Source organism: Psychrosphaera saromensis (assembly GCF_002954545.1).
In the GTDB taxonomy this organism is placed as follows: domain Bacteria; phylum Pseudomonadota; class Gammaproteobacteria; order Enterobacterales; family Alteromonadaceae; genus Psychrosphaera; species Psychrosphaera saromensis.
Window position 1 is genome coordinate 2,184,019 of the sequence record NZ_MSCH01000003.1, and the last position, 115,343, is coordinate 2,299,361.

The 115,343-nt window shown below is 37.9% G+C and carries 102 protein-coding genes, 10 tRNA genes and 4 rRNA genes (2 of these 116 only partly in view); 74 read left to right on the forward strand and 42 right to left on the reverse strand.

Features of this window, described 5'->3' with window-relative positions; all coding sequences use genetic code 11:
• Together BTO11_RS09805 and BTO11_RS09810 are read right to left on the reverse strand one after the other, a co-directional pair.
• Positions 1-348, reverse strand: the 5' end (the start) of a protein-coding gene (locus BTO11_RS09805) for an isovaleryl-CoA dehydrogenase (RefSeq protein ID WP_105052435.1). The gene continues 822 nt to the left of window position 1, outside the view; 348 of the gene's 1,170 nt are visible here — the first part of the coding sequence; the start codon lies at positions 346-348; the stop codon falls past the left edge of the window.
• A 35-nt stretch (positions 349-383) separates the two neighbouring features.
• Positions 384-776, reverse strand: coding sequence for a MerR family transcriptional regulator (locus BTO11_RS09810; RefSeq protein WP_105052436.1), 393 nt, complete (start codon positions 774-776; stop codon positions 384-386).
• Between the two features lie 491 nt (positions 777-1,267).
• On the opposite strand from BTO11_RS09810, the gene BTO11_RS09820 reads away from it, so the two are divergent.
• From BTO11_RS09820 to BTO11_RS09835, 4 genes are all read left to right on the forward strand, one after another.
• The gene (locus BTO11_RS09820) at positions 1,268-2,452 is read left to right on the forward strand and encodes an acetyl-CoA C-acyltransferase (RefSeq protein ID WP_105052438.1); all 1,185 of its coding nucleotides are present in this window, start codon (positions 1,268-1,270) and stop codon (positions 2,450-2,452) included.
• Positions 2,453-3,340: 888 nt separating this feature from the next.
• Complete coding sequence (locus BTO11_RS09825; RefSeq protein ID WP_181135884.1) at positions 3,341-3,589, forward strand: hypothetical protein; 249 nt, start codon at positions 3,341-3,343, stop codon at positions 3,587-3,589.
• A 461-nt stretch (positions 3,590-4,050) separates the two neighbouring features.
• Entirely contained in the window at positions 4,051-4,434 is a 384-nt protein-coding gene (locus BTO11_RS09830) for a hypothetical protein (RefSeq protein WP_105052440.1), read from the forward strand.
• The gene (locus BTO11_RS09835; RefSeq protein ID WP_105052441.1) at positions 4,434-4,703 is read left to right on the forward strand and encodes a hypothetical protein; all 270 of its coding nucleotides are present in this window, start codon (positions 4,434-4,436) and stop codon (positions 4,701-4,703) included. The genes BTO11_RS09830 and BTO11_RS09835 overlap by 1 nt, the downstream gene beginning before the upstream one ends.
• Positions 4,704-4,892: 189 nt before the next feature.
• Here the strand turns inward: BTO11_RS09835 and BTO11_RS09840 are convergent, their stop codons facing one another.
• Positions 4,893-6,242, reverse strand: a complete 1,350-nt coding sequence (locus BTO11_RS09840; RefSeq protein ID WP_105052442.1) for a DUF2254 domain-containing protein — start codon at positions 6,240-6,242, stop codon at positions 4,893-4,895.
• Between the two features lie 328 nt (positions 6,243-6,570).
• Positions 6,571-7,338 carry an SDR family NAD(P)-dependent oxidoreductase gene (locus BTO11_RS09845; RefSeq protein WP_105052443.1) on the reverse strand — a complete coding sequence of 256 codons (768 nt, stop codon included), beginning with the start codon at positions 7,336-7,338 and terminating at the stop codon, positions 6,571-6,573.
• A 108-nt stretch (positions 7,339-7,446) separates the two neighbouring features.
• Here BTO11_RS09845 and BTO11_RS09850 point away from each other — a divergent pair, with 108 nt between their 5' ends.
• From BTO11_RS09850 to BTO11_RS09860, 3 genes are all read left to right on the forward strand, one after another.
• Positions 7,447-7,782 carry a winged helix-turn-helix transcriptional regulator gene (locus BTO11_RS09850; protein WP_105053729.1) on the forward strand — a complete coding sequence of 112 codons (336 nt, stop codon included), beginning with the start codon at positions 7,447-7,449 and terminating at the stop codon, positions 7,780-7,782.
• A gap of 279 nt (positions 7,783-8,061) precedes the next feature.
• Positions 8,062-8,304 carry a DUF1294 domain-containing protein gene (locus BTO11_RS09855; RefSeq protein ID WP_483407212.1) on the forward strand — a complete coding sequence of 81 codons (243 nt, stop codon included), beginning with the start codon at positions 8,062-8,064 and terminating at the stop codon, positions 8,302-8,304.
• Positions 8,305-8,459: 155 nt separating this feature from the next.
• Positions 8,460-9,809 (forward strand): tetratricopeptide repeat protein, encoded by a 1,350-nt coding sequence (locus BTO11_RS09860; RefSeq protein WP_105052445.1) that lies wholly within the window; start codon positions 8,460-8,462, stop codon positions 9,807-9,809.
• Positions 9,810-9,960: 151 nt separating this feature from the next.
• On the opposite strand, the gene BTO11_RS09865 is transcribed toward BTO11_RS09860, so the two are convergent.
• On the reverse strand, positions 9,961-10,767 hold the full coding sequence (locus tag BTO11_RS09865; protein WP_105052446.1) for an NPP1 family protein: 807 nt from the start codon (positions 10,765-10,767) through the stop codon (positions 9,961-9,963).
• A 274-nt stretch (positions 10,768-11,041) separates the two neighbouring features.
• On the opposite strand from BTO11_RS09865, the gene BTO11_RS09870 reads away from it, so the two are divergent.
• Entirely contained in the window at positions 11,042-12,589 is a 1,548-nt protein-coding gene (locus tag BTO11_RS09870) for a carbon-nitrogen hydrolase family protein (RefSeq protein ID WP_105052447.1), read from the forward strand.
• 55 nt (positions 12,590-12,644) lie between these two features.
• Here the strand turns inward: BTO11_RS09870 and BTO11_RS09875 are convergent, their stop codons facing one another.
• Both BTO11_RS09875 and BTO11_RS09880 read right to left on the reverse strand, forming a co-directional pair.
• Entirely contained in the window at positions 12,645-12,860 is a 216-nt protein-coding gene (locus tag BTO11_RS09875; protein WP_105052448.1) for a hypothetical protein, read from the reverse strand.
• 150 nt (positions 12,861-13,010) lie between these two features.
• Complete coding sequence (locus tag BTO11_RS09880) at positions 13,011-15,512, reverse strand: fatty acid cis/trans isomerase (protein WP_105052449.1); 2,502 nt, start codon at positions 15,510-15,512, stop codon at positions 13,011-13,013.
• Positions 15,513-15,778: 266 nt separating this feature from the next.
• On the opposite strand from BTO11_RS09880, the gene BTO11_RS09885 reads away from it, so the two are divergent.
• On the forward strand, positions 15,779-16,414 hold the full coding sequence (locus BTO11_RS09885; protein WP_105052450.1) for a sulfotransferase family protein: 636 nt from the start codon (positions 15,779-15,781) through the stop codon (positions 16,412-16,414).
• Positions 16,415-16,495: 81 nt separating this feature from the next.
• Here BTO11_RS09885 and BTO11_RS09890 read toward each other — a convergent pair whose 3' ends face one another.
• Positions 16,496-17,254 (reverse strand): GGDEF domain-containing protein, encoded by a 759-nt coding sequence (locus BTO11_RS09890; protein ID WP_105052451.1) that lies wholly within the window; start codon positions 17,252-17,254, stop codon positions 16,496-16,498.
• Between the two features lie 309 nt (positions 17,255-17,563).
• Here BTO11_RS09890 and BTO11_RS09895 point away from each other — a divergent pair, with 309 nt between their 5' ends.
• On the forward strand, positions 17,564-18,040 hold the full coding sequence (locus BTO11_RS09895) for a hypothetical protein (RefSeq protein WP_105052452.1): 477 nt from the start codon (positions 17,564-17,566) through the stop codon (positions 18,038-18,040).
• A gap of 316 nt (positions 18,041-18,356) precedes the next feature.
• The gene (locus BTO11_RS09900; protein WP_105052453.1) at positions 18,357-19,433 is read left to right on the forward strand and encodes a GGDEF domain-containing protein; all 1,077 of its coding nucleotides are present in this window, start codon (positions 18,357-18,359) and stop codon (positions 19,431-19,433) included.
• 99 nt (positions 19,434-19,532) lie between these two features.
• Here BTO11_RS09900 and BTO11_RS09905 read toward each other — a convergent pair whose 3' ends face one another.
• From BTO11_RS09905 to BTO11_RS09920, 4 genes are all read right to left on the reverse strand, one after another.
• Positions 19,533-19,748, reverse strand: a complete 216-nt coding sequence (locus BTO11_RS09905; protein ID WP_105052454.1) for a hypothetical protein — start codon at positions 19,746-19,748, stop codon at positions 19,533-19,535.
• Positions 19,749-19,864: 116 nt separating this feature from the next.
• Positions 19,865-20,278, reverse strand: coding sequence for a hypothetical protein (locus BTO11_RS09910; RefSeq protein WP_105052455.1), 414 nt, complete (start codon positions 20,276-20,278; stop codon positions 19,865-19,867).
• Between the two features lie 134 nt (positions 20,279-20,412).
• Entirely contained in the window at positions 20,413-23,580 is a 3,168-nt protein-coding gene (locus BTO11_RS09915) for an efflux RND transporter permease subunit (RefSeq protein ID WP_105052456.1), read from the reverse strand.
• A 12-nt stretch (positions 23,581-23,592) separates the two neighbouring features.
• Positions 23,593-24,786 carry an efflux RND transporter periplasmic adaptor subunit gene (locus BTO11_RS09920; protein ID WP_105052457.1) on the reverse strand — a complete coding sequence of 398 codons (1,194 nt, stop codon included), beginning with the start codon at positions 24,784-24,786 and terminating at the stop codon, positions 23,593-23,595.
• A 186-nt stretch (positions 24,787-24,972) separates the two neighbouring features.
• On the opposite strand from BTO11_RS09920, the gene BTO11_RS09925 reads away from it, so the two are divergent.
• The 4 genes from BTO11_RS09925 (at position 24,973) to BTO11_RS09940 (ending at position 30,606) form a co-directional block, all read left to right on the forward strand.
• Positions 24,973-25,614 (forward strand): TetR/AcrR family transcriptional regulator, encoded by a 642-nt coding sequence (locus BTO11_RS09925; protein ID WP_105052458.1) that lies wholly within the window; start codon positions 24,973-24,975, stop codon positions 25,612-25,614.
• A gap of 369 nt (positions 25,615-25,983) precedes the next feature.
• Positions 25,984-28,329: a S9 family peptidase gene (locus BTO11_RS09930; protein ID WP_105052459.1), complete on the forward strand. Its 2,346-nt coding sequence runs from the start codon at positions 25,984-25,986 to the stop codon at positions 28,327-28,329.
• A 162-nt stretch (positions 28,330-28,491) separates the two neighbouring features.
• A complete protein-coding gene (locus tag BTO11_RS09935) occupies positions 28,492-28,782 on the forward strand; it encodes a DUF1244 domain-containing protein (protein WP_105052460.1) in 291 nt (96 codons plus the stop codon).
• A 156-nt stretch (positions 28,783-28,938) separates the two neighbouring features.
• A complete protein-coding gene (locus BTO11_RS09940) occupies positions 28,939-30,606 on the forward strand; it encodes a GAF domain-containing hybrid sensor histidine kinase/response regulator (protein WP_105052461.1) in 1,668 nt (555 codons plus the stop codon).
• Positions 30,607-30,731: 125 nt separating this feature from the next.
• On the opposite strand, the gene BTO11_RS09945 is transcribed toward BTO11_RS09940, so the two are convergent.
• Positions 30,732-31,580 carry a tryptophan 2,3-dioxygenase gene (locus tag BTO11_RS09945; protein WP_105052462.1) on the reverse strand — a complete coding sequence of 283 codons (849 nt, stop codon included), beginning with the start codon at positions 31,578-31,580 and terminating at the stop codon, positions 30,732-30,734.
• Between the two features lie 346 nt (positions 31,581-31,926).
• On the opposite strand from BTO11_RS09945, the gene BTO11_RS09950 reads away from it, so the two are divergent.
• The gene (locus BTO11_RS09950; RefSeq protein ID WP_105052463.1) at positions 31,927-33,279 is read left to right on the forward strand and encodes a sodium-dependent transporter; all 1,353 of its coding nucleotides are present in this window, start codon (positions 31,927-31,929) and stop codon (positions 33,277-33,279) included.
• 96 nt (positions 33,280-33,375) lie between these two features.
• Here BTO11_RS09950 and BTO11_RS09955 read toward each other — a convergent pair whose 3' ends face one another.
• Positions 33,376-34,260, reverse strand: a complete 885-nt coding sequence (locus tag BTO11_RS09955; RefSeq protein ID WP_105052464.1) for an AraC family transcriptional regulator — start codon at positions 34,258-34,260, stop codon at positions 33,376-33,378.
• Positions 34,261-34,428: 168 nt separating this feature from the next.
• Between BTO11_RS09955 and BTO11_RS09960 the strand changes: the two genes are divergently transcribed.
• The 11 genes from BTO11_RS09960 to rrf (BTO11_RS10010) all read left to right on the forward strand — a co-directional run bounded on the left by BTO11_RS09960 (position 34,429) and on the right by rrf (BTO11_RS10010) (position 46,362).
• Positions 34,429-35,946, forward strand: a complete 1,518-nt coding sequence (locus BTO11_RS09960) for a CoA-acylating methylmalonate-semialdehyde dehydrogenase (protein ID WP_105052465.1) — start codon at positions 34,429-34,431, stop codon at positions 35,944-35,946.
• Between the two features lie 12 nt (positions 35,947-35,958).
• On the forward strand, positions 35,959-37,116 hold the full coding sequence (locus BTO11_RS09965; protein ID WP_105052466.1) for an acyl-CoA dehydrogenase family protein: 1,158 nt from the start codon (positions 35,959-35,961) through the stop codon (positions 37,114-37,116).
• Positions 37,117-37,190: 74 nt separating this feature from the next.
• On the forward strand, positions 37,191-37,943 hold the full coding sequence (locus BTO11_RS09970) for an enoyl-CoA hydratase (protein WP_105052467.1): 753 nt from the start codon (positions 37,191-37,193) through the stop codon (positions 37,941-37,943).
• 80 nt (positions 37,944-38,023) lie between these two features.
• Positions 38,024-39,181 carry an enoyl-CoA hydratase/isomerase family protein gene (locus tag BTO11_RS09975; RefSeq protein ID WP_105052468.1) on the forward strand — a complete coding sequence of 386 codons (1,158 nt, stop codon included), beginning with the start codon at positions 38,024-38,026 and terminating at the stop codon, positions 39,179-39,181.
• A 146-nt stretch (positions 39,182-39,327) separates the two neighbouring features.
• Complete coding sequence (gene mmsB, locus BTO11_RS09980; RefSeq protein ID WP_105052469.1) at positions 39,328-40,218, forward strand: 3-hydroxyisobutyrate dehydrogenase; 891 nt, start codon at positions 39,328-39,330, stop codon at positions 40,216-40,218.
• A 624-nt stretch (positions 40,219-40,842) separates the two neighbouring features.
• Positions 40,843-42,376, forward strand: a 16S ribosomal RNA gene (locus tag BTO11_RS09985).
• 111 nt (positions 42,377-42,487) lie between these two features.
• A tRNA-Ile gene (locus BTO11_RS09990) sits at positions 42,488-42,564 on the forward strand.
• 122 nt (positions 42,565-42,686) lie between these two features.
• Positions 42,687-42,762 (forward strand) — tRNA-Ala (locus BTO11_RS09995).
• 281 nt (positions 42,763-43,043) lie between these two features.
• Positions 43,044-45,932 (forward strand): 23S ribosomal RNA (locus BTO11_RS10000).
• A 111-nt stretch (positions 45,933-46,043) separates the two neighbouring features.
• A 5S ribosomal RNA gene (rrf, locus tag BTO11_RS10005) occupies positions 46,044-46,158 on the forward strand.
• An 89-nt stretch (positions 46,159-46,247) separates the two neighbouring features.
• Positions 46,248-46,362: ribosomal RNA gene (rrf, locus tag BTO11_RS10010) — 5S ribosomal RNA — on the forward strand.
• Together the 16S, 23S and 5S rRNA genes with 2 tRNA genes alongside form the textbook arrangement of a ribosomal RNA operon.
• 216 nt (positions 46,363-46,578) lie before the next feature.
• On the opposite strand, the gene sbcB is transcribed toward rrf (BTO11_RS10010), so the two are convergent.
• Together sbcB and BTO11_RS10020 are read right to left on the reverse strand one after the other, a co-directional pair.
• Positions 46,579-48,012 (reverse strand): exodeoxyribonuclease I, encoded by a 1,434-nt coding sequence (gene sbcB, locus BTO11_RS10015; protein ID WP_105052470.1) that lies wholly within the window; start codon positions 48,010-48,012, stop codon positions 46,579-46,581.
• Positions 48,013-48,115: 103 nt separating this feature from the next.
• Positions 48,116-48,376 carry a TraR/DksA C4-type zinc finger protein gene (locus tag BTO11_RS10020; RefSeq protein ID WP_146105475.1) on the reverse strand — a complete coding sequence of 87 codons (261 nt, stop codon included), beginning with the start codon at positions 48,374-48,376 and terminating at the stop codon, positions 48,116-48,118.
• Positions 48,377-48,661: 285 nt separating this feature from the next.
• Between BTO11_RS10020 and BTO11_RS10025 the strand changes: the two genes are divergently transcribed.
• From BTO11_RS10025 to BTO11_RS10080, 12 genes are all read left to right on the forward strand, one after another.
• Positions 48,662-49,693 (forward strand): isoaspartyl peptidase/L-asparaginase family protein, encoded by a 1,032-nt coding sequence (locus BTO11_RS10025; RefSeq protein WP_105052472.1) that lies wholly within the window; start codon positions 48,662-48,664, stop codon positions 49,691-49,693.
• 176 nt (positions 49,694-49,869) lie between these two features.
• Positions 49,870-50,301, forward strand: a complete 432-nt coding sequence (locus tag BTO11_RS10030) for a CBS domain-containing protein (RefSeq protein WP_105052473.1) — start codon at positions 49,870-49,872, stop codon at positions 50,299-50,301.
• A 123-nt stretch (positions 50,302-50,424) separates the two neighbouring features.
• Positions 50,425-54,474: an ATP-dependent RNA helicase HrpA gene (gene hrpA / locus BTO11_RS10035; RefSeq protein WP_373295209.1), complete on the forward strand. Its 4,050-nt coding sequence runs from the start codon at positions 50,425-50,427 to the stop codon at positions 54,472-54,474.
• Between the two features lie 340 nt (positions 54,475-54,814).
• The gene (locus BTO11_RS10040) at positions 54,815-55,711 is read left to right on the forward strand and encodes a bile acid:sodium symporter family protein (protein WP_105052474.1); all 897 of its coding nucleotides are present in this window, start codon (positions 54,815-54,817) and stop codon (positions 55,709-55,711) included.
• A 417-nt stretch (positions 55,712-56,128) separates the two neighbouring features.
• Positions 56,129-56,572, forward strand: a complete 444-nt coding sequence (locus BTO11_RS10045) for a hypothetical protein (protein WP_105052475.1) — start codon at positions 56,129-56,131, stop codon at positions 56,570-56,572.
• Positions 56,573-56,686: 114 nt separating this feature from the next.
• Positions 56,687-57,361 (forward strand): hypothetical protein, encoded by a 675-nt coding sequence (locus BTO11_RS10050; protein WP_146105476.1) that lies wholly within the window; start codon positions 56,687-56,689, stop codon positions 57,359-57,361.
• A gap of 75 nt (positions 57,362-57,436) precedes the next feature.
• Entirely contained in the window at positions 57,437-58,297 is an 861-nt protein-coding gene (locus BTO11_RS10055; protein ID WP_181135885.1) for a DUF1444 family protein, read from the forward strand.
• Between the two features lie 63 nt (positions 58,298-58,360).
• Positions 58,361-59,059 (forward strand): hypothetical protein, encoded by a 699-nt coding sequence (locus tag BTO11_RS10060; protein WP_105052478.1) that lies wholly within the window; start codon positions 58,361-58,363, stop codon positions 59,057-59,059.
• Between the two features lie 110 nt (positions 59,060-59,169).
• Positions 59,170-59,727, forward strand: a complete 558-nt coding sequence (locus BTO11_RS10065) for a hypothetical protein (protein WP_105052479.1) — start codon at positions 59,170-59,172, stop codon at positions 59,725-59,727.
• 94 nt (positions 59,728-59,821) lie between these two features.
• Positions 59,822-60,265: a hypothetical protein gene (locus BTO11_RS10070; RefSeq protein ID WP_105052480.1), complete on the forward strand. Its 444-nt coding sequence runs from the start codon at positions 59,822-59,824 to the stop codon at positions 60,263-60,265.
• A 73-nt stretch (positions 60,266-60,338) separates the two neighbouring features.
• Positions 60,339-60,857, forward strand: a complete 519-nt coding sequence (locus BTO11_RS10075) for a hypothetical protein (RefSeq protein ID WP_146105477.1) — start codon at positions 60,339-60,341, stop codon at positions 60,855-60,857.
• A gap of 102 nt (positions 60,858-60,959) precedes the next feature.
• Positions 60,960-61,364, forward strand: coding sequence for a hypothetical protein (locus BTO11_RS10080; protein ID WP_105052482.1), 405 nt, complete (start codon positions 60,960-60,962; stop codon positions 61,362-61,364).
• 198 nt (positions 61,365-61,562) lie between these two features.
• On the opposite strand, the gene BTO11_RS10085 is transcribed toward BTO11_RS10080, so the two are convergent.
• Both BTO11_RS10085 and BTO11_RS10090 read right to left on the reverse strand, forming a co-directional pair.
• Positions 61,563-62,819, reverse strand: coding sequence for a Y-family DNA polymerase (locus BTO11_RS10085; protein ID WP_105052483.1), 1,257 nt, complete (start codon positions 62,817-62,819; stop codon positions 61,563-61,565).
• Positions 62,807-63,220, reverse strand: coding sequence for a LexA family protein (locus tag BTO11_RS10090; protein WP_105052484.1), 414 nt, complete (start codon positions 63,218-63,220; stop codon positions 62,807-62,809). The genes BTO11_RS10085 and BTO11_RS10090 overlap by 13 nt, the downstream gene beginning before the upstream one ends.
• Positions 63,221-63,814: 594 nt before the next feature.
• Here BTO11_RS10090 and BTO11_RS10095 point away from each other — a divergent pair.
• From BTO11_RS10095 to BTO11_RS10105, 3 genes are all read left to right on the forward strand, one after another.
• A complete protein-coding gene (locus BTO11_RS10095) occupies positions 63,815-64,459 on the forward strand; it encodes a hypothetical protein (RefSeq protein ID WP_105052485.1) in 645 nt (214 codons plus the stop codon).
• A gap of 592 nt (positions 64,460-65,051) precedes the next feature.
• On the forward strand, positions 65,052-65,678 hold the full coding sequence (locus tag BTO11_RS10100; protein ID WP_105052486.1) for a hypothetical protein: 627 nt from the start codon (positions 65,052-65,054) through the stop codon (positions 65,676-65,678).
• Between the two features lie 536 nt (positions 65,679-66,214).
• A complete protein-coding gene (locus BTO11_RS10105; protein WP_105052487.1) occupies positions 66,215-66,517 on the forward strand; it encodes a hypothetical protein in 303 nt (100 codons plus the stop codon).
• Between the two features lie 51 nt (positions 66,518-66,568).
• Here the strand turns inward: BTO11_RS10105 and BTO11_RS10110 are convergent, their stop codons facing one another.
• Together BTO11_RS10110 and BTO11_RS10115 are read right to left on the reverse strand one after the other, a co-directional pair.
• Complete coding sequence (locus BTO11_RS10110; RefSeq protein ID WP_105052488.1) at positions 66,569-66,844, reverse strand: type II toxin-antitoxin system RelE/ParE family toxin; 276 nt, start codon at positions 66,842-66,844, stop codon at positions 66,569-66,571.
• Positions 66,841-67,116 (reverse strand): damage-inducible protein J, encoded by a 276-nt coding sequence (locus BTO11_RS10115; RefSeq protein WP_105052489.1) that lies wholly within the window; start codon positions 67,114-67,116, stop codon positions 66,841-66,843. Before BTO11_RS10115 ends, BTO11_RS10110 begins: the two co-directional genes overlap by 4 nt.
• A gap of 733 nt (positions 67,117-67,849) precedes the next feature.
• Here BTO11_RS10115 and BTO11_RS10120 point away from each other — a divergent pair.
• Positions 67,850-68,065, forward strand: a complete 216-nt coding sequence (locus BTO11_RS10120) for a YgaP family membrane protein (RefSeq protein WP_105052490.1) — start codon at positions 67,850-67,852, stop codon at positions 68,063-68,065.
• A 37-nt stretch (positions 68,066-68,102) separates the two neighbouring features.
• Here the strand turns inward: BTO11_RS10120 and BTO11_RS10125 are convergent, their stop codons facing one another.
• Positions 68,103-69,485, reverse strand: a complete 1,383-nt coding sequence (locus BTO11_RS10125) for an RCC1 domain-containing protein (protein WP_105052491.1) — start codon at positions 69,483-69,485, stop codon at positions 68,103-68,105.
• 213 nt (positions 69,486-69,698) lie between these two features.
• Between BTO11_RS10125 and BTO11_RS10130 the strand changes: the two genes are divergently transcribed.
• On the forward strand, positions 69,699-70,307 hold the full coding sequence (locus BTO11_RS10130) for a porin family protein (RefSeq protein WP_105052492.1): 609 nt from the start codon (positions 69,699-69,701) through the stop codon (positions 70,305-70,307).
• A gap of 401 nt (positions 70,308-70,708) precedes the next feature.
• Here BTO11_RS10130 and hisA read toward each other — a convergent pair whose 3' ends face one another.
• The 6 genes from hisA to hisG are packed head-to-tail and all read right to left on the reverse strand — an operon-like array spanning position 70,709 to position 76,597.
• Positions 70,709-71,470, reverse strand: coding sequence for a 1-(5-phosphoribosyl)-5-[(5-phosphoribosylamino)methylideneamino]imidazole-4-carboxamide isomerase (gene hisA / locus BTO11_RS10135; RefSeq protein ID WP_105052493.1), 762 nt, complete (start codon positions 71,468-71,470; stop codon positions 70,709-70,711).
• Positions 71,471-71,472: 2 nt separating this feature from the next.
• Positions 71,473-72,150, reverse strand: a complete 678-nt coding sequence (hisH, locus tag BTO11_RS10140) for an imidazole glycerol phosphate synthase subunit HisH (RefSeq protein ID WP_105052494.1) — start codon at positions 72,148-72,150, stop codon at positions 71,473-71,475.
• Positions 72,150-73,223: a bifunctional histidinol-phosphatase/imidazoleglycerol-phosphate dehydratase HisB gene (gene hisB / locus BTO11_RS10145; RefSeq protein WP_105052495.1), complete on the reverse strand. Its 1,074-nt coding sequence runs from the start codon at positions 73,221-73,223 to the stop codon at positions 72,150-72,152. The genes hisH and hisB overlap by 1 nt, the downstream gene beginning before the upstream one ends.
• The gene (gene hisC / locus BTO11_RS10150) at positions 73,220-74,353 is read right to left on the reverse strand and encodes a histidinol-phosphate transaminase (protein WP_105052496.1); all 1,134 of its coding nucleotides are present in this window, start codon (positions 74,351-74,353) and stop codon (positions 73,220-73,222) included. The genes hisB and hisC overlap by 4 nt, the downstream gene beginning before the upstream one ends.
• Positions 74,346-75,692 carry a histidinol dehydrogenase gene (hisD, locus tag BTO11_RS10155; protein WP_105052497.1) on the reverse strand — a complete coding sequence of 449 codons (1,347 nt, stop codon included), beginning with the start codon at positions 75,690-75,692 and terminating at the stop codon, positions 74,346-74,348. Before hisD ends, hisC begins: the two co-directional genes overlap by 8 nt.
• Before the next feature lie 5 nt (positions 75,693-75,697).
• On the reverse strand, positions 75,698-76,597 hold the full coding sequence (gene hisG, locus BTO11_RS10160) for an ATP phosphoribosyltransferase (RefSeq protein ID WP_105052498.1): 900 nt from the start codon (positions 76,595-76,597) through the stop codon (positions 75,698-75,700).
• Positions 76,598-77,032: 435 nt separating this feature from the next.
• On the opposite strand from hisG, the gene BTO11_RS10165 reads away from it, so the two are divergent.
• On the forward strand, positions 77,033-77,344 hold the full coding sequence (locus BTO11_RS10165) for a hypothetical protein (protein WP_105052499.1): 312 nt from the start codon (positions 77,033-77,035) through the stop codon (positions 77,342-77,344).
• Positions 77,345-77,506: 162 nt separating this feature from the next.
• Here BTO11_RS10165 and BTO11_RS10170 read toward each other — a convergent pair whose 3' ends face one another.
• Both BTO11_RS10170 and BTO11_RS10175 read right to left on the reverse strand, forming a co-directional pair.
• A complete protein-coding gene (locus BTO11_RS10170; protein ID WP_105052500.1) occupies positions 77,507-77,842 on the reverse strand; it encodes an Mpo1-like protein in 336 nt (111 codons plus the stop codon).
• 51 nt (positions 77,843-77,893) lie between these two features.
• Positions 77,894-78,529, reverse strand: coding sequence for a GNAT family N-acetyltransferase (locus BTO11_RS10175; protein ID WP_105052501.1), 636 nt, complete (start codon positions 78,527-78,529; stop codon positions 77,894-77,896).
• Positions 78,530-78,721: 192 nt separating this feature from the next.
• On the opposite strand from BTO11_RS10175, the gene BTO11_RS10180 reads away from it, so the two are divergent.
• On the forward strand, positions 78,722-78,952 hold the full coding sequence (locus BTO11_RS10180) for a DUF2789 domain-containing protein (protein WP_105052502.1): 231 nt from the start codon (positions 78,722-78,724) through the stop codon (positions 78,950-78,952).
• 122 nt (positions 78,953-79,074) lie between these two features.
• Here BTO11_RS10180 and BTO11_RS10185 read toward each other — a convergent pair whose 3' ends face one another.
• Positions 79,075-79,683, reverse strand: a complete 609-nt coding sequence (locus BTO11_RS10185; RefSeq protein WP_105052503.1) for an MlaC/ttg2D family ABC transporter substrate-binding protein — start codon at positions 79,681-79,683, stop codon at positions 79,075-79,077.
• A gap of 300 nt (positions 79,684-79,983) precedes the next feature.
• Between BTO11_RS10185 and BTO11_RS10190 the strand changes: the two genes are divergently transcribed.
• The gene (locus BTO11_RS10190; protein ID WP_105052504.1) at positions 79,984-80,769 is read left to right on the forward strand and encodes a TatD family hydrolase; all 786 of its coding nucleotides are present in this window, start codon (positions 79,984-79,986) and stop codon (positions 80,767-80,769) included.
• Positions 80,770-80,931: 162 nt separating this feature from the next.
• Here the strand turns inward: BTO11_RS10190 and BTO11_RS10195 are convergent, their stop codons facing one another.
• The 6 genes from BTO11_RS10195 to BTO11_RS10220 all read right to left on the reverse strand — a co-directional run bounded on the left by BTO11_RS10195 (position 80,932) and on the right by BTO11_RS10220 (position 84,670).
• Entirely contained in the window at positions 80,932-81,708 is a 777-nt protein-coding gene (locus BTO11_RS10195; RefSeq protein WP_105052505.1) for an SDR family NAD(P)-dependent oxidoreductase, read from the reverse strand.
• Positions 81,709-81,797: 89 nt separating this feature from the next.
• On the reverse strand, positions 81,798-82,967 hold the full coding sequence (locus BTO11_RS10200) for an acyl-CoA dehydrogenase family protein (RefSeq protein ID WP_105052506.1): 1,170 nt from the start codon (positions 82,965-82,967) through the stop codon (positions 81,798-81,800).
• A 740-nt stretch (positions 82,968-83,707) separates the two neighbouring features.
• Positions 83,708-83,783, reverse strand: a tRNA-Val gene (locus tag BTO11_RS10205).
• 56 nt (positions 83,784-83,839) lie between these two features.
• A tRNA-Val gene (locus BTO11_RS10210) sits at positions 83,840-83,915 on the reverse strand.
• Between the two features lie 47 nt (positions 83,916-83,962).
• Positions 83,963-84,038: transfer RNA gene (locus BTO11_RS10215), tRNA-Val, on the reverse strand.
• A gap of 164 nt (positions 84,039-84,202) precedes the next feature.
• Positions 84,203-84,670 (reverse strand): EVE domain-containing protein, encoded by a 468-nt coding sequence (locus BTO11_RS10220; protein WP_105052507.1) that lies wholly within the window; start codon positions 84,668-84,670, stop codon positions 84,203-84,205.
• Between the two features lie 128 nt (positions 84,671-84,798).
• Between BTO11_RS10220 and gltX the strand changes: the two genes are divergently transcribed.
• The 8 genes from gltX to BTO11_RS10260 all read left to right on the forward strand — a co-directional run bounded on the left by gltX (position 84,799) and on the right by BTO11_RS10260 (position 89,343).
• Positions 84,799-86,214: a glutamate--tRNA ligase gene (gltX, locus tag BTO11_RS10225; RefSeq protein ID WP_105052508.1), complete on the forward strand. Its 1,416-nt coding sequence runs from the start codon at positions 84,799-84,801 to the stop codon at positions 86,212-86,214.
• Between the two features lie 233 nt (positions 86,215-86,447).
• Positions 86,448-86,523: transfer RNA gene (locus BTO11_RS10230), tRNA-Ala, on the forward strand.
• 27 nt (positions 86,524-86,550) lie between these two features.
• Positions 86,551-86,626 (forward strand) — tRNA-Glu (locus BTO11_RS10235).
• A 95-nt stretch (positions 86,627-86,721) separates the two neighbouring features.
• A tRNA-Glu gene (locus BTO11_RS10240) sits at positions 86,722-86,797 on the forward strand.
• A gap of 155 nt (positions 86,798-86,952) precedes the next feature.
• Positions 86,953-87,028 (forward strand) — tRNA-Glu (locus BTO11_RS10245).
• Positions 87,029-87,140: 112 nt separating this feature from the next.
• Positions 87,141-87,216 (forward strand) — tRNA-Glu (locus BTO11_RS10250).
• 588 nt (positions 87,217-87,804) lie between these two features.
• Positions 87,805-88,494: a substrate-binding periplasmic protein gene (locus BTO11_RS10255; protein WP_105052509.1), complete on the forward strand. Its 690-nt coding sequence runs from the start codon at positions 87,805-87,807 to the stop codon at positions 88,492-88,494.
• Complete coding sequence (locus BTO11_RS10260; protein ID WP_105052510.1) at positions 88,495-89,343, forward strand: sulfurtransferase; 849 nt, start codon at positions 88,495-88,497, stop codon at positions 89,341-89,343.
• Positions 89,344-89,402: 59 nt separating this feature from the next.
• Here BTO11_RS10260 and BTO11_RS10265 read toward each other — a convergent pair whose 3' ends face one another.
• Positions 89,403-90,119 carry an arylesterase gene (locus tag BTO11_RS10265; RefSeq protein ID WP_105052511.1) on the reverse strand — a complete coding sequence of 239 codons (717 nt, stop codon included), beginning with the start codon at positions 90,117-90,119 and terminating at the stop codon, positions 89,403-89,405.
• A 19-nt stretch (positions 90,120-90,138) separates the two neighbouring features.
• Here BTO11_RS10265 and BTO11_RS10270 point away from each other — a divergent pair, with 19 nt between their 5' ends.
• The 3 genes from BTO11_RS10270 to BTO11_RS10280 all read left to right on the forward strand — a co-directional run bounded on the left by BTO11_RS10270 (position 90,139) and on the right by BTO11_RS10280 (position 94,391).
• Positions 90,139-90,957, forward strand: coding sequence for an ABC transporter ATP-binding protein (locus tag BTO11_RS10270; RefSeq protein WP_105052512.1), 819 nt, complete (start codon positions 90,139-90,141; stop codon positions 90,955-90,957).
• The gene (locus BTO11_RS10275) at positions 90,947-93,589 is read left to right on the forward strand and encodes an ABC transporter permease (RefSeq protein WP_105052513.1); all 2,643 of its coding nucleotides are present in this window, start codon (positions 90,947-90,949) and stop codon (positions 93,587-93,589) included. Before BTO11_RS10270 ends, BTO11_RS10275 begins: the two co-directional genes overlap by 11 nt.
• Before the next feature lie 64 nt (positions 93,590-93,653).
• Positions 93,654-94,391, forward strand: a complete 738-nt coding sequence (locus BTO11_RS10280) for an alpha/beta fold hydrolase (protein ID WP_146105478.1) — start codon at positions 93,654-93,656, stop codon at positions 94,389-94,391.
• On the opposite strand, the gene BTO11_RS10285 is transcribed toward BTO11_RS10280, so the two are convergent.
• Complete coding sequence (locus BTO11_RS10285; protein ID WP_105052515.1) at positions 94,384-95,097, reverse strand: CPBP family intramembrane glutamic endopeptidase; 714 nt, start codon at positions 95,095-95,097, stop codon at positions 94,384-94,386. The genes BTO11_RS10280 and BTO11_RS10285 overlap by 8 nt on opposite strands.
• A gap of 107 nt (positions 95,098-95,204) precedes the next feature.
• On the opposite strand from BTO11_RS10285, the gene BTO11_RS10290 reads away from it, so the two are divergent.
• From BTO11_RS10290 to BTO11_RS10310, 5 genes are all read left to right on the forward strand, one after another.
• A complete protein-coding gene (locus tag BTO11_RS10290) occupies positions 95,205-96,113 on the forward strand; it encodes a LysR family transcriptional regulator (RefSeq protein ID WP_105052516.1) in 909 nt (302 codons plus the stop codon).
• Between the two features lie 139 nt (positions 96,114-96,252).
• Positions 96,253-96,612 carry a glutaredoxin domain-containing protein gene (locus tag BTO11_RS10295; protein WP_105052517.1) on the forward strand — a complete coding sequence of 120 codons (360 nt, stop codon included), beginning with the start codon at positions 96,253-96,255 and terminating at the stop codon, positions 96,610-96,612.
• A 601-nt stretch (positions 96,613-97,213) separates the two neighbouring features.
• Positions 97,214-100,030: a TonB-dependent receptor gene (locus BTO11_RS10300; RefSeq protein WP_219846464.1), complete on the forward strand. Its 2,817-nt coding sequence runs from the start codon at positions 97,214-97,216 to the stop codon at positions 100,028-100,030.
• Positions 100,031-100,103: 73 nt separating this feature from the next.
• Positions 100,104-102,335 carry a metallophosphoesterase family protein gene (locus BTO11_RS10305; protein ID WP_219846465.1) on the forward strand — a complete coding sequence of 744 codons (2,232 nt, stop codon included), beginning with the start codon at positions 100,104-100,106 and terminating at the stop codon, positions 102,333-102,335.
• 504 nt (positions 102,336-102,839) lie between these two features.
• Entirely contained in the window at positions 102,840-104,480 is a 1,641-nt protein-coding gene (locus BTO11_RS10310; protein WP_105052519.1) for a putative bifunctional diguanylate cyclase/phosphodiesterase, read from the forward strand.
• A 225-nt stretch (positions 104,481-104,705) separates the two neighbouring features.
• Here the strand turns inward: BTO11_RS10310 and BTO11_RS10315 are convergent, their stop codons facing one another.
• The 4 genes from BTO11_RS10315 to BTO11_RS10330 all read right to left on the reverse strand — a co-directional run bounded on the left by BTO11_RS10315 (position 104,706) and on the right by BTO11_RS10330 (position 107,527).
• Positions 104,706-105,134 (reverse strand): DUF4426 domain-containing protein, encoded by a 429-nt coding sequence (locus tag BTO11_RS10315; RefSeq protein WP_105052520.1) that lies wholly within the window; start codon positions 105,132-105,134, stop codon positions 104,706-104,708.
• Between the two features lie 75 nt (positions 105,135-105,209).
• The gene (locus BTO11_RS10320) at positions 105,210-105,752 is read right to left on the reverse strand and encodes a YggT family protein (protein WP_105052521.1); all 543 of its coding nucleotides are present in this window, start codon (positions 105,750-105,752) and stop codon (positions 105,210-105,212) included.
• Between the two features lie 110 nt (positions 105,753-105,862).
• Positions 105,863-106,708 (reverse strand): pyrroline-5-carboxylate reductase, encoded by an 846-nt coding sequence (gene proC, locus BTO11_RS10325; RefSeq protein WP_373295210.1) that lies wholly within the window; start codon positions 106,706-106,708, stop codon positions 105,863-105,865.
• 99 nt (positions 106,709-106,807) lie between these two features.
• A complete protein-coding gene (locus BTO11_RS10330) occupies positions 106,808-107,527 on the reverse strand; it encodes a YggS family pyridoxal phosphate-dependent enzyme (protein WP_105052522.1) in 720 nt (239 codons plus the stop codon).
• Positions 107,528-107,570: 43 nt separating this feature from the next.
• Here BTO11_RS10330 and BTO11_RS10335 point away from each other — a divergent pair, with 43 nt between their 5' ends.
• From BTO11_RS10335 to BTO11_RS10390, 11 genes are all read left to right on the forward strand, one after another.
• Positions 107,571-108,632, forward strand: a complete 1,062-nt coding sequence (locus tag BTO11_RS10335) for a type IV pilus twitching motility protein PilT (RefSeq protein ID WP_105052523.1) — start codon at positions 107,571-107,573, stop codon at positions 108,630-108,632.
• Between the two features lie 724 nt (positions 108,633-109,356).
• A complete protein-coding gene (locus BTO11_RS10340) occupies positions 109,357-109,725 on the forward strand; it encodes a hypothetical protein (RefSeq protein ID WP_105052524.1) in 369 nt (122 codons plus the stop codon).
• 108 nt (positions 109,726-109,833) lie between these two features.
• On the forward strand, positions 109,834-110,427 hold the full coding sequence (locus BTO11_RS10345) for a hypothetical protein (protein WP_105052525.1): 594 nt from the start codon (positions 109,834-109,836) through the stop codon (positions 110,425-110,427).
• Positions 110,428-110,528: 101 nt separating this feature from the next.
• Entirely contained in the window at positions 110,529-111,083 is a 555-nt protein-coding gene (locus BTO11_RS10350; RefSeq protein ID WP_105052526.1) for a DUF2971 domain-containing protein, read from the forward strand.
• Positions 111,084-111,264: 181 nt separating this feature from the next.
• The gene (locus BTO11_RS10355; protein ID WP_105052527.1) at positions 111,265-111,834 is read left to right on the forward strand and encodes a hypothetical protein; all 570 of its coding nucleotides are present in this window, start codon (positions 111,265-111,267) and stop codon (positions 111,832-111,834) included.
• Between the two features lie 549 nt (positions 111,835-112,383).
• Positions 112,384-112,650, forward strand: a complete 267-nt coding sequence (locus BTO11_RS10365) for a hypothetical protein (protein WP_146105479.1) — start codon at positions 112,384-112,386, stop codon at positions 112,648-112,650.
• 126 nt (positions 112,651-112,776) lie between these two features.
• Positions 112,777-113,283 carry a hypothetical protein gene (locus tag BTO11_RS10370; RefSeq protein ID WP_105052530.1) on the forward strand — a complete coding sequence of 169 codons (507 nt, stop codon included), beginning with the start codon at positions 112,777-112,779 and terminating at the stop codon, positions 113,281-113,283.
• A gap of 110 nt (positions 113,284-113,393) precedes the next feature.
• Complete coding sequence (locus tag BTO11_RS10375) at positions 113,394-113,675, forward strand: hypothetical protein (protein WP_105052531.1); 282 nt, start codon at positions 113,394-113,396, stop codon at positions 113,673-113,675.
• A gap of 209 nt (positions 113,676-113,884) precedes the next feature.
• The gene (locus BTO11_RS10380; protein WP_105052532.1) at positions 113,885-114,559 is read left to right on the forward strand and encodes an alpha/beta hydrolase; all 675 of its coding nucleotides are present in this window, start codon (positions 113,885-113,887) and stop codon (positions 114,557-114,559) included.
• Between the two features lie 244 nt (positions 114,560-114,803).
• Positions 114,804-115,082, forward strand: coding sequence for a type II toxin-antitoxin system RelE/ParE family toxin (locus BTO11_RS10385; protein WP_105052533.1), 279 nt, complete (start codon positions 114,804-114,806; stop codon positions 115,080-115,082).
• A protein-coding gene (locus BTO11_RS10390; RefSeq protein WP_105052534.1) for a HigA family addiction module antitoxin crosses the window boundary here: on the forward strand, positions 115,082-115,343 show its 5' portion. The gene runs 32 nt beyond the window's last position; the window shows 262 of its 294 coding nt (coding positions 1-262); its start codon is at positions 115,082-115,084; the stop codon falls past the right edge of the window. The genes BTO11_RS10385 and BTO11_RS10390 overlap by 1 nt, the downstream gene beginning before the upstream one ends.

A 115,343-nucleotide genomic window follows, 5' to 3' on the forward strand; every position in this document is an offset into this window, starting at 1 on the left:
TTTGGCTTTTTGTTCGTGAGTCCCGTTTTTGTTTAATTGGTTTAAACATAGGTTAGACATAGCGCCGTAGCTCAAACCAACAGACGCAGACGCGCGGCTGATCTCTTGCATAGCGACAACATGCTCTAAATAGCCTAAACCTGAACCACCATATTGCTCATCTACCGTCATGCCCAATAAACCCATGTCGCCAAATTTGCGCCATAAGTCTGATGGAAATTCATTGTCGATGTCGATTTGCGCTGCTCTTGGTGCAATTTCGTCACGGGCAAAGGCATTAACTTGGTCGCGGATCATGTCTACGGTTTCGCCAAGATTAAAGTTGATTGATGAGAATGTGCTGATCATAATTGAGTCTCTTATTTTAATTATTATTAATTTAACTAACCGTTAATTTGTTTTAACGTGTCGTTACAGTTCTTTTCTAGCTGTTCCAAATCGTCCATGACAGACGTTATATCCAGTAACTGCTGGGCTAAAATTTCTTTTTTACTGGCGATTAACTCAAGCATAGTTTCAAGTTGACGTTGTTCGGTTTTTTCTGTGTCGTACAAGTCAAAAATGGTTTTGGTTTCCGCCAAAGAAAAACCTAAACGCTTTCCCCGTAAAACCAGCTTAAGTCTGACTCTGTCTTTGACTGAGTATATTCGAGTTTGGCCTTTACGCTCAGGCGCGAGTAAACCTTGGTCTTCATAAAACCGAATACTGCGAGTGGTGATGTCAAACTCTTTGGCCAGCTCACTAATACTAAATTGTATAGGTTGGTCAGTTGCCATGTGTAATTCCTAAATCTGTTTACTAACAGTAGAAATTCATCATAGGGTAAGTTTACGTTAACGTAAACCTGTGCGAGCATTACATTAAGCATTGTGTAATAGTAAATAAACGCAAAATGTAAAAAAAACGAAACACAAAGCACATTGCTCCTTGTTACTCAGTTACCGCTAACAGTTTGATAAATTGACTGGGCAGGTGACAATGGGCGTAAGCTACGAGCTACGAGCTACGAGTCGCGAGTTGCGAGTTGCGAGTTGCGAGTTGCGAGATGCGAGATGCGAGATGCGAGTTGCGAGATGCGAGATGCGAGATGCGAGATGCGAGTTACGAGTCGCGAGTTTCGAGATGCGGGTTGAGAGATGCGTGTCGCGAGCTAGGGCGACTTTGGTAGTATCGAGTAAGTTGTTAATTTACCGTAATATGAAATTTAAAATTAAAAAAATACTAATAACAATAATAAACATTCACCAATTCAACAGAGGTTTTAATCATGTCTAATCAAGATCCTATAGTTATTGTTTCGGCTCAACGTACGCCGTTAGGTGGGTTTCAGGGGAGTCTTTCATCGTTAGCCGCTCCGGAGCTTGGTGCAACCGCTATTGCTGCCGCAATAGAAAAAGCAGGCATTACCGGCAACGACATTGACGAAGTTATTATGGGCTGTGTATTACCAGCTGGTTTAGGACAAGCCCCTGCACGTCAAGCTGCGATTAAAGCGGGCGTGCATTTAGCCGCCGGTGCAACCACCATAAATAAAGTATGTGGCTCAGGTATGAAAGCCACCATGATGGCCGCCGATTCAATCACAGCAGGGTCTATTAACGTGGCGGTTGTTGGTGGATTTGAAAGTATGTCAAATGCGCCTTATATGTTACCAAATGCCCGTGGTGGTATGCGTATGGGTCATGGTAAAGCAATGGATCATATGTTCTTAGACGGTCTTGAAGATGCTTATCAAGGCAAAGCTATGGGCTGTTTTGCGCAAGACACATCAGATGAATTTAACTTTACCCGTGAAGAGCTAGACAATTATGCAATACAGTCATTAACTCGCGCACAAGGTGCAATTGCCAGTGGCGACTTTGACAACGAAGTGTCACCTGTGACGGTTAAATCACGTAAAGGTGATTATGTTGTGTCGGTAGATGAACAACCGGGCAACGCTAAAATGGATAAAATTCCAACCTTACGCCCAGCCTTTGCTAAAGACGGCACTATTACCGCCGCAAACTCATCATCAATTAGTGATGGCGCAGCTGCATTAGTCTTAATGAAGCAGTCAGAAGCTGCAAAACGTGGCTTAACTCCACTGGCTAAAATTGTAAGTTACAGCACTAACTCAATTGAGCCTGAAAAATTCACGGTAGCGCCAATTGGCGCGATGGAAAAAGCATTAGCCAAAGCGGGTTGGACAGCTAATGACGTAGACTTGTTTGAAATAAACGAAGCCTTTGCCATGGTAACCATGGCGGCAATGAAAGACATGAACTTACCTGCGGATAAAGTAAACGTAAATGGCGGCGCATGTGCCTTGGGTCATCCACTTGGTGCATCTGGTGCTCGTATTATTGTTACGCTTTTACATGCACTTAAAACCCGTGGCTTAAACAAAGGTTTGGCGTCTTTGTGTATTGGTGGTGGAGAGGCAACGGCTATGGCTGTAGAGATGTTGTAGTTTTTGGTTTTGGTTTATAAACTGGCGTTTATGAATGGCTTAAATTAGCTATTTAATGAATAGAGAGGAGACCAACATAGTTGGTCTTTTTTTTATTTTTAATGTTATTACTTTGTCATCGTATTTATTTGAACTTTAAGGTTTCGCCTCTCGGCGGTCATCAAGTAAACATCCCTGTATTGATGACATCCCTTCATCCATGAAGTGAACAATACTTTTTCAACAGCCAAAAAGGCGCAGGCTTAATTCTCTATTTGCCGTATTACTTTGTCATCGTATTTATTTGAACTTTAAGGTTTCGCCCCTCGGCAAGTTACCTTTTTGCAACAGCCCAAAAACGTAACCCAAAAAGGCCGCCCGTCACCAAATATCTATTTGTATTAAATACTAACTTTTATCTTCAAATACGGAAAAACATTCGTCCCTGAACATTTTCCTCAATCGGGCATCCATGCCCGCTCGATTTGAGAAAAGTTATATTTAATACAGATATTTGAATCGGGAGGTAAAGCAGAGCGAAAAACAAAAGCAAAAGCAGTGCATCTTGTTGAATAGTGTCACTAAAATATAAAATAATTAATTATCTGTATTTATATACAGTTATAATGTATTTCTCCAAAAATACAGTTTTTTGTGGGAAAAGTGAGCGCTAATATGCTTACTTTCTACATAGGTAAAATTCTAATTTATTGATTTATAGTATTTGATTTTTTAAGCACTGCGTCATACTCAGCACAAGATAGCTGAGTATGACGCAGTGCTTAGTTTCTACAAACTTAATGTATAAAATAAAACCACCTATTTCACTATAAAGCTTTGACAGGTAATGATTTAATTATTATTGTTTTGGTATTTTTTATATTTCATAATTCGTTACTATCGTGAATTATGGATAATATACTGTTATATGCAATGGAAGCTATGAAGAAACAATATCTAAACTTCGATGATTTAGAGCAATTTGATCAAGAATTTTTTATTAATGATTCTTGGTGTAATTACTGCGATGAAGCTGATCTAGGAATCATTGAGCCTAAGATTTATATTTTAGATGAAAAGCAATACCTTGAAGGTAATTGTAAAGTTTGTTGTAAAAAACAAACTACTGAAATTGTCGTCACATATTTAAATGATTAAGCTTTAAGGTGATGAAATTGCATATAACAAACGCCTTAACTCCGACAATGTTAAGTTGTCATGGTTTTGGCAAACAACGCAAAAAACCATGCCAACACATTGCGCATTAGGCGGGCGTTGAGGCCGTAGAATAACTCTTTTTTAAGAAATATGGCCGATTTTATGGGTTCCAAATGCATTACCTAGTGCGAAAAAAACGCTTAGCATTTGTTATAGGAACTCGCTTTTTCATCAATTTGGGCTGTTGGAGTAATTCTACAGCCTCGTTGAGGCCGTAGAATAACTATTTTTTAAGAAAAACGGCCGATTTTATGGGTTCCAAATGCATTACCTAGTGCGATAAAAACGCTTAGCATTTGTTATAGGAACTCGATTTTTCATCAATTTTGGCTGTTGGAGTAATTCTACAGCCTCGTTAGGCTTTCAGTCAATCTTGGCACTAATTATTCATGGAGTTCATAATGAAAAAAACATACTTAATTCTAGCTTTAACCTTTTCCTGTTCTAGTGCTTTAGCGGCTAATGAAAATGAACTTGAGCAAAAGCTTCCATTAACTTTTAAAATAGCCACCAATCCTCAAAAGTCAGGTCTCTGTATTGCTGCGAATAGTGTTTTAGGAAATGAAATCAGTGATTTTCGTGAATCTTCAAAGCAAATCAATTCTGTGTTATGGGCTGTAGTTGAAGAAAAACAAGGCAAAGCTAAAGCAGATATTACTGAACAAATTGCAAATGAACACGCAAGCGCAATGAAATACAATATAGATTGGACTATTAGCCAAATGAAAAGCAACGGCTGCTCCGAAGTGAATAGAGAAATATCTGCGTTTTTAGGGGGGAATTAATGAATACCTACAGTAAAAAAGATAATGAATATCAAGATAATGGGCACTATATCGTACATGGTATCCACTATATGAGTTTGTATACTTATAGAAATATTCATGGTTTACCGAGGGTTTCACCTGAAATAAATAAGAAAATTGGTTTAAGCATTAACCCTCTTCTTTGTGAGCACATTGAAACTTTACCAGATGAAGGTCATTTTAAAATTATAAAAGCTTATAACCTTTCATATTTAAAAGAACATGAAAGTAATTTATTTGATATTTAAAAGCCTAACAAGAGAATAAATAGCGATTCACTTTAGTTTGTCATTTTTAGTTGCAAACACCGCAATAAAACTAGCTCAAATAACAAGGCCACCCACTCGTATTTTATAAAACTCAAAAAACAGGTGACCAATTCATTATTGCTCACCTGTTAAATTCAATCACTGCTCGCCACCCGAACCTCGCCTAACCTATGTGTGCTTTTCAAACCTCTCTACCAACTGCTTGCCTTGTTTTTCGCTAATTAGGGTGATTGTATTGAGCATATTTGTGATTTGTTGGCGATCGTATTTATTGGTGATGTGTTCATTAATATCATCCACAATAGCGTTTAAATAATTAAATAGGCTATTACGTGCATCGTCATTATGGTTGGCTACAAACAGAATGTTTTTAAATGCTTCAATGATATTGGTCATGACATAAGCATCGTTTTTCGCATAATTACGCAGTGGGGTGAAGTTATCGTGCAGCAATTCATCAAAACTAGTTTCGTGAAAATATAATAGCGGCTCGTTATCTGTATGTTGATAAGTGTAGTTAATGTCTCTTATCTTTAATCTTTCCATTAATAAGATACTTAGCATATCAATTGATTTTACCGCTGTGCCGGGATCGTTTATCCCTGGACTCATTGCTTTAACGGCGATTTCTGATATTTGAGTTAACCCATAACGATAATGATCGCTGATGTATTCTTCTATATAAAAAATAAAGCAGGCTAAGATTTTTTTAACTAACTCTTTGTTATCCGCTATGTTTTTATCGCACTTTAGAAATGGGTAACCTTTGACCGTAAAATAGCCCTGTTTAACCGTGATAAATAACTTAATGTTTTGCTCTGCTAATAATGCACATAGTTGTTCTGTGTGGACGCCCTTGTAATAACCTTGAGTTGTACTGTTTATTCCATGCCATTGAGAAAAATCAGGAAAGCTATCAATAGGCTGCTGTTTTTGCTTTTTTTCTATATCTTCTATTTCACAGTTAGTTTGTCTAAACAACCCATTTAATACATTGTCTACTTGAATTGCTTTGGAAATTGAATGAATAAAAAATACAAAGAAACCCAAACATATTAAGCCAAAAATTAACGCAAATAATACACCAAGAGCTGGGATTTCAATGTCACCACTATCCAGCTTATTAATATTGATCAGCATAATGATTGAATAAATAATACTACCTAAATAAAAGCCTAATACTATTTGATGGGATTTTCGGGTGATAAGCCCAGGCACTACTCGTGGTGATAAACTTGCACTGGCGGAGTTCAAAACTATCATCACCATTGAAAAGCTAAATACGGTTAATGAAATTATACTCCCAGCAAGAGTACTTAAAATGGTACGGGCATTTTCTGCGCTATTTACCAATACGACCGACATAAGTGACTTAAGATTCTGTATAGCAGGTAAATATTCAATGGAAATAGTAAGAACCGAGAATATTAAAAATACAACGGATAACAGGGAAGGGTAAAACCCGATACTATTGATCATTTTACGGTAGGTATTGGTAATTTTTCGAGGTAAAAACATACAATCCTTATTCACATTAAAATAAATACACTTGTTACTCTAGCATATTTGAGACTTAAAATAGTGATAATAGCTTTTTACCTATGTTGTTATTATTGTTGGAGAATTGACTGCTTTTTACTTATCTTTAGTGAAGATGTTAACAGGGATTCCCTCTCGTATTTTAAAGTGGATAGCCCACTAGATTCCTATATAAAACTCAAAAAAACAGGCAATCAATGCATTATTGATTGCCTGTTAAACTCGTAATTCGCAATTCGCAACTCGCAACTCGCAACTCGCCACTCGAACCTCGTCACTCGCCACTCGTAGCTCGTAGCTGAGTCCTCTAATTTCTGCCCGCGATTACGCCGCCATCAACATCCCATATTGCGCCGGTTACCCAGCTTGTATCATCGCTTAATAAAAGGCTGGCTACTTTGGCTACATCTTCAGGTTGACCAATGCGGCCTATTGGATGGAAACCGTTAAAGGTAGAAAGAGTTTCATCCATAACACTTGGGTCAATAAAGGATTCAAAAATGGTAGATTTAACCAGCGCTGGTGAAATCGCATTGACTCGAATATTATTGTCGGCCAATTCCATTGCTAAATGCTGCGTAAGTGCATGTAATCCAGCTTTTGCCATAGAGTAAGCTGAAGATGGCGTTGCTTTAATTGCTTGTTTTGCCCACATAGAACCAATATTAACTATGGCACCACTGTTGTTTGCAATCATGTTTTTAGCCACGGCTTGCGAGATAAAGAATATTGCACGGTTTAGTTCGTGGTAAATATCGTAATCATTATTGTTATGTTCAATAAATGGTTTTGGCTTAAAGTAACCTGCAGAGTTAAGTAAGTACTTAATGTGTAGGTTGTTATCGTTAGCAAATTCAACAATATTTTGAACGTCGTCTGCGTTATATAAATCAGCTTGAATTGTGCTTACATCACCAAATTCTGCAAGTAAGTTTTTTGCTTGGTTTAGCTTTTCTAGATTACGGCCAACAATAACGGTTTTAATGCCGCGTTTTAGTAAAAGTTTGGCGCTCTCTAGCCCCATACCACTTGTTCCACCAATAATTAGTGCGATAGATTGTTTTGTGTTTTTCATTTGAAAATCCTAATGGTCATATGTAAAGTGCAGGCAAGATTACAAGCGGATTTTGTTTTCGAAAAGTACGCACAATTCGGTAACCTAGGTACTAACAGGTACATCTTTATGATTAATAACGAAAAAATATTTTTAAGAAATTCAGCACCAGAACGTAGCAAGCGCATTGTCGAAGCTGTTTTTCGCTGCAAGTGGTCGTTGACCGTTTATCAGCTGTTGGCTGAAAAGATAAATAGACCGGGTGAAATGGTTCGTAGCGTTGAAGGATTAACCACAAAGGTACTTAATGAGTGCCTACGAAAGAACATAGAGTTTGGCATTATTAAACGCATTGAATATAACGAAGTTCCACCAAAGGTTGAGTATGTAGTTACGCCGTTTGGGGAAAAGTTTATTAATATTCTCGATAAGTTAGTTGAACTTGAAAGTGAAATAGTTGTTTAACTAGAGCGAAAGTAATTAAAACGAAATTTACTAAGCACTAACCATAATTAAGATCAGGCCATAACTAAGCACTAATCATAACTAAGCACTAACCGTAATTAAGACTAGCCTAAAAATAAACGGAGTAGCATCATCTCAGAACCTAGATACAAACCCCAAAAATCTCGTCCTTGGGTTAAGATTTTTATCTCCTTTTCTATCCTTATCTTTTTTATTTGGATAGGGGGATTTGTATTTACTGGGAGATTATCTCAAATTATTATTGGTATTTACTTAGTAATAAGCTGTACTACCTTTATTACTTATGCAATTGATAAGTCGGCTGCCAAAAAAGGACGTTGGAGAACCAAGGAAAGTACACTACATTTGCTTTCTCTTGCTGGTGGTTGGCCTGGTGCTTATTTTGCACAAAATATACTGCGTCATAAATTACGCAAGAAACCGTTTAAAGTGGTGTACTGGATAACGGTTTTACTGAATGTTAGTGGTATACTTTGGCTCGCCGATAAATACTGCGGTTAATAAAACTACACAGTGTGAAATTAATACACGAAAATAAAGTTTTAGCCTCTGCATTATGCGTGTAATGGGTGATCTAGCCACTCAGGTTTATACTATTTGGAATAACAATTGGCTGTATCTACTCTATAGTAAATTATAAATAAAAAGGAAATTGTGTGAAATTTGTTACAGCGCTTATCTTATCTCTGCTTTTAACTTCATGTGCTAGTGAAGGAGATAAAATAAAACAAGAAAAAGTGTCAACTGAAGGCACAGTTCCCACATTAAATTCATTAAAGAAAGAAGCCCAAAATGGCAGCTCTGATGGGCAGTACTCATTAGGTATGCATTATTTAAAAAAAGGGGATCAGCCTAAAGCATTCGATTGGCTTGAGAAGTCGGCAAAGCAGAACAATACTTTGGCCGTTAACGAGCTTAAAAAAATATATTGGCTTGAGAAAGTGGCAGGGCAGGACAATATTCTGACCCTTAATGACCCAGACTCTTTTTACGACAAAGTTGCAGACTCTGACTTTGATGCTGTTATTGAATCTTTTAAAACATCAGCAAACTTAGGTGATGAAAGTGCTAGCTTTAATCTCGCTATTATTTACCAAAGTGGCCTTAAAAATTACAAAGAATCTGCTCTTTGGTACGAAAAGTCGGCGCAAAATAACTCAAGTAAAGCGCAATATAATCTAGGCACTTTATATGAAGAAGATCTGGTTGAAGGCGGCATTGAAAAAACAATATATTGGTATCAACAAGCGGCAAACAATAATAACGATTTAGCACAATATCGTCTTGGCTTGATTTACTTTACTGGCAAGGCCGTAAAAAAAGATTATAAAAAAGCGCTACCGCTATTTGAAAAATCTGCCGAGCAAGGTAATCCCCAAGCCCAATATAGACTGGGCATTATGTATGAGTCTGGTAAAGGGGTTAAGGTTAATTACAAATATGCGAACGAGTTACTAGAGAAATCTGCACAGCAAGGCGACCGAGATGCTCAGGTGTATTTAGCCACAACGTATTTCTTGGGACGTAGTGTAAATAAAAATCTGCCAAAAGCTAAATATTGGTTCGAAAAATCAGCGCTGCAAGGCAGTAGTTTAGGCCAGTTTTTCCTTGGTGGCTTTTATCTTAAAGGTTATGCCGTCACTAAAAGTTATGAAAAAGCGGTGTTTTGGTTTTATAAGTCATCTCAGCAAGGATACAAAAAAGCAACTAACGCACTGGTCGGTTTAAAGAGCTCTGTTAAGTTAACGTTGGTTGATGGGAATCATGCAGAGGTTACGGTTCGTGGAGTTACGTTTATTCTTGATAGCTATATCGTTGCCTTTGAAAATCCTTATTATATAAAAATATATAGAGAAGATGGTCAGCAATTGGACTTGGAAGATGCTGAAAAGGTTTCAATTAAGTATATAGAGCCAAGAGGCTGTACTGAACCTGTAACTCGCAGGCCTGATTTAGACAGCTACAATAAGACAACATCTGAATGGCTTATTGGCATCTCTTGTTAATTAACCGCATATAAAAAAATAAGGCATTAACTGTTAGTTAATCGCCGTTTAAAAAGAAAAAGCCAACTGGGTTATCAGTTGGCTTTTTTAGTTTTTATGTCTCGTCCTGAAATGTGTTTACACTTTTCACTTATTGTTTATAGCCCATCACTTAATTTGCTTGTGATGCCAAAACGTCTGCATTGGTAAATGTTGGGTAACCACTTGGTAAGTTCTGGTTAATATTGGTTAAAAATCGGCTGTCTTTTAATGGAATAGTGGCAGAGCCATAGTCGTATGAATTAAGTAAATTTCTCATTTGGCTATTGCTAACACCATCACCAGTTACTTCATACCAACTAATAATCACGGGGGCAAAAAAATCACCGTATGGATTTTCTGCCTGCTCACCACTTGTTGCAAACCTCATAGCATGAGTCAGAAGTCCATCTTTATGATAAACAAACTTTATACGAGTGCCGTCTTTTTTCTCTAGCCCAGCAGCTTCTTTGGTATATAAATCACCATGGGCGCTATAGCTTGCATGAGTTGTTTCATCATTTTTAGACCAAATAGCAACGTATTCCCAGTCGTGTCTATGACCACCACCAAATATTGTGGCCTGGTCTTTTTCGAAGTATAAGGCATAAAAATGTACGCAATATTCATCACTGTTACTAAAAGTACAAGCATAACGATGTAATGTGTTTGATGAGCTATTGAAATTACTAGAGCGACAACCTCCGGTAATACTACCCGAGGCACTTAACCCTCCGTTTTGTTCACCAGTACGTGAAATACCGGCACTTGGTAGACATCCATCACTATCATAATCAATGGCTGGATGATTGATTTTATAGTTGATAATACCGCTTGCTGGCAAAGCTTTATCCAGACGGGAAAAATCCTGAGCATAACTTGATACGCTGATTATGCTCAGCATAACTACTGGTACAAGAAAGACGTTGAAGAGTTTCATATAATATATCCTCATTAAATGTTAATTATTGTGGTTAACTATGAAAAGAATATACAAACAATATGGCAGATTAATGTCAGGTTATTGTTTTAAAAATTCAACTAAAACTAGCTATTTAAGCGGTTGCCAAGGCTGAATAAAAATAGTATTAATTTATATGTTGAGTTATTTATTAATAATCGTTTTATCTAAAATTATAGTAACCGCAGTCAGCCTTTAAGCTGAGCTTGAATAAGCTACTTTTTGGGCGAACAACTAATGAGTAGAAGCATTTATGAGTGAAAATATTTATACCGATGAGTCTGAGCACAAGTTAGCTTTACGTCATTTAGTGAAAGAGGATTACGCCGACTTGAAAATAATGATGGATGAGGTTTATCCGGACTTGGGGGGCGCTTGGCCAGAGAAGCAATATCGGGCACAGTTGACGGTTTTCCCAGAAGGGCAAATTTGCATTGAAGATCACGGTAAAATTGTTGCGGCGGCATTTTCGTTAATAGTCGATTACGACAAATTTGGTGATCATCATACATATGATCAAATAACTGGCGATGCGTATTTAACCACACACGATCCGCTTGGCGATGTGTTGTACGGTATTGAAGTTTGTGTCTCTCTTGATTATCGCAGCATGCGCCTTGGTAGACGTTTATATGAAGCGCGTAAGGAGTTATGCCAGAGTTTAAATCTTAAGTCGATAGTCGCTGGTGGACGCATTCCAAACTATAAAGATTACGCCCATGAGATGTCACCGCAGAAATATATAGAGCAAGTTAAAAAACGTGAAATATACGACCCCATTTTAACTTTCCAATTATCCAATGACTTTGAGGTTAAACGTGTACTTACCGCGTATTTACCAGAAGATAAAGAGTCAAAAGGGTATGCGACATTATTGGAATGGACCAATCTTTATTATGAAGATCATAAATCACCTTTAATTGGCGCCACTAAAACATCCGCCAGAATTGGTTGCATACAATGGCAAATGCGTTCATTAAATTCAGTAGATGAGCTTATTCAGCAGGTTGAGTTTTTTGTGGATGCTTTGTCAGATTACCAATGCGATCTTGCTCTGTTACCTGAGTTTTTTAATGCACCATTAATGGGCATTGATGAACATGACAGTTCCTTTGATTCGATTAAAGCGTTGGCGGAATATTCTAGCGAAATCCTAGATGCTATTTCAAAACTCGCGGTAAGTTACAACATTAATATAATTGCTGGTTCTATGCCGGTTATGGACAACGGTGAGTTGTTTAATGTGGCGTATTTATGTAGGCGCGACGGCACGTTAGAGTCGCAATATAAACTCCATCCAACCCCTTACGAGAAAAGGGCTTGGATCATGAAAGGCGGTAATGGCCTTAATGTGTTTGATACTGACTTTGGCCGCATTGGTATTCTTATTTGTTACGACGTTGAGTTCCCAGAATTGGCAAGGTTACAGTCAGAGAAGGGCATGCAAATGTTGTTTGTGCCGTTTTGGACGGACACCAAAAATGCATACTTAAGAGTGCGTCACTGTGCCCACGCTAGAGCGATTGAAAATGAATGTTATGTTATCACCGCAGGCAGCGTAGGTAATTTACCTAAAGTGGATGGGGCGGATATTCAATACGCGCAATCAGCCGTGTTTTCACCGTCGGATTTCTCATTTCCACATGATGCGATTATGGCGGAAACCACACCAAATACTGAAATGACGTTAATTGTCGATCTTGACTTAACTAAGTTAGAACAATTAAAAAATGAAGGGTCTGTGAAAAACTATTTAGACCGTCGCCGCGACTTGTACAAAATAACCTGGTTGGGCGACTGATTGGATAAATAACCGATAGCGTGAAAATACGTTTAAGCAGTAAACTTATTACTGCTTAAACTTCCTTACCGCCATACTGCTCAGCTAAGCTGTCTAGTTCTGAAAGGGTATTGTCAAAGCCACGTTGGTCATATTCATAAGACACTTTTACGCTGTCATCACCTTTAAATAAACGTGTTTCTACTTGTGCAACGTGCCAGTTTTTTAACTCGTGTAAAAAACGATTAGCAATTTGTGCCGATGGAAAACCATAACTCACTTCTGTTTTCATAAGAATTTTTGTTAGCCCTATTTTTAGCTTAATTTTGTTAATTTTGTTAATTTAGTTTATTTAATTAGTACAATAATACACATAGATAATATGCGTATTATTTATGTGTATTATTTATGTGTAGTTCAGCAGCGATTTTAGCGGCTTATATCATCTACTTTCAAGTCTATTAAAGTCCAACCAACCACCGCGAATTGGTTCGTGTTGCATAAAACTTTTATGTAACTTGTCACTGAATTGCCAAAAGTCAGGATTAGTACGGCGAACTGCAAATACATCTAACATCTTTTCGTAATCTTTTGCTGTTTTCATATTCTGTAATGTCACAACTAAGCTGGCGATATCTGTTTCTTTAACATGTAAAAATGAGTCAGGGTAACTGCCGATAAGGCCGTGTACCAAAGTCACAGTGTCATTTTTAATATCTCGATTATCTTCTTCAAAAAACAAGCTGTTGACGTTGTAATGGGCGCTGTTTCTTACAAGGGTGAATACCTCTGGAGCATTGGCGTCGTTGGTTTCTACCATGATCATGGTCAGCTCCGGCAAGATTGCAACCCGTTCGCCTTTAATTGAATTTATTTGCTTTAATAACGCCACACTGTTGCTAGTTAACTCACTGGTTTTTAAGTGGTATCTATTCGGTTGAACCGGACTTAAATGTTGGTTCAGTAAGTTATATAGCTCTTGTTTTGGGTTAGTGCTTTTATATTCAATGCCACTGGCTTGATTAAACTCTACATTACTAAATTCAATAAAGTCACTGAGTTCTATACCTGCTTTTTGGTACCAAGACTTAAGTTCTTTTTTACGATTCTCTGGTGGCAGTAAAGCTAAAAAGTTGGCTTCCCCCTCTAATCTTAAAAAGTCCATATAAAGGCGCGTTAGTAATTGGTGACCGTAATTACCATAAACATCAAAACCAGCTACCAGTAAGTAATGAATACGTTCTAATAAAACATAATCAATAACCCATGCCGTTTTTGGTTGTTGGCCTATTAAGCCTTTAACAACGGTTGCGTTATCAAAGTGTCTGAAAACAGTAAGACTGGCATTTTCATTAACGTTATCGCCGTTCCAAATTCCGTCAATAGTAAGGTGTTTGCCGTCTTTTATGCTGGTATTAAAAAATGCATTTCTGGCTTTTAAGTAATCAGCTTGTCGGTTGGCGTATTCAATCCAATCAACCGCTAGCGTTGTGCTTTGCTCTTCTGCTGGCATTCTTAAATTGTTTTGCTGCTTGGCATAAAATGCTTTTAAGTCTGGAGAGTCAGCCATGTCAGGGTCAACAAAATAAACCCAGAAGCGGTCGTTAATAACATTCAGGGCAACTTGACCACGACAAACCGGGCCTTTGATGTATCCCATAATTGTGTTTTCGGCACGTTCTAACATAAACCGATAACGTGAATTAACTGGCAATTGTTCAAATGCAGTAAGCGGATTGGCGGCTACTTTGGGTTTATAACTTGGTAGCTTAGTGACTGTGTAGTCAGCGGTAACAAACCACTTTTCCCATTTATCCATTAAGTCTTTGTTTATGGCATAAGGCTGATGGGTTTTATTAACTATGGTGGAGGTAATTGGTTGCAGTCGATAATACACACGATCGGTATTTGGCGCATCGTAAGGACGTCGTCCGGCGATAATTTGTATCTCTTGTCCTGTTGGTGTCACTGAACGCACTAAGTTATAAAACTGCGGTGGCAGGCTTTGTTCTGTTAAGGCCTCAAAATAAAGATGAGTTGAAAATAAATGCTCGTATATATAGCGCGCACTTAATTGCATATTTAAACTGTCAGCATTTAAAAATGCCTCAAGCTTGTTTACTGCATCTTGTTCGGCTTTAGGAAGGGCTTGTGCTTTTGGCATATTGGCGCCATTTTCAAGCCAGGTCATTAATATTTTATCTTCTTGATTATTCAAACCAGGTAATCCGTATGGCATACCAGCTAATGGTTCGCTTTTCGCGAATTGATCAAATTCTTCTATGGTTGGGCATTGCTGATTACCGATTAAACTGCCATTAAAACGCGCATCTAAAATTTTGTCATCCGGCAGCGGATGTTGTTTTTTTAACATTAACATACGAGCGATAACCGAAGCTTGAGTATTAGCTTTTGCGGTTTGGACTCGTTCGTTAAGGACTGGGAAAAAAGCGCGTTCTCGCCATTGTTGGACTTCAAACGCATCGACAAATAAGCGGTTAGGCTGAGCCGCTAATAAACGGGAACCTTCATACACAGCTTCTTTGTTAGCGCCACGTTCAATACCTTCAGGTGACGACATTTTTAATTGGCAAGGCGCGTCATAACAGGCGTGACAAACCACGCATCGACTTTCGATTATCGGTTTTGCGTGTGCGGTATAAAAGTCATGTTCTTGTTGCAAACTAGCTGTAAGTGCAGAGTTGTTATTAACGGCAGTTGTTTTACTTTCAGCTCGATGTTCTTGAGTCGTAGCTTGCTCCTCTGAAGTCGCGGTTCGATTCTCAGGAGTCGCAGCTCGATTCTCAGGAGTCGCAGCTCGATTCTCAGGAGTCGCGACGCCAAACTCTTCGTCTATATTTATTTTGGCTAGGGTAGCGCAACCTGAAATGATAGTAACCGCGATAACAGTGGATTTGACCCAAAAACTAAAAGATGAACGCATAAATGCCCTTGTCCAGAATGGTTATGCATTTATCTTGTTTGAAACCAATATCGTTTTATCGCTATGGTTACAGCTAATAAAACGAGCTAGACAGTGCATTACAGAAAATAATCATGCCATATTACGCACTCAAGCTAATTGAAACAACTGCTCCGTCTGTTTCTCAATTGCTTGGCTGACATATAGATGGAAAATCTATCGATTTATCTCCACCAGTGTGCGAGTTATGCGTATACTGTCGGCCTTTCAAATTTGAGCGGTATCAGATGTCTAAGATTTTTATTATTGGCCTGCCGAGAACGGGCACTACTAGCATAAGCGTTGCTTTGTTGGAGATGGGTTTGTCTGTGGCACATACTGGCTTTACTAAAAAAACCTTTGAAATGGCCGATGCTATTTCTGATGCGCCTTGTTTTAGTGATTACCCACACTTAGATAAGTTATTCCCTAATTCAAAGTTTATCTACTTAACCAGAGAGTTGGATAAGTGGTTACCATCAATCACTATGTTACTGGATAAAATGGCTCAGCGTTTAGATCCTAAAACCGGTGTGTTTCATCCAATTTTAAAACGTAGTTTTCACCATACGTTCTCTGTTGATTTACCCTTGAGTCACAGTGAATTAACTGAATGTTATCAGCGTCATGAAAAGGACGTTCGCAGGTATTTTGAAAACCGTGATGACTTTTTATCGATTGATGTGAGTGAACCAGATAGCTTGCTTAAAATGAGTCAGTTTTTGGGATTGTCGGCTAAAGACGATGCCACGTTTCCTAAGTTAAATGTAGGACGTAACGTGGCAAGTTGGCGAGAGTATAAACACCCAAACAAAATCAATTCTAATTTAGCGGGCGTAGAGCATAGAAAATATTTTGACTATGCCCTAAGCAATATAAAATAACCGCGACGTAAAGTCGCAGTGTTATAAAATAGCAGTGTCATAAAATGCATGGCCATAAAATAGAATGATGTTCTAACGCAGTTAAAGAGCCGTTAACGCGTCTTTAAGGTTAGATTTGACTCTTTGTTTATTACGATGTTTTATATCCATCAAGGCATCTTCAACTTCATATAAAATATCATTGGCGGTTTGTCCTTTTTGCCATACTGCATAAGCAATAGAACAAGATAGAGATAAGGTCGACTGCATGACTTTATTGTTAATGCTTTGTTGTATTTTATAAGCGAAGTTATTGGGGGTATCAACTTCATTTAGTGGGATCACAATAATGAAATTGTCATCTAACCAACGAAATAATTGAGCCGCTGCTGGCACTTTCGCTTTTAAACGTTGGCCTACATTCTTTATAACTTCATCACCAATTAACTGGCCATATAACTCATTTACCTTTGAGAACTTATCGATATTGATTTGGTAAACAATAAAGGCTTGTTGGCTTTGTTCTGCTCGTTCACACCAAGATAACAAGCTTATTTGTCCTGCACGGCGATTGGCTAACCCAGACAATAAATCCAGTAGAGACATTTGCTCAAGTTTTTGAGCCATTTCACCAAGTTCTTTAATTCGTCGGTATGAAAAAACTAATAAGCTGAGTGCAACGGTGAGTCCTAACGGTATCCATTCATCTAATTCTAAACCTTCATGTTGACGAGAGAAGTGGTAAGCCCACTCCAAAATATCAAATTGGATAAACATGATTAAAAAAATAAGATTTACGCCAATTAAAATAGCAAGGTCGTTAATTACGGTGGGTTGATGTATATATTTTTTATGAGGCATTGATAACTACTACTGCTCTTATGTAGGCGGATATTATTATAAAAATCAACGAGGGTAAATGTTATTGAAAATTATTATTGTTTAGCTATATATGATTGATCAAAAAGGGCTTTGTGAAACCCCATGCTGTGATGATTTTTAGCGTAGTTAAATAGGTTAGGATAATTGGCGTTATTGCTGATTATAACTAGAGTGTAGTGAGACTGTTTTTTCAAAATCAAAATCAAAATCAAAATCAAAATCAAAATCAAAATCAAAATCAAAATCAAAATCAAAATCAAAATCAAAATATAAATAAAGGACTATAAAATGAAAAAAGTAATCGTACTCAGTTTAACCATCGCTCTAACGTTACTAGCCGTTACTTCTCAACCATCAACCGCCGCAGGATTAATAAACGAGATGCAAGGTTGTCAGGGCTTGATAGATTTTCTTGATAAGAAACTTGAATCGGCTTCCTCTAAATATGATGACGACGATGTAACTAAAGTAAGAGAAGGGCTTGGTGGTTATAACCAATATATTCAACGTGAAATAGTATCGCCTGGTTTATTGCAAGCGACAGGTGGTGATAAGTCCAAAGCGGATGATTATCAAAGACAAGTGGATAGTTACAAAGAATCTTTGGTGACACAATTGGATGCTCGTTATCCGCAAAATCGTTTATTTAGCGATCATGCGGTTGCAATCAATAACTGTGCAAAAAAAGCCGTTCCTTCAGGACAAGAGTTAGAGGACTTAAAAGAAGCACTTAATATTATGTTGAAACTTGCACAGTTAAACTGATGCAGAGGAAATTAAATAATACCAAAGGCCAAATATTCTTTGGGCTTTTGTATTTGGTCTTTTGATCGTCAATGAACTGAATCGACATTTTGTCCGGTCTTAATCTATTACATAAAAAGGGTTATTATCAGTCATACTGATATTATGAATGGGTATTAAAGCATCAATAAGAGAAAAAATATTATTCTCGGGGTATACTTTATTTTCATTTATTGGCTCATTACAGATTAAACCTAGGTTAAATTCCATGAATAGACTGCAATTAAGATCTATTGCCTCTCTTACTAGTTTTGAGATAGATAAGGTAAATACCTAGATGCATACTGACTTTAGAAAAGTAGATGCCAAACTTATTAGGCTACTAAGTTTTGTAGGTACGGCTATATTAAGCAGTTTTATTATTGCCGATCTTTCTGTACTTCCAGCATCATTAGAAGATGTGTATTTTACATCACGTTTGTTTGTGCAACTTCCCGTTTGCATTATTTTCTTCCTCCTTACATTTATGCCGTCTTATCCAAAGTTTCACCAATTAACGGTTTGTAGTGTCATGCTAGCGCTTATTTATAGTAACTATTGGTTAATTATTCAGTGTTGGAAGTTAGATGGTTTTGCGTTCCCTTATGAGGGCACCATTATTTACAGTTTGTTTGCGATATTCGTTTTTAGGATAAACTTTATTTCTGCATTAATACTATGCGGCATCGCATTAGCTGGTTATACATTTTTAACATTTTCTTACCCTGTGTATGGTGCATCTAATTTCATTAATTTGTGCTTTGTTGCATCCTCAATGGTTGTTGGTTTGTTAGGGCTTTATCAAATAGACAGCGGGTTGAAAAAACTCAGAATGGTTAATTTCAAACTCACAGGTTTAAGCCAAATCGATCAACTGACCAATATTTTTAATCGTGGTACTTATGAAATTAGATTCTCTGAGCAACTTGAATTAAACAAGCGTGTTGGAAATAGTGTTTGTGTGTTTATTATTGATTTGGATTCATTTAAAAAATATAACGACGGCTACGGGCATGTCCAAGGCGATAAAGTAATTAAGTTACAAGCTGATATGTTGAGCCAAATTTTTAGACGTACCACAGATATTGTCGCCCGTTACGGCGGTGAAGAGTTTGTGGTCGTGACATCGAACAATACCGAACAAGAATGTGAGAAATTAGCGCAAAGGATCATAGAGCAATGGCAGTCGCAAAAAATACCTCACAATGACAGTAACGAACAAGACCATGTTACTTGTTCAGTTGGCTATTATTTTGAAGTGGTTAATAGTGACTCTGAGAAAGAGTTGATAGTGGAAAAAGCAGATAAAGCCCTTTACCAAGCAAAAGCGCACGGCAAGAATTGCTTTGTACGTTACCGAGAAAAACGCACTTAGCTAATATGGGACGTTTAGAACAGATTAAAAACATAAAAATGGGAGCCATTAGGACTCCCATTTTTTATTCAGCTCTACACTAACTTAAATATCAAATATTTAACGGGCGACTAATGATTTAGTGATATCGACTAAACGAGTTTTAACCCGGCTATTTAAGCCAAAGGTAATTAAACCAGCCGCAACTAAGCCAATTAAAAAGGTTCCTTTGTATAACTTAGCACCAGTAAAAATAGCAACGGCCATTAATAAAGCAAGATAACCTAAGCTCAACATTCCTAAAAATAAACATAACCCTTTTAAATCATCTTTCATCGCTAGTGTCCTTTTAAATAATCGGTTAATTAAAAACAGCTTAACAAATTATTCATATTTTGCTTTAACAAATTTAGTTTGTTAATTAAGACAATTGTAAATAAATATGTATACCGTTACACAGCATCACTAGTGATAGATAATTTTCCTTCACTATCAAAATTCAGGATCATAGTGTCATTTTCTCTATTGTCATTTAATAAATGCTGGTACTTTTTAACAATAAGATTTTGCTCAGCTAGACTTTGGGCTTGAGAAAACTCTTCATTAAAAGGGATTAACTTTTTCATTTCATTGACGTGAGAAGCTAGGGCATTAACCGTTTGTAACTCACGCGCTAGAGTAGGTGTTTCTTCTAAGGCTCGTTTGAACTGTGTTGCATAAGGATAATCTGCAGGAAGTTGAATTTGTCCTTGGTTATCGTATTGAATGGTACTGGGTGGTTCTGGGATATTGTTATCTGTTAAAAACTCAGGCATTTTTTGCGAAAGGTGCTCAGTTAATGCAGCTACATTATCTTGGGAGGGCATTAAAAAAACAACATCATTTAATCCCGTCGTTACCTTGAGGCTGCAAAGGATATACCAATAAAAAATCAGCATAAAAAAAGGGAACCACTTGGGTTCCCTAGATAAAATATTTATGAAAAGGTGTTAGTTTTAAACTAAGCCTCTTCTACTTTTACATGTTCTTTTTTGTGATTCTCTGCAATGTCTTCAGCAAGTTCTGCTTTTGAACGTTTTTCTGTCATTTTACGTTCAGTTAACCAGAAGAAGAACAATGGAACAAAGAATATTGCTAAGAATGTCGCGGCCATCATGCCACCCATAACACCAGTACCAACACTATGACGAGCACCCGCACCCGCACCAGAACTTAGTACAAGAGGCACAACACCAAGAATAAAGGCAAGTGAAGTCATTATGATTGGTCTAAAACGTAAGCGTGCAGCTTCCAGCGCTGCAGTACTAGCACTCCAACCTTCCTGATACTTCATCAAGGCATATTCAACAATTAGTATGGCATTCTTACTGGCAAGCCCCAATAACGTAACTAGACCAATTTGGAAGTAAACATCATTTGTTAAGCCTGCAATCCAAACCGAAATAAGTGCTCCAAAAGTACCAAATGGCAATGCTAACAATACAGAAATTGGTAACGACCAACGCTCATACAAGGCAGCTAATATTAGGAACACCATAATAACGGCTAAACCTAATGCGATGCCTGTTGTACCTGAACTTTGTTTCTCCTGGAAAGCAGCACTTGTCCATTCATATGTTAAGTTCGGCGGTAGTACTTCTTTCGCAATACGTTCTAATTCAGCAATGGCTTGACCAGAACTATAACCTGGAGCTGCACTACCAATTAACTTAACCGCTGGTAGGTTATTGTATCTATCTTGGCTTTCAGGCCCACGGCTAAATTCAATATCTGAAAACGCTGAGATAGGCACCATTTCACCAGAATTACTTTTCACGTAAATTCGACCTATATCTTCAGGTGAATTTCTAAACTCGGCCTCTGCAGACATAATTACCTGCCAAGCGCGACCAAACTTATTAAAGTCGTTTACATAGTAAGTACCTAAGTTCCCCGCTAATGCTGTAAAGGCATCACCAATCTCAATACCCATAGCACGAGCTTGTTCACGGTCAACATCAACATTTATTTGTGGAGCATTAGGACGCCAAAGCGTTTGAATTCCAGATAAAATAGGACTTTGACGTGCTGCTCCCATAAGAAGTTGCATACCTTGCTTTAACTCTTCAGTACTGTCGTTACCTTTGCTTTGTAAGTAAACTTCAAATCCACCTGTGCTGCCTAAACCACGAATTGCTGGAGGATTGAAAGCAAGCACGAGTGCTTCTTTAATATGAGCAGTTTTCATAAACAATTCACCAACTAAAGAGGTGGTGTCTTGCTCACGTTCGCTCCAATCTTTTTGCATCACAAACATAGTTGCCGCACTTGTTTTAAATCCGCCACCGATAAAGTCAAAACCAGTAAAGGCAACAACGTTAAGGTTGGCTGGGTTTGATTTTATTGCGGCAGAAACTTCATCAACAACGGCTTTTGTACGTTCTAATGATGAACCATCAGGTAAAAATATGGCTGATATGTAGAAACCTTGGTCTTCTTCAGGTACTAATGAACCTGGCGTACTTTTCCACATTAAGCCAGTGATTGCCACCATGCCAACAACTAAAGTTAGAGCTAATAAACCACGGCGAATAAAGAAACTTACACCACCAACATATTTGCCTGTGATCGCGGTAAACGTTCGGTTAAACCAAAGGAAGAATGGAGCGGTTTGTTTATGCTCTTGTTTTAATATCAGTACACAAAGGGCCGGTGTCATTGTAAGTGCTACAACACCCGATAAAGTTACGGCAATTGAAATGGTAATAGCAAACTGGCGGAATAATTCGCCGGTTAAGCCACCTAAGAAAGCAATAGGAACAAAAACTGAACATAGCACTAATACTATTGCGACAACCGGTCCGCTTACTTCTTTCATTGCTTTAATAGAGGCTTCACGTGCACTTAAGCCTTCTTCGTGCATGATGCGTTCAACGTTTTCTAGTACAACAATCGCATCGTCCACCACAATACCAATCGATAACACCATACCAAACAAGGTTAATGTATTGATTGAATACCCAAGCATATACATACCAGCAAAGGTACCAAGTAAAGATACTGGAACCGCTAAAATAGGAATTAAGGTAGCACGCCAGTTTTGTAAGAATAAATAAACAACTAAGAATACTAACAACATTGCTTCAGCTAATGTTTTTAGTACTTCTTTTATTGATACTTCAACAAACTTGGTCGTGTCGAATGATGTGGTATGTTCAAGCCCCATAGGGAAGCTTTCTTTAGCTTCTTCAATTAAGCTAGTTACATTTTTAGCCACTTCAATCGCATTTGCACCTGGCGCTAAAAATACACCTAATAAAACGGCTTCATGGCCATTAAATGTGCCTTTGAAGTTATAGTCTTTAGCACCTAACTCAACACGTGCAATATCTTTTAAGCGTAATGAACTACCATCTGGATTTGAACGAATAATAATATCTTCAAACTCACTTACGTCTGTTAAACGACCTTGAGCTGTAACACTATAAACTAATTCTTGAGGAGAACTTAACGTTGGAGTCGCACCTATTTTACCAGCTGCATATTGAGAGTTCTGACTGCCAACCGCTGCTGCTACTTCAGGTACAGTCACTTTTAATTGACTCATTACATCAGGTCTAAGCCAAATACGCATAGCGTAATCTTTTGCACCAAATACTGTAATTCCAGTAGTACCTTTAATGCGTTTGACTTTATCTAGGATATTTAACGTAACGTAGTTTGATGTCCATAAGCTAGATCTACTTCCATCCGACGAATAAAACGCATGGATTTGTAAGAAACTAGAAGATGCTTTTTGTACTTGTACACCTTGGCGTACTGTTTGTTCAGGTAGGCGAGCTTCAACTTGTTTAACACGGTTACTAACATTAACCGTTGCTTGGTCGATATCAGTCCCTATTTCAAAGGTAACAGAAATAGTCACTGCGCCTGCACTTGAAGAGGTAGAAGACATATACATCATGTCTTCTACACCAGTAATGGCATTTTCAATCGGTGCCGCTACGGTTTCTGATAAGACATCAGCAGATGCGCCAGGATAAACCGCCGTTACTTGTACTACAGGCGGTGAAATTTCAGGGTATTGTGAAATTGGCAAGCTACGCATAGCAGCTAAGCCAGCTAGTACAATTATAATAGATATGACAAATGCAAAGATTGGTCTATCAATAAAAAACTTAGAAAACATACGTTATCCTTATTATTCAGCTTGGCTATTATTAGCTACGGCTACAGGCATTCCTGGGAAGAAAATACGAGCCATGCCATCAATGATCACTTGGTCATCTAACTTAAGGCCTGAACGAATTACCCAATAATTTTGAACTTCACCGTCAACTTCTTGTTTAATCCACTCCCCAACTTGTACTGGTGCAGGAAGCGCAACTGTCATGCCTTTAGCATTTGGCGTTGCTAGGTAAACAAATTTACCAGAGCCACTATCTAAAACGGCACGTTGTGGAACTAAGAATGCATTTTTACGTACAGCGCCAGAAAGTGTTACTCGTACAAATTGACCCGGGCGTAATTTAAATTCAGGGTTTGGAATACTTGCTTGAAGTTCACTTGTACCTGTATATTGATTGATACGGATATCGCTGAAGTTAACTGAACCTGTGTGAGGATAAATTGAACCATCTTGTAATTTTATGCTTGCATCCCAGTGACCATCTTTTGGTAAAGTTAAGTTGCCTGCTGCTTGGTCAGTACGCATAGCTAGTTGCTCACGTTCAGACAAACCAAAACGAACTCTAACTGGATCCAATTGAGTGATCTGGCTTAGTAATAATGCAGGACCTGTTACATAAGTCCCTTCCGATACAAACTCTCTACCCATAACACCATTTACTGGTGATTTTACTTGAGCATAGTCTAGGTTTAGTTTGGCTTGTTTTAATTCTATCTTTGCTTTACTTACATTTGCCGCTGCCACTTCAACAGAAGCTTGTGCGCTGTCAAAATCACTTTGTGAAATAGATTTGTTGTTTTTAAGCTGAGATAGACGAGTAACGTCTTTTTTGGCTTTAGATAAGGTAGCTTCTGCACTGTCTAGCAAGGCTTCAGCGTGTGCTACTGCTAATTGGTAAGGCTTAATATCGATAGTGAATAAAGACTGACCTTTAGTAACGGCTTGACCTTCATCAAAGTTACGTGACGTTAAGATACCGCCAACACGAGCTCTAACTTCAACTTCTTTTGAACCAGAAAGAGTGGCTGGTAATTCAATATCAAATGCTACATCTTGCGTACTAGCAGAGATAACACTAACACTGGCTGGACGCATGCCTCCTTGACCACTTGCTGGTGCTTCACCACAAGCTACAAGAAATACTGAAAAGGCTCCTAAAACAGCTAATTTTAGCTGCGTTAAAACTGAATTGTTGTTAATTCGCATATTGATTCCAAACTCACTTAATAAGTAAAATAAAAATAAGGGTTAAGCAAAAGTAAACGATAGTGTATACTAAAAAAAACATCGAGTACACGATGTCGTTTACTTTACTTAGAATAAAATAATAAATTGATTGTTATATAAGTTCTAAAGCAATTTTTGTTAATTAATGTGTAGGCATAACCTTTTATGAAACCCTATAACTCTAAACATAGTCTAGAGCAATGTAATGCTAAACAAAGTGACATACTTAATGCTGCTATTGTTGAGTTTGCTAAATGTGGCGTTATGGGCACAACCATGGAACAAATTGCAAAAAGCGGTCAGGTGTCAAAACGTACCTTATATAAGAATTACGCAAGCAAATGTGATTTGTTTGATGATGTTGTCGACTTATTGTTAAGCACTATTCATGGCTTGAATAATTACCAATATCAAGCAGATGTTCCTATTCTTGAACAACTTAAGTATCTAGCGCATGAAGCGGTTAAACGCACTAAATGCGAAGATTATGTTACTTTGTCTCGCATTGTGATCATAGAGTCAATGCGTTCTAAAGAAGCAGCAGACAGAGTTGATTCAAAATTCCAATCTTGCGAGAAAGGCATGACGGATTGGTTTAAAACCGCAGAAGCGGCTGGCGTTTTAGGCAGTTTGTCAGCAAAAACCGCATCTACCATGTTTTACGGAAGTCTTAAACAACTGACTTATTGGGAACCGGTTATAAAATGGAAACCTTCTTTATCAGATGAAGAGCTTGAGGTTGTAATTGAACAAGTCTGCCAAGTATTTTCAATCGGTTTAACTCAATTTTCGACCCAGACTGACTAAGCTTTTGTTGTTAGTTTTATGTTATTAACAAGCATAATCTCCAACTACTACAATCAACCATTATTGCCACATCCCACTTAGCTAGCTTTGGTTAATAAGCTTTTATAAATAAGCTTTTATAAATAAGCTTGATGTTAACGCCTAAATTATAACGCTGAAGTGAACCTGCCTTCTTTTTAGTATTCCTCTACAAATTTCCTAATGTCATTCAATATTTACGCTATCGCTCCTTATTTTATGTGTGTTCATAGCATCTTAGCCTTTGTCCTCTTTAGTTTTAATAACCAATGGTATATCTTTAGCCCGATTTAATAATTAGAAGAATTAAATAAGCACCTAATAAATAGGTACTTATAATAGGAACTATAGATGAAAAGTCTAAATGTATTTAGAGCGCCAGTATTTAAAGTGTTCTCTATTATTGCAGCGGGTGTATTAATACAAGCGTGTGGTAATTCAGATCCTCAAAACTCAACACAGGGGACAGAACAAATTACTCTTGAAGATATTTATAAAGATCACACATTCAGTAGCGAACCTAGTTCTTACTTCAGATGGTTAAAGGATGGCTCTGGCTATACGGTTTTAGAAGAACGAGAAATTGCTGCAGATGAAGCCGAGAAAGTAGGTAGTGAAGCTGAGACTCAAAGCTCAGATGAGCCGCAGGGTATTAGCGGTAGCGATATTGTGTTTTACGGCCCTGATGCAACAGGAAGAGAAGTACTTGTTGAATTTGAAAAGCTAATTCCAACGGGTGAAAAAGAGCCTCTTTCTATCGAAGACTATCAATGGTCTAAAGATGGTAAATGGTTAATGGTATTTACCAATAGCGAAAAAGTATGGCGTTCGCGCAGTCGTGGTGATTTTTGGGTGTTGAATTTAGAAACATCAGCCTTGTATCAACTTGGTGGAAAAACGCCTAAAGCCTCTAATTTAATGTTTGCTAAGTTTTCACCTGACAGCAAACGTATTGCTTATGTACAAGACAATAATATCTATACAGAAATGGTAGGAAAACAAACCGTTACTGCATTAACAACCGATGGTGATGAAAATACGGTTAATGGCAATTTTGACTGGGTTTATGAAGAAGAATTCTCAATTCGTGATGGTTTCCGTTGGAGCCCAGACAGTAAAAATATTGCTTACTGGCAACTAGACACATCGGGTGTTAAATATTTCACCATGATCAACAACACTAAATCGCTTTATCCTGAGTTAACCGAATTTCCATATCCTAAAGCGGGTGAGCAAAACTCAGCCGTTAAAGTTGGTGTGGTAAAACTTGCGGATAAAAAAACGCGTTGGGCTGAATTAGGTGGTGATAATCGTGACCGTTATATTCCTCGAATTAGCTGGGCTGGTAATGGTAAAAGTTTATTAATTCAAGATGTGAACCGTCCACAAAATCATAATGCCTTGTGGTTGTTTGACTGGGAAAGCAACAAATTAGACACGATTTTAGAAGATAAGGACGATGCCTTTTTAGAATGGTTTTATGATGCTAAGTGGTCAGAAGATGGCGAATATTTTGTTTGGCACAGCGAACGTGACGGATGGCGTCACCTTTACCGTGTATCTCGTGATGGAAAAACAATTGTTGATTTAACACCTGGCGAATACGACATTGTTGATATGTTAGCCATGAATGAAGAAAACAACGCTCTTTACTTTACAGCATCACCTAAAGATCCAGGCCAAAGATATTTGTTTAAAGCAACGTTAGATGGTTCAGCAAAACCTGTTCGTGTAACACCTGAATCTGCAACAGGCTCTAACTCTTATTATATGTCACAAGATACATCTTGGGCTGTGCATACCCATTCTAGTTATGGTGTACCACCAACAAAACAGATAATTAAAGTTGCCGATCATTCAACGGTTAAAGTATTAGTTGAAAACAAAGAATTAAAAGCAAAACTAGCTAAAGTAGAATTGCCAGCTCATGAGTTCTTTAATGTAGCGGCTAAAGATGGCACTAAGTTAGATGGCTATATTATGTTCCCACCTAATATGGATAAATCTAAAAAATATCCGATCGTTTTTTATGTCTACGGCGAACCTTGGGGCTCTACAGTTCAAGACCGCTGGGAAGGCGGAAACTACTTATATAAATCTTTGTTAACGCAAAAAGGATTTATTGTAGCTTCGGTTGATAACCGTGGTACTCGTGCTCCAAAAGGCCGAGATTGGCGCAAATCTATTTATAAAAAAATAGGTATTGTGACAGTGCAAGATCAAGCCGATGCACTTGATGCTATGGCCGAGCGTTGGTCGGTTATTGACACCGAACGTGTTGGTGTTTGGGGACATTCAGGAGGTGGTAGTTCAACGCTAAACCTGTTATTCCGCCATGGTGATAAATTCCATGTTGGTATCGCCTCTGCACCCGTTCCGGATATTCGTTTATACGATACTATTTACCAGGAGCGTTATGCGGGCAATCCAAATACAGACCCTGAAAGTTATGACAACAGTTCTCCGGTACATTTTGCTAAAAACCTAACGGGTAAACTATTATTAATTCACGGAACTGGAGATGACAATGTTCATTATCAGGGATCAGAGCGATTAATAAATGAGTTGGTAAAATACGATAAACAGTTTGAGTTTATGTCTTATCCAAACCGTTCTCATAGTTTACGTGAAGGCAAAGGAACTAGCTTACACAGAGCCAGACTTATGGTTGGTTTCTTTGAAAAAAATCTTCTGTAAATAAAGCTAATGAAATAGCTACTTTAGTGTAAATTTATAAAGTGCATAAAAGGCGACGAACTGAAAAGTTAGTCGCCTTTTTTATTTGTCTTGGCCATAGAACCAATAAACAAATTGATTTAAGCTAGCGCCACAAATTAACTCAAAATTATAAGATTAGTCATGGATAAAGAAACTGAAATTCAAGCTGCGGTATTTCGTCGTTTATTAGCGCATTTAGATAGTCGAAAAGATGTGCAAAACATAGAGTTGATGAACTTAGCGGGCTTTTGCCGAAACTGCTTTTCTAAATGGACAGTTCAAGAAGCTGAAAAGTTAGGTGTGGATGTAGAATTAGATACTGCCCGTGAACAGGTTTATGGCATGCCATACTCACAGTGGAAAGAAAAACATCAATTGCCAGCTACGCCAGAACAGTTAGCTCGTTTTGAAGAGCTTAATGCTAAAAAGTGAATGCTAAAAATAGCGCTAAAATAAGTCGTACAAACAAAAATAATCATTGAAAATATTAGCAAAAAATTAATCTAATGCCATGCTATAAGCCTAAACACCAGAGACTAAATATCAAAATTTTAATAAACCGTAACGTATTCAGTAAAGGAATTCATCTTGAAATCAGCAACTAAGCCTTTAAATGAAAATGAACGCCTAAAAGCATTATTTGAATATGAAATCTTAGATACTGAATCAGAAAAAGCATTTGATGATTTAACCTTATTAGCATCGGAGATTTGCGGAACGCCAATATCTCTCATTAGCCTCGTCGACCCAGACAGGCAGTGGTTTAAATCTAAAGTGGGCATAGATGTTGAATCAACCGAACGTGATATCGCATTCTGCTCACACGCCATTTTACAAGACGACTTATTTGAAGTTCAAAACGCATTAAAAGACGAACGTTTTTTTGATAACCCTTTAGTCACATCAGATCCTAATATTCGTTTTTACGCAGGCACGCCTTTAGTTTCTCCTAGTGGCCAAAAAATAGGTACCTTGTGTGTTATCAGTGATAAACCGAAAAAGTTAACAGGCAGCCAAAAGAAAGCATTAACCATATTGGGTAGGGAAGTTATTTCTCAGCTAGAGCTGAGAATAAATAATAAAAAGCTAGAGATAGCCAACAATTACAAAACCGAGTTTTTATCAAATGCATCCCATGAAATACGCACACCATTAAATGCCATAATCGGTTTGTCGGGATTGATTTTAGAAAACAAAGAACTAAAAGAAAAGTTTGCTGAGCAATATGACTTTATCGAACAGATTGATTTTAGTGGTAAACAATTATTGAATATTATTAACTCCATTCTCGATTTAAGTAAAATTGAAGCGGGGAAAATGGAGTTAGAGCCAGTTGAATGTCATCTGTTGCAATACATCAATAATATATTTATTTCCCTGTCTGGAAAAGCCAAAACAAAAGCAATAAATTACAGCCAAGAATATAGTGCCAACTTAGCTAACTCTGCGTCTAAATTACGGTCTGGATTAGCACTAGAACAGACACCTGAATTGGTGATTATTGATGAACCAAAGCTAGGGCAGGTGTTAACCAACATTTTAGGCAACGCGATAAAATTCACACCAGAGCATAAGTCGATAAAACTAACGGTGTCGGTTCACGATAATAAGCTAAATGTTACCGTTACGGATGAAGGTGTTGGTATTAGTCCTGAAGAACAAGCGCTGTTATTTAATAAATACACTCAGGTTGGTTCAAATAAAGCGGAAGGAACAGGATTGGGGCTTTCTATTACGAAAGGGCTGATTGATCTGATGGGCGGAAGTATTAGCTTGGAAAGTGAACCTGGCAAAGGAACCTCGGTATCCTTTGAGTTACCTTTTGAAATCCCAGAAGTTACATCATCGATTAAAAAAGAGGCAAACCAGTTAGATTTAACCACACTTTCTAAATTATCTGTATTGGTGGTTGAAGATAACAAGGTAAATCAAATGGTGATAATGGCCATGCTCAAGTCGTTAAAGGTTACAGCTAATATGGTAGGCTCTGGTGAAGAGGCATTAGATGATTTAAAAACTCATCAATACGATGTAATTTTGATGGATATCAATCTGCCAGGAATAGACGGCGTTGAAACCACACAGAAAATTAAAGCACTGAATATCCAAAGCTATGTATTGGCATTAACGGCAGATGTGTATAGAACGAGCGAAGATAAGAAGCTGTTTAATAACTTTTTAACTAAACCTATTTTACTCGATGATTTAAAAGATGCACTTTTACAAGCCGTTGTGGAGTTAAAAGCTAGCATTTAATATAAGTAGCTTATGTAAGCAGGCTTATAAAAATTAGCTCCGTACTCAGATCCCTACTAAGCTCAGCATTCAGCTCAGTACTAAGCTCACTTTACACAAAGTGAGCTGAAGTCGTTTAACAAGTCTTATAACTTAGTTCTTAGTTCCAACAACTCTGGGAAAAAACTAATATCTAATGCTTTTTTCAGAAATGCCACACCAGAAGAACCACCGGTTCCCATCTTATTACCAATCACACGTTGCACTGTATACATATGTTTAAAGCGCCATTGCTGGAACGCATCTTCAATATCCATTAGCTTTTCCGCTAATTCATACAACTCAAAGTGTTTATCGGCATTTCGGTAAACTTCTAACCAGGCATTTAATACCGACTCATTACTTTGATACGGCTGATTAAAGTCGCGTTCAAGCATGCTGTTATCGATATCAAAACCAGATGCCGCCATGATTCTAATGACTTCATCATAAATACTCGGGGCATTTGATATAGCGGTTAATTCATCATAAGCAGCAGAGTTACTTTCATGAACTTTGATCAAGGCTTGGTTTTTATTGCCTAATAAAAACTCCATCTTGCGATAACCATGGGATTGGAAACCAGAAGAGTGGCCTAACGAGTCACGAAATTTTAAATAATCCACCGGCGTTAAGGTAGATAAAATATTCCAGGACTGGGTTAATTGAATGAAAATTTGTTTTACACGGGAGATAACTTTAAAGGCTGGGCCAAATTCAGCATTTTTTAACATGGTGACGGCCGCTGTTATTTCATGCCCAGCTAATTTTAACCAAAGCTCACTAGCTTGATGAATAACAATAAACAGCATTTCATCATGTTGATCAGATTGTGGTTGTTGTGCCGACAGTATTTGTTCTAGGTTTAGGTAATCGGCATAAGACATATCGTCTTTAAAGTCTGTTTTTATAGAGTCTTCCATCTCACGATAGTTGCTCGAATAAGGACACGACATTTGTTAACTCCTGTAAAAAGAACGTAATTTTTCTAACGCGAACGTTTATAAATTAAACATCTTTTATAGCTACTCTTAGCAGCACTTTAGCCTGAATCGTTAGAATTTAATAATGATAATAATTAAACATTTAGATAAATTTTACGAATGTGATAAAACAGTGTAATTTCTTTACAGTTTAAATTGACTAACAGTAAATATGACGTTAGTTTCAACTTCCAATTTACAAACTGCATATTCTATCTATAAGCTCTGTCAGTTAGATAGGCAGCATGATTAATAAATACATAAGTAATGTGCACTAAACAAAGCATTAAAAATAATTATAATAAAAAAGGTGTCACCCATGGCGGTTAGAGGTCAATTTTCATCTCGATTAGGATTCATACTCGCAGCTGCAGGTTCAGCTGTTGGTTTAGGTAATATCTGGGGATTTCCCACTCAAGTTGCAAGTAATGGTGGCGCAGCATTTGTATTGGTTTACCTAATACTTACTTTTATTGTTGCTTATCCAATCTTAATGGCTGAGTTAGTAATAGGTCGTCACTCTCAATCTAATATGGTTGATGCCCTGCAAAAAATATCAGCGGGTAACCTAGCTAAGAAAATTGGTGCAGGTACAGGTTACTGGGCATTAATAGTCGTAAGTTTAATTCTCAGTTTTTACATGATAGTTGCTGGCTGGATGATAGCTTACATGTTTCAAGCTGCCACTGAAGTGTTCGGCTGGTCTGAAGCATCAGCCTGGTTAACTGACTTTTCAACATCTAGAAACATAACTTTCAGTCTACTCTTTGCCTTTATGACTATTCTTATCGTATCTCGCGGTGTAAGTAGCGGTATAGAAAAATGGTCAAGCCGACTAATGCCAATGTTATTGGTATTAATCCTCTTGTTAATTGCTTATGTAAGCATGCAAAATGGTGCAGTCGATGGTTGGAAAGCGTATCTAGTTCCAGATTTTTCAAAAATATGGAGCGGTGACTTAATTTTAAGTGCCATGGGACAAGCATTCTTCTCCTTGTCATTAGGTGTTGGTTCAATGCTTATTTATGGCTCTTATGTGAGTAAAAAAGAAAACTTAGTGGTACTAGGCGCATCGGTTGCTTTGGTTGATGTTGGTATTGCTATTATGTCGGGCATGTTAATTATCCCTGCTATGTATGTAGCTTTGGCCAACGGCGTAACTATATTTAATGAAGCTGGCCAGCTAATCGGCGGAGACCAGTTAATATTTACTGTTATTCCAGCCTTGTTTGACACTATGGGCAGTGCGGGCGATTACGTTGCCTTTGTATTTTTTGTATTAATGACAATAGCGGCATTAACCTCTTCAATTTCAATGTTAGAAGTACCAGTGGCTTATACAATTGAAAGTACTAAATTGGAACGTAAAAGTGCATCTTGGTTAATTGGCGTATTTGTCGCTTGTATTAGCTTAGTGCTGATATTTAACTTTGACGTCTTGTTTGGTTTAGTTATTACCTTAACCACAAAATATAGCCAACCTCTGTTAGGTTTCATGTTATGTATATTCACAGGTTGGGTATGGAAACGTGACTCTATACTACAAGAGATTAAACAAGGCGCAGACAATGTTGAAAATTCTGTGTTCTGGAAAATATGGCCTGTGTATGTTCGCTTTATTTGTCCATTAATTATTTTAGCTATGGCTTACCATACTATTTTTATGAGCTAAATCTCAGCTGTTATATTGGGCGAGTTCTCAAATTAAAAAAACCGACAGTTTGTCGGTTTTTTTATGCCTGTTTCTTAATATATGCTGGTTATGCTATTAATGACCATGACGGGAAAGGCGGTATTGTTTAGGCGATAAGCCCATTACATTTTTAAACAGACGAGAAAAATAATAAGGGTCTTCGTAACCTAAAATAGTCGCTACATCTTTTATGGGTTTGCTCGACCTATCTAATAAGCCACAAGCGTGTTGTATCTTAATTTCCAAAAAATATTTCACTGGGCTAATACCAGTTGCCAATTGGAATTTTTTAGCAAAATGAAATTTGGAAAATCCCATATACATGGCCATTTCATCCAGTGATAGTTGTTTGGTGATGTTCTCTTCCAAAAAAGCATTAAAGGCAACTAAGTTAAAATCTTTCTGTTGGGTTAGTTGCGTGACAGGCAATTGCACGGTTAATAAGCTGAATATTTTTTTCAGTATGTTAGCTGCTAAAACAAAAGAGTTAAATTGATAGCCCTGGTGTCTGGTATCCATTAACTGCTCAAACTCTTGTTTGATTTGAACTGGATTTAATACTTGGATTTTTAAGTTGGACTTTGATAATCCAATAATATCCATAAATTGCACATACAAATGTCCATCCATGTGAACCCAATAAATACTCCAGGGCTGATTTTTATCTGCTTGATATTGATGTGCTATGCCTTTGGGGATCATCAAAATGTCGTTTGCTTGAATATTTTGACTAAAGTTAGCAGAGGTGATCTTCCCTTTGCCTGCGGTGCAAAATATTAATAAGTGATCAGTATGCTGCAATCGTTTAATCGCATGGCCGTGCGCGTTTTCGTAATAGCCAAACGCCAATGGAAATAAACCTCGACTCACCACACTTAATTCAAGTTGTTCAATCATAGGCTTAGGTATCAAGTAACGAATACTTGATTTAGGTAATGGCCAATTGGATGGGGCGCTCATAAATCTACCAAACTTAATGAATTATTAACAAGATAGTCCATCAAAATAACAATTTAATCAATGTTAAATCAATTAATGCTCTGCTTTAATTAGCTCCATTGAACTTGCTTGTATTTACCAATGTTAAAAATGGCAGCAAGAAATAACTAAATTAGAAAAGGCATTAACATGAAACAAGTTCCTCTATTTATTGATGGTCAGTGGATATCGTCAAAATCAAAACGTGTGATTGATGTAACTAATCCTGCAACGCAAAAAGTCATTGCTCAAGTACCTTGTGCAACAATGGATGAAATGCAAAAAGCAATTTCAAGCGCAAAAGAAACGTTTAAAGTTTGGAAAGACAAACCAATAATGGAACGTGCTCGTGTGATGATGCGTTACGCTGCTTTATTAAAAGAACATCAAGAAGAGTTAGCTGGCATTATTTGTGAAGAATTAGGTAAAACCCATGAAGATGCAATGGGTGATGTTTGGCGTGGTATTGAAGTGGTTGAACACGCCGCTAACATTCCATCTATGATGATGGGCGAAACGGTAGAAAATGTGGCTACCAGTATCGACACATATAGTTATACCCAACCATTAGGTGTTTGTGTTGGCATAACACCATTTAATTTCCCCGCGATGATCCCACTTTGGATGTTCCCACTATCTATTGCTTGCGGTAATACCTTTATTTTAAAACCGTCGGAACAAGATCCATTATGTCCAACGCGTTTAGCTGAATTGTTTGAACAAGCGGGCGCGCCAAAAGGTGTATTACAAGTAGTACACGGCGACAAAGAACAAGTTGACGTTTTATTGCATGATGAAGCAGTAAAAGCGATTTCTTTTGTTGGCTCGGTAAGTGTTGGTCAGTACATTTACAAAACCGCGACGGACAACATGAAACGTGTTCAATCCTTCTTAGGTGCTAAAAACCATATGGTTGTTATGCCAGATGCTAATAAAGCGGCGGTTATTAACAACATTGTTGGTGCATCGGTAGGCGCCGCGGGTCAACGTTGTATGGCAATTTCGGTTGCTGTATTTGTTGGTTCAGCCAAAGAATGGATACCTGAGATAAAAGAAAAATTAGCCTCAGTACGTCCAGGTCATTACACAGATTCTGAAGCGGCTTATGGTCCACAAATAACACCTGCTGCAAAAAATAGAATAGAAGACTTAATTGCCATTGGTAAAAAGGAAGGTGCTAATTGTGTACTTGATGGGTCAAACTTTAAAGTTGCAGGGTTTCCTGACGGTAACTGGGTTGGACCAACTATGTTTACTGATGTTTCGACAGAGATGGAAATATACAAACAAGAAATTTTTGGACCTGTGTTCTTAACTATGAACGTAGACTCGTTAGATGATGCAATAGAGCTGATTAATGCAAACCCTTACGGCAACGGTACCTCTATTTTCACCTCTTCTGGTTTTGCGGCTCGTAAATACCAACATGAAATTGAAGTAGGCCAAGTAGGAATTAACATTCCAATTCCAGTGCCATTACCATTTTTCTCGTTTACTGGCTGGAAAGGGTCTTTTGCGGGAGACCAACATGCTTACGGAAAACAAGCCGTTAAGTTTTATACGGAAACGAAAACCATCACCGCTCGTTGGTATGACGATAGCTCAGATAAGAATAATGCAGACGAGTCTGCTGATGCAGGGCCAAATATGTCAATTTCACTAAAATAAGTCGGGTCTCTCATGGATTTTAATTTAAATGACGATCAAATCGCATTTGTCGATGTAGCCAAACAATTTTCAGATGCTGAACTATTGCCCAATGCAGCCAAATGGGATGCGGAGCATATTTTTCCAAAAGATGTGATGGCCAAAGCTGGGGAGCTAGGTTTTTGCGGATTATATTCGCCAGAAGATGCAGGTGGCATGGGATTATCTCGTTTAGATGCATCATTAATATTTGAACAATTATCAATGGGCTGTACTGCCACAACGGCTATGTTAACTATTCATAACATGGCAACTTGGATGGTTGCGACTTGGGGAACACAAAGCGTTAAACAAAAGTGGTGTCCAGGTTTAGTCATGGGCGAGCAATTAGCATCTTACTGCTTAACCGAGCCTGGCGCGGGTTCAGATGCGGCATCGTTAACCACATCAGCCAAACGTGACGGTGATGAATATGTCATCAACGGCTCCAAAGTGTTTATTTCAGGCGCGGGTGAAACGGACGTATTAGTGGTTATGGTCAGAACGGGCGAAGCTGGCCCCAAAGGCATTTCTGCCATATTAATACCTGCCGATGCCCAAGGTGTTATTTACGGTAAAGCCGAGGAAAAATTAGGTTGGAATGCACAACCTACAAAACAGATCACATTTGAAAATGTGCGTGTACCTGTGGCTAATTTATTGGGCGAGGAAGGGCAAGGATTTTCTATTGCCATGAAAGGGTTAGATGGCGGGCGTATAAATATCGCCACTTGTTCAATTGGCACTGCACAACAAGCACTTAACACTGCGTTAAATTACATGAAAGAACGTGTGCAATTTGGTAAGCCTTTAGCGGCATTTCAAGCGTTACAATTTAAGTTGGCGGATATGGCAACCGAATTAGTGGCAGCCAGACAAATGGTGAGGCTTGCTGCATTTAAATTAGATCAAAACGATCCTGAAGCAACGGCGTACTGTGCAATGGCAAAACGTTTTGCTACCGACATTGGCTTTCAAGTCTGTAACGAAGCGCTGCAATTACATGGCGGTTATGGCTACATAAAAGAATACCCACTAGAACGTCACTTTAGAGATGTACGTGTACACCAAATACTGGAAGGCACAAACGAAATTATGCGTTTGATTATTGCCAGACGACTATTAGATGAAGCCGCAGGGCTAATATTATAAGAGCTTAACCTATAAAGGCTAAAACGTAGCGGCACAAATGAGGAACAGTTATGTGAGATTTACTTAAATTAAAAATAGACGGGCACATTGCTCAAATTACCATCGCCAATCCACCGGCTAATACTTGGACTTATGAGTCGTTAAGCGAGTTAAAGTCATTAGTAGAAGCGTTAAATATCAATAAAGCCGTTTATGCTTTAGTGATCACTGGCGAAGGTGATAAGTTTTTCTCTGCTGGTGCAGACTTAAATGTGTTTGCTGACGGTGATAAAGGCGTTGCCTCTGATATGGCTAGAGTGTTTGGCGCTGCGTTTGAAACGTTACGAGATTTTAGAGGCGTATCCATTGCTGCTATTAATGGTTATGCCATGGGTGGAGGATTAGAAGTGGCGCTTGCTTGTGATATCAGAATTTGTGAAGAACAGGCTCAAATGGCACTGCCAGAAGCAAAAGTTGGTTTATTACCTTGTGCTGGTGGTACGCAAAACTTATCTTGGTTGGTGGGAGAAGGTTGGGCAAAACGTATGATCTTATGTGGTGAACGCATTAAGTCAGACGTGGCATTAAAAATTGGTTTGGTTGAAGAGGTCGTTGCTAAGGGGGAAGCCTTAAATGCAGCAATGAAATTAGCTGAGCAAACCGCAGAGCAAAGTCCAACATCTATAACCGCATGTAAATCATTAATTCAAGCAGGTAGAAGCGGCAACATAAATGCGGCATTACCTTTAGAACGTGAAATGTTTGTCGGCTTGTTTGATAGTAAAGATCAAAAAGAAGGGGTGAATGCCTTCTTACAAAAACGTAAACCTGTTTGGTTAAACGAATAGTCGATCTTGTATATAGCAAATCTTCTATGAATAAGCCTTGTAGGAATAAGCCTTGTAGCAAAAAACTTTAGGAAAGTAATATGTCTAACGTCGTTTTATTTAAAGAGATTGAGTCGCCATCTAATAAAAAGATAGGTGTAGTGACCTTAAACTCTGAAAAGTCACTGAACTCATTAAGCTTAGAGATGGTGAACTTGTTAATGCCGCAGTTATTGGCATGGCAAGCAGACTCGTCTATTGCCATGGTGATGTTAGAAGGCGCAGGCGAAAAAGCATTTTGCGCTGGTGGCGACGTAGTCCAGCTATATAAATCAACGGTAGCGGCAGGCAAAGGAAACTACTCACCAGAAGTAGAAACTTTCTTTGCCAAAGAGTATGAACTAGATCATTTAATTCATACCTACACTAAACCGATATTATTGTGGGGACATGGCATCGTTATGGGCGGTGGTCTTGGGCTGTTAGCTGGAGCAAGTCATCGAGTGGTGACTGAAAAGTCCAGAATTGCGATGCCAGAAATTACAATTGGCTTATATCCTGATGTCGGTGGCAGTTACTTTTTAAATAAAATGCCAGCAGGCTGTGGTTTATTTCTTGGCTTAACAGGCGCTTCTATTAATGCAACCGACGCTAAGTTTGTAAATTTAGCGGATCATTTTGTTAGCTCGGAACATAAATCTCAGCTTATTGAGCAGCTATTGTTAACAGACTGGCAAGATTCAGGTGAGGTTAGTCAGTATAAGCAAACAAGCAATCATCAAAAGCTGTCGGATTTATTAGCAGCTCTTGAGTTAAAAAAAGAGCAAGAACAATCATTAATGCCGGCAGCTAATTTAGCGCGCTTTACTTCTTTTTTAGCTGAACTTGAACAATGTAAAACAGTACAAACGTCGGTTACTAAAATAACAGAGCACCAGGTTGACGATAAATGGTTTAACAAAGCCCAATCCTCGTTAACCCATGGTTGTGCATTAAGTGCTCATATCATTTTCCGTCAGTTATCACTTGGTAAAACATTATCGATTGCAGAGAGTTTTAGATTAGAGCTCGGTCTTTCAGTGCAATGTGCAGCTATCGGAGAATTTGCTGAAGGTGTTCGTGCTTTATTAATAGATAAAGACAATAACCCTAACTGGCATTTCAAGACCCTGAATGATGTAAGTGAAACAACACTAGATAAAATATTCACATCACCTTGGCCGAATAATCAACATCCGTTAGCGAATCTCGGCAAGTAAGCCAATTTACAGAACGAGCTTGTTAATAGAACTAGCTGATGAGTAGAACTAGATAAAAAAGAACTAGATAAAAGAACAAACAGATTTGAGTTATTTCATTCGCATAATGAGAAACAACCTTTGAACAGATAAAGAGAATTGAAATTATGACAAGCATCGCATTTTTTGGACTAGGTAATATGGGCGGCCCTATGGCTGCAAACTTAATAAAAGCTGGGCATCAAGTTTGTGTATTTGATTTATTCCCGGAAGCGGTTGATAAGTTAGTCGCACTTGGTGCAACCACAGCAACCACTCCAGAACTTGTTGTAAAAAATGCAGACGTTGTCATTTCAATGTTACCTGCAGGTAAACATGTATTTGACTTGTACCTAGGTGATAACGGTTTAGTTAAGGCATTAAAACCAAATACCTTAGTTATAGACTCTTCTACTATAGACTCAGCTACCGCAATCAAAACCGCACAAGGGTTAAAATCTCATAAGATTCATTTCATTGATGCGCCAGTATCTGGTGGTGTAGCTGGAGCAAGTGCTGGAACATTAAGTTTTATGGTCGGGGGAGCAGAATCAAATTTTGCATCGGCGAAACCTTTATTAGACGTTATGGGTAAAAATATCTTCCATGCGGGGGAAGTCGGTGCAGGGCAGGTTGCTAAAGCTTGTAATAACATGCTGTTAAGCATTCTTATGGTGGGTACATCAGAAGCATTGCAGCTTGGTATCGACAATGGACTCGATCCAAAAGTGCTATCAGAAATTATGTCCAACAGCTCCGGCAGTAATTGGACACTAGATGTATACAATCCATGTCCAGGTGTAAGTGAAGGGGTTCCATCGTCAAATAATTACCAAGGTGGTTTTATGACAGACTTGATGGCGAAAGATTTAGGTCTAGCAATGGACACTGCAGTACAGTCACATTCATCAACACCACTTGGTGGATTAACCAGAAGTTTATACGCATTACACCAAAAATCAGGGAATGGTAAAAAGGACTTTTCTAGTATTTTTGAGCAATTTAGCCAAAAGAATTAAAGAACTCGTATACAGGTGTAAGTTAAATCCAATAAATATAACTATATCGCGTATTAAAATGCATGGATCTGGTAAATGAATAGATATGAATTTACCAGACATGCTCCCTCATTCTTTACCTATTCAAACTTAAAACGCCTCTAAAACCTCTTTTAGAGGCTAATAATAACGCCACTTGTATGTTAATTAATCATTCAAACGTTTTTTGTAATTAATTTGAAATAAAGGCTTGCGCTGAATCCGAAACTCCCTATAATGCGCCCCATGTTGTCAGGGAGACATCAAACGGCAGAAAGATAAAGTTAAGTAAGCAGTTTGAGATTGAAATTGATTAGGAAGTTTGCAAAAACTAAATAAAAAAGATTTCAAATAATCGTTGACAACGATAACGGGAAGTGTAAAATGCGCATCCCGGTTGAGACAAGCCTTGAGCGACTCAAATGAGAGTCAGTCTTAACCAGAACCTTCGGGGTTCGAAATGTTCTTTAACAACTTGTAATTAATTATCTGTGTGGGCACTTGTGAATGATAGTAACAAAAAGATTTACTATTTTTTAAGTGTCTGTACAAACAAATTTATTTATTTGAACAGTATTTATTGAGTAGGATTAAATGAAACACTTTAAAGTGAAGAGTTTGATCATGGCTCAGATTGAACGCTGGCGGCAGGCCTAACACATGCAAGTCGAACGGTAACAGAACTAGCTTGCTAGTTGCTGACGAGTGGCGGACGGGTGAGTAATGCTTGGGAATTTGCCTTTAGGTGGGGGACAACAGTTGGAAACGACTGCTAATACCGCATAATAGCTACGGCTTAAAGGGGGCTTCGGCTCTCGCCTTTAGAGAAGCCCAAGTGGGATTAGATAGTTGGTGTGGTAATGGCGCACCAAGTCAACGATCCCTAGCTGGTCTGAGAGGATGATCAGCCACACTGGAACTGAGACACGGTCCAGACTCCTACGGGAGGCAGCAGTGGGGAATATTGCACAATGGGCGCAAGCCTGATGCAGCCATGCCGCGTGTGTGAAGAAGGCCTTCGGGTTGTAAAGCACTTTCAGCGAGGAGGAAAGCTTGGTGGTTAATACCCATCAGGTGTGACGTTACTCGCAGAAGAAGGACCGGCTAACTCCGTGCCAGCAGCCGCGGTAATACGGAGGGTCCGAGCGTTAATCGGAATTACTGGGCGTAAAGCGTACGCAGGCGGTCATTTAAGTCAGATGTGAAAGCCCCGGGCTCAACCTGGGAACTGCATTTGAAACTGGATGACTAGAGTGCGACAGAGGGTGGTAGAATTTCAGGTGTAGCGGTGAAATGCGTAGAGATCTGAAGGAATACCAATGGCGAAGGCAGCCACCTGGGTCGACACTGACGCTCATGTACGAAAGCGTGGGTAGCAAACAGGATTAGATACCCTGGTAGTCCACGCCGTAAACGATGTCTACTAGCAGCTTGGCGCTTAAGCGCTGTTTTGCGAAGCTAACGCGATAAGTAGACCGCCTGGGGAGTACGGCCGCAAGGTTAAAACTCAAATGAATTGACGGGGGCCCGCACAAGCGGTGGAGCATGTGGTTTAATTCGATGCAACGCGAAGAACCTTACCATCTCTTGACATCCAGAGAATTTTCTAGAGATAGATTAGTGCCTTCGGGAACTCTGAGACAGGTGCTGCATGGCTGTCGTCAGCTCGTGTTGTGAAATGTTGGGTTAAGTCCCGCAACGAGCGCAACCCTTATCCTTAGTTGCTAGCAGGTTATGCTGAGAACTCTAAGGAGACTGCCGGTGACAAACCGGAGGAAGGTGGGGACGACGTCAAGTCATCATGGCCCTTACGAGATGGGCTACACACGTGCTACAATGGCAAGTACAAAGGGTTGCAAACTCGCGAGAGTAAGCGGATCCCATAAAGCTTGTCGTAGTCCGGATTGGAGTCTGCAACTCGACTCCATGAAGTCGGAATCGCTAGTAATCGTGGATCAGAATGCCACGGTGAATACGTTCCCGGGCCTTGTACACACCGCCCGTCACACCATGGGAGTGGGCTGCAAAAGAAGTAGGTAGTTTAACCTTCGGGAGGACGCTTACCACTTTGTGGTTCATGACTGGGGTGAAGTCGTAACAAGGTAGCCCTAGGGGAACCTGGGGCTGGATCACCTCCTTATACATAAAGTTATGAGATTTACTCGTGTCCACACAGATAATTAATTACGAATTGTGAGCAAGAAGAAGTTACAGGTAGGTGGCATAAGTTAGCGCTTGTGGCATTTTATATAGGCCTGTAGCTCAGCTGGTTAGAGCGCACCCCTGATAAGGGTGAGGTCGGCAGTTCAAGTCTGCCCAGGCCTACCAAATTTAGCGATATGCTTCGTTATTTGACTCGTCGTGTGGAAACCACACGTCCTCATCAAATGCCTAGCCTAGCACTAAATTACCATTATCTAATTATTTAGGTAATGTACCATCATATAGATGGGGCTATAGCTCAGCTGGGAGAGCGCTTCCCTTGCACGGAAGAGGTCTGCGGTTCGATCCCGCATAGCTCCACCACTTCTTCTTAAATGAACATAAGCTCAAATAAATACACATTAAGTGGTTAACTTTAGTGTCTATTTATTTGGGTTTTTTAAAACTCAATTGCTCTTTAACAAATTGGAAAGCTGAATAAAAAATAAAGGTATAAATCTTATTTTAGTTCTTAGGAATTAGATTAAGTAATTTGTATCACTGTAAGAGAAAACTCAAGCGTTATTTATGTCGATTGTGTTTTTAGCGAACGCAATCAAAATGGCATAACCTACGACTTAGTGCGAGAGCATTTAAGGTTGTATGGTTAAGTGAATAAGCGTATACGGTGGATGCCTTGGCAATTGGAGGCGATGAAAGACGTGTTAATCTGCGATAAGTCTGGTTAAGGTGATAAAAACCGTTATAGACCAGAATTTCTGAATGGGGAAACCCACTGCATTTTGTGCAGTATCGCATAGTGAATACATAGCTATGCGAAGCAAACCCGGAGAACTGAAACATCTAAGTACCCGGAGGAAAAGAAATCAACCGAGATTTCCTGAGTAGCGGCGAGCGAAAGGGAAACAGCCGATTCAGTATGATGTAGTGGAAGGTTCTGGAAAGTTCCGCAATAAAGGGTGATAGCCCCGTACACGAAGCAGCATATTGGACACATTAAGTAGGTCGGAGCACGAGAAACTTTGACTGAAGATAGGGGGACCATCCTCTAAGGCTAAATACTCCCAATTGACCGATAGTGAACCAGTACCGTGAGGGAAAGGCGAAAAGAACCCCTGTGAGGGGAGTGAAATAGAACCTGAAACCGTATACGTACAAGCAGTAGGAGCAGACTTGTTCTGTGACTGCGTACCTTTTGTATAATGGGTCAACGACTTATATTTTGTAGCAAGGTTAACCGAATAGGGGAGCCGTAGGGAAACCGAGTCTTAACTGGGCGAATTAGTTGCAAGGTATAGACCCGAAACCCGGTGATCTAGCCATGGGCAGGTTGAAGGTTGAGTAACATCAACTGGAGGACCGAACCCACTAACGTTGAAAAGTTAGGGGATGACCTGTGGCTAGGAGTGAAAGGCTAATCAAACCGGGAGATAGCTGGTTCTCCCCGAAATCTATTTAGGTAGAGCCTCGGACGAATACTTACGGGGGTAGAGCACTGTTTGGGCTAGGGGGCCATCCCGGCTTACCAACCCCATGCAAACTCCGAATACCGTAAAGTAATATCCGGGAGACACACGGCGGGTGCTAACGTTCGTCGTGGAGAGGGAAACAACCCAGACCGCCAGCTAAGGTCCCAAAGTTTATGTTAAGTGGGAAACGATGTGGGAAGGCTTAGACAGCTAGGAGGTTGGCTTAGAAGCAGCCACCCTTTAAAGAAAGCGTAATAGCTCACTAGTCGAGTCGGCCTGCGCGGAAGATGTAACGGGGCTAAACATAACACCGAAGCTGCGGATCTTTACTTTATTGTAAAGGTGGTAGGGGAGCGTTCTGTAAGTGGCTGAAGGTGAATCGAGAGGTTTGCTGGACATATCAGAAGTGCGAATGTTGACATGAGTAACGATAATGGGGGTGAAAAACCCCCACGCCGAAAGACCAAGGGTTCCTATCCCATGCTAATCAGGGTAGGGTAAGTCGGCCCCTAAGGCGAGGCAGAGATGCGTAGTCGATGGGAAACAGATTAATATTTCTGTACTTTTAATCATTGCGATGGGGGGACGGAGAAGGCTAGGTGAGCACGGCGTTGGTTGTCCGTGTGAAAGTATGTAGGTGGTTAGTTTAGGTAAATCCGGACTTTCATTCAACACTGAGATACGAGACGAGTCACTAAGGTGATGAAGTCATTGATGCCATACTTCCAGGAAAAGCCTCTAAGCTTCAGATGATTAAGAACCGTACCCTAAACCGACACAGGTGGTCAGGTAGAGAATACTAAGGCGCTTGAGAGAACTCGGGTGAAGGAACTAGGCAAAATGGTACCGTAACTTCGGGAGAAGGTACGCCAGCATTGGTGATGGGACTTGCTCCCTAAGCTGAAGCTGGTCGCAGTGACCTGGTGGCTGCAACTGTTTATTAAAAACACAGCACTGTGCTAAATCGAAAGATGACGTATACGGTGTGACACCTGCCCGGTGCCGGAAGGTTAATTGATTGGGTTATCTTCGGAGAAGCTCATGATCGAAGCCCCGGTAAACGGCGGCCGTAACTATAACGGTCCTAAGGTAGCGAAATTCCTTGTCGGGTAAGTTCCGACCTGCACGAATGGTGTAATGATGGCCACGCTGTCTCCACCCGAGACTCAGTGAAATTGAAATCGCAGTGAAGATGCTGTGTACCCGCGGCTAGACGGAAAGACCCCGTGAACCTTTACTACAGCTTGACACTGAACATTGAATCTACATGTGTAGGATAGGTGGGAGGCTTTGAAGCAATGACGCTAGTTGTTGTGGAGCCAATCTTGAAATACCACCCTTGTATATTTGATGTTCTAACATTGGTCCCTTATCGGGATTGTGGACAGTGTCTGGTGGGTAGTTTGACTGGGGCGGTCTCCTCCCAAAGAGTAACGGAGGAGCACGAAGGTTTGCTAAGTACGGTCGGACATCGTACGGTTAGTGTAATGGTAGAAGCAAGCTTAACTGCGAGACGGACATGTCGAGCAGGTACGAAAGTAGGTCATAGTGATCCGGTGGCTCTGTATGGAAGGGCCATCGCTCAACGGATAAAAGGTACTCCGGGGATAACAGGCTGATACCGCCCAAGAGTTCATATCGACGGCGGTGTTTGGCACCTCGATGTCGGCTCATCACATCCTGGGGCTGAAGTCGGTCCCAAGGGTATGGCTGTTCGCCATTTAAAGTGGTACGCGAGCTGGGTTTAGAACGTCGTGAGACAGTTCGGTCCCTATCTGCCGTGGGCGTTGGATGATTGAGAGGGGCTGCTCCTAGTACGAGAGGACCGGAGTGGACGAACCGCTGGTGTTCGGGTTGTCATGCCAATGGCATTGCCCGGTAGCTACGTTCGGAATCGATAACCGCTGAAAGCATCTAAGCGGGAAGCGAGCCTCGAGATGAGTCATCCCTGACAGTTTAACTGTCCTAAAGGGTTGTTGAAGACTACAACGTTGATAGGTAAGGTGTGGAAGTGCTGTGAGGCATTAAGCTAACTTATACTAATTGCCCGTGAGGCTTAACCATACAACGCTTAAGTGTTCTTGAACGTTGATACAAATTACATACTTTATTTTTTACTTAACTGATTATTCGGTTAAGAAGCTTTCCATTGTTAAATACGCAATAACGCTTTTGTCTGGTGGCAATAGCGCTGTGGTCCCACCTGAATCCATTTCGAACTCAGAAGTGAAACGCAGTTGCGGCGATGGTAGTGTGGCAGTCGCCATGCGAGAGTAGCTCACCGCCAGACTCCTAATACCTAAAGCTCTGAGTTTACTCGGAGCTTTTTTAGTTTTAAGTCTCTTATTTCTCAAATTACTTAAAACTTACCAGTTTATGCTTGATGGCAATAGCGCTGTGGTCCCACCTGAATCCATTTCGAACTCAGTAGTGAAACGCAGTTGCGGCGATGGTAGTGTGGCAGTCGCCATGCGAGAGTAGCTCACCGTCAAGCTTCCATTATAAACGCCCTAAGCATAAGCTTAGGGCGTTTTTTTATGCCTGAAATTTATATTGTCAGTGAGGATTATCATTTAGAGGGCATAGTGATGTTAACAGGAGAGCTATATTTCTTGGTTTTACTAGATTTCTAGGTACAAAAAAGGCCAAATTAATGGCCTGTTTGATTTTACTGAGAGCTTTATAAAGGTTAATTGTTAACTATTAAAACCTAAAGCGTCTGTATGTAGTGATATAGCGACTTCAAGATAGCCGTTTTTTCTGGATTATCTTGATTGGCTTCTGCATTGTTCTCTAAACTTAGCTGGAATTCAGTAAAGGTTAAGTTAGGTTTATCTAACCCATTCATTAACTTGTCAGTTCTATACTGCTGCCACCAATTCAATTCTTCTGGTAACAAGCTAGATGTGAAGTAACGAGCCTTATAGAGTCTCCACAATTGTACTAATCGTTGATCTTTAAACTGAGGTTCTAGTTTCCATTGCTCTGCAATTGGATGTGAATGTATATAATTCATCTGTTGCTTGTCAGCGTCAGAAATAAAGCCGTCGTATAAACGATATTCCGGGTTTGTTTCTTTCTCAAATTCGTTTTCAAACTCAAAAACCTTAGCAAGTTTGGTTTTTAACTCAGGATTGTTTTTAATAATCGCTAAGTTATCCAAGCATAACTGTCTATCTATGCCTAAACGTTCGGCATTTTCAGGTAATAAGGTTTTTGCTGGTGCGAGGACTGGGCATTTATTCAAATGAACCAGTTTTAAGCCAATACGCTCTTCACCGTTTAAGTCTTCTGTTTTGGTATATAACTTTTCAGAAATTTCTTCTGCTGTTAATGCCAATAAAGGCGTTGGATCTTTAGTTAAGTCGTAGATAACCACCGCGTTTTTATTCTTATGATGAAACGCGATAGGGGCAACCCAAGATGTACAACCTTGCCAAGGCGAGAACATACCTGTGGTATGAACCAATGGCGTAGAGCGATAGACATCAATCAAATCATTAAGGTTTTTCTTATGTCTGTGTTCAAACAAGAAGCTATAAAGTTTTGGCTGTTTGGTTTTAATTAACTTAGCTAATTCGATGGTGGCGATAACATCAGACAATGCATCATGCGCTGCACCGTGATCTATGCCATTTGCTTTGGTTAATAACTCTAGTCTAAAGCTAGGTTTGCCTTCATCATCCGTTGGCCAATTAATGCCTTCAGGTCTTAATGCGTAACAAGCACGCACCATATCTAATATGTCCCAACGAGAATTGCCATTTTGCCAACTGTAGCTATACGGGTCGTAAAAGTTTCTATATAGCGTATAACGGATCATTTCATCGTCGAAACGTACATTATTGTAACCAATACAAGTTGTATTTGGCTTGCTGATCTCTAAATGAATTTTCTTAATGAACTCGGGTTCAATCAAACCGTCTTGTAAGGTTTTTTGTGGCGTAATGCCAGTGATCAAGGCCGCTTCAGGGTGTGGTAAATAGTCATTGGGAATTTGACAGTATTCAACAAGTGGCTCGCCTATAATATTTAGGTCTAAGTCGGTTCTGATGCCGGCAAACTGTGAGGGTTTATCTTTCTTTGGGCTAGTGCCCCAAGATTCAAAATCGTACCAATATAGAGTTTCTGTTGAGTCAGTCATTATAATTTGTCAGTAAATATACAAAGTACCGACTTTAAAGGGTTACAAAGGCATCGTCAAAGTGAATCTATCGATTGTTTAGTAACAGATTAAAATTAAAGCATTAACTATCCGTTTTACATCGATTACAGATTTTTTCAAAAGGATTATGATTAAGTGATTCAAGCTCAATTACCTCTCCACAGTTTTGGCATAAACCAAAGCAGCCTTGCTCTATATCGTTAATAAGACTTTTTATTTCGGACAACTCCACCTTGGTTTGATGAGCAATAGAAAATAAAACATCGTCAGTCGATGACTCTGAACTGAAATCTTGTTGAATACTCGACAGACGAGAGTGAAGCTCGTCACGTTTGTATTTCATTAGTTGGTAAAGCTCTTGGTAAAGCATAAGGAGGTACTAGTCAGTTATGAATTATGTACTGCTTAGCATAACGTCTAAATTTTAATGTGAATTGATCTGAAATAAGTTTGTGTAGTATCGTTTGGATTAGGGGCTATTTTTCACCGCAACATCGTTCTTGTCAATTTTAACCAGACAGTTAAATAGGCGCCAGGGTTACAAAAAATGAAAGATAAACAGCCCCGTATAAAGGCTTAGATCCAACTCATAAGCGCATAATTAAATATGCCAAATAAAAGGTGATCCATGAAAGCATTAACAATAATAAAAACAAAACTAATAACAAGCATTGCATTAGTTTTTGCACTTACTGCTTGTTCAGATAACGCTTCTACAGATAACACGGTAAAAGCTGAATTTGCAATCGCTATCCACGGTGGTGCGGGCACTATTTTAAAAAGTAAAATGACAGATGAAGTAGAAGCTCAATACAAAGAAAAACTACAAGAAGCAAGAGACGCCGGTTACTTAGTGTTAGAAAATGGCGGCACTAGTCAAACAGCGGTTCTTGCTGCAATTCAAATAATGGAAACGTCTCCACTGTTTAACTCAGGTGTTGGTGCGGTTTACACTTATGAAGGCGAGCATGAACTTGATGCATCGGTAATGGACGGATCAAACAGACAAGCTGGTGCAGTGGCAGGCGTTAAAACCGTTAAAAGCCCAATTGAATTAGCTATCGCAGTAATGGAAAAATCTGAACACGTTATGTTAAGCGGTAAAGGGGCAGAAGCCTTCGCAGTTTCACAAGGTATGACTCCAGTTAGTAATAAAATGTTCGACACCGAGCGTAGATTGGAATCATTAAAAAGAGCCAAAGCAAAAATGCAGGTTAGCAAAAACTGGTCAGCATCAGAGGACTTTCGATTCGGGACCGTAGGTGCGGTAGCGCTAGATAAAAATGGTAATTTATTCGCAGGAACATCAACAGGCGGAATGACGGCTAAACGTTGGGGCCGAGTTGGTGATTCTCCTATTATTGGTGCCGGAACCTTCGCTGACAATACAAGTTGTGCTGTATCGGCGACGGGTCATGGAGAATATTTTATTCGTTATAACGTGGCATCGGATATTTGTGCCAGAGTGGAATACCAAAACAAAAGCATTGTTGAAGCGGGTGATGAAGTTATCCATGATGTGTTATTGCCTGTCGGTGGTACAGGTGGTGTCATTATTTTAGATACAAAAGGCAATATCCATATGCCATTCAATACCACTGGAATGTATCGAGCGAGTAAATCATCTAATGGTGATGAGTCGGTTGAAATATTTAAATAGGCAGAATATAAACTGCACTAAGATAAAACTTAGTGCAAATTTATGCATTTCCCCCTTTGTTTAAATAGAATTATTTTTGGACGAAAATACAGCAGAAACATCGTTTTAGTTCTAATGTTAAATTAACTACAAACAAGTAAATCCAAATAATAATACTAAAACAGCAGGGGAAGTGGATGGAATCGTTAAAAATAGAAGATTATATGGATCATCGGGCCATTTTTTTTAATGGCTCTGAAAGTGTTGTTGAAGCGGTTGAAAGACTATTAGAGTCAAATACTACAGGCGCCGTTGTAATTAATAATGATAAAAAAGTTATTGGTTTTCTTTCTGAACAAGACTGTATAAAATCCATGTTATCTTCGTCTTACCATAGTGGTGAGCTTTCAAAAAACGTATCGGATGTAATGAAAAAAGACGTACTAACTAAAAAACCGTATGAAAGCATTTTAGAACTCGCTGTTGAAATGTCAGGTACTAAGCCTAAAAATTATCCTGTAGTTGACGATAATGAGCAGTTAGTTGGCACGATTAACCGTACCAAGGTTTTAAAAGCGCTCGATATGCACTTTCATTCAATTTATGAACATGGTCATCATTTCATATAATTAAAATTATATTTTGTAAAAGCCTCAATCTACTTTAGCTTGGGGCTTTTTTGTCACTGATTAAAAGTGGTAGAATGCAGGCAATTACATTCCTAATTTTTATCTATAGTGCTTAATATTATTGTGCCTGAAATTAATTCGTTAAATCTTAAACAAGTTTTAAAACAAGATCTTCATCCCTTATCTAGTCGACTTCGTCGTATCCAGAAAATTCAAGATCTTGATAAACAGTCAAATGCACTGGATAAATTACAGCGCGACATAGACAAGTCTATTGCCCTTAGGGAAACCCGCATTGCTGGTTTACCTAAAATTGAATATCCAGAACAGCTGCCAGTTAGCCAAAAACATGTTGAAATAAAAAAAGCCATTAGCGAAAACCAGGTTGTGATCATCGCCGGTGAAACGGGATCAGGTAAAACAACACAGATACCAAAAATGTGTATGGAGCTTGGTCGAGGCATTGAAGGTAAAATTGGGCACACACAACCAAGACGACTTGCAGCTCGCAGCGTAGCAACCCGAATTTGTGATGAATTAGGTTGTGAAATGGGCACAGCCGTAGGTTACAAAGTTAGATTCTCAGATCATGTAGGTGACAATACTTATGTGAAATTAATGACGGATGGTGTGTTGTTAGCAGAAATGCAACACGACCGATACTTAAACCAGTACGACACCATTATCATAGATGAAGCCCACGAACGCAGTTTAAACATCGACTTTATATTAGGTTATTTGCGTGAGCTATTACCTAAACGTCCAGACTTAAAAGTCATTATTACCTCGGCAACCATAGACCCACAAAGCTTTAGTGAGCATTTTAAAGGTGCGCCAATTATTGAAGTAACGGGCAGAACCTTTCCGGTAGAAGTGCGTTACAGACCTTTAGATGAAGTGTCATCAGAATATTTAAGCGACGAATCTGCTGGCGGCTCCAATAATGACAATGACCAAATAACCGCTATTTACGCGGCTGTAGATGAACTGGCACGGGAAAGTAGCGGCGACATTCTGTTGTTTATGAACGGGGAACGAGAAATACGTGACACCGCAGACGCCTTAGCCAAACGTAATTTACGCAATACCGAAATCTTACCTCTGTACGCGCGTTTATCGGCAACCGAACAAAATCGAATTTTTGCACCGCATCATAATCGTCGAATTATTTTAGCCACCAACGTAGCTGAAACCTCGTTAACCGTACCTGGTATTAAGTACGTTATCGACACAGGTACAGCAAGAATTTCACGATACAGTTACAAATCTAAAGTACAACGTTTACCAATTGAGCCAATTTCTCAAGCCAGTGCTAATCAAAGAAAAGGTCGTTGTGGTCGTACTGAAGCTGGTATTTGTATTCGTTTATTCAGTGAAGACGACTTTTTATCGCGTCCAGAGTTTACCGCGCCAGAGATTTTAAGAACCAACTTAGCGTCGGTTATTTTACAAATGATGTCGCTGAATCTAGGCGACTTAGAAGACTTCCCGTTTATTCAAAAACCAGACAGCCGTTTTATTAACGACGGTTTACGTTTGTTGGAAGAGTTACAGGCGATAACGGAAAATACCGATCCTAAAGCTAAAAGTAGTTATAAATTAACGCCGTCTGGGAAAAGTTTAAGCCGCATTCCAGTAGACCCAAGATTGGCCAAAATGATATTTACCGCAGCCAGTAGTAATTGTTTGCATGAAATTATTGTGATTGTGGCCGCACTTAGTATTCAAGACCCAAGAGAACGTCCGTCAGACTTTAAACAAAAGTCAGATGAATTACATAAACGCTTTAAAGATAAAGACTCAGATTTTGTCGCGTACTTAAATCTTTGGGATTATTTAATAGCTAAGAAAAATCAAGTCTCTGGCAGTCAGTTTAGAAAACAATGTAAACAAGAGTTTTTAAACTACATGCGTATTCGCGAATGGCAAGACTTGGTTTATCAAATAGAACAAAGTGTGTCTGAGCTAGGTTTTAACGTTAAAGCCGCTAAAGCGCAAAGCCAAGAAACAAGAGACGCATCAGCACAAGCTAATGCTCTTGATAACAGCCACGACGAATTAAATGATATACCAACAGTACAACGAGATTACCAAGGTTTACACCAAGCCTTATTGTCTGGTTTGTTGAGTCACATTGGTCAAAAAGAAATAAAAGACACGGATAAAAAGCCGAGCAAAGACAAACGTCCAGGTATGCCAGGATACGAAGGCGCCAGAAACAGCCTGTTCCACATATTCCCAGGTTCGCATTTATTTAAAACATCCGCCAAATGGGTGATGGCGGCAGAGTTGGTGGAAACCTCAAAACTGTTTGCTCGTTATGCCGCTCGTATTCAACCTGAATGGGTTGAGCCGTTGGCACAACATGTTATGACCAAAAACTATTCAGAGCCGCACTGGAGCGAAAAACAGGGCAGTGTTCAAGCATTTGAAAAACAAACCTTATACGGTTTAGTTATTGTGCCAAAACGCCGTGTTAACTTTGACAAAATAGACCCAGTTATAAGCCGCGAGATATTTATCCGTGACGCATTAGTTAATGGTCAACTTGGACACAAACTCGATTTTTTAGCTCACAACAGTGAGTTAATGGAAGACATCCAACGTCTTGAAAACAAAGTTAGACGCCGCGATTTATTGGTAGATGAAGAAGAACTGATTGGCTTTTACCAAAAGAAACTACCAAAAAATATAGCCAGCAAAACCGACTTATTAAAGTGGATTAAGAACAACGACCAAGAGCAACTTAAAGCCAAAAAAGAAGACTTTATGTTGTCAGACGGCACTGAGCTTTCTGCGATTTCTTATCCAGATTTTTGGCGTCAGGGCAATTTACGATTACCACTGGATTACGACTTTGAACCGGGCGAAGAGTTTGCCGACGGTATTTCTGTCCGAATTCCATTACCGTTATTGAATCAAGTAACCGACAGCGAATTTGACTGGCATATTCCAGCCTACCGTCACGAGCTGATCATGGCGCTTATTAAGTCACTACCAAAACAGTTAAGACGTAACTTTGTACCTGCACCAAACTACGCAGATGCGTTATTACAAAGACTAAAAGAAAAATACACAGATCATACCGTGCCATTTATCGACGTGATCACAGAAGCGCTGTTTAGAATGACAGGCGTGAAGTTAAATAAAGAAGACTGGGTGTTAAACAAGTTAGAAAAACACTTAAAAATTAACTTTAGAGTAGTGGACGATAAAGAAAATATTATCGGCCAAGGCTTTAACTTGGACGAGGTTAAAGCGTCGTTACAACAACAAGTTAAAAAGACAATCAAAGCCGTAGCCACCGACGACATTGAAAAAACCGATGTTAAAGATTGGGACTTTGGTGACTTACCAGCAAGCTATATGAAAAGCCAAGGTAATTACCAAATCAAAGCGTTTCCTGCACTGGTAAAAACTGGCAGCAAAGTGAATGTTGAGCTGTTAGATCATGAAGAAGTCGCAGAGGCGAGTCACTTAGCAGGCATAGTTGAGCTTATTTTTAAGACCTTGCCATCACCAATAAAACACTTGCAACAAAAGCTGCCAAACAAGTCAAAGCTGGTATTGTACTTCAATCCATTTGGTCAAATTGATCAGCTTATAAGTGACTGTATTCGTGCGGTGATCACCAAAGAAGTCACCGATAATGTACCCCGAACTCAAGATGCATTTAATGCATTACGAGACAAGATCAGAGGCGAGTTAAACGACACTGTTTTTGATGCTGCTATGCAAGTAGAAAAAATATTACTGGTAGGCCATAAGATATCTAAGCAACTTAAAGGCAAGATCAGTTTTGATATGATCCAAGCCAATGCGTATATCAAAGCACATTTAGATTCATTAATTTATAAAGGCTTTGTTAGTGAATGTGGCATTGACCGCTTGCCAGATATTTACAGGTACGTGTTAGCGTTAGAAAAACGTTTAGAGAAAATTAAAATTGATGCGAATAAAGACCGCATGAATCAAATTGACCTAGACAAAATTTACGACTTATACGACAAGCTAACCGACAAACTGCCAAAAGAGTTACCAATCCCAACTGCGATCACTGACGTGTACTGGATGATAGAAGAGTTACGCGTATCTCTGTTCGCTCAAGGTATTGGCACTAAATATCCAATATCTATTAAACGCATTAAACAGGCGATTAATGAGTTGGGGTAGAGTGATTTTTAGTTGTTGTTTTTAAGTGAAGAAGGAACCATAAGGTTCCTTTTTTATTCTTTTTACTCGCAACTCGCAACTCGACACTCGCAACTCGCAACTCGCAACTCTCAACTCTCAACTCGACACTCGCAATTCGCAACTCTCAACTCTCAACTCGGAACTCGGAACTCTCAACTCTCAACTCTCAACTCGACACTCGCAACTCGACACTCCTGACTACAGCCATTCACGTTATAGCAGTATAGTTTTATAGGTGATTAGGTTATATTGACCCGTATTGTTAATGGCAAAATAAATACTACTGCAAGAAGTAAGATTTAATTTTAAAGGATATTTTATGGGTGAGTTATATATTCAATATGAATATTGGTTTGCAGCAATACAGCTTTTCTTCGCGATGTTAGGAATGGGCGCTACGTTAACGTTTAATGATTTTAAAGACGTTGCACGAGAACCTAAGTCGGTTGGTATTGGCGTAGTATTACAATTAGTTATAATTCCATTATTGGCATTTGGCTTTATTTATTTTACTGATGTGTTAGCAGGTGTTGCTATTGGCATCGCTCTATTAGCCGCTATTCCTGGTGGAACAACATCTAATATTTTTACCTATTTAGCTAAAGGAAATGTGCCTCTTTCCATTTCAATTACTGGATTAACCACCCTCGCTTGTTTATTAACAACGCCATTGATTTTGGGGTTATTGATCACCGAGTATTTACCAGACAACTTTACTATGCCCGCCGACCAAATCATTAGAGACATTACTTTCATTCTGCTTCTTCCTCTGATAATTGGCATGTTGATTTTACGCTACATTAGCAATCACGCGAGCTGGATATCGGCCTGGAGCATTCGACTTTCTCTTGTTGGTATTATTCTCATTGTGGTTGGCTCTGCTAGTGCAGGCCGTTTAGATATAGACGCTTACGGCACTCATAATATGATGTTAGTTAGTCTCTTCATTATCAGCTTACTTTGTTTTACATGGTTAATGTTAAAAGTGTTGGGTCTTTCAAAGAGTGATAGTACCGCGATAGAAATGGAAGTTATTGTGCGTAATGTTAATTTGGGTGTAATGATAAAAGCATCAATGTTCCCTGTAATAGTTGGAAGCGCCAATATAATTGGCGACATGGTTCTTTTTACCGTTCTACTTTATGGTGCGTTACAAATTATCATAGCTGCAATAGTTATTATGTTTAAAAGGCGAGGGCTGAAGGTTTTGTCTTGAGGTTGAAGTTACCTTTTTGCAACCACCCAAAACGGGGCGGGCTTAATTTGTTTTAAAAGATTAAAAGATTAAAAGATTAAAAGATTAAAAGACTGTTTCACCTGCGGCGACCATACCTTTTTCAACAGCCAAAAAGGTAGGCCAAAAGGCCGCTTCCAACAAAATCTAATACTTCATTAAATAGTTATTTTTGTTTATAAAAAAGGATTGGAAAATCGTCCCTGACAACCAATCCTTTCTCAGCATCCATGCTTCGAATTTTATAAAAAATAATATTTAACAAAGTGATTTTGTGATGGAGACTTAAAAGCAAAAAACAAAAGCGCGAACCTGCGGTTCGCTACTACTCAATTGACTTATATGTTTGACCAAATTAGAGTGGGTGTTATATAAGTTTTTTATTTATAAAGGAAAATCATGAAAATTCTATCTTTGATTGTAGCTATTATAGTATTAACTGGGTGTGCTAGTAAGTATAAACCACCGGCAAATAACATCCCTTCAGCAAACATTGTATTTGAATTAATGACTCCTTCAGGCCCTGGTGGAGGCACTTTACTTGTTGGCACTGAACAGAGATGTAAGGCAAGTAAAATGGTGTCAGGTATAATGCTTGGACATACATTTATGAGTGATAAAAATATCGTGGAAACTAAGGTGAAGGTTGGTACTCCAATTACTTTACGCGCACAGATCGCAGACACTATTTTATATACATGCGATTCAACTTTAGTTTTTACACCAGAAGCAGGAAAGTCTTATTATTCTACGTTTGAATATCATTTACCTGGTTGCAAAATTGAAGTTTTTGAGGGGACTAAGCAAGATAAATCAGTAATTGATTATAGTATGTGTAATTAATAAAAAAAGCATTACAAAATTAGATTGAACATCCACGGTATATGTTAATTATTTGGAAGTAGTATGAAAACGGATAGATTTTTTAAATTGATTTGGAATTTTAATGGATTAGTTTTGTTCATTGGAATTGTTACAGCTACGTTGTTTATTTCTTATAAACTGTTCTCAGAGCTATTTAAAGACGAAATTGTAGAACAACCAATATTAAATTTAGCTCAAGATGATAAAAAAGAAGAAAAATGGAGTTTAGGTTATCCTCGTAAAATTGGTAATACTGACTTTCATATCATTCCGCTAGAATCAGAAAAACTTTCAGTAGAAAAAAGCCAACAAGATATTAGACTGGAAAGCTTTGGTTCTAGTAGTTACGGTTATACACCAACAAGATCAAAAAACGTACTTTTACTCAATGGAAACACGAATCATGCAGCTTGGTTATTTCCTACCACTGAGCAATTAATAATTGATATTAAGCCATTAGTCGATAGAAAGTTTAAAGATAACTCTCTTACTCTAGGTATCTCATATGAAGTCATTAATAGTGATACCAATAATGACCAAAAATTAGATCATACAGACAAGCTTACTTTTGCAATAAGTAGGGTAGATGGCTCTGAGTACACTGAAATTATTACAGATTACAATAATATAGTTGAATCTAGTTTAAACTCAGACGGTAATCTTTTTGTTGTATTTATTCATCAAAATGAAGTTTATTCAATGGTCGTCGACTTAGCTTCATTTAAGATCTTAAATAAAAACTTGTTGCCTAAAGTTGGTGATTTATAAATATTACTTTACTAGATAAAAAGCATGTTAAACAGGTTACACCTTGCGGCTTTTAAAATGATTTTTGGAGAAAATGTGAAGTATTTATTAATTGCTTTTGTTCTTATTTTTGTAACAGATTCTGTGGCTGCAGATTATATTTCAAAAGACGAGTTTACTAATCGATATATAACAATAATTCAAAAGAAAAACACAGAATTATTAGTAAAGAAAACAGCAAGCTTAGCTGTAGAGTATGAAACAAAATCAGGCCTTAAACAAAGTTCTAATTTGCATAATGCATATTTACAATACAAAGCTAATCCTGAAGACTTGAGTCCTATTTTAGAACAATACAGTAATTCCTTACTTGAGAATGCATTAAAATTATCGACGTCATTAGATAAAAGTCGAATATTTCCAGTTATTAAAGATAAAAGTTATATTTTACAAATAAGCTTAATGGCTAAAGCAAAGTACGAAAATAAAGGTATGCCTTTTCTTTATAAAAAACTAAATGAAGTGCTGTATTTGGTTTTTGCTTTGGATACTCAAAACTCTATGCGTTTTCTCAATGAAAACGATCTTATAAAACTTGAATTAAAACAAACTGAGTTACTCCCTTTATCAATAGAAAATCTAAAACGTGAGTTTGCTGGGCTAAGTGTACAAGGTGACCCTTCCAGTTTATCCATGTTAGTAGCTGACGGTAATTATGAAGCGTCGTTCTTTGTAGTTGATAGTCTTTGGGATAAAAAAATATTTCCGGTTAAAGGTGATATCGTAGTCCATATGCCATCTAGAGATACAGTGCTTATAACAGGCTCAGAAGACTTAGACGGTTTGAAAAGAGTTTCAGGAATTATTAGTAAGAATACGAATAATCTTGCCTACCCAATAACAAATATTGGCTTCATTAGGATTAATGGCGCTTGGGAGTTATATAAACCCAAATAAGGAAAATTAAGTTAGGTGCTCTTGTTATTCTTAAGTTGTCATAAATGACTAACAAGGTAATAGATGACAAAGCTACCTATGTTTAAAATGTTTATGAAAAATTTTATATTAACAACATTATTTATAGTACTTCCAATGGGCTTGTTCGCAAAGGAAAGTAAAGAGCAAGAATTTTGGAAATGGTTTGTTAAAAATGAGAATGTTATTTTTAACTTTGAAAAAGATCAGGAAAACGTATTTGATTTAATCTCATCTAAATTATCAGGATTTGAAGATAACATCACATTCGAAATATCTTATGTCAAAGAAGGTAAGCGAGAATTTATCATAAGTGCTGGTGGTATTTCAGAAACATTCCCGTATGTTGAATCGTTAGTTAACAGTGCTCCACAGCTTAAGTTATTTTCTGTTATTGCTTTTCGACCTAGAATAGAAGGTTATGAAGGGTTCAAGTTGCTTTACGCTGATAGAGAATTTGATGTTTCTAACATTTGGGTATATTCCCGTGTTGAAAATGGCTTTTTTGATTTAGTCATATACCACCCAGATTTTAATAAAGAAGAATCGAATATATTTATAGCGGGTTCATACTTATTGCTCGACATGGCTTTAGGTGAGTATGATGTGGTAAAGCATATTCGCTATATTGATCATAAAAAACTACCTAATAATCCTACTGAACTAGGACTAAAACCATTTGCAGAGCTTAGAAATATATTTGATGATTATAAAAAAGCTAATAATTTAATTAATCAAAATTAAATTATTCAAAATTAAATTATTACATACTAATTAAAGCAAATTAGAGTAGGTGTTTACGTTAAACATTACTATTTCTTAAATAAATTTTATACAAAATGGATTGATTCTATATGAAACTTCTAACTCTGCTTTTTGGGGCGTTAGTTCTTTTTAATACAAATGCCCAGAGTGTTCGTTGGGAATTTAGAGAGTCTGGTACAAATTGCCACTTTTATTCATCTGGTAGATTAGATATCAATGAAAATGAGGTTATTCAATATTCGGTTGGTTTTGCAATTGTAAGTAAAGAGCATGATATAAGTGAGTATTTAAAATCAATAAATTTAAAACCTAATGAATACGTTTTACAGTTTAGTTTGGGCGTTTACAGCTCAGCGGATAAGTTTGGATTTTTAGGTGATAAATTAGATGTACCTTTACAGTTAAAAGTAAATGGCATTTCCCTTGAGTCATATGAGAATGAGTACGGTACTACTTTTTATATTCGTGGTGAAAATGCGAAACAAATATTAAGTAAACTTACTAGAGACAAAACTATACCTGTAAAAGCAAGTGTTGGTAACATTGAACACTCAATTCCTTTATCAACTGGAGATGTGGATTTTGTTTTAAAAAGTAAGTTACTTAAAACTTGCGAAAATCATTTTATTTCTAAGAACAACGAATAAAACAAGTCAGAGTTAATTTAAATAAATTGGAGTGGGTCTACGTTATTTGAGTGGGTTTTCACGTTATACTACTAGATAATTTAAGGATGTTTTTGTGTTAAATTTAAGGGTCAGTTTATTAGCTGTATTTTTAGTTGGTTGTTCTTCAACAAGCAAGCCGATAATTGTAAAAACTTATAATTCTCCATCAGTGAATAGCGTAGCATTAGTAAAGCCAGTAGCTTTTATTCGAATCGAAGCAATCGATGACGATCATAGTTATGACATAATTCCAAGTGGTGGCTTCACTAATGAGTACGAAATAGAGTTTATCTCAGGTAAGCATAGCTTGCAGGTGAGCTACTTTAATGGAGGTAATAAATCTTTTGGTTCTGTTGAATTAAGCATAGATGTAGAAAAAGATAGAAAGTATATTCTTAGGTCAATAACAAATCATAGTGATGGTACTTGGTATCCAGCTTTAGTAGATGTTACAAATAAACCTGAATGTTGGACATTAGATGTAGGTACTCGATTTGGCCCCAAAAACTGTGAGTAATAAAACGGCTCTGAGTTAATTTAAAAAATTAGAGTGGGTCTACGTTATATTCTCTTCTAAAATGGAGGTCAGTTTGAGACTTTTAAACCGAAAACTTAGAATGGCAGTTGTTTTTCTAATCAGTTTTATTTCAAATGAAACTTTGGCAAATTGCGATTTAGATAATATGGCTGAATTATCGTCAATTGAAATTCAAAATTGCTCAGTTAAGCTTATTGGTAAAAGAGATTTATATATTGATTGGATGCTCCGAGCAAAACAATTAGGTAGTAATTATGCTCTATTTAATATGTACAAAAATAGTATTTTTAAATTAACTGAAAAAGAGAAAGGTGAATTCTTAAATTTAGCTGCTCAAAATTGTTATTTTCCAGCAATTACAGAGATGTTTTACCTTGCAAAACAAAAAAAATCTAATGATGTTGAATTGTGGGCTACGTTAGTTGCATTAAACACAGTTAAAGGTAGTGTTAACTTTAAGGAGGCTAAAAAAGTGCTGATTAATAAGCCTAATATATCGTCTATAGCTTTACTCTCTTTTCTCAGTCGATTTGAATGTATTGACACCTTCGAAAATATGAGACGAAAATAAAAATAAATAGAAGGGACATAGTCTGACCTATCTCCACAGAAAATCATATAAATCAGTAAAATTAGAGTGGGTGTCCACGTTAAATTATGAGGCTTATAAGTAATGAAACGTTATTTAATTGCTTTAGTATTATTAAGTATTTTGGGTTTGAGTATGGGATACCAATACTATAGTTCACCCAGCAAAAGCGATGGTAAAGTCGTAAGCTTTGATCTTGTAATGGGTTCTGCAGATGTGAAGAGCTACCTTGAACATATTATTTCGGATCAAAAGTCCACAAAAGTGGTCTATCAAAGAGCTGAGGCTGTTCTTAAAAAAGTTGATAAAAGCGATGTTAGTATCGGCTATATTAAGGATGTTTCTAATCTGGCACACATGATATTAGGCCACAAAAGGTATTGGTGTAATATCAAGCTTGGAAAAAGTGTAGAAATAGATTTAGTAGTTGTCCTTTATAAAAACAAAGAGTCAAATATTCAGAATTTTTCGCTAACAACGAAAGATTAAAAGGGATTAGAGCTCCTACGAACAATAGTTTACTTATATGTTTAAGCAAATTAGAGTGGATGTCCACGTTAAAGCTTTTTTAACTCGCAGCTCGTATCTCGTGACTCGAAGCTTTGCTGCTACTCAATTGACTTATAAGTTTAAGCAAATTAGAGTGGATGTCCTCGTTATAGATGCCACAGCTTAAAACCTTCCAGCTCAGCATTGAATCTTAGGTATATCACTCCAGCGAGTTGTGTATCTTGGGCTTAAAAAATCCCGCTTCATTTCCCATGACTTAGTTTGTTGTTCGCTGGCTAGTCTAATAGTGCCTTTACCAAATACTTTGTTGATTGAATCTAGGCTGTTCATTAATTTGCTGTTGTTCAGTGTTGGGGTAAATAAGTCGGCTTGCATAAACTGCTCTGAGACAAGTTCAATAGCCCCAATTCCAGCTTTATAAAAACGTACGCCGTTATGGAAAAGTTGAGGTAATACTTCATTAACCGCATTGGCTAAGACTCTGGAATCACTTGTTGGAACAGGGAATTCATATAAGAAACTGCGTTTATAAAAGTTATCTTCATGCGGTGAGCTGTGTGCAAATATTATTAATTGTTTTGTCATTGAGCTTTGCTCTCTGAGCTTTTTACCAACAATAGAGCAATGAGTAGATAGGGACGACTTTAAGTCGTGTACGTCCGTTACACGTTCCCCAAAACTCCTTGTGCTGAATATCTCTTGTTTAGGTTGTTTTACATCATCCCAAGATATACAAACCTGACCGTTTAGCTCTTCTATTGTGCGCTCTACAACTACTGAGAATTGTTTACGCATGTACTTAGGGTTTTGTTTCTTTAAATCTAACGCTGTGTAAATACGCATCATGTTGAGTTTTTTGCCTAATCTCCCCCCAATTCCCCATACATCGGTTACTTCCATTTTTGCCAGTATTTCATTTGCCGAATAATCATCATCAATAACCGCAACACCGTTATAACCCTCTAACTTTTTTGCTGCATGATTAGCCGCCTTTGATAAGGTAGGCGTTGTGCCAAACCCTACACCGACAGGAAGCTTTGTCTCACGCCAAACCGCTAGCCTAATGTCTTGGCCGTACGCGTGCCAGTCATCAATAATTGACTTAAATCCAGTGAACTGTAAAAAGCTTTCATCAATAGAGTAAATGTATTGGTTATCACAGAAACGACCAATTACATTCATCATGCGAGTGCTTAAGTCTGCGTATAGCTCGTAGTTGGAAGAGCGAACCACAACGTTATGTTGCTCTAGGAACTTTCTTAATTTGAAGTAAGGTTCAAACTTAGGCACGTTAAGCTTCCTAGCCTCTGGGCTAACCGCGCAAACACAACCATCGTTATTGGTTAGAACAACAACAGGTCTCTTTCTAATACTTGGGTCAAACACCTTTTCAGCACTAGCGTAAAAGGCTACAGCATCAACTAAGGCAAACAAGATAATAGCTCTCTACTTTTGCGATGTAATCTAACAGAGCGGATCACAACACCTTCAATCTGAAACTCGTCAGCATCAGATATAGAAACAGGAGGGTGGTTTATAGAGGCCGATAGAAGTTGCTTACGCTGCTTGTCTAAGATTTTACACACCAAGTTACCGTTGTAATTGGCAACGATAATATCCCCTTGAATAGTGGCTTCTGCTCTATCAACAATGAGTAAGTCACCTTCATATATCCCAACATCCTGCATGGAGTCACCGTTAGCTTGTCCAATAAACGTGGCATTTGGATGTTTAACAAGGAGTTTGTCGAGGGATAGCCCCAACTCTGTGTATTCAGCAGCTGGGGACTCAAATCCTGATATCCCTGCGTCAATATTGATAGGTATAACTTTCATAATATCGCATTAAGTAACTGTGTATAAATACAGTATAGTTTTGATTTGTATTTTATAAAAGTTATATATTTGCGTGATGACGTTATTGTTCTTTTTTCTTTATTTAAAAGACTTTTCGCTTGCGGCTGGTTATCTTTTTCAACAGCCAAAAAACGTAGGTGGCTTAATTTGTTTTTTTTAAAGATTAAAAGACTATTTCACCTGCGGCGCAGGTTGTCAGTTCCCGACACAACCTAAGCGAATACATCCACGGCGGTCATCAATAATACATCCCTGTACTGATGACATCCCTTCATCCATGAAGTGAACAATACCTTTTTCAACAGCCAAAAAAGGTAGGCGGCACTTATAATGAAATAGAGCGCCGCCCGTCACTAAGTATCTAATCCTCAATCAGGCATCCATGCTTCGAATTTTATAAAAAATAATATTTAACAAAGTGATTTTGTGATGGAGACTTAAAAGCAAAAGCGCGAACCTTCGGCTCGCAGCTACTCAATTGACTTATATGTTTGACCAAATTAGAGTAGGTGACAACTTTATTTCTAAAAAAATTAGAGCGGATGTCCAAGCTCTACCGCCAGAGATTAATGAATGAAATTATTAAAAAAATGTACTGTTTTTGAAGATGATAGTGGTAGGCAATATCCAATAGACGTCGCGTGTAAAGAAATAGCTCATGTAATTGAATTACAGGATCGGCTTATACTATTACCTTATTTTTATATTGATGATGAAGAGAATAATTACAGAGCTGTATTTTGTTTTTCAAAAGAGGATGGACATTTAATGTGGCGGTCTCAGCCTCCTTATGAATTAAATGAACCGTATTTTGATGGGGATGAAACGGTAGATTCAATGAGGTTATATAAAGAAGATAATGAAGTAGGTGAAAATATTCATTTTTTGAGTGAGGTAACTGATGGAAGGTTTGATAGACATAACAATTGGACAACAACCCAAAAATATATACGGATACTCTGTGGGTATCATATAAGTAATAATCAAGGTGAGTTAGTGCCTAGCAAAGGCCAACTGCAGTTAAATTTAACCAAAGAGGAAGAAGATAAACTGTTAATTGATGGTGCCACAGGGCCTTTATGGTATGCAAAACTTGACGAACCATTTGATGATGAACGTCATTTTATTCATGTACCACTCGGCTCATTCGTTGTTTCTGTTTATAAATTAGATATTGATACAGGAAAGTTATTGAAAATTAGAAAGGGCGAGCTGTGAATCAAACCCCAATCCAATCTATGGGCTAGAGCTCTTAATTGGAGTAAATAGCCTGCGATTTTTGATGGTATCCATATATTTAATTAGGATGTTATTTAGATGGTAAGGCTCCAGCTTTTAAACTCATGGACAATACCTTTTTGCAACAGCCCAAAAAGTTAACTTAGGCTGGTGGCTTCGTTAAAGCTTTTAATTCGCAGCTCGTATCTCGTGACTCGAAGATTTGCTGATACATCGTATTTGTCTGAACTTTAAGGTTTCGCCTCTCGGCGACCATACCTTTTTTCAACAGCCAAAAAAGGTAGGCGAAAAAGGCCGCCCGTACCAAATATCTATTTGTATTAAATAGTAACTTTTATCTTCAAATACGGAAAAACATTCGTCCCTGAGCATTTTCCTCAATCGGGCATCCATGCCCGATCGATTTGAGAAAAGTTATATTTAATACAGATGTTTTGAATCGGGAGGTAGAGCAGAGCGAAAAGCAAAAGCGCGAACCTGCGGTTCGCTGCTACTCAGTTGACTTATATGTTTGAGCGAATTAGAGTGGATGTTCACGTTATATTGTTAAGGTATTAGGGGTAATCGTACTATGGATTTAATCGCCACTTATTGGCCCAGTTTTATTAGTACAGTAATTTTACCTCTTATCACTGGTATTATAATCTCTACAGCTGGTTGGGATGGTATTAAGTCAAGGGCTGCGTCTGATGCACAATCTTTAAAAATGGCAAAATCCATTGAACAAATACACACTAATACTAGTGGCTTACAAGAGAAGGAAGATATACTCAAGTATTATCAGGATCAACTTGCTAATCATAATTATAAAGATGAGATTTTACAAAAAGTAGTAACACAGTATTCGTCCATGGAAGCTGCAATTAATAATTTTGAAAAATATAGAAATTCGCCTAGTAATGAGCGTGGCGATCTTTCTGAAGAAGTTATAAAGCTTATAACTTCTGAGTTAATTCCAATTCAGTCACGTTCTGATTTGCCGAATAAACCATTGATATTAAAAACGGCAAATAACACCTTTCGAGTTTTATTTTCAGTGCCTATGCGAATACCTCCTAAGTTGAATTTCAGTAGTATTCCGGAAGAGGTAACAGCTAATATTATAGAAAGTAGTAAGTTTGGTTTTACGGTTGTATTTTCTCCAATAAGCATCGAAATAAGTAATTTTAATTTCACTGCAGATTCAAGGTTTTACTAAAAAAAACATAGTATGTGCTTAAAAATAAAACGAGTCAGGGTTAATTTAAACCAAACAAAGCCCAATAGCGTTAGCTATTGGGCTTTGTTGCTTTTTCGCTCTTGCTCTGCTTTTATTTCTCCATCACAAAATCACTTCATTTAATATTATTTTTATAAAATTTGAAGCATGGATGCTGAGAAAAGACTGGCTGTCAGGGACGATTTTCCAGTCTGTTTTTGTAAATAAAATAATATTTAATTAAGTATTAGATTTTGTTGGAAGCGGCTTTTTTCGGTTACATTTTTGAGCTGTTGCAAAAAGGTAACTCGCCGTCAGGTGAAACCGCCTTTTAAAGGTTTATAATAAACAGAGTCAGAGTGAATTTAAATAAATTAGAGTAGATGTCGGCATTGGTTGCTTTTTAGCCAACTATATTTTTCCGCTTAAGTAAGCGTTTGGAAAGCTATGTCTTTGAGTCTTTCTGAAGTTGGTAATGAGTGTTGCTCGCCTTTGAGATATTGTTAAAATAACTTTTAAAATAAAGGAGAGCTTTAATGAAATTAACTAACTATATCTTAATATTCGTATTGTTTTCTATTTGCAGTGGTGCATTCGCTGATGAAAGCGGAACAACTGAACCTATAGCAGATACTGAACCTACAATTTGCTACAAAATAGCGTGGGAGAAGCTCGGCTTTACAGTAGGTCAATCTGTGGAGTTGTGTGGTGGAACGACAGATGCGCGAAAAGTTATTCTATGCGCCGTAAAAGCTTGGTCTCATCCGGAAAATGATGGTTTAGGTTTGACTGCAGGACTGACTGTTCAGTTGTGTAAAGCTAGTGCAAATAGTAATTAACTTTAAACAGGAATAGGAATGTAAACACTGTTAAATAAACTTAGCTTAAGCTTAAACTGGAAACTTTTGCTTTTGATGTAAAACGCGCATGACTCGTATATTTTTACCGTCAATCAAATAAGATACGATCATAGATACTTCGGGAATAATTAATAAGCGTCCTTTAAATAACGCTCTTTCAACGCCCATTAAAGGCTGTTCAAGTAAGGCTTCTACTTTTGACTCAATTATTTGGTCTGTTTTCTCAGCCGCGATGGGGTTGAAGTTGTATAGGAATTCAAATATCTGTTCTCGATCATTTAATGATTGTTCTTCCCAAAATATCATTTATTTCTGATCTTCATCTTTCTTGCTTCCATCTGGTTTTTAGCATCATTATGCTCAACAAAGTTAGCTTCACCCGCATCAAACTTTTCAAATGCAGCGTTCACTTCTTCTAGCAACCATGTGTCGTGACTTATCGTCTTTCGTTGCTCAGCGGCTAAGCTTTCTGTTAGCTCACGGCATGCGTCACTTAAAGTACGTCCTTGGCTTTCAGCCATTAATTGCGCTAAACGTTTGGTTTCTTCATCAACTCTAAATTGAATACGTGCATCCATTAGAACTTACCTTAAATTTATGTTGTGTGTACAAACGTTAGCACTGATGTTTTGCTGTGACAACTAAAATAAAGCGGGGTAAATAAAACGAGTCAGGATTAATTTAAACCAGATAAAAGCTCACTAGCGTTAGCTCTTGGGTTTTGTTGCTTTTCGCTGTTGCTCTGGTTTTAGCTCTGGCTCTGCTTTTACTCCCGATTTAAAACATCTGTATAAAATATAACTTTTCTCAAATCGGTTGGGCATGGATGCCCAATTGAGGAAAATGTTCAGGGACGAATGTTTTTCCGTATTTGATGATAAAAGTTAGTATTTGATACAAATAGGATGTTTGGTTACGGGCGGCTTTTTGGCCTACCTTTTTGGCTGTTGAAAAAGGTATTGTCGAGTACATGGATGTACTCGCTTAGGTTGTGTCGGGAACTGACAACCTGCACCGCAGGTGAAACAGTCTTTTATCTTTTAAAATTTAAGTTTAAGGTTGTGTCGGGAACTGACAACCTGCACAGCAGGTGAAACAGTCTTTTAAATCTTTAAATCTTTAAATCTTTAAAGCTCATCAATTAAAAATCCCTAATTCAATATAACCAGAAACTATATTAATTTAGAAAACGCTAATATAAGTTATTTATAAATTAGTAAAATCTAATGTACTATATATTTATTAGATAATTCTAATGCATACCGTAGAGGTGTGTTTTATTAATTTATTATTAGTTATTGGAGTATGAATATGTCATTAGAAAAAGCGTTAAATGCATTTGCAGGATTTATGATTTTGTTGTCGGTTGCTCTTACTGTGTATGTACACCCAAACTTTATGTGGTTTACTGTATTTATTGGTGCAAACTTGTTTCAACAAAGCTTCACAGGCTTTTGCCCAGCGTCAATCATTATGAAAAAAGTGTTAGGTTTTAAAACGGAAAAAGAATTAGCGCTAGGGAAGTAGCTTAAAAGGGGTCAGACTCTGACCCCACTTATTAAAATTAATCCATCCAAGTAATCGCTAAACCATTTTCTTTTAAAGCAACAAAAAGATTATTGTTTGAATATATCTCTACGACACCGCTTGTTAGAAAATTTGCCATTTCAGCATCTTGAAAGCCTACTGAATTACTATCCCAAGTAATAACAGAGCCATCACTTTTTAAAGCGACATAGTCATCCATATCAGTATAGGGACTAGTAACATAGTGTGAAATTTTATTAATACCTATATCGTTATCATTGATAATGGCTTCATCGGCTTCACTCAAGTTATAATTTCCCCAAGTGAAAAGGCTACCATCTGCTTTTAAAACCGTAAAATCTCGAAAGTAGTATGCATCAGTCGAATAAATATCCACTATATTATTGCCAAGTATATTTGAAGCGTTCTTTACAAAATCAATGTCTTCTTCAGTTGCATAATAATACTCGGTATTTGAATTTTCCCAAAAAACAGCTGAGCCATCTGTCTTTAATGCGGCAAAAGCATATTTAAAGGCATATACATTACTAACATCGTTAATTAACTGATCTGCAACCTCTGCAATATCGCCAACAGTTCCCCAAAAAATAACGGAACCATCTGTTTTCACAGCTGCAAAAAATTTATTTGTGGATAAAATTTTAACAACATTACCTGATAACTCGTTTGTAACATCACCTGATAATATTGTCTCATTATTGATATAACTGTAGATGCCTTTATCTCCACCATTCTCAGCATTTCCCCAGGTAATAATGGAACCGTCAGATTTTAAAGCGACAAAAACATTTTCATTAGTATAAATATCAATAACATTTTCGGTTAATAAATGAGAAGGCGAGCTACCTCCATAATCACTACTCCCCCAAGTAACTACGGAACCATCACTTTTTAATGCAGCAAAAGCATGAAGGGTAGAATATATTTTGGTGACATTACTGGTAAGCTCTGAAGCAACAGAGCTGGTGCTACCACCAGAACTTAAATCTCCCCATGCAACCACTGAACCATTACTTTTTAAAGCGGCAAATGCAGCAGAGTTACTATAAATATGGGTAACGTTATTCGTTAACATATCACCATTGGTTCCAGCAATACCGCTGTTAGAACCTCCCCAAGTAACTACAGAACCATCATTTTTAAGCGCTGCAAAAGCATATTTTGTAGAAAAAATTTGGCTAACATTTGCTTTTAACTTGTGACTAACATTAGATATATCACCTCCGGAGGAACGCTTACCCCAAGCAACAACTGAACCATCAGTTTTAATTGCCGCAAATGCATAATAATTAGGAGTGATTGTGGCGACATCTCCTATATAGGTGACATGCTCATCTATGCAACTGGATAAAATAAAACAACAAATTATAGCCGTTAGACTTTTTTTTATAATACTCATTTTAATCCTAGGACGTCCTTTTATGGTAAGTGAAGGTACTTTTATTGAGTCACTTTAATATATTATGTGAATAATAACAAAACGATAGTGATACATTTTTAGTATATTAACGGCGCAATAATTTGATTTCACTTGACCTTGATTAACTTTTAACACAAATTGCACATGGCATATATTCGATATAAAAATATATAACTTTTTTAGGAACATTAAATGAAATTATTACTGACCATGACTACTTTATTTGTCAGTTGCTTATCTTTAGCAGAAGGCGCCGAACGTAATCATTGGTATGCAGGATTAGGTGTAGGTCACACTTTATATACCGATGATACGGCAGAAAGAAGTAGCGTGAGTAAGGATATTTTTGCAGGTTTTAAACCTAACCGTTATATCTCTATTGAGTTGCAATATACTAATTGGGGTAAATATGACAATGACAACTCAGTTTTAGATCACGTAGAAATAGAATCTGTAGGAGTAACAACTTATGGTATTTTACCTATAGATAATACTGGCGTTGAATTAACTCTAGGTTTAGGTATTCACAATACAATCTATAGTGAAAAATTTAATGTTGAAGGCAAAACAATAAACACAACAAGTAATGCTCCATTGAGCTTGTTTGGCACTGTTGGGATAAATTATACTTATGTAAATACTCCCAATATCACCTATTCTTTCAAGCTGAAAACTCACCAGCTTAGCTTTCATTACGAGTTAAATGATGGCCCTCTTTATGAAAATGATGGCGTTACGGGTCTAGATTCTTTTGGCAGAACTATTAATTCAATTAACTTTTCTGCTCAATATAATTTTTAACATCCAGTCTGATTTTAAAAAACTCAAAGAGCAAAGCAGATAAGGTTAGTTGATCTGCTTTTAAATCCAGTTTAAAACTTCACAGCTTCTAGCTTTCCTGTCTTTATCTAAATTAAAAGCTAAAGCAACGTCCAATATCTAGAAAATTAAAATAAAAAGACTGTTTCACCTCCGGCGGTCCTCAATAAAACATCCATGTCTTGATGACATCCCTTCATCCTTGAAGTGGCAGGTTGTGTCTGGAACTGACAACCTGCGCCGAGGGGCGAAATAGCTCTATCAGTTTCTCACGATGTAAAAGTAGACACTTCTTAAATGTAAAAACAAAAAAAGCAGATAGTGTTAGCTGATCTACTTTTTTTATTTAAGTCTTTCAATTAAGCTTTTTTCGCAACTCGCAACTATTTCTGCCAAGTACTTAACGCTTGAGACACAGTAAACTTACCTTCCAACAATGAACGACCTAATATGACGCCACTAGGTGTGGCGTTGTCGGTGCCTGAGCCGATTAACGATGGTTTAAGCTGTGTTATGTCATCCAAGCAGCTAATGCCGCCAGAGGCTTGCCAGCTGATGGTTGGGAACTGTGCTGCTAGTTCTTTGTATAGCTGTTGGTTTGGACCTTGTAATGTGCCGTCTTTGTCTATGTCGGTACACAATACATGTTTTAAACCTACCGATAAGAAGTCATTTACTAACGGCTCAAGCTCTACGCCTGAGTTTTTTTGCCAGCCGTGTGTGGCTATGCACTTTTTACCGTCTTGGTTTATGTTGATATCAAGCGCTAACACTATGGCTTCTGTGCCGTATTTGTTGATCCAGCTTTTTACGAGTTCAGGTTCTTGTACCGCTAACGAGCCAATGACCACACGGCTTACGCCTGAGGCTAATAACTGTTTCACGTCATCTTCTGTTCTTACACCGCCGCCAGCTTGGAACTGCATGCGTTTGCTGTCGGCCATGGCTTTGATTAAGGTTAGCTGACGTTTACTTGTGTCTTTTGCGCCTGTTAAATCAACTATGTGTAACCATTTAGCGCCTTCGTCGGCGTATTGGTTTACCAGTGTTACTGGGTCTACGCTGTATTCTGTTTTTTGTGCGTAATCGCCTTGATAAAGACGAACCACTGAGCCGTCAATTAAATCTATCGCTGGAATGATCATGTTTACATCCGAATAAAGTTTTGTAATAAAGTTGCGCCTGCGTCACCGCTGCGTTCAGGGTGGAATTGCACACCGTAAAAGTTGTTGTTACCAATGGCCGCAGAAAACGCTTGGCCGTATTCACAGCTGGCTAAGGTGTATTGCGACACTGGCGCGCAAAAGCTATGAACAAAGTAGAAGTAACTGCCATCGGCAATACCTGCAAATAACGGGTTATCTTTTTCAACTTTGATTTGGTTCCAACCCATGTGAGGGGAAACCAAATCAGCGGTATCCATACGTGACACTTCTGTTGGAATTAGGTTTAAACAATCCACGCTTTCGGTAATGTTGCTGGCAATGTGGCTGCCTGGCACTTCGTTAGAAAACTCAGTCATTAATTGCATGCCCAAGCAAATGCCCAAAACAGGTTTGGTTATTTGCTGAATGGTTTCAACCAATGCTTTTTGCTTTATGTTACTCATGGCTGAAGAGGCTGAACCTACGCCCGGTAAAAACACTTTGTCGGCACTGAGTATTACACTTGGATCGTCAGAGACGGTCACCGTTACACCTAAACGCTCAACGGCAAATTTAACCGAAGAAATATTGGCGCAGCCCGTGTCGATGATAACGATTTTTTGTTCGCTTTCTTTGCTATCAAGAGATGATTTATCAAGAGATGATTTATCAAGCGCCATTACAAAGCCCCTTTAGTTGACGGTAATACATCGCCTTCTACTTTTATGGCTTGGCGTAAAGCGCGGCCAAATACTTTAAACAGGCTTTCTACCTGGTGATGCGCATTGCCTTTGGTTGTGCTCAAGTGCAAGGTCACAGCCATTGTTTGCGTTAACGAGTAGAAGAAGTGCTCAATCATTTGAGTAGATAATTCACCAACACGTTCTTGGGTAAAGTCGGCATTAAATACTAAAAATGGACGACCAGAAATATCTAACGTTGCTTCTGCTTTGCATTCATCCATTGGAAGGGCAAAACCAAAACGGCCAATGCCACGTTTGTCACCAAGAGCTTGTTTTAACGCGTCACCCAAGGCTAGGGCGGTATCTTCTACTGAATGATGATCGTCAATGTGCAAGTCACCGTCAGTGGTTAAGTTTAAGTAGAAACCACCGTGAGTGGCGATTTGATCTAGCATGTGATCAAAAAAGCCCATACCAGTGTTGATCACTGGCTTTTCTGTAGAGTCTAAATCAACAAATACGTTAATGTCGGTTTCAGAGGTAGTACGTACAACCTTGGCGGTACGGCCTTTTTTGGCAAAGCTTTGTTCTATCTTCAACCAGTTGTTGTCAACAGGGTCGTATTTAATACCAACAATACCCATATTTTCAGCAAGTTGAATGTCGGTTTCACGGTCGCCAATAACAAATGAGTCGGTGAAATCAATTAAGCCTTTTTGTAGGTAATCTTTCACTAAACCTAGGTTTGGTTTACGGCAGCTGCAGTTTTCGTGATCAAAATGCGGACAAATAAGCACGTCGTCAAAGGTAACGCCTTGGGTTTTAAATACTTCCATCATCTTGTCATGTGGCGTATCAAAGTCGGCTTGTGGGAATGCATCTGTACCAAGTCCATCCTGGTTAGAGACCATTACCAGTTTATAACCTTTAGCTTGTAGACGAATAAGAACTGGAATAACCATAGGTTCAAATACTAGCTTTTCTAAGGTGTCTAGTTGCTTATCTATTTTTGGCTCTTCTACTAACGTGCCGTCACGGTCGATAAATAAGATTCTTTGCTTTGTTGTCATAGTGATTGTTCAACCTTTGAAAATATAGAATTGACCAGTTCCATTTGTTGTTGGTTACCAATAGAAACGCGTATGGTGTTTTCCAACATTAATTGTTTGGATTGATCTCTTAATAATACGTTTTGTTGCTGGAATGTTTGCATGGCCGTTGCAGCCGTTAATTTGCTGTTTAGCTTTAATAATACAAAGTTAGTTTGTGACGGATAGACTTTTTCGACAAACGACCACGTTTTGGCGTTTGTTATAAAACTATCGCGCAGGGCATTAAGCTCTGCCACTTTGCTTTTCATCCAGTTAATGCCATCTGGTGATAATGTTTGCGCTGCAATTTGTGCCACAGGTGCAGAAATTGGGTAGGGCGCAATCACCTTTTTTAAGGCATCCATTATATTGTTGTTGGTTAAAGTAAAACCACAACGTAATCCGGCTAAACCAAATGCTTTTGATAAGGTACGCAGTACAACGACATTATCGTATTTGTTAATTAATGAGACGCTGGTGGCCTCAGCACAAAACTCGATATAAGCCTCGTCCAATACCACAATGCAATCGTCTGCTGTTGACTCAATAATGTTAATGATGTCAGCGGTGTTAACTAAGTCACCCGTTGGGTTATTGGGGCAGCAAATGAAAATTAAGTTAGCCTTTTGTTTATTGGCTAAAATGGTTTCCACGTCTAATTGCAAGCTGCTGGTATTTGATGCGGCTTTTTCTAGCCCATGTATTTCTAACAAAGGAACTGTAATTACACCACAACCATGTGTTTTGGCACTGATAGCGTACATACCGTAAGTCGGCGGACAAATGATAATGTTGTCATTTGAACTACAAAAGGTACGAATGAGTAATTCAATACCTTCGTCAGCACCACGAGTGGCTAACACTTGCTCTGGTAAAACACCGGCATAATTTGCATAACCTTTGATTAAAGGTTCTGGCTGAAAGTCTGGATAACGGTTATACATTTCTGGGTTAATGGACACCGTAGGAACGTATGGGTTTTCGTTTGCGTTAAGCCAAGTTGTTTCAACCTCTGCGGCATTTGCCATGGAGAATAAACGACGAGCCGACTCGTATGGAACCAAATCTTTTAATTCGGTTCTGATTAATTTATTTACTAAATCAGTCATTGTTGTTCTCTTTCAGATCTTCTTTAATCTTATCTTGTTTAATTTGATCAAGGCGCACTTTCACGGCAAGTCTGTGAGCATCTAAGCCTTCGGCTTTAGCAAGTGTCATAATGGCTGGGCCAATATTACTCATGCCTTGTTTTGATACTTCTTGCACGGTGAATTTACGATTAAAGTCAGCCAAGTTTAATGAACTTAGTACTTTTGAATAACCATAAGTTGGTAGTACGTGGTTAGTGCCACTGGCGTAATCGCCTGCGCTTTCCGGTGTATAAGCACCAAGGAAGATAGACGCGGCATTGTCTAACTCAGGTAATAAAGCTCTAGGGTTTTCTGTTTGTACAATTAAATGCTCAGGTGCATACGAGTTACTGATCTCAATCGACTGCGCTAAGCTGTCGGTTAAAATTAATTGGCTGTTGGCCAATGCCTTTTTAGCTATGTCCACACGAGGTAATAACGTTAGCTGTTGCTCAAGTTGAACTTGAACTTGCTCTATTACTGCCTTGTTATCACAAACCAAAATAACCTGTGAGTCTGGACCGTGTTCTGCTTGCGACAATAAGTCGGCAGCAATAAACACAGGATTAGCAAACTCGTCAGCAATCACTAACACTTCAGAAGGGCCTGCTGGCATGTCGATAACCGCACCTTGGCTGTCTTGGTTAACTTGCTGTTTAGCTTCTGTTACAAAGCTGTTGCCAGGACCAAAGATTTTATCTACTGCTGCAATTGAGTCTGTACCGTAAGCTAATGCGGCTACAGCTTGTGCGCCACCCACTCGATATATTTCAGTAATGCCACACAATTGCGCGGCATATAAAATCTCAGCAGTAATGCCACCAAAGTTATTTTCTGATGTATCAGGTGGCGTGCATAACACCACTCGTTTACAACCAGCAATTTGCGCCGGTACGCCTAACATTAATACCGTAGATGGTAACGGTGCGCTGCCACCTGGGATATAAAGCCCAACCGAACTAATCGCTTTTGTGATCAATTCACAAACCACACCGTCACTGGTTTCAATACTAATATCGTTAGCTATTTGTGCTTTATGAAACACAGCAATATTGTTATAAGCCAGCTCAATAGCCGCTTTAGTTTCATCGGTTAACAATGAAAGTGACTTGGCATGTTGAGCCGGACTTAACGCAACCTGGTCTAACTTAATACCGTCAAACTTTTCAGTCAGTGAGAGAAGGGCGTTGTCGCCTTCTTTTCTTACTTGAGCTATCAGTTGCGCTACCGCGTCAGACAAACCTTGTTTGTTAGTCATAACCGGGCGTTGTAATGCTCGTTGCTGTTCTTGCTCAGATAATTGTTGCCAAACAATCATGAAAGTTACCCCATCATTTTTTCAATTGGCATAACAAGAATTGATGTACAACCTAATTTCTTTAATTGTTCCATCGTTACCCAAAATAGCGTTTCTTTACTTACTACGTGAATAGCAACTAACTCGTCGTTACCAGATAGTGGTAATACCGTTGGGTTTTCAGCACCCGGTAATAAGTCTTTAACTTGCTCTAATTTAGATTTAGGCGCGTGTAACATAATGTACTTAGATTCTTTGGCTTGCATTACGCCGTTGATCCTTGGTAATAACGTATCTACTAACGCTTGTTTGTCGCCATCTAACGGCGCTGATTTTTGAATTAATACGGCTTTTGACTGGAAAATTTCAAGCGCTTCATATAAGCCGTTGGCTTCTAATGTTGCACCAGTAGAAACTAGGTCACAAATTGCGTCGGCAATACCAGCGCGTGGTGCTACTTCAACAGAGCCCGTTAACATAACTGGCGATGCATTTACGTTCTTTTCTTGTAAATAACGTTTAAGCAACTGAGGGTAAGTAGTTGCAATGCGCTTGCCTTCAAAAGACTCTATGCCTTTATAGTCAAATTCATTTGGTACTGCGATTGATAAACGACAGCCGCCGTATTCCAAACGTTTTAATACTTGATATTCAGCAGGCTCATTAGATGTTTGACGTTCTAACATCTTTTCTTCTAATTCATTTTCACCAATGAAACCTAGGTCGGCAATACCGTCCATAACTAGGCCTGGGATATCGTCGTCACGTACTAATAATAAGTCGATAGGTAAGTTGGTTGAATGTGCGATAAGAAGGCGATCGCGGATTGATAGTTTTACACCAATCGCTTTTAATAATTTAATAGACTCGTCGCTTAATCTACCTTTCTTTTGTATCGCAATTCTTAATCTAGTTGTGTCTGTCATTTTGTTGTCCAATTATTTACTGTTTAAAACGAAAAAAACCCTGAAGATTGGCCTCCAGGGTTTTATATGATTTTTTGCTGGAGGCTTCTATTTTTCAAATAGCCGCCAGCGAAATAAGCTGAAAACTATTCCGATGGAAAATGATGATGCCAGTTAAAATTAGTTTTCATTATTCTTACTTCTTTATATTCTTTAAATTGAGACGCTAAATTAAGTCGTGAGCGAATTTATTGCAACCCTTTTTTTATAACGAAACATAAAAAATTTGAAAAAAAAGAATATCGGTCGATAAATGTACAATTAAGTAAGGTTAACTTAATATTAACCACATAAAGTAGATGGTTTATGGCACAGTAGTCACAAGCAATTTAACAAGGCCATCCAAAAACCATCTATTCAATAGTTTATTCTGTAGATAGTGAACGGAGAATGATAATGACAGATATTATATACAATGTACTCACTAGGCCAATACCGAGTGACCCAGATAAAATAGATGCCTATCATTTAGCTAAGGTTGCTAAAGATGCGAAAGTGAAACGTATTGAAGATGACGACCCTAACCCTAATCAAGAAAAGCCTGAACAAAATAGTAAGAACAATAAAGGTGAGACTAAAGGGCAGTCTAAAGATCAAGGAAAAGAATCAGACGCTAACGATCATGGTGAACGTGTAAACGAAGATGAACATGGTCGAGGTAAATATAAAGACAAAGATGGAGTTGAACACTTGGACATTTTTGTCTAGTTGTCTATTTGTACAAGCTCTCTGCTTATACAAAATGTCTGTATAAGCTATCTGACTAGCCTATTAGCTCCAACCATTAACCGCTGTAACTTGCATGCTCAAGTTAATAGAAGCTGAAAGGCTAATTAGAAAAGCTAGTCAGAAAGAGCGTAATACGAGTGCTTAGACGGTGACGCCTGCATCTTTTAATTTTTTATTGATTTGCCCAGTTACAAAGTCTTTCAACATGACCCAATCTCCCAACAAACTATAAAACGGGTAAGTAAAAGTAGCGGGTCTGTTCTTCTCTATAAAAAAATGACCCACCCAAGCAAATCCGTATCCAATAACGGGCAATACCCACAACATTAGGTATTGAGCTGTTGATATCGCAAAAAACAGCACAGCCAGAACAAGAAAACTACCTATATAGTGTAATGCTCTGCATGTGGAATTACTGTGATCTCTTAAATAGCTCGGATAAAACTCTCTAAAACTACTGATTTTATTACTTGTCATGCTTTTACCTTCAAACATTATTTATTTTTAAATACTATTTATTTTTAAATACTATTTATTTTTAAACATTAGGGTACCAGTGACTTTCCCTACGTCAATAGTTTCTAATTTTTTGTAGTTGCCGTCATTAAATAAAGTTAGGTTTTTATCTTTGGTGACAAAGATAGCCACACCTTCACTGATACTGTTTTCGTTCACTATGGTATCAACCGCTTTAATTAAGTAACTGCCCAAACCGTGTTGCTGGTGGTCTGGATGTATCGCAATAAAGGTTAATAAATGATAATGCTGATAAGGAATGGCGGCAGCCACACGCTTTTCTTTTTCAATCATGTTTTGGGTACTTAAAACCCCAGCACTTAACATCATTTTTAAACGCCAATGCCAAAATCTATCGGGTTCCAATCCTGCTTGAGGCTCTATTAAACAAGCGACACCTAATAAATGCTCGCCAGAAAATAACCCTATCATCGGCTGTTTGGTTTTCCAAAATGCAGCTAATTCTTCACGGATAGCACTGCGTAGTCGTTTGTCGTAGTCGGGCTTGTTATGTTGGAAAATATCTAAAAATACAGGATCATCTTGGTAGGAAACAAATAATAATGAAGCGGCTAAGTTAATGTCTTCAGCGTTAAGTAGTATTGCTTTAATGCTGTCGTTTTCAGTCGTGTTTTGCGTGACATCCATATTATACCCTTATTTTTTTTATTGTTTTTATTAAACTAACAAGTGTTGAGCCATTATCCAACTAAATTTATCCCGTATGCAAGAATAACAGTATATGTTAAAACTAGGTTTGGGCGCGTTGATTTTTGCAATGAAGCTTTGCAGTGAAAACGGTACAGCTCGAATAACTAAATTATTAAAGGTGGGAAGTTTATGGATACATCTGTTCACGATATTACTGCTTTATTTGCCCAACTAGGGTTAGACAATACTCCAGCTGGAATTGAAAACTTTATAAAAACCAGTGTTATAGCTGATGGGGTGGCAATTGAAAATGCTGAGTTTTGGAATGTCGCGCAAGCTAGTTTTATAGCGGATTCGTTACAAGAGGACTCTGACTGGTCTGAAGTAATAGACCAATTAGATACTATGCTACGCAGTTAATGGCTTGTTAGATTGGATAGATAAAATAGAAATATAGAATAAAAAAATCCGGCTGAAATCTCAGCCGGTAAACCAATCACATGTCAATTTTTACTAGTTAAATAGGAGAAGTGGGAATAGGGTTATTCAGTCAACATATTAGTAACGTATTCAATACCTTTGGTTCTTAGCGGTTTTGATAACTCAGAACGTTTAGCATCAATCAAACTAATTCCTTCAACAATTAAATCATAAGCTTTCCATTCGCCCGTTTTACTGTTTTTACGTAGTTTGAAGACCATACTAATAGGTGGCGCTTCTTTTGATACTAGTTCAGTTTTGATATCGATCATGCTTTTATTACCAACATCTCTATCTGCTTCGTATCTTACTGTTTGGTTATTGTATTGAGATAACGCTGAAGAATAGGTTTTAACTAAGTTTAACTTCATCGCTTGTACAAATTCAGTGCGCTGATCTCGGCTTGTTTTTTTCAACTGTGGGCCAAGTATTTTATAAGATGCAAAAGTCACATCTATATAAGGCATCAATACAGACTCAATAATAGATTCCATATTTTCGTCGTTAATTAGGTCATTAGCTTTAGCTTCACCGACCGAAGCGAATACTTGTTCGCCTACATTTTTAATCAAGGTATAAGGCGACTCTACATCTGTCGATAGAGCATGACTTGAAGTGGACAATAAAGTCGTAGCAGTTAAGCTAAATATGAGTGTTAATGATTTTAACATGGAGCCTCCTTCGTTGATTAATCAATAATTTAGTAAATAATAAGTAAGTTATAGTAAGCAAAGAATATGCAAACAATAAGTAAATAAATATTTAGTTTGTGTGTCTTTTTAAAGTGTGAGAAGTATAAAACCGACCGATCGGTCTGTAAAGTCTAATATCAAACTAAGTTATAAGGAAAGTATAAGTCTGCACATCTAGATCTAAGCTGCAGGCTTTATTTTTAATGGAGGGGCTAGGTTTATAGTGCTAAATAATGGATAATTACATCAACAGATATTTTCCAATTGGTTATGAATAGCATGCAATTAATAGACTCTCATTGTCATTTAGACAGAATAGATCTTGAAAAAGAACAAATAGAATTTGAACAACTGATCACAAATGCGGAAGCTGCGGATGTAAAACATCTATTGTGCGTGGCTATTTCTATGGATCAATTTCCATCCATGTTTGAAAAAGCCAAGGCTTACAAAAATGTATCATTCTCTTGTGGTGTTCATCCATTGCATGTTGGAGAAGATAAAAACTTTAAGTTGGAACAGCTTGCTGAGTTAGCCAGTGAACCTCGAGTAGTTGCAATTGGTGAAACAGGTTTGGATTATTACTATTCAAAAGACACAGTTAAACAGCAACAGCATTCGTTTGAACATCATATTGATGTGGCTAACACTATGGATAAACCGTTAATTGTCCATACACGTGACGCGAGAAAAGACACAATAGATATTTTAAAAAGCAATCAAGCTGACAAATGTCGTGGTGTTTTACATTGTTTCACTGAAAACTGGGAAATGGCAAAAGCCGCTTTGGATATTAACTTCTACATTTCAATTTCTGGCATAGTCACCTTTAAAAATGCACTTGAACTACAAGAAGTAGTAAAGAAAATACCATTGGATAGATTGTTGGTCGAGACCGACTCGCCATATTTAGCACCAATGCCACACAGAGGTAAACAAAATCAACCGGCTTATGTGAAACATGTTGCTGAGTTTATTGCGGGTTTAAAAGGTGTTTCTGTTGATGAAGTGGCTGAAGTGACAACCAATAACTTTAAAGAGTTGTTTAAAACCGCCAAAGTTTAGTTCTTTATATGAGGGGCTGTTTATCTTTCATAAACAGCCCCTAGTATGAAATGACCGACATATGTAAAAAGTGAAGACCGTTTCATCTTCACACCTTAAAACTCTCAATCCTTCAAGCTCTACAGCCCTCAAGCCCTACAGCCTTAAAACCTTCATTTAAAACTATCTAGGCTGCATGCGAATAGCACCGTCTAATCTAATGGTTTCTCCATTGATATAAGCATTGCTAGCAATATGCGCAACCAGATCGCCAAATTCTTTTGGTAGCCCCATACGTTTGGGGAATTGAATGTTAGCGACTAAACCTTCTTGTACATTTTCAGGCATCCCTAACAACATAGGTGTTCCCATTATCCCTGGTGCAATTGCGTTTACTCTTATTCCTGAACGAGCTAAATCACGTGCCATAGGCAAACTTAACGCGATAATACCGCCTTTACTGGCTGCATAAGCAGATTGCCCCATTTGCCCTTCATAACCTGCGACAGAAGCTGTGTTGATGATAACACCACGCTCTAATGCTTCTCCCATTACGTCATTTTTAGCCATGTAATGCGCTGCAATACGAGCCATGTTAAAGGTACCAATTAAATTAATATTGATGGCCAGTGCAAATTTTGACAAAGGCATTGCCTCGCCTTCACGGTCAAGTACTTTAGCTGCTGGAGCAATACCGGCACAGTTAACACAAATATGAATGGCATTGTAATGTGCAATTACCTTTTTAAAGGCTTGCTCAGTTGATGCTTCATTGGTGACATCAACAATTTGGTATATTGCGTTTTCTTCTCCCAATTCAGCTACAGCTTGTTTTGCGGCTTCTTCGTTTAAATCAAAAATCGCTACTTTAATACCTTGAGCCACAAGCTGGCTGCAAGTTGCTCGGCCAAGCCCAGAAGCTCCGCCAGTGACTACGGCAATTTTATTATTCAAGTCCATGATTCTTCCTGTCTGTATTTAATCTTTATTTAATAAGCGTTAATCTTTATTTAATTCAGTGCTCGTTCGAGTTGAGCTGAATCAGCTTATTAAGCAATTTCTTTTAATAATTCTCTGGCGATAACAATACGCTGAACTTCACTTGTACCTTCATAAATAGACGTTACTCTGACATCTCGGGTTAAACGTTCAAGTGGATATTCTTTAATGTAGCCATAACCACCTAACATTTGTAATGCGTCGTAACAGGCCACATTGGCTTTCTCTGATGCAAATAACTTAGCCATGGATGCTTGTTTAGCAAAAGGTTGTCCTTGTTCTTTTAAACAGGCTGCATTCATTAATAATAAACGAGCGGCTTCTAAATCTGTGTATCTGTCGGCTAACATCCATTGCAGCCCCTGAAATTTAGATAATGCTTGGTCAAACTGTTTACGCTGTGCAATATAGTCACGGGCATAATCCATAGCGGCTAAACCAATGCCTAATGCTAATGAACCGATACCAATTCTGCCTCCGGCTAATTCAGCAACTGCTACTCTAAAGCCGTCATTCTCTTTACCCATTAATGCAGAGGCTGGAATACGGCAATCTTCAAAACGTACTTCATTAGTCGCAGACGCTTTTTGTCCCATCTTATGTTCAGCAGGGCCGACGATTAAACCAGGCGTGCCATTTTCCACTAAGAAACAAGAAATGCCTTTGCCTTTTTTAGCCGCTGAATCTGTCACTGCCCAAACAACAAAAACTCCGGCGTATTCAGCACTGGTGATAAACATTTTAGAGCCGTTTAATACGTATTCATCACCATCTTTAATTGCAGTGGTTTTCATTCCTGCAGGGTCACTGCCGGCTTCGGTTTCCGTCAAGCAAAATCCAGCTGCAGGATATTCACCTGAACAAATTTTAGGGATGTATTTTTGTTTTTGTTCTTCATTACCAACGGCTTGAATAACTTCAGCAACCATATTAGTAACCGAGGTTGTTACCGCAGTAGATGCACACCCTTTAGCAATTTCAGTAATGGCTAAACTAAAGGCAACGCTGCCAGCTTCTGTGCCGCCATAATCGCCATTAATGCTTAATCCCATAAAGCCAAGCTCTGCGAGTTGTTTTAGATTTGTTAATAAGATGTCTTGTGCATTACCTTTGTCTAAGCCTTCATCTAGTTTGGCCGCGTTTGGCAATAATTCGTTTTGGGCAAATTGACGAGCCGTATCTTGGATCATTTGCTGTTCTTCGGTGAGCTTTGTATTCATTACTTTCCCCAAGTCGGTTTTAAACAAGCCCCATGCATATGCTGTCGTTATTTATAAATAGATATAAAGGAGCTAGTTTAAAACGATTACTTTCTGTAGCGCTTATTATAATTATTAGCCACAGCATTCATTGGCGTTAATGTGCATTAAAAGGTTAATAAAGAAAAGAATAGGGCGGTAAATAGAGAATTGGATTATGTATTGATATTTTTACTAGCTGTAAAGCCCATAACGTATCCAGTCAATAAAACAATAAAAGTAAGTCATGGGCGTTGCTCTTGTGTAAGCGGATCGAACTGTTTATGGATAATATGATTTTTCAGAAAGTGATGAATTGTTTTGAATGGTATTAAGTTGTATTGAATGTTTTGAAAGTGGTGGGCGCTGCTCTTGTGTATGCGGAACGAACTGTTTTGAAAGTGGTAGGCGCAGCTCTTGTGTAGGCGGATCGAACTATTTGTGGATAATATGATTTTTCAGACAGTGTTGAATTGTTTTGATTGTTTTGACTGTTTTGAAAGTGTTGGGCGCTGCTCTTGTGTAAGCGGATCGAACTGTTTTGAAAGTGGTGGGCGCTGCTCTTGTGTAAGCGGATCGAACTATTAGTGGATAATATGATTTTTCAGAAAGTGTTGAATTGTTTTGACTGTTTTTAAAGTGATGGGCGCTGCTCTTGTGTATGCGGATCGAACTGTTTTTGAATAATATAGCATATAAGAAGATACTGATTGTTTTGAAAGTGGTGGGCGGTACTGGGATCGAACCAGTGACCCTCGCCTTGTAAGGGCGATGCTCTCCCAGCTGAGCTAACCGCCCACTTTCAAGGAGTTATAATTAGTGAATTCATTATTTACTAATTATTGTATTTAGATTGGTGGGCGGTACTGGGCTCGAACCAGTGACCCTCGCCTTGTAAGGGCGATGCTCTCCCAGCTGAGCTAACCGCCCAACCTAAATACTGATGAAGCTGATACAAATTATTCGGGAAAATAATTTGGTGGGCGGTACTGGGCTCGAACCAGTGACCCTCGCCTTGTAAGGGCGATGCTCTCCCAGCTGAGCTAACCGCCCAACTTCATCGACACATAAGCAACTAACTGCGCTGCTTCTGTGGGGGCGTATTATAGGGAGACCTTAATTAGAGTCAACTATAATTTAAAAGTTTTTTACTGTTCGGTTAAAACTTAGTCAAAGCGTTTGTTATTTGTAGAATCTGTTGCATCTTTAATCGGATATTAGCAAACAAGTTTTCCAAGTTTCATTATTATATTCCATTCATTTGGGCTTACAGGTTGAATCGAAAGTCGCCCACGTTTTACCAAAATCATTTCATCCAACTCTTTTGTCGCTTTAATTAATGGTAAAGGAACAAATTTAATGCACTCTTGTTGATATTGAATATCTAAACAAACCCACCTTGGTTTATCTGGGCTGGACTTAGGATCGTAATATTTTGACTCAGGATTAAATTGCAATGGGTCAGGGTAGGGAGCAGACACGACTTTTGCTGTGCCAGCCACGCCAATATTTTTGCAACTTGAATGATAAAACAACACGAGATCCCCCACTTTTACTTCATCACGTAATAAGTTACGAGCTTGGTAGTTGCGGATGCCGTCCCAACGGCCAGTACTATTATTATCGTTTTTTAAATCACTAAGACTGTAAGCGTCAGGTTCAGATTTAAACAACCAGTAGTTCATACTTACCTCAGTTATGGAATTTATTCGGCTTATATAATGGCAATAACAATTAATGTAATTGGTATAGTAGAAAGTTTTCTATAGAATACGCACAAATTTATATCATTTTATTTTTGTTGGAACAATCTATGTCTGTCGTAACTCGTTTTGCTCCTAGCCCAACAGGCTATTTACATGTTGGTGGTGCTCGTACTGCTTTATATTCTTGGTTATATGCTAAACGCAATAACGGTAAATTCATTTTACGTATTGAAGATACCGACTTGGAGCGTTCAACTCCTGAAGCCGTTCAAGCTATTTTAGATGGCATGGAATGGTTAGGGATGAAAGGTGACGGAGAGATCTTTTACCAAACTAAACGTTTTGAGCTTTATAAAGAATTTGTTCAACAATTAGTTGATGAAGATAAAGCATACAGATGTTACTGCTCAAAAGAACGCTTAGATGCGTTACGCGCAGAGCAAGAAAGTAATGGCCAGCGTACTGAGTACGATGGTAAATGTAGCCATGGTGCACAAGCGCCATCTGCCGATGCACCTTATGTAGTACGTTTTAAAAATCCAAAAGAAGGTTCTGTTAAATGGACTGACGCTATTCGTGGCGACATGGAAATTTCAAACTCTGAAATGGATGACATGATCATTCTACGTACTGACGGTAGCCCAACGTATAACTTTTGTGTTGTTATCGATGATTGGCAAATGGGAATGACTCATGTTGTTCGTGGTGAAGATCATTTAATTAACACAGCTAAACAAATTAATATATTTGACGCTTTTGGTGCAACAGTCCCAACTTACGCGCATTGTTCAATGATTTTAGGTGATGATGGTAAGAAACTATCTAAACGTCATGGTGCTGTTGGTGTAATGCAATATCGTGATGATGGTTATTTACCACAAGCACTTATTAACTACTTAGTTCGTTTAGGCTGGTCTCATGGTGACCAAGAAATTTTCACACTAGATGAATTGTTTAATTTGTTCGATATTAAAGATATCAACAAATCAGCGTCTGCATTTAACACTGAAAAGCTAAATTGGATGAACCAGCAGTATATGAAAGATTTACCTGCTGAAGAAGTGGCAAGTCATCTGGTTTGGCATTTTGAAAATCAAGGCATCGATACTACAAATGGTCCTAAATTAGCGTCTATCGTTGAAATTCAGGCTGAAAGGGTTAAAACCCTAAAAGAAATGGCAGAGATCAGTACTTATTTCTACCAGGACTTTGAACAGTTGGACGAAAAAGCAGCGAAGAAACATTTACGTCCAGTTGCTAAAGATGCATTAGTTTTAGTTCAACAAAAGTTAGAAGCAATAACTGAGTGGACCGGTGACAATATTCAAGCTGCTATTAACTTAACAGCAGAAGAGCTTGATGTTGGAATGGGGAAGGTTGGTATGCCGTTAAGAGTTGCTGCAACAGGCAGTGGTAACTCACCTTCGTTAGATGTGACTTTGGTATTGTTAGATAAAAACAAAGTCATCAGCCGTATTAGCGTTGCATTAGAATATATTGCTGCTAGAGAAGCTGCACAATAAAGTAAGATTAAATGTTGAAATTTAAAAGCCAGCTAATCAGCTGGCTTTTTTATTAATTGACATGTTTATTAAGCAATAGAACTAATTTTTAACCTGTTTGTAAAAAAAATAGGCAGTCGGTTCAATAAAAGTAACTTTTATTGAAATAAGGGTTGACGCATTCATAGTGAATGCATAGAATGCGCCCCGCGTTTGAGGCAATATATTGTTTTTCAAATGTGTATTAAAACAGCGGGGCTATAGCTCAGCTGGGAGAGCGCAACACTGGCAGTGTTGAGGTCAGCGGTTCGATCCCGCTTAGCTCCACCAACGTTTTAATATTGATAAGTCCATAGTGCTCCCATCGTCTAGAGGCCTAGGACACTGCCCTTTCACGGCGGTAACAGGGGTTCGAATCCCCTTGGGAGTACCACTTATCAAGTTCAGATGTTTTCGAACCTCAGGGTTCGCTAATGCAAATCTGGCCTTGGTAATAATGAATTTATCGCTTAGTTTGATGTACCTAGTGCTCCCATCGTCTAGAGGCCTAGGACACTGCCCTTTCACGGCGGTAACAGGGGTTCGAATCCCCTTGGGAGTACCACTTCAAAGTTCAGATGTTAGAACCTTCGGGTTCGCTAATATAAATCTGGCCTTGGGAGTACCACTTCAAAGTTCAGTTGTTAGAACCGTAGGTTCGTTATTATAAAGCTGAATTTGTGAGTGATAAGTAGTTAAACAAAATTTGATTTACCTAGTGCTCCCATCGTCTAGAGGCCTAGGACACTGCCCTTTCACGGCGGTAACAGGGGTTCGAATCCCCTTGGGAGTACCACTTCAAGTTCAGATGTAGTAAATTTGATTTGAAAGTGACAATTTAGAGTGAAGTAAGCTCGGCCAAGTTCTGTAATTTGCCATACGTAAAGTAGGGCAGGTCACAACAAGACGCTCCCATCGTCTAGAGGCCTAGGACACTGCCCTTTCACGGCGGTAACAGGGGTTCGAATCCCCTTGGGAGTACCATATTTAAATTCAGGTTCTTAATCTGAATATGGCATAAAGAAACCAGCTAATAGCTGGTTTTTTTTCGTCTGGAGTTTAAGTTTTTATATAAGCAGCTTTCTCGGCGGTAACAGGGGTTCGCTCTTTCAAACACTGGCCTTGGGAGTACCACATTAAAAAACCAGCTAATAGCTGGTTTTTTTTCGTCTCGGTTTTATGATCAGGTATTCATTACTCTATGGTGTAATGGCTTCGGGCTAACGGGGGGGCGCTCTTTCAAACACTTCTTTTAACGTTAGCCCTTGGGCGTATCATATTTAAGTTCAGATATATCGAACCCTAGTGGTCACTCTTATAATCTGGCCTTGGAAGTGATATTGAAGAAACCAGCTAATAGCTGGTTTTTTTTCGTGTGGAGTTTAATCACTATTTATCAAATAGCTTATTAATTTCCTTACTAAATAAAAGGTTAAGTAGATATTAAGAGCCTTTCATCAAAAAAGTAGTTTAAACAGCTTGTTTCAACAATATATTTTGAGTATTAACCGAGTTAATTATTTGCTATAACCACAGTTAACTTAAGGACTTTAGTGAATAATTAGCCAATCTATGAATAAAATACCAAAACTTTTATTACTTGTTGTGAGCATTACTTATATGTTTCCAGCAATCAGCTTTGCAATGGAGAAAGTGATTGTTGTAACTGAATTATCTCCGCCATACCAAACAATGAAAGACAATGTTATTGGAGGTTCTGCTACAGAAAAGGTAAAGCAGTACTTAAATAGCAAGGGGATTGATTATGAAATTCAAATGTATCCCTGGGCTAGAGCATATAAATTAGCCACTACCAAAAAAAATATAATGATCTACGGTATAGCCAATACCCAAAAACGAGAAGAGCTATTTGATTGGTTAATTCCAGTATATGAGTTTAAACCGTATTTAGTTGGTTTGAGTGACAGAGCAGATTTAAAAATTACTAATTTAGAGCAAGCTAAGGCTTTTACAATTGCAGTTCAGCGTCACGATTTCAGCCACGATTATTTATTGTCTAAAGGCTTTGAAGAAAACAAAAATATTATTTTAACTAATTCAATTGTTGATTCTTGGCGGTTAGTTAAAAATAAGAAAGTAGATTTTATTATTGAAGACACTACATTTGAGCCAATAATTGATGGCAAAAAAATTAATAATAAAAATTATGAAAAATATTTATTTCTAACAGAATTAAATACAAAAACTTATTTAGCCGCTAGTAAATCTATTTCACCTAAAATCAAAGCCAAGTTAAAATAAATGTCCAATTTTCCTAATCTCGTTTCCGTCCATTGGCTAAAGGAACACTTACTTGATGATGACCTCATCTTGCTTGATGCGAGTATGAATAAATCTATCCATGGTAGTAATGCAAAACAATTAGTGAAAATACCCACAGCTAGAGCATTTGATTTTGAAACTGTGTTTGTTGATAAAGACAGTGCGTTATCAAACATGATGCCCAGTGAAGCTGTATTTAATTTAGAAGCAAAAAAGTTAGGGTTAAACAAAGATTCATTAATCGTAGTTTACGATCAAAAAGGCATATTCTCCTGTGCACGGGCTTGGTATATGTTTCATGTGATGGGGCATAACAAGGTATTGATATTAGATGGTGGCTTACCTGCATGGCTAGATGAAGGTTATGACACAGTCACAGATCATCAACCGTCGTTAATAACGGGGGATTTTCACGGAAAACTGCAGGCAAACGCTTTTTACAATTCCGACTTCATATTGGCCAATTTACAAAATTCAGCGTTAACCATTTTAGATGCAAGAGCAGAAGGTCGCTTTTCTGGTCAAGAGGATGAACCAAGAGAGGGAATGTCTTCTGGGCATATCCCCAATTCGATAAATATTCCCTTCGCTACTTTATTGGATGGTCAGAGATTTCGACCGAAAGCAGAATTACAGCAGATAATCGCAGGATTAACGTTAAGCAAAACCAGCCAACTTATTTTCAGTTGTGGTTCAGGCGTTACTGCGTGTGTTGTGCTGTTTGTTTTTCACAGCTTAGGTTATAGCAATTTAACTGTGTTTGATGGCTCGTGGAGTGAATGGGGAGCTAATAAGAAGTTTCCTATCGCGACCAGTGACCTTAATTAATCGGTCACTGGTTTTGTATTAAATGTCTAAGCTAAAATGAACTAGTTTAAATTGAATAACTAAGGCAATAACAAGCTTTCAATCACAGGTCGCATTATATCGCGAATAACCGGTTGAGCTTCTACGTTTGGATGTAGGTTATCTTTTTGCATATATTGCGGTTGTGTTGCAATCTCGTCCATAAAAAATGGGACTAAAGGAATGTTATACAACTGGGTTAGTTCAGAATAATTGTTTTCAAACAGACCTGTATACCTAGCTCCATAATTTGGAGGGATCCTAACTTGCATTAGCGCAACATTAATCTTTTTACTTTGTGCTAACTCAATCATCTGTAACAAATTTTGTTTAATGGTTTTTATCGGAAAGCCTCTTAAACCATCGTTGCCACCGAGTTCAATAATAATCCAATCCTTGTTGCTTAAACTATAACGTTCTAACACATTGTCTAGTCTAGCTAATCCACCACCTGTGGTTTCACCGCTTATGCTTTCGTTAATAATTTTAATATTAGTTTTTTCAGTTTTAAAGGTCTCGTTTAACAAGTTGGGCCAACTCTGTGGCAAGGTCATTCCATAACCTGCACTAATACTATCGCCATAAATGATGATCTTAGTTTCTTGCGCAAACGTACTTACACTGGTAAAAATAAAAAATGTAACAATTAAACGCTTTATAAAAGTTTTAAATCGAGTATTTTTGTAACTCGATGTGTAACTTAATGAATTTTTTGTTTTTATTGAGTCAAACCAATTATTATTAAAAACTGTATACATATACTTAGAGAGCCTACTTATGAATGAAAGTCGAAAATCCGCTTTAGTTGCAACCAAGGTGTCAAAACAAGTAACTTTACCATCGGCTTCATCAGCGTCTAGCGATGAAAAATACTTACGCATCTTAAACGATATAGAGTTAACTATTCAAGACGGTGAGTCAATTGCTATTGTCGGAGCTTCTGGTTCTGGTAAATCAACGTTACTGGGAATTTTAGCTGGGTTAGATCTTCCTAGTACTGGCGAAGTACATTTTTATGACAAAGCAATCCATACGTTAAGTGAAGAACAAAGAGCTCAAATTAGACGTACCGAAGTGGGTTTCATTTTCCAACAATTCTTATTAGTGCCAAGTTTAACGGCTCTTGAAAATGTAATGTTGCCAGCAGAATTATCTGACGATCCTGAACTCAGAAATAGCGCAAAACAAAAAGCTCAACAGTGGTTAGATAAAGTTGGTTTATCTCATCGACTTGAGCATTTCCCAAATCAATTATCCGGTGGTGAGCAACAACGAGTTGCTATCGCGCGTGCGTTTATTACCAGCCCTAAATTATTATTTGCAGATGAACCATCCGCTAACTTAGATACTGAAAACGGTAAGCTAGTCGAGGATCTTTTATTTGAATTAAATCAAAAGGCCAACACCACTTTAGTACTGGTTACTCACGATTTAGAACTAGCCGAAAGGTGCCAACGTAAGGTTTTACTAACCAATGGTCATTTAGTGGAAAAACCTGTGGTCACAAATGACGATCCTACGGATCAAAGATCCGAATCTAACACTGACAAGCCATTAGATATACAAGTTGCAGAGGCTATTACCAATGCATTCTAATTCACAGTTAGCAAATCAAATATCTAAGACAAAGTCCTCTGGGGCTTTCTTTACTTGGCTTAAAATAGCATGGCGGTTATTCATCAGAGAGCTAGGGCGTGGTGAATTAACCATTATCGCCTTGTCGATCATTTTGGCGGTGTCTTCGGTCATGGCATTAAGCAGTGTAACCGACAGAGTCGAACAAGGGATCATGAGTAAAAGTGCTGCATTTATTGCTGCAGACCGAGACTTACAAAGTGCTCATCCAATTGATCAACTTGTGATCGAAAAAGCGATCGACTTAGGACTTAATACCGACAAACATATCTACTTTTCATCCATGGCATTTGCTGGTGATGAAATGAATATTACGACAGTGAAAGCCGTAACAAAAACCTATCCATTACGAGGTGAGTTATTAATTTCGCAAGATCTTATCTCCAATAAAAGCACAGTAAAAAATGGACCATCACAAGGTGAAGCTTGGTTAAGTAAACGCTTGTTTTATGCACTGTCTTTGGATGACACTTTATTATCATCAGACACACCACCCGTTATTGAAGTTGGTGAGTTAGCATTAAAGGTAACCGGTATTATTGAATCTGAGCCCGATGCACCATTTCAAGTATTTGACTCTGGTACTCGGATCATCATGAATATCGACGATGTGCCAGCCACCAATGTCATTCAACCGGGCAGTCGAATATTTTACCGAGATCTTTTTGCAGGTTCAGACTCATCACTTGACGAGTTAGTAAAATGGCTTGAGCCTCAGTTAAAACCGAATCAAGAGATCAGAGATGTTAAAGATGGTTCAACGGCCATGTCCAGTGCGTTAACCCGTGCAGAGAGCTTTTTAATGCTAGCGGGCGTGTTAGGTTTATTATTAGCGGCTACGGCCGTAGCAGTTGCTACACGCCTTTACAGTCAAAGACATTTTGACTCAATTGCTATTTTTAAAACCTTAGGGGCAAGTATTCAACAAGTGCGTGTGGTGTATTTGTTTCAACTTGTGCTTATCACCATCTTTAGTGTGTTGGTTGGGATTATCATAGGGTCGTTAATCCAAAGCGTCGCTATTGGAGCTATGGCTGGGCAATTGCCAAGTGATTTACCACCTGTAGGGCTTAAGCCATTGTTAATTGCGATTGCGACTGGTTTTGTTTGTGCCTTAATGTTTTCTATTCCGTCTTTATTAAAGTTGTTTTCAGTTCCACCATTACGCGTACTTCGCCGTAATTTAGGTGATAACTTTGCTACTTCTATTATGGCAAAAATCATCATGGCGCTTACCACGGTATTATTGGTGTTGTTATATAGCCAAAACCTAAAACTAACTGGCATTGTGATGGCTGCGGGTGCTGTACTTGTGGTTGTGATCTTATTAGTTTCAAACGTGATGATAAGACTAAGCCGCAAAATAGGGACTAGTGTTGGTGGCAGTGCAATTAAAATTGCGTTGGCTTCATTAAAACGACGTGCCAGCGAAAATACCTCTCAGTTAATTGGTTTTACGCTTGCCATTATGTTGATCTTAATTTTGTATTCGTTGGAAAACTCCATAATCAAAGAGTGGCAGCAACAATTACCAGAAGGCACGCCAAATCATTTTATTATTAATATTGCCCAACACGAATTAGACCAAGTAAAGCAAGAGTTTGAGCAACAAGAAATTAGCTTAGAACAGTTTTATCCAATAATTCGAGGCCGTTTAACTAAAATAAATGAAGAAGTCTTGCTCCAAGATGACAAAAATGAATCTGCTGGCAAGTTTACCGAAGGTGAAGGGGAACAAAACCGTGAAGCTAAAGCAGAAACGGAAGAAGAAAAACCAGAAGGTAGAGTTGGAATCGGCAGAGAGCTTAATTTAACTTACACCGAATTGTTCCCTGAGAATAATGCCTTAATCGAAGGTGAGTGGATGGTTGAAGGTATTCCTCATCAAGTATCTGTAGAACAAAGAGTGGCAGAGCGTTTAGACATACAACTGCAAGACAAGCTGAGCTTTTTAATTGGAGCCAGAGAAGTCGAAGTGGTGGTAACAAGTATTCGCGATGTAAATTGGAATAGCTTCCAGCCTAACTTCTTTATGATCTTTAGTAATGATGTTGTAGCTGATTTCCCTGCTACTTACATCACATCTTTCTATATCCCGAAAGATCAAAAACTATGGGTGAATAAGTTAGTTAAACAATTCCCAACATTAAGTGTGATTGACGTTGAAGCTATGGTTCAAGAAATTCAGCAAGTGATAGAGCAAGTTTCTGTTTCAATCAGTTTTGTGCTTCTTGTTGTGGTATTAGCGGCGACCTTAGTTTTGCTTGCGCAAGTCCAAAGCTCGTTGGATGAACGTCGTAAAGAAACGGTAATTTACCGGACTTTAGGAGCTAAAGGTTCAATGATCCAAAACGCCATTACTTTTGAGTTTTTAAGTTTAGGCGCTATCGCTGGTCTTATTGCGGCCATCGTGGCAGAAGTAAGTTTGTACTTATTACAGTCACAAATGTTCAATATGGATTGGGTGCCACATCCGGAACTTTGGTTAATTGGGCCAGTATCAGGAGGCGTATTTGTTGCGCTTGTTGGCACAATTAGTACACGTTCATTATTAAAAATGACACCAAGTGAATTGATAAGACAGCTGAGCTAAATTGCCAGCTGAGTCAAATCGAAAACTAAGTCAAATTGGCGCGCAGCGGGGAATAAAAACGATTATGAAAAATAAAGTGTATTTATTACCCGGTACTATGTGTAACCAAAGGTTATGGCACAAGTTATTTACTTGTGCCAAAGCTGACTTTGCTTCCAAGCACAGTTCTGAAGAGCAAGCGCAACTTGAGTTTGTTCATATTCCTATTCCCGCTAATAAAAACTTTGAGCAATTAGCCAGTTGGTTAAATGAGTATTTCCAGGAAGATAAAGTTTATTTACTCGGTTTTTCTTTGGGAGGTTATCTCGCCTCATATTTTGCAGTGAATTATCCCAACAGAGTAAAAGGGCTGTTTATTGTCGGCAATAGTCCTTGTACGTTAACGCCTCAAGAAATGTCTCAACGCCAAGAACTGCTTAACTTTATTACCGCGAATAAGTATAAGGGCGTCAGTCATAAACGTGCGTTACAATTGTTAGATTCTAGTAATGAGGATCAAGAAGATGTGAAGACCATTAAAAAAATGGATTCTGAATTAGGTGTTGATGAGCTTATAAGTCAAATGACATTCACTACTGAGCGTGATGATCTTCTACAGGCAATGTCACTACTTAATATACCAATGACGTTTTACTACAGTGAAGATGATCCTTTAGTTAATGTCCCTTGGTTACTCGAATTAAAAAGCAATAACCCTAATTGCCATTTGGTCACCACAAATGGCAACGGACACATGCTGCCATTAGAAAAGCCAGAAGAGTTACAACTCCTCCTCAAAAAGACACTTTGTCATATTACTTAGTCATGAGAGCCTCAGATTTTTTATCTGAAAAAATAATGTATGCAACGGCTCCACCGTACATATCAAGCATAAGGTGAAGCAATATAGGCACAACAAGTGAGTCTGTGACAAGATATATTACGGCCATTATTGAACCTAAGATAGCGGTGCGAACAACGTGAGAAGCTCCTTGGTATATATGACCAAAACCAAAAATAATACTGGATATAATGATCACTACATACATTGGTAAATCATTACTTAATATATGCATTACATACCCTCTAAATAATATTTCTTCACAAACACCAGCTGTAATAGATAAGCCAAATATAAAGTATTTTGATTCTCTAGGTGTTACGGGTAAAAACCATCGAATAAACTCATATTGTTCTTTTAACTTAGAATGTTCGTCACTATTATTTTTTAATGATTTTAGTGACACTAAAAAATAACCCGCTAATAAAATCAGAGATAATAATGCTAAGCTGTTTGTTATATCCCATTGCCATTTAAGTCCTATCTCAATTAATGAAATGTCATCATAAACGACTAATATCCCTAAGATAATTACGGGGATCCACAAGTTCAGCATGGTTTTGAGATACACATTTACTTTAGACTCTTGTTGATTTAATACTCTTAATTTTTCAGCTTTATGTGTTAAAAAAATATATATCGGATACAAGATAAAGTAGGACAATAGAGCCACTTCTAAAATTATCATTTTTAGTCTCTTTCTTTTATTAGGATAAATTCATCATAAGTGAATAAATTAATAAAAAAATAGTATATAGTTTTAAAGATTATAAAAATTAAATTTACAGTGACGTTATGTTTAAAACTGAATCTCTTATTACGTTTGTATTGGTGGCTAAATTCAAAAGCTTTACTAAAGCAGCTAAAGAGCAGAAGCAAACAACAATGGCAATGAGTAAACAAATTTCACTATTAGAAGAACGTTTACAAGAGCCTTTGTTTATAAGGACAACTCGGATCATTAAATTGACAGAGTTTGGCGAAATCTTCTTATCACGCGCTCAAGAGATATTGGCGCAACATGAAGCGTTAGACACTTGGTTAGATTCCAGAAAGGGGAGCTTAAAGGGGACCATTAACGTTGTCGCTCAAGACGTGCAAACATACGACGAAACTATTTTCCCTTGGATTAGTGAATTCCAAAGTTTGTATCCAGATATTAAACTCGTATTTGAAGTGCATGAAAGCCAACTCGATATAAATATCAATAACCATGATATTTATTGGGGAATAGGGCATTACTTAGGAGATCAGCATCCTTCTTTAGTAAGACGTTCTTTATGGAAAGCTCAGTTAGGCATATTTGCCTCACCAATATATTTAAATAAATACGGTGTTCCTAAAGATCTCAATGATTTATCTGGCCATAAAATGATAGGGCATCCTCACTCAAACCCTAGTAATATGTTGGTGGTAAAGTCCGATCAAAATGAATTAGAAATGGACTGCGTAGAAGTGGATGCACCTATTTTAACGGTAAGTGGCCAGTCTAAATTTGCAGTGCAGGGGTTAGGTTTGATAAATGCCTTAGTCGATAATCACGATATAAAAAATTACCTTGCGACTAACCAATTAATCCCTGTTTTAGAACCGTTCTGGTTGTCATCAGCGGAGATATATATTTATTATCAACATGCCAAGATAGAACAAATAAAAATTAGATCATTTATCGACTTTTTCCTATCAAAAAGACAGTTTTGGTAACAGGTTTCATGTATGCGTCTGTATATTATTCTTGAACAGTTATTTTTAAACTAGCGGAACACAGGTATAATACGCGCAATTCAATTAGCTGTGATCTAACTTAAGATTATGGTTTTATTCCACATTACATGAGAGTTTTATGAAAATTATAAGAGTAATACTAGGCGCAATCATTTTATTTTTAGATTGGATCACAACGCCAAGAGGCATAAAACGTACTCCAGAATTACAAAAAGAAGTGGATAACAAAACGGCGAAATTAGCTTTATATCACTTTAAAGCGTGTCCTTTTTGCGTCAAGGTTCGTCGTGAAATGAAACGTAAATCATTAAATATAGTAACGTATGATGTAAAGCGTGATGAACAACGTCGTCAAGAGTTGTTAGAAGGCGGTGGTCGAGTAAAAGTACCATGTCTGCGTATTGAAGATGAAGCTGGTGGCGTTAAGTGGATGTACGAGTCATCCGACATTGTTGAGTACTTACAACAGTACAGCTAATTTCTGTTACAGGCTCGACTGTCATTAGCAGTAGTTATTAATATTGTTATCGGTTATCTCTCCTAATAGTGTGTTATTGGGAGAGTTAACATGTCATTTTTTACTTCCCCAATGTAATTCCTATAACCGCTATATATAACATTCAATCTCACGGCTACAAACCTCATCCATTAAAACCTAAAGCCGAGTCGCAAAGCGATTTAGATAGACTTTTTTTAACCGTTAAATAGGTTCATATATTTGCCTTTCACTATTGAGTAACAAGCATCTGTCATGACAGCTTAATACTTTAATCATTAATTGGTGTTTTTATAGTCTATAAAATCACATTTAATGTGAAGTTATTGTGTTCATCGTTATTTAAATCCCAAACTCTATAACTGTATTTCCATAAATTATTAATATTAAAGTAAAATTTATGAAACATAACTGTCACATTGTTGTTGTAACCTCCTGTTCCGATTAGTTAATAAATCACTCATTCAAAGTATAAAATTATATTTTGAGGAACTAAAACTCTGGCGTCGTAGTTGGGAACATCAAAAAACTATCCGTAACCACTATGTAGAGAATAGCCAAAATGGAATTCAAAGGTAACAATGTGAAGTCTTTTAAACACGCAAACACAACCGTTAAAACAAAACAGAAAGAATTAAGTTTAGCGATCAAACGTATTTTATTAGGAACCATGTTAACAACTACCGCTTTTAGTGCATTAGCTGTAGAAGATGAAAGTTCAAAGAAAGACATTGAAGTAATAGAAGTATCTGGCAGTTACGTAAAAAGCTTAGAAAAAGCGGTAGATATGAAACGCAGTAGCACTGGTTTCTCTGACTCTGTTGTCGCATCAGATATTGCCGACTTTCCTGAACAGAATTTAGCAGAAGCGTTACAGCGTATGCCAGGTGTAACCATTGAACGAAATAAAGGCCTAGGCACAAAAGTAAACGTCAGAAGTTTACCAAACGAATTTACTCATGTTTCTATTAATGGCGTGGCTACGGCATCTGGAAGCGGCGGTCGTGATGTAGAATTTGACATCTTCGCCTCTGAAATAATCCAAAGTGTTACCGTAAGTAAATCGCCAACGGCAGCAGATGAAGAGGGCGGTATTGCCGGCTCTGTATTAATCTCTACCGCTCGTCCATTTGATTACAAAGGACGCAAACTGATTGTATCGGCAGAAGGTGCACATAATTCTATTTCTGAAGAAATAGACCCTAAGTTTGCATTTTTAGCCAGCGACACCTTTGGTGATTGGGGTGCATTAGTATCTTACTCAAATTCAAAACGTACCAACCGTACTGACTCAAACTCTGGTATTAACTTCCGTCCATTATCTCGTTGGTTAGAAAAGTCAGGTTCTGATTCTAAACAGTTACAGTCAGACCAAGCGGCTGAAGTATTAGAACGTGATACAGGATTAACTATCAGCGACCGCTTTGACAGTGATGAAAACAGTCGTGTGGTATTTATCGATAAGATTGGTAATCGTGCTTATTTAAATGAACAAGAAAAATGGGGCGCTACCGCTTCTATTCAATATAAGCCAAGCGACTCATTAAGCTTAACGTTTGATGGCATGTTAGGTGGATATGACAGTACAGAAGATGAATACGATGCAGCTGCTTATTCAGCATCAAGTTCAAGTACGCTAGAAGAAATTCATGACTACGATGACACTACGTTAGCTGAGCATGACATTATGGTGTTAACTGATGTTTCTTATACCAATACTCAACATGAGTTTTTAAGTAAAGAAGTGGTTAATCAAACAGATTATAGCCAATACAGCTTAACGCTTGATTGGGATGTAATGGGTTGGGATGTTAATGGATTAATTGGTTATTCAGGCGCAGAGAAATTATCTGACTCTACTAACCTTAAACACACATCTTATGCACCTACACGTAGCCGTTATACTGAAGAAGGTGGCGAAGTCCTACTAAGTGAGAACGCCAACTCTATCGATATGTATAACTCACCAGAGTCTTATTTGTTTGATTTCTACGATGTTGATTTAGAAGAGATCACAGACGACAAATACGCTGCACAGTTAGACTTTAAAAAATCAATGGAGTTGATGCACTTTGAAGCGCTATCTAGCATCCAGTTTGGTGTTCGTTATACTGACAAATCTAAAGAACGTAACTTAGGTAACAACCAAGTTAAAGGCCCAAGTGCGGATGACGATTCATGGAAGGGCGTACGTACCTTACAAGACAGTGAGTTAACACCAGTTACAGATTTAGTACCAGGTGGTGCGTACTTACCTGATTTAGCTTACAGCCCACAGTGGTCTCAAATATCTAACGCTTATGCCAGAGAAACATTCCGCTACGACGGTTTCAGTGTTGAGTTTGAAGATGACCAATATTACCGTGTAGATGAAGAAGCATTAAGCTTTTACTTCATGGCTGATTTCTTATTTGATATTGGTTCATTGCCAACAACGTTAAATGCAGGCGTTCGTTCGGTTGATACGTCAGTGTTATCGTTTGGTTATCATCAAGTTCAAAATGCTGATGGTTCAACAGGTTACACAGATGCTCCAGTATCTAAAGAAGGTAACTACAGTGACGTATTACCTAGTGTAAATATGACGGTTGAATTAACGGACGATTTATTACTTCGTGCGGCAGCGTCTAAAACATTAATGCGTCCAGCGTTAGGTGATATTGCTTACAAACGTACAGTGAGTTTAAACGAATATAAATATCGTGATGGTAACCCAGACCTACAACCAACGTATTCTGACCAGTTTGAAATTGGCTTAGAGTGGTATATGGATGAAGGCGGTATTCTTGCTGCATCATACTTTGAAAAAGAAATTGAAGGTGTTGTACGTGAAACGCTAACAGGTATGGTTGACGATGTTACTAAGTATAACGACAACGGTTCTTTAGATGGTGTATATGACTTTGAGATATATCAAAAAGTTAACGCTGAAGGTTCGTATAAAGTGACTGGTATTGAGCTAATAGCACAATTACCATTAAGCTTGCTGTCTGATTCGTTAGAAGATTTTGGTATCAACTCTAACTACACTATGTTGGATAACTCGTTAACGGGTGACTCTGACTTAGGTATCCCAACCGCTCCTGTTGGTTTAGCTGAGAATACATTTAACATGACATTTTATTATGAAAAAGATGCATTTGATGCACGTATTTCATATAACTACAAAGATGAATATGTTGAATCTATAGAGCGTGATATGTATCCGGTTTATCGTGATGCTTACGGTCAAACAGACTTATCAATTGGTTACAAAATAACGGATGACATTAAAGTGAATCTGAAAGGTATTAACATAACAAACGAAGAAACAACGGGTTACACAATGGACCCAGCGTTTCCAACTATGTATGAACTTTCTGGACGCCGTATTAGCTTAGGTGTTCGCGCTAACTTTTAATCGTTAACGTTAAATGGACGGTCTAGTGCTTAAGATGCGCTAGGCCGTTTTTTTGTTTGTTAAGGAGCTCAACTTGAAATACTCATTTTCTTCTTTAGTTATACCTCTGGCTTTATATTTAGCTTCACATTCAATCATGTCAACAGCCCAAGCTAGTCTGTCAAAATCATCTGCTGAAAAAGCTAATATAAAAGCTAACATAAATGAAACGCAAATCGCCTTTATGCCAGATATCCATTTTCATGATATTTACGCAGACTTTAAAGATGGCTCATTTAAAGGGATCCCCAATAGCATCAGTGGTAAAAATGCTACCATTCGTAGTTTGTCTGCCGAGTTAAATTCCACGCGTTTATTTAATGAAAATTACTTCGCCATGTTTTCCGCATTGGACGACGCCGTATCTCGTGGCGTAAAACTAATTGCATTGCCTGGAGATTTTAGTGATGACGGCCAACCTGTGCACATGCGTGGTTTAACTAAAATTTTGGATAACTATGCCAAAGAGCATGACATTGAATTTTTTGCCGCACCAGGTAATCACGACCCAGTTAGACCTTTTAAAATCCCATCTGGTAAATCTGATTTTTTGGGTGCTGGTGGAAAAGAACAGCGCATATTCAGCCGCGGTAAAAACGAATGTAAAGGTTATGACGGTGCCAAGGCGGTTATAAAGGCTGCTGTTATAAAAAATTCGGGTATAAAAACTGACGTTAAAACAAACGCAGCATTAGACACCATTTGTAGTGAAGAAGTATCAGGCTTAGGTTACCAAGGAATAATGCAGCAACTTAAGTCTCATGGCTTTTATCCAAAACCAAATTATCACTATTGGGAAACACCTTATAGCAGCTACAACTCACATAATTATGACTATCAAACGGCACAAACCGAAAGTGTCAATGAACAGCGCGAATATGAAATATGCCATCAAGGTGCTGGTGGAAAATACAAGCAACTCAATGCTAATAAAAACAAAACGTACACAAATTGTTTTAATGTCATCGACAGTAGTTATTTAGTTGAACCAATAAAAGGCCTTTGGTTGTTAGCAATTGACGCCAATGTTTATGTGCCTAATTTTGATGCCACTGAAATAAAAGGCGCTACCGACGTAACTGATCCAAATACGTTTAAAGGTTCAAGTAGTGCGGGCTACAATAAAATGTTCACCCACAAAACTCAGGTTATAGAGTGGATAAGTGATGTGGTGAAACGTGCTAAAAAAGAAGGCAAGCAGCTTGTCGCCTTTAGTCATTTTCCTATGACAGAGTTTTATGATGGCCAAGAAGATAATGTCAAAAAGTTGTTTGACGAAAATAAATTCCAACGACCTCGTTTACCCAAAAAATCAGTAAGCCAAGCGTTAGCATCAACTGGTTTAAAGGTGCATATTGGCGGGCACATGCACATTAACGACACAGGTGTTACTCGTAATAACGACGGAAGTTTTTTGTTTAATATTCAAGCTCCATCTATCGCGGCGTATATTCCTGCATATAAATTAATGACATTAAAAGCCAATGAACAGATTGAAATACAAACTGTGGTGGTTGACGATATTCCTCGTTACTCTGAGCTGTTTGAGCATTACCGCCAAGAGCATAAAGTACTACAGGAAACAGACCCAAAACGTTTATGGAATATCGATATTCTGGCGTCTAAAAGTTATAAAGAATTTACTCAGTGGCATATCAGAGAGCTTACTAGACAACGCTTTTTACCAAAAGATTGGCCTGCAGATTTACGCAATTTATTATTTTCATTGAATGGATTAGACATGCTGGTTTTATCTCAATTAAACACGGATGTGACGATAAAGCAGTGGCAAGAAGGGCTTGTGAGTCTTGATTATTTACACAAAACACCTCAATGGACAACCGCACTTGTTAAAGCGAAAAAGCTAGTATTAGGTACAGGTTTACAAACGGAACAATTCAGTAAATGGAATGGGTTTGACTTGGCTGTCGATTTTTATCGGTTACACAATGCTGACCAATTAGCGTTACGAGATATAAGCCAACAGCGCCTAGCTCAATACTCAGTATTGACAAAAGCCCTAGCAAACAGCACGTTAGAAACAAGGTTAAAAACAACGAATGAGTTAGTAAATACTAACAAAGCGGAGTCGAATTCTAGCTTAGCGGAGTCAAATTCTGATTTAACCGAGCAAACACTAACGTCTGTATTTAAACGTCGTTTTGGTAATTTGTTTCGTTTATTTGATGGGTTTAAAAATGGAGCGCCGAGTGATCATTTTATGTTAAATCTATCGGATGGCACTATCACAGATCTTAAAAAGTAGTTAAAAAGACATTTAAAAATTGAAGGGTATATTTGCCGTTTTGATTAATCTAATTATTCAAAACGGTTTCTCTATTTAAAAAGCTATATTTCAAAAGAGCATTTATTTTAAAAGCAGTATCTCAGCTTGAAACTAGGATTCAGCTAGTAAAACATCACGCCTGTTACTTTACATATCGAGTTTCCAATCTACACTTAATTTCAATCACAAGTTAGCACATCAACACATGAGTTTATTCAGTTGTTGTATTAGGAGTATGTCATTAACATTTCTTACAATGTTGATACTTATCAGTATTTCAAAAAGAAACGTCTTATCCAGATATTTGGAGCTACAGAGTTAGTTTTATTAGTCGTTTTCATTCATCGTTTTTTTCTAGGCAATTACCTCCAATGTTTATTAGTTGGAATTACCGCCGTTATTTTATTAAGTGTTTATAAGCTAGCTAAAGATAATAAAGTTGAGCAAGGTGCGTCTGTTTTACTTTATGTACTTACTTTATTAATGATTCAGTTTATGTGGCGTTATGGCGGTTTGTACGACGAATCCGTTTTGGTATTTCCATGTATTTTAATAATGGCCGCTATGGTAGGCAGTAAGGCTGTATTCATTCGCCTTTTAGTTATTATTTCACTTTCAATTGGTCTTAATGGCTGGGTGAATAAAGAAGCTTGGTACAGCAATTCAACTCCAATTATCAGCCTAGATAACGCCTTTATTATTTTGTTGATCCTCTATTTAACCAGTTATTTTATTTGGATTTTAATTTATGACTTTAAACGTTTAGTCGACAAACTGCATATTGAAAATAACAATGCACTTGAGTCAAAACAAGAAGTAGAAAACCTATTACATCACGACGTGTTAACTGGCCTGCCAAATCGTATTATGGCTAAAGAGTTATTCCAAAAAGCCAGTTCAAAAGCCAACAGAACAAATCAAAAAATCTATTTAATGTTTATTAATTTAGATAACTTCAAGGTGATAAATGACGCGTTAGGGCATCAAGCTGGGGATGCATTATTGGTTGAGTTATCACAACGTATGTTCCAGTTAGTGCAAACCCATGACTCTGTATGTCGTTATACGGGCGATGAATTTATCGTGATTATGGAGTCGATAGAGTCAGAAGAATATGTTGCCAGTTTAGCCCATCATTTTATAGAGCAAATTCAAAAGCCTTTTTATTATTTAAACAATGAATTTATCTGCGGCAGTTCCATAGGTATTAGTACAACATCAACCGACGGTAATGAATTTGAAACCTTAATAAAATACTCCGACGCGGCAATGCATTATTCTAAATCTCAAGGTGGTAACAGTTTTCATTTTTATAATAAAGAAATGAACATCCACGGCCATGATTATTTAAACGTTGTATCTGACTTACGCAAAGCCATTGTTGAAGAGCAGTTTGTGCTCATGTACCAACCTAAAATAAACATCAAACAAAATAGAGTCACTGGTGCGGAAGCATTGATCCGATGGGAGCATCCACAAAAAGGATTAATATTCCCTGATAATTTTATTCCTCAAGCTGAAAAGTCAGGATTAATTGTAGAGATAGGCGAGTGGGCTTTAGAGCAAGCTTGCAAACAATGTAAACAGTGGCTGAATGAAGGGCTTGGAGAGTTAACGGTTGCCGTTAATGTTTCCTCTAAGCAATTAGCCAAAAAAGACTTTTATGCAAAAGTGAAGTCGACACTTTCACGCCATAAATTAGACGGTGAGTACCTAGAGTTAGAAATGACAGAGTCTTTGTTAATTGATAACTCAGATGAATTAAAGTTAACCCTTAGGAACTTACATCAACTGGGTGTGCATTTTTCAATTGATGACTTTGGAACTGGCTATTCTAACTTGGGCTATTTAAAAGAATTTGATATTGAATACTTAAAAATAGATCGTTCTTTTATTAGCGACTTAGCCTGCAATCAGAAAAATAAAACGTTAGTAAAAGCCATAATTCAAATGGCAAAAGGACTTGAGCTTGAAAATGTGGCTGAAGGCGTGGAAGACGAGCAAACGGTTAAAATATTGAAAGACTTAAACTGCGAAATTGGCCAAGGTTATTATTGGTCAAAACCAATAAAAGTAGACGAGTTTGAGTCCTTTGTTACGTCATTTAATGCTTATACCCATTAACAGTTGGAATTGTAAGTGGGGGATTTTGAAGGCGTGTTTATACTTATAAGGCGTACTGATAAGAGGAGAGCGCTAATAAGGCGCGATCTTGTTTTAACGGATAAGATAATGGAAACAGGTTCGAGATACGAGTGGCGAGTATCGAGTATCGAAAAGATTCGAGACTTAAGCTTTTACTCGTAGCTCGAGACTCGACTCTTGTTGCTAGCGCGGTATCAATTAAGTTTAATCCACATAAAACTTTTGGCTAAACTTAATCGTTTCTGTTTTATTGCCTTGTTGTACGTCTATTTCAAAGTTATATATTTCTTCATTGTCGTATTTAAGCTGAGCTAAATAGTAAGTCGCTTCGCCTTCGGTTACTTTAACAAACTCCAACTTAGTACGTTGACCCAATAAGTTTTTAGCCATGCCTGATACATAGGCATTTTGTGCTTTATCGTTATCTTTATTATCCAACACAGAAATATTTATAACCGCTAGGTATTTACTACGTTGTAGTTGGTACTGTTTGGCTATTTCAGGCTGAATAAACGAACTAGGAAAGGCAATGTAATGGATATCCCAATTACCTTTTGTGATCTTTTGTTCAGCATGACTATTAAAAGATAATAATGCTGATAGTAAAAGTATAAAACTGCTTAATAATTTCATGTTAAATCCAATACGTTTTTTTGATCAAGAACTTCTAAATAAAATCTCTACAACAGACTCTCTACAATAAATTCTTTAAAATAAAGAGCTTAGTAAATCTTGGAAACCTAATTCAACAAACTTCAAACCAATTAAAAACACCATAATACTCAAGTCAAACCCACCCATATCAGGCAAAATACGACGAATTGGATTTAACATAGGCTCTGTTAATTGGTGTAATAGGGCTTCAATTGGGTTGTAACCTTGACTAACCCAGCTCAAGATAACGCGAATTAACATCACCCAAAATATTAAATTAAGCACTTCTTTAATAATTGAAATGCTGCTGGCAATTAGGATTTGCATTGCAGGGAAACCTACGCCGTATAAAGCTTGTAACAAGGCAATTTTGGCAAAGCCAACTAACAACAATAAAACAATGCCAGCCCAATCCATGCCAGCAAAACCTGGAATAATACGTCTTAATGGTATTAACACCGGATTAGTGATTTTAACCACAAATTGACTGACCGGATTATAAAAATCGGCACGCGCCAGTTGTAACCAAATACGTAAAATGACAGCCATCATGTATAGGTCGAATAACGTTGATATTAAAAATTGAGTCGCTTGCATAACGTTCTTATTTCCAGTGTTTTATTTAAATTAAAGATAACGTGAATATTATAAAAAGTATAAGCCTTAAGTTAATTAAGGCTTATTCCTTTAGGATTATTCTCTTATGATTAAAGTTTACTCATTTCTTTCGCTCTTAATACTGCAGCATCTAACGCAGACGACACAATAGAGTCTAATTCCTTTTCATTAAATACTTTAACCGCTTCTGCTGTAGACCCGCCAGGCGAGGTTACGTTCACTCTTAATTGTTCAAAGCTATCATCACTTTGCGCGGCCATTTGCGCAGAGCCTAAAGCAGTTTGTAGTACAATTTTATCTGCCGTTTCTTGATCAAAGCCTAATTCAACTGCTTTTTCTGTCATACGTTGCATAAACAAAAAGAAGTACGCTGGTCCTGAACCCGATACCGCAGCAATGTCATCAATTTGAGACTCTTGTTTTAACCACACGGTTTTGCCAACAGCATCAAACATAACAGACGTAATTTCTTTATCTTGCTCAATAACTTCAGCCGAATATTTACTTGCGTCAGTACCACAAAATAAACCAGAAACCCCTAAACCAACCAAAGACGGAGTATTTGGCATACAACGAATAAATCTTACATTACCAATAATACCTGTGTAACGGTTTATGGTTAAACCTGCTGCAACTGTGATGATTAACTTTTGGCTAAAGTCGATACCTTGCTCAACTAAGTCAGTTAACATCGCCAACATCATTTGTGGTTTAACGCCTAAGATAATCACATCGGCTTGTTCAATAGCCGACTTATTATCTAGGTCAGTTTTAATCCCAAACTTTTGATGCAGCGCTTGTTGCTTTTCTTTAGTTCGGTTGGTGGCAATAATATTGTCTGGGTTAATACCACTATTAACCATGCCGCCGAGAATTGCGCCAGACATGTTGCCCGCGCCTATAAATGCATATGTGTGTTGCTTATTATTTATCATTAAATTCCTTTGTTTGTACTTGTTTGCATCGTACTTTTTGATTGTACTTATTTTGCTCATCGTTAAGTTTAATTGGAATTATAAATTAGCCAATAGCGCTTAATTTCGCTTACCAAATATAGCGGTACCTAACCTGACCATAGTTGAGCCACATTCAATGGCGATATCTAAATCACCGCTCATACCTAAAGACAACGTATCTACACTTGGATATTGTTGCTGTAAGTCAGAATAACAAGCCAACATTTGATTAAATTCTTGATTTAATTTTGGTCTGTTACCCATCTCGTCAGCGTCGTAATTATCCGGAATAGCCATCAAGCCTCTTAAAGTAACATGTTCTAACAAATTAATGGACTCAGCGAGCTCATTAACTTGCTCTAAACTGATACCTGACTTGTGTGGCGAGTTAGAAATATTAACTTGCAGTAACAGGTTTATATTTTTATTTAGCTCTTTAGCGTGAGTATCAATACGGTTCGCTACTTTAAGACGGTCAACACTATCAATCCAACTGGCACTTTGACAGATTATCTTAGTTTTATTACTTTGAATTGGGCCAATATAATGCCACTGAATATCCGCTAAATGACTTAATTTTTGATGTTTATCAAATAGCTCTTGAGCGTAATTTTCACCAAAAATTCGCTGCCCTGCATTATAAGCCGCAACAACATCTTCAACCGGCTTGGTTTTGCTTACCGCCATCAAAGTAACCGCACTTGCAGAGCGATTGTATTTTTGAGCAACATTTTCGATATTATTTTGGGCGTTTAACAATTGAGTTGCTATGTTATTAATATCACTATTTTTTGACATGTTCTTCCAGTAGGTACAGTCTTAACTTTTCTAGGTTTTATTTATGAATATAACCGAATTACTCACATTGAGTGTGCAGCATAACGCATCTGATTTACATTTGTCAGCGGCAACACCACCTATGATAAGAGTCGATGGTGATGTTAAGCCTCTGGACATAACAGCAAATAAAACGGACTTAAACGCGAAACAAGTTCAGTCATTAATTTACGACATTATGAACGATAAGCAGCGCAAAGAATACGAAGAAAAGCTAGAAACCGACTTTTCCTTTGAAGTCCCTAATTTAGCCCGTTTTCGTGTTAACGCCTTTAATACCCAGCGCGGCGCCGCGGCTGTTTTTAGAACTATCCCGGCAAATGTTTTATCGCTTGAGCAATTGGCCGCGCCAGATATTTTTAAACAAATAGCCAATAAACCAAGAGGTTTAGTGTTAGTCACAGGTCCCACAGGCTCAGGTAAATCAACAACCTTAGCGGCGATGATTGATTATATAAATACACAACGACAAGAACATATTTTAACCATTGAAGATCCCATTGAGTTTGTCCACAAAAACAAACAAAGCTTAATCAGCCAACGAGAAGTACACCGCGACACATTGAGCTTTTCCAACGCACTGCGTTCAGCATTACGTGAAGACCCAGACGTTATTTTAGTTGGGGAGTTACGAGACCTAGAAACCATTAGACTCGCCATGACCGCGGCTGAAACTGGACACTTAGTTTTTGGCACTTTGCATACAACATCAGCGCCCAAAACCATTGACCGTATTATTGATGTATTTCCAGGTGATGAAAAGTCGATGGTGCGCTCTATGTTGTCTGAGTCGTTACAGGCTGTGATCTCCCAAACCTTATGTAAGAAACAAGGCGGGGGCAGGGTTGCCACACATGAGATCATGATAGGTACGCCAGCCATCCGTAATTTGATCAGAGAAGATAAAGTGGCACAAATGGTTTCGTCTATCCAGACGGGGGCCAGTTTTGGTATGCAGACCTTAGATCAGAGTTTGGTTAAATTAAAGAATGAAGGGCTAATATCAATGGAAGAAGCGGTAAGTAAAGCGGTTGATAAGAGTGTTGTTGGGGGCATGAGGGCGTAGTTTTGTTTTAATAGGAAAATTTTGCGTATTAGTTTTGGTATCGTATTTTGATGAACTCTAAGGTTTCACCTTGACGGCGACCATACCTTTTTTCAACAGCCAAAAAAGGTAGGCGAAAAAGGCCGCCCGTCACCAAATATCTAATGGTATTGAACACTAACTTTTATCATCAAATACGGAAAAACATTCGTCCCTGAATACTTTCCTCAATCGGGCATCCATGCCCGCTCGATTTGAGAAAAGTTATATTCAATACAGATATTTGAATAGGGAGTAAAAGCAGAGCGAACCTGACGGTTCGCAGGTAAGAAATTGACTTATATGTTTGTACGTCTTTTTGAATGATGTCGCTAAAATAAAAAACGATCAATTAACTGAACGGATATACAGGTTTAAGTGAAAATAAGTGAATTTGTACTGTTATGGCACCTTATGTAATTTATTAAAATGGCTCGATTAAGTAGAGGTTTTTAGTAAGCTTCTGATTTTATGATAAATTATTTAAATAAAAATTTTACATAACGAGCCGATTCTTTAAAAATATGGCGTGTTATGTAAATGGCTCGTTTTCCCCAAACAAAAAAGCGATTGTTTATACTCACATCACCTGCTAAGTTATTAACATTAATAAATAAAAAAGGTTATAAGAGTGATAAATCCGCCTGTGGATAACTTCCTTTAACAGGAATTCGCGCTAATAAGCTGTTAAGTTGCTAAGGGAATCATGCCATCTCAGAAACCGTTAAAAGGTGTTGCGTACGATATTGCACATCACGCTCAAAGTGGATTAAGCTACTTGCACCCACATATGGGTGAACTATGCAAAGAAGTAGGTGTTACTGAAGCTGTCATAGATTTGATGGCAGATAACTCGTACCCAAAAGATCTGCGAGTGTATAAACCATTGAAATTAGCTATTGGCGCATTAAAAGATAAGTTTCATTCCATATTAATTAAACGTGAAATGAAATTGGAGTTCGTAAATGTTCTAAAGCTTAAATTTGTGTTTTATGCAGGTGATAATTATCTTTGCACTGTTGAGTCAATTTTGGTTAAAGCTGATGGTACTAAACATATTCAAACGGTGCAGTAGCAACTTAACAAGCTGTTCAAGCGGGACAAATTACAGTTGGCTGGTTCCGCTTCGCTTCACATTTTAGCCAACTACAACTTGCCCCTTAACAGGGCGTTAGGTGTATCAATGGATTCGAGTGTACTTCCCATTACCGTTATTGTCGCTATTTCTCTTTTTGTAATAAAAGAAGCCGTAGAATTATACCGAAGAATTATGGCTAACAGACATAAAATAGCAGCGATTAAAAAACTATTATCAAGTGAAATAGAGAAGAACAATTGGGTAGTGAAATCATTGCAGCGACATTTAAACGGTATTCAAGATGGCTGGTATAAAAGCGAATATATTATTGCTAACACATACCCTAAAGGTGTTCGTTTAGAAGAAAAAAGAAGCGATGGGGGTGGTGGAGGTTCGCCAATCTTTGAAGTGTCTACCTCAGTGTTTGATAAAATAGTTTTTGAATTGCCTGTATTGGATGCTGATTTGTTCGCTTTGGCAGAAACCGCTTATGAAGGTGTTGCTGAAATCAAACACATAACGGATAGTTTAATTGAGAATATTACTAACAAAGTGAATCATATTTCACCTGATTTCATGATTGCGTTTTGTGAGTACGCACTGGACGAACTTAATAACTCTCATACAAGTTTATGTAGCTTATATCTCAAATGTACGGGCAATGAGCTAACATCTCATAAATTGAGAACATACACCTAACAAGAACATCAAACGGAAAAATTACAGTTGACTGTTTTTCGTTCCTCAAACATTATAGCCAACTATAATTTCCGCTTATGTAAGCGTTAGGTGAGTTAATCATGCGCGTATATTATTTCACCAATGAAGAGTTTGGATTGTCAAACATTATCAATGAAAGAGTAAAGATTTCTTTGTTAGATGACTTGAATGATCCTTTTGAATTTCTTGGTGTAGATTTATCAGATAAAGAAGTTCGAAAAGCTTTTAAAGCAGCAAGGAATGAGGCTGTAAAAACAGCAGGTGTTATATGTTTCTGTAGGGACTGGAAGAATCCACTAATGTGGGGGCACTATGGAGACAAGCATAAAGGCATGTGTCTTGGATTCGACATCGATGACATACATATTAAAGAAGTTAATTATTTCCCATATATGATGGCTCCTAGCATAGACATGAATAAAGAATTTGGCGGTTTAACTGAAGAAATTGTTGAAAAACTGATGTGTACTAAATACGAAGGTTGGAAATACGAGAATGAAGTTAGGGTTCTTGTAGAGTTAAAAGAGAAAGATTCATCAGGACTATATTTCACTGACTTCAAAGGTAATATGGCGTTAAAAGAGATCTTTCTTGGACCACGTTCTAATCTTAACTTTGACCAAGTAGCAAAATAGCTTTGCTCTTACAATTCAGAAGTTAATGTATATAAATCTAGGGCAGCATTTACAAAATACGAAGTAGTAAAAGACAAGTCTAAAAGTGTGTATAAACACTCACCTAACAAGTCAAGCAAGAAGGACGTGCAAAATACGCACACCGCTTCTTGAAGCGTTATAAATCTATCGAGGAGTTTACATGTCCCTAGAGTTGGTCAGAACCATTTTTAGTGGTTTTACACTAGTATCTGTTCTTTTTGCAGTACTTAATTATTGGCTATCGAGAAAAAAGGCTAAGAATGATGCAATAGAATCGAGAGACAAAGGGATTTGTGAGCAAGCAATAATTTCTTTAGAAAGAGCTTATAGTAGTTTAATGAACGGTAAATCAGACTATTCAATGCCTGAACCTAATAGATTAAATTGGCTAACTTCAGCAAGACAAATAATGAAATTTAAGCAACTTTCGTCTATGTTAGAAACCGATTTATATAAATTAATTTGCTCAGAACACGAAGAACATTGGAAACATGAATTTTATTTATCATTTAAGGATGATTCATTTTTGCTTCCTGCATATTTTAAAGCTAATAATATTCATCTTAAGTCCGCTTTGATTATTATGAATTTTAAACAATGGTCTCCTGATGTTAAAGATCCATTAGACTCCATTGATGGTACACAATATATCAATGATGGCTATACGCTAAATGGACAACATGGCTTAGAAATTTGTATTAATGAGTCAAACGAAGATAGTTATAAGTAAACGATTTATAACAAGTCATTTAATTTCCACTTAATGAGGCGTTATACACCCTATAGGCTCAGCCATTTTAATACGTGCATTCAAAAGCCAATACAACTTACAGGCTAATTACTATAAAGAATCATACTGGCTAAGTATGATCTGCTCAGCAATTGTTTTACCTATAGCCTATTACCTCTGTTCATTTGTTTTCGTCGCCTTTGAAATTGAAAGCGATGTACCACTGAGACAATATGATCAATTAATAGTTATAACGTGCTTAATTATATGTTTAGTTATTGTTGCTATTTGTCTCTATATTGGTTGGGTATTGTCATCAAAGCTTTTTTACGGTCGTAAATTTAAAAACGGTGAAATTACTAAAGCTGAATTAACTGACATTACTTATAAAGGTCACTATCCTAAAAAGTGGCAAAAATAGAGAAACGGATGTATAACAAACGCCTTAAAGCGTCATTGCTATACAGTCACGCTTTTAGCAAACAACGCAAAAAGCCCGCCAGCGCAATGCGCATTAGGCGGGCGTTATGTGGCCTTTTGAGATCGCTCATGAATCGTGTAGAATTAAAAATAGTATTGGATGCAGAGCAAATAAAAGAGAATACTTATTCGCTTGTTGCCAAAGACTTTGATCCAAATGAAGTCACTTGCCTTCGGAAAAAGGGTGAGAGTTGGGTTGTATATTACAGTGAACGAGGTTTACAAACAGGCAAAGAGCTCTTTAAAACGGAGTCTGAAGCATGTATTCATCTCTTAGAGCTGCTTCGTTCAGACCCGACAACAAGAAGTAATTGGAAAAGCGGTTTTAGCTTATAAAATCGGTACACATAACAAGGGTTTTCAATACGGACAAATTACAGTTGGCTTTTTGTTCGTGCCTCACTTATTTTAGCCAACATATTATTTGTCTCTTAACTAGGTGTTAGCAGCCTTGGAGTAAGCTTGAAATTTCTATTACTAATATTGAGTCTTCCACTGTTGGTATCATGTGCTCCTAATAGCGTGAGCTACTTTCACCCAAAGAGTGAACACGGTGATGTGATAAATAATGGCTGTAGTCAAATTCCTAATACAGTTAGATATCAATCAGAAGCTGCCGATTATAGGATAGAATTATTCCCACATGGCGTCGCTTTGAAATTAACTCTTCAACATCAAAGCAAAGCTAGATGGATTAACAACAATTTCAATCTATTGATTGACGGTAAGAAGTACAGTTCAACCGTGAAAACTTTAGATAATCCATACCAGCGGACATACTGTGATTTCCTATTTTGGGGTTGTAGAACGTATGATATATATACTCAGATTATTAATTTTCCACTCAGTGAAGCTACAAATGTGATTTTAGAGCCTCCCAGCCCTCAAATAAATAGAGTAAAATTGAAGGTTGGTAGCATTAAATACGTTTATAAAAAATCAGTTTTATGGCAGGCAATCAACTGCTAAAAAAAAATAAAAAAACCACCCACTCAAGTTTGGTGGTTTTCAATATCGGATTTAAAGTCGCAGCTTTTATAAACGCGAGTAATAAACAATAAATAAACAAGGAGGTTGGTGTGAAGGTAATGGTTTTTGGATTTTTTAGTATCCTTATTTTAAGTGGATGTATGGCTAATCCGCGTGACAGTCTTTTGTATGAGGTTTTGCATGAGCCAACACTGAAAAATTGTATTTATGCCACTCCTGCAGATAAAAGTGATTGTGAAAGGCGTGCCAGTAACCGTAAGAGTGTAAAGTTTGGAGAATATGAAGAAGAAAGCGAGGTTATTCGTAGCACAGCTATTCCCCAAAAAACGGTTAATGAATTTTTAAAGAAAAAATTTCCTAAAAAGTCGTAAACACAAACATCACTTTTATTTTTAGATGTATTCAAATAACAAAGCTAGTTAGCGTAAGTTAATTGGCTTTTTCATTCTTATGAAACTTGTAATGGGTTTAAACTTCTATTTAGCCTTTCTTTAGTAATAATTAATTGTCACTCGTTTTGCTACGAGCAGCAAGCATTGCTATTATGTTGCACTTCATTAAAAATTAAGTATTGAATTTTATGCCAACAACGTTACTTGAACGAATTACTATTGAACCAAAATCTCCAGCTACTTCCTGTGTAATATGGTTACATGGACTAGGAGACTCAGGCGCTGGGTTTGCTCCTATTGTGCCAGTATTAGCTTTACCGGAAAATCATGGGATTCGTTTTGTTTTCCCTCACGCCCCAGAGCAAGCGGTTACGATTAATCAAGGTTATGTAATGCGTTCTTGGTATGACATTAAAAGTATGGATTTACATAATCGTGCTGATATAGAAGGTGTGTTAGCGTCTGAGAAACTGGTTAAATGCTTAATTCAAGAGCAAATTGACTCAGGTATACCTGCAGAAAAGATTATTTTAGCTGGTTTTAGTCAAGGTGGGGTTTTGAGTTTATTTACTGCTTTACGTTTTGAGCATAGCTTGGCAGGTATTTTAGCACTGTCGTGTTATTTACCGACTGCGGATAAACTACCAGAGCAATGCCATAGTGCTAACGCTGATACTCCTATTTTGCAAAATCATGGGGAACGTGACGGTGTTGTTCCTATAAGTGCAGGTAAAATTGCAAACGATTTACTTAATGCTGCTAAATATAATGTGACTTGGAAAAGCTACCCAATGGAACATTCTGTATTACCAGAGCAACTCGCGGATATTTCAGTGTGGTTACAAGCTAGGTTGCTTGCTTAAGATTTGTATAAACGGACAGCAATATTTGTTTATTTAAAATGAATATACTGTTTGACTGAAATCTTATTTGCAATCGAATGATTGCCTAAAGCCCTAAAGCCCTAAAGCCCTAAAGCCCTAAAAGCGAATGAAATAGGCATCCAGTCAAGTTTGGTTGTATGTCGGATTTAGATTGATGACGTTAAATAAAGTCTAGGTTTTATCCCTACTAGACAGGTGTTGCGCAACACGCTACACTTTTGTTATGATTAAATCATTCAAACACAAAGGTCTTAAAAAGTTTTTTGAGTCGGGCAGTAAGGCTGGTATTCAAGCTAAACATGAACGTCGACTCCGAATACAACTTGCGGCCATTGATACTGCGACTACGCTTGAAGACATTGATTTGCCAGGCTTTAGGCTACACCTTTTAAAGGGCAAACGTGATGGTATATGGTCAGTTACCGTTAATGGAAATTGGCGTGTTACTTTTGAATTTAATGACGGTAACGCTTTTATTTTAAATTATGAGGATTATCACTAATGAATATGCATAATCCGCCGCATCCGGGTGAGCTTATTTCCGATGTATATATGGAACCGTTTGGTTATAGTTGTCGTTTTGTAGCAAAACAACTTGATGTTTCTCCTTCTACTTTAAGTCGGATTTTGAAAGGGCAAAGTGGAGTTACACCTGAGATGGCATTACGTCTATCGAAAGCTTTGGGGCGCACTCCAGAAAGTTGGCTTTCAATGCAAGATAACTATGATCTTTGGCAAGTAAAAAATAATGTGAACTTAGCAA

Coding starts and splice junctions, on each gene's coding strand:
- BTO11_RS10185 (WP_105052503.1), bottom strand. CDS start 79,683: ATGTTAAAATCATTAACACTCATATTTAGCTTAACTGCTACGACTTTA.
- BTO11_RS10105 (WP_105052487.1), top strand. CDS start 66,215: ATGAAATTAACTAACTATATCTTAATATTCGTATTGTTTTCTATTTGC.
- BTO11_RS10255 (WP_105052509.1), top strand. CDS start 87,805: ATGAATAAAATACCAAAACTTTTATTACTTGTTGTGAGCATTACTTAT.
- BTO11_RS10180 (WP_105052502.1), top strand. CDS start 78,722: ATGGATACATCTGTTCACGATATTACTGCTTTATTTGCCCAACTAGGG.
- sbcB (WP_105052470.1), bottom strand. CDS start 48,012: ATGACTGACTCAACAGAAACTCTATATTGGTACGATTTTGAATCTTGG.
- BTO11_RS10100 (WP_105052486.1), top strand. CDS start 65,052: ATGGATTTAATCGCCACTTATTGGCCCAGTTTTATTAGTACAGTAATT.
- gltX (WP_105052508.1), top strand. CDS start 84,799: ATGTCTGTCGTAACTCGTTTTGCTCCTAGCCCAACAGGCTATTTACAT.
- BTO11_RS10190 (WP_105052504.1), top strand. CDS start 79,984: ATGCAATTAATAGACTCTCATTGTCATTTAGACAGAATAGATCTTGAA.
- BTO11_RS09920 (WP_105052457.1), bottom strand. CDS start 24,786: ATGCGAATTAACAACAATTCAGTTTTAACGCAGCTAAAATTAGCTGTT.
- BTO11_RS10275 (WP_105052513.1), top strand. CDS start 90,947: ATGCATTCTAATTCACAGTTAGCAAATCAAATATCTAAGACAAAGTCC.
- BTO11_RS09915 (WP_105052456.1), bottom strand. CDS start 23,580: ATGTTTTCTAAGTTTTTTATTGATAGACCAATCTTTGCATTTGTCATA.
- BTO11_RS10125 (WP_105052491.1), bottom strand. CDS start 69,485: ATGAGTATTATAAAAAAAAGTCTAACGGCTATAATTTGTTGTTTTATT.
- BTO11_RS10220 (WP_105052507.1), bottom strand. CDS start 84,670: ATGAACTACTGGTTGTTTAAATCTGAACCTGACGCTTACAGTCTTAGT.
- BTO11_RS10260 (WP_105052510.1), top strand. CDS start 88,495: ATGTCCAATTTTCCTAATCTCGTTTCCGTCCATTGGCTAAAGGAACAC.
- BTO11_RS09975 (WP_105052468.1), top strand. CDS start 38,024: ATGTCTAACGTCGTTTTATTTAAAGAGATTGAGTCGCCATCTAATAAA.
- BTO11_RS10130 (WP_105052492.1), top strand. CDS start 69,699: ATGAAATTATTACTGACCATGACTACTTTATTTGTCAGTTGCTTATCT.
- BTO11_RS10120 (WP_105052490.1), top strand. CDS start 67,850: ATGTCATTAGAAAAAGCGTTAAATGCATTTGCAGGATTTATGATTTTG.
- BTO11_RS10165 (WP_105052499.1), top strand. CDS start 77,033: ATGACAGATATTATATACAATGTACTCACTAGGCCAATACCGAGTGAC.
- BTO11_RS09905 (WP_105052454.1), bottom strand. CDS start 19,748: ATGAAAGATGATTTAAAAGGGTTATGTTTATTTTTAGGAATGTTGAGC.
- BTO11_RS10280 (WP_146105478.1), top strand. CDS start 93,654: ATGAAAAATAAAGTGTATTTATTACCCGGTACTATGTGTAACCAAAGG.
- BTO11_RS10065 (WP_105052479.1), top strand. CDS start 59,170: ATGAAACTTCTAACTCTGCTTTTTGGGGCGTTAGTTCTTTTTAATACA.
- BTO11_RS10170 (WP_105052500.1), bottom strand. CDS start 77,842: ATGACAAGTAATAAAATCAGTAGTTTTAGAGAGTTTTATCCGAGCTAT.
- BTO11_RS10080 (WP_105052482.1), top strand. CDS start 60,960: ATGAAACGTTATTTAATTGCTTTAGTATTATTAAGTATTTTGGGTTTG.
- BTO11_RS10330 (WP_105052522.1), bottom strand. CDS start 107,527: ATGTCAAAAAATAGTGATATTAATAACATAGCAACTCAATTGTTAAAC.
- BTO11_RS09900 (WP_105052453.1), top strand. CDS start 18,357: ATGCATACTGACTTTAGAAAAGTAGATGCCAAACTTATTAGGCTACTA.
- hisD (WP_105052497.1), bottom strand. CDS start 75,692: ATGATTGTTTGGCAACAATTATCTGAGCAAGAACAGCAACGAGCATTA.
- BTO11_RS10365 (WP_146105479.1), top strand. CDS start 112,384: ATGAATCGTGTAGAATTAAAAATAGTATTGGATGCAGAGCAAATAAAA.
- BTO11_RS10270 (WP_105052512.1), top strand. CDS start 90,139: ATGAATGAAAGTCGAAAATCCGCTTTAGTTGCAACCAAGGTGTCAAAA.
- hisH (WP_105052494.1), bottom strand. CDS start 72,150: ATGGCGCTTGATAAATCATCTCTTGATAAATCATCTCTTGATAGCAAA.
- BTO11_RS09910 (WP_105052455.1), bottom strand. CDS start 20,278: ATGCCCTCCCAAGATAATGTAGCTGCATTAACTGAGCACCTTTCGCAA.
- hisB (WP_105052495.1), bottom strand. CDS start 73,223: ATGACAACAAAGCAAAGAATCTTATTTATCGACCGTGACGGCACGTTA.
- BTO11_RS10310 (WP_105052519.1), top strand. CDS start 102,840: ATGATTCAGTTTATGTGGCGTTATGGCGGTTTGTACGACGAATCCGTT.
- hisA (WP_105052493.1), bottom strand. CDS start 71,470: ATGATCATTCCAGCGATAGATTTAATTGACGGCTCAGTGGTTCGTCTT.
- hisC (WP_105052496.1), bottom strand. CDS start 74,353: ATGACTGATTTAGTAAATAAATTAATCAGAACCGAATTAAAAGATTTG.
- BTO11_RS09890 (WP_105052451.1), bottom strand. CDS start 17,254: ATGCCTCATAAAAAATATATACATCAACCCACCGTAATTAACGACCTT.
- BTO11_RS10295 (WP_105052517.1), top strand. CDS start 96,253: ATGAAAATTATAAGAGTAATACTAGGCGCAATCATTTTATTTTTAGAT.
- BTO11_RS09935 (WP_105052460.1), top strand. CDS start 28,492: ATGGATAAAGAAACTGAAATTCAAGCTGCGGTATTTCGTCGTTTATTA.
- BTO11_RS09845 (WP_105052443.1), bottom strand. CDS start 7,338: ATGAAAAACACAAAACAATCTATCGCACTAATTATTGGTGGAACAAGT.
- BTO11_RS10060 (WP_105052478.1), top strand. CDS start 58,361: ATGACAAAGCTACCTATGTTTAAAATGTTTATGAAAAATTTTATATTA.
- BTO11_RS10350 (WP_105052526.1), top strand. CDS start 110,529: ATGCGCGTATATTATTTCACCAATGAAGAGTTTGGATTGTCAAACATT.
- BTO11_RS09875 (WP_105052448.1), bottom strand. CDS start 12,860: ATGAAAACAGAAGTGAGTTATGGTTTTCCATCGGCACAAATTGCTAAT.
- BTO11_RS10335 (WP_105052523.1), top strand. CDS start 107,571: ATGAATATAACCGAATTACTCACATTGAGTGTGCAGCATAACGCATCT.
- BTO11_RS10380 (WP_105052532.1), top strand. CDS start 113,885: ATGCCAACAACGTTACTTGAACGAATTACTATTGAACCAAAATCTCCA.
- BTO11_RS10340 (WP_105052524.1), top strand. CDS start 109,357: ATGCCATCTCAGAAACCGTTAAAAGGTGTTGCGTACGATATTGCACAT.
- BTO11_RS09955 (WP_105052464.1), bottom strand. CDS start 34,260: ATGAGCGCCCCATCCAATTGGCCATTACCTAAATCAAGTATTCGTTAC.
- BTO11_RS10290 (WP_105052516.1), top strand. CDS start 95,205: ATGTTTAAAACTGAATCTCTTATTACGTTTGTATTGGTGGCTAAATTC.
- BTO11_RS10345 (WP_105052525.1), top strand. CDS start 109,834: ATGGATTCGAGTGTACTTCCCATTACCGTTATTGTCGCTATTTCTCTT.
- BTO11_RS09945 (WP_105052462.1), bottom strand. CDS start 31,580: ATGTCGTGTCCTTATTCGAGCAACTATCGTGAGATGGAAGACTCTATA.
- BTO11_RS10040 (WP_105052474.1), top strand. CDS start 54,815: ATGGGTGAGTTATATATTCAATATGAATATTGGTTTGCAGCAATACAG.
- hisG (WP_105052498.1), bottom strand. CDS start 76,597: ATGACAGACACAACTAGATTAAGAATTGCGATACAAAAGAAAGGTAGA.
- BTO11_RS10090 (WP_105052484.1), bottom strand. CDS start 63,220: ATGAAAGTTATACCTATCAATATTGACGCAGGGATATCAGGATTTGAG.
- BTO11_RS10115 (WP_105052489.1), bottom strand. CDS start 67,116: ATGGATGCACGTATTCAATTTAGAGTTGATGAAGAAACCAAACGTTTA.
- BTO11_RS09965 (WP_105052466.1), top strand. CDS start 35,959: ATGGATTTTAATTTAAATGACGATCAAATCGCATTTGTCGATGTAGCC.
- BTO11_RS09840 (WP_105052442.1), bottom strand. CDS start 6,242: ATGTTTTTACCTCGAAAAATTACCAATACCTACCGTAAAATGATCAAT.
- BTO11_RS09830 (WP_105052440.1), top strand. CDS start 4,051: ATGAAAAAAACATACTTAATTCTAGCTTTAACCTTTTCCTGTTCTAGT.
- BTO11_RS10045 (WP_105052475.1), top strand. CDS start 56,129: ATGAAAATTCTATCTTTGATTGTAGCTATTATAGTATTAACTGGGTGT.
- proC (WP_373295210.1), bottom strand. CDS start 106,708: ATGATAAATAATAAGCAACACACATATGCATTTATAGGCGCGGGCAAC.
- BTO11_RS10110 (WP_105052488.1), bottom strand. CDS start 66,844: ATGATATTTTGGGAAGAACAATCATTAAATGATCGAGAACAGATATTT.
- BTO11_RS10020 (WP_146105475.1), bottom strand. CDS start 48,376: ATGAAATACAAACGTGACGAGCTTCACTCTCGTCTGTCGAGTATTCAA.
- BTO11_RS10320 (WP_105052521.1), bottom strand. CDS start 105,752: ATGCAAGCGACTCAATTTTTAATATCAACGTTATTCGACCTATACATG.
- BTO11_RS10200 (WP_105052506.1), bottom strand. CDS start 82,967: ATGAATACAAAGCTCACCGAAGAACAGCAAATGATCCAAGATACGGCT.
- BTO11_RS09925 (WP_105052458.1), top strand. CDS start 24,973: ATGAAACCCTATAACTCTAAACATAGTCTAGAGCAATGTAATGCTAAA.
- BTO11_RS09865 (WP_105052446.1), bottom strand. CDS start 10,767: ATGAAACTCTTCAACGTCTTTCTTGTACCAGTAGTTATGCTGAGCATA.
- BTO11_RS09825 (WP_181135884.1), top strand. CDS start 3,341: ATGGATAATATACTGTTATATGCAATGGAAGCTATGAAGAAACAATAT.
- mmsB (WP_105052469.1), top strand. CDS start 39,328: ATGACAAGCATCGCATTTTTTGGACTAGGTAATATGGGCGGCCCTATG.
- BTO11_RS10355 (WP_105052527.1), top strand. CDS start 111,265: ATGTCCCTAGAGTTGGTCAGAACCATTTTTAGTGGTTTTACACTAGTA.
- BTO11_RS09880 (WP_105052449.1), bottom strand. CDS start 15,512: ATGCGTTCATCTTTTAGTTTTTGGGTCAAATCCACTGTTATCGCGGTT.
- BTO11_RS09950 (WP_105052463.1), top strand. CDS start 31,927: ATGGCGGTTAGAGGTCAATTTTCATCTCGATTAGGATTCATACTCGCA.
- BTO11_RS10025 (WP_105052472.1), top strand. CDS start 48,662: ATGAAAGCATTAACAATAATAAAAACAAAACTAATAACAAGCATTGCA.
- BTO11_RS10175 (WP_105052501.1), bottom strand. CDS start 78,529: ATGGATGTCACGCAAAACACGACTGAAAACGACAGCATTAAAGCAATA.
- BTO11_RS10265 (WP_105052511.1), bottom strand. CDS start 90,119: ATGTATACAGTTTTTAATAATAATTGGTTTGACTCAATAAAAACAAAA.
- BTO11_RS09850 (WP_105053729.1), top strand. CDS start 7,447: ATGATTAATAACGAAAAAATATTTTTAAGAAATTCAGCACCAGAACGT.
- BTO11_RS09820 (WP_105052438.1), top strand. CDS start 1,268: ATGTCTAATCAAGATCCTATAGTTATTGTTTCGGCTCAACGTACGCCG.
- BTO11_RS09810 (WP_105052436.1), bottom strand. CDS start 776: ATGGCAACTGACCAACCTATACAATTTAGTATTAGTGAGCTGGCCAAA.
- BTO11_RS09870 (WP_105052447.1), top strand. CDS start 11,042: ATGAGTGAAAATATTTATACCGATGAGTCTGAGCACAAGTTAGCTTTA.
- BTO11_RS09895 (WP_105052452.1), top strand. CDS start 17,564: ATGAAAAAAGTAATCGTACTCAGTTTAACCATCGCTCTAACGTTACTA.
- BTO11_RS09930 (WP_105052459.1), top strand. CDS start 25,984: ATGAAAAGTCTAAATGTATTTAGAGCGCCAGTATTTAAAGTGTTCTCT.
- BTO11_RS09835 (WP_105052441.1), top strand. CDS start 4,434: ATGAATACCTACAGTAAAAAAGATAATGAATATCAAGATAATGGGCAC.
- BTO11_RS10095 (WP_105052485.1), top strand. CDS start 63,815: ATGAAATTATTAAAAAAATGTACTGTTTTTGAAGATGATAGTGGTAGG.
- BTO11_RS09885 (WP_105052450.1), top strand. CDS start 15,779: ATGTCTAAGATTTTTATTATTGGCCTGCCGAGAACGGGCACTACTAGC.
- BTO11_RS09960 (WP_105052465.1), top strand. CDS start 34,429: ATGAAACAAGTTCCTCTATTTATTGATGGTCAGTGGATATCGTCAAAA.
- BTO11_RS10315 (WP_105052520.1), bottom strand. CDS start 105,134: ATGAAATTATTAAGCAGTTTTATACTTTTACTATCAGCATTATTATCT.
- BTO11_RS10285 (WP_105052515.1), bottom strand. CDS start 95,097: ATGATAATTTTAGAAGTGGCTCTATTGTCCTACTTTATCTTGTATCCG.
- BTO11_RS10385 (WP_105052533.1), top strand. CDS start 114,804: ATGATTAAATCATTCAAACACAAAGGTCTTAAAAAGTTTTTTGAGTCG.
- BTO11_RS10030 (WP_105052473.1), top strand. CDS start 49,870: ATGGAATCGTTAAAAATAGAAGATTATATGGATCATCGGGCCATTTTT.
- BTO11_RS10195 (WP_105052505.1), bottom strand. CDS start 81,708: ATGGACTTGAATAATAAAATTGCCGTAGTCACTGGCGGAGCTTCTGGG.